This is a genomic window from Aeromonas sp. 602200, assembly GCF_049173895.1.
Lineage (GTDB): Bacteria > Pseudomonadota > Gammaproteobacteria > Enterobacterales > Aeromonadaceae > Aeromonas > Aeromonas veronii_A.
Genome location: NZ_JAAKSL010000013.1, coordinates 55,977 through 138,521 on the forward strand (window position 1 = coordinate 55,977; position 82,545 = coordinate 138,521).

The window sequence follows — 82,545 nt, forward strand, 5'->3', positions numbered from 1 at the left end:
GGAAATCTCTGGGCCCCCTGGCCATTGCGGGTGTCGCGCCTTACCAGGAAAAGCCGGGTGAGGAGTACATGAATGACCAACAAAAGGCGCATTTTCGCAAGATCCTGGGTGCCTGGCGCAACCAACTGATGCAGGAAGTTGATCGTACCGTCGACCATATGAAAGACGAGGCTGCCAACTTCCCGGATCCCGTGGATCGTGCCGCGCAAGAAGAAGAGTTCGCTCTTGAACTGCGTACCCGCGACCGTGAACGCAAGCTGATCAAGAAGATCGAGAAGACCTTGCAGCTGCTTGAAGACGATGATTTCGGTTACTGCGAACACTGCGGTATCGAGATCGGTATCCGTCGTCTGGAAGCCCGTCCGACTGCCGACCTCTGTGTCGATTGCAAGACGCTGGCCGAGATCAAGGAAAAACAGATGGCCGGTTGATCCCGACCCTCTGGTATATGAAAAAGGGAGCTCGCGGGCTCCCTTTTTTATTGAGCTTTTGGCGGTCGCGCCCCAGAATGCAGCCTCAATGAATCGCTTACCCGAATAGTCATGCCAGTGAATCCCCCGTCCTCACCCCTTGTACGTCCCTATGTCGGCCGCTTTGCCCCCTCACCCTCAGGCCCGCTTCATTTCGGTTCGCTGATCGCCGCCCTCGGCAGCTTTTTGCAGGCCAGAGCGCAGCAGGGACGCTGGTTGGTACGCATCGAAGATATCGATCCGCCGCGGGAAATGGCAGGGGCAGCGCACCTGATCCTCAAGACTCTTGAGTCATATGGCCTCGAGTGGGATGGGGAGGTGATGTTCCAGAGCGCGCGCCACGGCCGTTATGACGAGATCATCGACCAGCTCTATCGGGAGGGGGACCTCTACTGGTGCCGTTGCACCCGGCGAGAAATCATGGCCGCGGGCGGTTTCTACAGCGGCCACTGCCGCACCCTCGGGCTTGCGGCCGAAGGTTGCGCCGCCCGGCTGCGCCAGCACCATCCGGTCTACCACTTCGACGATCGCTTGCAGGGCCATATCGCGGTACCGGCGGCGCTCGCCGAGGAGGATTTCATTATCCGTCGCCGCGACGGGCTCTACGCCTACAACCTGGCGGTGGTGGTGGATGATATGGACAGCGGCATCACCGAGATAGTGCGCGGTGCCGATCTGCTGGAGCCCACGGTGCGCCAGATTGCCCTCTACCAGACCCTGGGGGCGCCGGTGCCCGACTGGGTGCATCTGCCGCTGGCGGTGCTGGCAGATGGCAACAAGCTCTCCAAGCAGAACCATGCGCCGGCACTGGCGCTTGATGAGGTGCGACCGGCCCTGTGGCAGGCGCTGCACTTCCTCGGCCAGTGCCCGCCGCCCGAGCTGATGACGAGCCGGATCGACGAGATCATCGAGTGGGGCATCGCCAACTGGCGGCTAGAACGGGTGCCCGCCAGCGAGAAAATCCCGCTGGACCTTGAGTAAAAAGAGTCGGTTTTCGTGTAATAGGACGTGAGCTATGCGCAGATAGACGGCTATTTTTTGGCTCGGTTTGATTCAAATGAGCTGAAGTAGCCACATGGTTTTTCATTTGTGCAGGCGTGAGCTATGTGCAGATTGACCGCTATTTTCGCTGGCAGACGGTTTCATGCGGGATCAATTGTCAGCACGGTTTTTCATTTGGTTAGGCGTGAGCTATGATAGGCCGCTATTTTTTGGCCTCCCGTCAATTTAGAAGTCATGAAGAGGTGTACCATTTTTTCCCAGATCGCAAACTTTTGCCGCAAGGTGCTCGGCAAGGAAGACGGCGAGCAGTCGGTGGAATCCCCCATTCCAGCCCGTGTCGCCGGTCAACGTCGTACCTTAAGCCGTGATCAGCACCCTATTTCGCGCAAAGAGATCAGCGAGAATGCACTCAAGGTGCTCTATCGCCTGAACAAAGGGGGCTATGAGGCCTACCTGGTCGGCGGCGGAGTCCGGGATCTGCTGCTCGGGAAGACGCCCAAGGATTTCGACATCGCAACCGATGCGACGCCGGAGCAGATCAAGGCGCTGTTCAGCAACTGCCGCCTGATTGGCCGTCGTTTCCGCCTGGCCCACATTGTCTTTGGTCGTGACGTGATCGAAGTGGCCACCTTCCGGGGTCACCACCATCAGGTCAATACCAGCAAACATGTGTCGGCCCAGTCTGATGAAGGCATGCTGCTGCGCGACAACGTCTACGGCACCATCGAAGAGGATGCCGAGCGCCGCGACTTTACCGTCAACGCCCTCTACTACAGCGCCAAAGATTTCACCCTGCACGATTTCGAAGGGGGTCTGGAAGATCTGGCCGAGCGCAAGCTTGAGCTGATCGGCGATCCCGAGACCCGTTATCGTGAAGATCCGGTGCGTATGCTGCGCGCTGTGCGCTTTGCCGCCAAGCTGGATATGACCATCAGCCCGCGTACTGCCGCCCCCATCAAGGAGCTGGCGCCACTGCTGCAAGACATCCCGGCTGCCCGCCTGTTTGAGGAGACCCTCAAGCTGTTCCTGGCTGGCGACGGTCTGGCGACCTACAAACTGCTGCGCGAGTATGGCCTGTTCCAGCAGCTCTTCCCGCAAGTGGCTGCGCTGTTTACCCCGCACGGCAACTCGCCCTACGAGCAGTTTATCGAGCAGGCACTGATCGATACCGATACCCGCGTTCGTGAAGACAAGCGCGTAACTCCCGCCTTCCTCTACGCCACCCTGCTGTGGGGCTGCGTCGAGGCCCGTGGTCGGGTGCTGGAGAACGAGAGCGGCCTGCCCTGGTATGACGCCTTCATGCTGGCGATCAACGAGGTGCTGGACAATCAGGTGCGGATCATCGCCGTTCCCCGCCGTTTCACCACAGATGTCCGCGACATCTGGGCACTGCAACAGCGTCTGACCCGTCGTCAGGGCAAGCACCCCGAGCGCGCCATGGAGCATCCCAAGTTCCGCGCGGCGTTCGACTTCCTGTTGCTGCGCAACCGGGTCGAGCGCGGTCTCGGCGAGCTGGCCAGCTGGTGGGAGCGCTATGTTGCCTCCAATCCGGATGTGCGCCCGCAACTGCAGCGTGAAGCGACCCGTCGCCCGGCAAGCGGTGAGCGCGGCGAGGCTCGCAGCCACGATGGCGAGAAGCGCAGCAGCAACAGCCGTAACCGCCGCCGTCCGCGCCGCCGCAAACCGAAAGTGGCCGAGTGACAACAGACGTGATGACCGAGGTCTTCATCGCCATTGGTTCCAACCTGTCTGATCCGCTGGGTCAGGCTCGTCGCGCCGTTGCCGCGTTGGCAAGGTTGCCGGAATCTGTGCTGGTGGAGGCCTCGTCGTTTTACAGCAGCCGCCCCATGGGGCCTGCTGACCAGCCGGACTACGTCAATGCCGTGGCCCGGCTCAATACCCGGCTCGCGCCCCTTGCGCTGCTGGATCAATTACAAAAAATCGAGCTGGAACAGGGACGTGTGCGCAAAGATGAGCGGTGGGGACCCAGAACCCTGGATCTCGATCTGCTGCTCTATGGGGATCAGGTGATCAACCATGAGCGCCTGATCGTACCCCACTACGGCATCAAGGAGCGGGAGTTCGTGCTGCTGCCCCTTGCCGAAATTGCGCCTGCTCTGGTGCTGCCCTGCGGCACCCCGCTCGCCCGACTGGTTGCCCGCTGCCCGCACAATGATTTGGCCATCATTGCCCCGCGTGCAGACGTACAGGAGCCTCTATGAGCAAGATCACCACCGCCAGCCTGCTGAAGATGAAGCAGGACGGTCAAAAGTTCACCGCCATCACCGCCTATGATGCCACCTTTGCCAAGCTGTTCGACGACGAGGGGGCCCACGTGCTGCTTATCGGCGATTCGCTGGGCATGGTGCTGCAAGGGGGTCAGGATACCCTGGCGGTCAACATGGATGAGATGGTCTATCACACCCGCTGTGTGGCGCGCGGTGCCAGCAAGGCACTGGTGGTCGCCGACATGCCGTTCATGAGCTACGCCACCCCCGAGCAGACTTACCAGAACGCTGCCCGCCTGATGGCGGCCGGTGCCCGCATGGTGAAGATGGAAGGGGGCGACTGGCTGTGTGACTCCATCCGCCACCTCACCCGCAACGGGGTGCCGGTGTGTGGTCACCTCGGCCTCACCCCGCAATCCGTTCATGTCTTTGGTGGATTCAAGGTGCAGGGGCGCGATGAGTTTCAAGCCCAGGAGATCTACCGTCAGGCCCTCGAACTGCAAGCGGCCGGTATCCAGCTGCTGGTGCTCGAGTGTGTGCCCACTGCGCTGGCCGAGCGCATCACCAAGGCGCTTCGCATCCCGGTGATCGGCATTGGTGCCGGCCCCGCGACCGACGGTCAGATTTTGGTGATGCACGATGCCTTTGGCGTCACCTCCGGCTATGTGCCCAAGTTCACCAAGAACTTCCTGGCCGAGACCGGCGATGTGCGTGCCGCCATCCGCCTCTATGTGCAGCAGGTGAGCGAGGGGAGCTTCCCCGGCCCGGAGCACTGCTTCAACTGATCCCGGCGGTTGCATGATGGGGGCTGCGGCCCCGTCTCTGCTTGTCAGCCTCGCACAGTTAATCCGTATAGCTAATCCGTATCTTATTGATTCATCTAAAGGTGAACTGCTGATAGCCATGTTCGTGCCCCATCCCGCCCGAGCGCTACCGGTAGATGCAACCCGTCTCTCTTTTTGATTTATCGGAAGGTGAACTGCTGATGTTGGTCGTAAATAATCCCGTCGTTCTGCGTGAGCAGATCAGCCAATGGCGCCGTGAAGGGCGTGCCATCGCATTCGTGCCCACCATGGGTAACCTGCATCAGGGCCACCTGACGCTGGTGAAAGAGGCGCACAGTCACGCCGAGAAGGTGGTGGTCAGCATCTTCGTCAACCCGATGCAGTTCGACAAGGCCGAGGATCTCGCCAACTACCCGCGCACTCTGGAGCAGGATTGCGCTGCGCTGGAAGCGGCCGGCGTCGACATGGTGTTCACCCCGACCCCGGAGATCATGTATCCGCAGGGGCTGGCCAGCCAGACCTTCGTCGAGGTGCCGGGTCTCTCCAATCTGCTGGAGGGGGCGCTGCGTCCGGGTCACTTCCGCGGGGTCAGTACCGTCGTCACCAAGCTGTTCAATCTGGTGCAGCCTGATGTGGCCTGCTTTGGCCAGAAGGATTACCAGCAGCTGGCGCTTATTCGCAAGATGGTGGCCGACATGGCGATGCCCATCGAGATCGTCGGCGTGCCCACCGTGCGGGCCGAAGACGGGCTGGCACTCTCTTCCCGCAACGGCTATCTGACTGCCGCCGAGCGGGCCATCGCCCCCGAGCTGGCGCGCACCATGAACTGGATCGCCGAGCAGATTGAAGCGGGTGACCACCATCTGCCCTCCTTGGTGGCGCAGGCCAGCCAGCGTCTCGACAATGCCGGTTTTCGCACCGATGCCATCGACATCGTCGATGCCGCCACCCTCGAATCCGCCACAGATGAGAGCGCGCAGCTGGTGATCCTGATGGCCGCTTATCTTGGCAAGGCCCGCCTTATCGACAATCAAGTGGTCACGCTGCAGCAAGCCTGAGCCCGCCACAACCAGGAGGACCCCATGTCCAAGAAGGTTTACTGCATTGCCCAATTCCTGCCCAAACCCGGTCAGGAGCAGGCCCTGTTTCAGGTGCTGCAGGCGCTCGAGCCCAACACCCTGCGTGAGGATGGCTGCCTGCAATATCGGGTGACCCGCCACATCGCGAGCCCGTTTGCCGAGGGGGAGAGCTTCCCGATCGTGTTCAACGAGATTTGGCAAGATATGGCAGCCTTTGAAGCCCACTGCCAGCGCGCGGAGATCAAGGCTTTCTTCGAGCGTTACTGTCTGGCGGAAGATGGTTTGGCCGCCAAGTGGAATGTCTGCGTCTATAGCGACGAACCCGAACAGTACGACGCCCCCGTAAAGAAGTAATTCCCCCGATTGCCAGCGGACGCCCCCTCGGGCGTCCGCTGCTTTTTCACGCCAGCACTCTCCTGCATTCCGGCGTTTTGTTCTGCGGCCCAGCCCGCATTTCCCTTCGTTTCTATCCACTTTCGGCCTGATGGCCACTACAGGTACTCATGATGTTTGTCCTGATTGCATCGCTTGTTTTCTGTCTGCTCTGTTTTGCCCTGACCCGGATTCCCTCTACTGTGCCGCTCTCGCGCAAGGTACTTGCGGGTCTGCTGCTTGGCGCCCTGTTCGGGCTGGCGCTGCAATTGGGGTGGGGCGCCGATGATGCCGGCGTCCAGCAGACCCTGGAGTGGGTCAATATCATCGGCGGTGGCTATGTCAGTCTGCTCAAGGTGGTGATGATGCCGCTGGTGTTCACTTCCATCCTCTCCGCCATCAACAAGCTGGAGCAGGCCCAGTCCCTTGGCAAGATCAGCGCCGTGCTGATCGGCTCCATGCTGACGTTGGTGATGATCGCCGGTGTGGTGGGGATGACCATTACCCACCTGAGCGGTCTCACCGCAGCCGGGTTGTTGAGTCACGGTAGCGACAGCGCCACCCTGCAACAGAGCATGAGCACCATCGACAGTGCCCAGACTCTGCCTGCCCTGCTGCTCTCGCTGGTGCCCACCAACTTTGCCGCCGATATGGCGGGTAGCCGTAGCCTCTCGATGATCGGGGTGGTGATCTTCACCGTGTTGGCCGGGGTTGCTCTGCTCCAGATGAAGGCGGAGCACCCGGAGGCGGGTGCTCGCGCCGCCGTGGCCATCGACACCCTGCAGTTGTGGGTGATGAAGATGGTGCGGGTGGTGATTGCGCTCACCCCTTATGGCGTGATGGCGCTGATCGCCCGGGTGGTGGCCCACTATCCCCTGAGCGAGATCCTCAGCCTGCTCGGCTTTATTCTGGTCTGCTACGTCGCCATTCTGGCGATGTTTGCGGTACACATGGTGATCCTGCTGCTGATCGGCCAGAACCCGCTGCACTATCTGCGGGAAGTGTGGGGTGTGCTCACCTTCGCTTTTGTCTCCCGCAGCAGCGCCGCCTCCATCCCCCTCAGCATCGAGACCCAGCAGCGCCTTGGGGTGCCCGCCAGCATCGCCAACTTTGCCGCCTCGTTCGGTGCCAATTTGGGGCAGAACGGTTGTGCTGGCATCTATCCGGCCATGATGGTGGCGATGATTGCCCCCATGCTCGGCATCAACCCGTTTGATCCCCTGTTCCTGCTCACCCTGCTGCCGGTCATTGCGCTGGGCTCCATCGGGGTGGCTGGCGTCGGCGGTGGCGGCACCTTCGCCGCGCTGATCGTGCTCTCCACCCTCAACTTCCCCATCGCGCTGGTGGGGGTGATGATCGCCATCGAGCCGCTGGTGGATATGGGCCGTACCGCTCTCAACGTCAACGGCTCCATCATGGCGGCGATGATCACCAAGCGGTTGCTGGGCAAGCAGCAGCTGGCCAACGTGGAGACGATGCAGACGCAGGCCGCCAGCTAACCCCGAGAGTTGTCCAATATGAAAGAAGCCCGCAGTTGCGGGCTTCTTTTATGTCGACTGTATTACCTTATGAGCAGACGCGCTTACTCGGCAGAGACGGGGTAACCGGCCCCTTTCCAGGCGAAGATGCCGCCCGGCACCCGATAGACCTGCTGATAGCCCTGAGTCACCGCCCAGGCGGCGGCATTGTGGCTGCGGCCGCACTTGACGAAGCCGCAGTAGATCACCACCGGGCGGGACTTGTCTTCACCCAGCAGTGCCTGGAACTGTTCCGCCGTGCCGCTTCCCTCGACGATCTCGCTCCAGTTGTCACCAGCCTTGGCCTCTTTCACAAAGGCAAAGTTCTTGGCGCCCGGGATGTGCTCCTTCTTGTAGGAGTCCTCATAGGGCATGGTGTCGATGATCACCAGCTCCTCGCCCTTGTCCATCCGGGTTTTCAGCTCGGCCACGGTCAGCAGCTGATAGCCCCCCTGCTGCGCTTCCTGTGCCAGCTGTACAGCCGATTGTTCCAGCTTCACCTCCTGCTCGAACTGGTTGTCGCCACAGCCCGCGAGGGCAAAGCTGGCGGCGATCAGCGAGGCCAGCAGAGTGCGGGATCGCAATGTCATCATGTCACTACTCCTTTGGAACGGGAAAAACGGGGCGGGAAGTTCGCAGCAGGGCGCCCGCAAGCGTCAGTAGCAGCAGATCCCGCACAATGGCCTCCGGCAACGAGCTGAGATCAGCCCTGCCCAGACAGCCGCAAGAGATGTCGAGCCCGATGGCAACGCCATAGCCCAACACCGGAATAAACAGGGCGAGCAGCCCGATCACCAGCCAGAGCCCCCAGCGCCGGTTGGCGATCACCGCGAGGCCTGCGCAGAGCTCAAGGGCAATCAGCCCCCAGGCGGCGAACGGGATCAGCGGTGGCCAGAGCAGGCCAAAGGCGCCGATCTGCTCGATGAACAGGGCGGGGGAGGCCAGCTTGAACCCGGCAGAGGCGAGGAAGAATCCCCCCAGCGCCAGATTGGCCAGCATGCGCAACAACGCAGGCATTTCCTACCTCTTTATAGAGAGGGGTAAATTCTAACAATTCCCGATTGAGCCGCAATGACTAAACCCATGCCAAACAAGATAAATCTCGATTTTGCGAGACAGTGACCAGAATGGGGGCGCTAGACCCTGATGGTGGCGGTTGTGGAGGCGGGTTGTTGTGGCTGTGTCGATTGCTCCCTGTCGTGCTGGTGGGTCAGCAGTTCGGCAGCCAGCTCGATGGCCCGCTCGAGCAGTAGCAGCAGGCTGTCGACCGTCAGATGATCGAGCCACTCGCGGGCCCAGATTAGGGTCTCTCCCTGCTCGGTCTGATCCAGCAGAAACACCGGCTCGTCGCCAAGGTGGTTTAGCAGGGGCGTGTTGGGCATGGAGTGGCCCGGTAGCAGCAGATAGATCACCAGATGGCCCTCATCCTCTGCCAGCGTCAGCACCAGCTCGTCGTTGATGGCGAGGGTGGTGGCTGTCTGTCCGGCCACCGGAAGCGGAAATCCAAGTTGTGTGTACAGGGCGGTAATGAGAGCGTGATACATGGCCAAACCTCGGGCAGGGGGAGAGTGACACCCTATGCGGCTGATCGGTGGCTGCTTATCACTTGTCGTCATTTTTTTAGCGTTTTTGGTCGGCGGGGCGAGTGGTTGTGCCGAAATTGTGAGCTGACAGACATCTTTTACGGGTCAGTCCGAATCCTAAAAAAGCGGGACCATCGCTGACAGGGTGACAAGGGGGGGGGGGCGTACGCTGAGGATCCTCTCTCTCATCAACGCAGGTTTCTTGTCATGAAAATTGCCTCCCCGGATATCGATGTAAGCCGTCATCAGCAGACAACTCCTGATGCCACACCATCAGCTACTGCCCGCCTTGGCAACGCCAGATTACGGCTGCTGGATGCCGGTAGCCGTGAGTTCGATAGGGCGATCCGCCGTGGTATTGGCCATCGGCAGAGCCCGGAACTTAAGGCGGTCAAGCAGGCCGTGCGGCACTATCAGGCCCAGTCAACGCCTTCACTTGCCGGGTTGGCGAAGATCGAACAGGCGCTGCAGTTCTGGATCGACTCGGGCAAGAACCGCTCCCGTCAGCAGGATCCCGTGTTGCAAAAACTGGTCGATGACATCGCTGTCCGCCGTCAGGCGTTGGCACAGGGTGGCAAGCCTCCCTCATTTCAGCTGGCGTGGGTCTGCAACGAGCAGGGGAGGGTCAATCAGCCTATCGAGAGTAACCAGCAGATCCGCCAGTGGTGCAGCGAGTTGGCTCGCCTGCAACAGGAGGGGGCCAACGACCTGTTCAAGCAGGAGCTGCAAGGGGGACTAGACCTGATGTTCGGGGTGAGTGAGGGGATGATGGCGCGACGGCTGGAGCGGGCGCCGACCCGTGAAGAGGTCGCAGCAAGCCACGAGTGGCAGCTGTTTTGCGGGACCTTGCGTCAGGCTCTGCCCGCACTGGGTGAGCTCAAGCCGCAAGCCACTGCCGAGGAGAATGGTCGCGATATCCTGTTGACCCACAGTCAGTTGCTGGAGCTCGGCCACCTCAAGGAGGTTCTGGATCTCAGCATTCAGCAGCAGGTGAGCAAGCAGGGGGAGATTGGCCTGCTCAGGACCGAGCTGCTGACCGCGCTGGTGGATGGACTGGATGAGCCCTGGCTTGAGCGCGAGGCGCAGGAGAAGGCGCTCTGGCAGGGAGAGGCCGCATCAGGCAAGCACTATCAGAGTGGTGTACGGGCCGAGCTCAAGAGCCCTCTCTCTGCGGCCAGCAAGGAGCTGAAACCGGGTGAGCCCGTGAGCCACAAGGCCTTTGGCGGGCTCGGACTGGTCAGTGCCAGTGCGCTGGTGGAGGCTTTCGCCAAGATCGAAATTGGCAAGTGGGAGGGGCGTCGTGACACGCCGGTAGGAGAGTTTGCCGGCAAGGTGGCTCTGACCCAGGAGAACAAGGCGAGTGCCAAGGCCGAGCTGGTGATTGGCAAGGCGGAGGGCTCATTGGTGTTCAATCCGGTGAACAAGATCGTCAATGATACCGACGGATCGCGTTACACACCGGGGCCCCATGACCTTAGTCTGCTGCGCATCGGGGCCAGTGCCGAGCTGGTGAGCAGGCTGGGGCTGTCGGTGGAGGGGAGCTGGACTATCGGCAACCTGCTTAACGCCAAGCTGGCAGGCTCTGCCGAGGTGGTCGCCAATGCCAAGCTGGAGGCCGGTGCTGCGGCTATCATGACCCCAAATGGGCCAGTGGTCAGCGTGACGGCCAACGCCTCGGCCTTTGCTGGTATGAAAGCTGAGGGGAGTGCCCAGCTCAATCTGCTCAAGAGTCAGTATGCGGATGCCTATAGCCTTTCGGCCAAGGTACGCGCCTCCGCCAATCTGGGTGTCGGTGCATCGGCCGGTGCCACTGCGGCTTTCGGGCCACAGGGAGCCAAGTTTCATACTACCCTTGGCGTGACACTGGGGGGGGCCGATGTCGGTTGGGAGGGCGGAGTCAACGCCATGGCAACCAAGGCGTATGCACTGGAGCTGGCCGCTCGTGCGGTAAGCAACTTTGATCAGCGCAAAGGGGAGCAACTAGATGGACTGGCGATGGCGGCAGGGAATGAAAACCGTCTCTTCGAACTGGCCCAGCGGGTCGATAACCGGATTGTCACTCTCGCCACCCAGTTGGATGAACTGCAGCTGGCGGCCAGCGAGAACCGGATCCGGATGCAGGAGAGCCTGATCGATCCCGATCTCGCGGCTGGTCGCACCGCCATGGCGCAGGCTATCGACGATGCCTTCGGTCAGGAGCGGGTCGATGAGCAGGGTGGCGTCACGGTTCCCGAGCGGGCCGCCGAGCGCAACGAAAAGCTTGAGCTCACCGCCCGGCTGCTAAAGGATCACGCTATCCGGGTCTAAGTCATCCCGAGGTGGGCCGGACAATGAAAACGGGCACCGCGAGGTGCCCGTTCTGGTCATCAGTGGCGCAGGCCGGTGCCGCGGGAGATGAGCCACCAGGCGATACCGTAGAGGGCCACGATAAAGCCGATGATGATGAGGTAGGCGGTGCCGAGCGGCACGTCGGAGATGCCGAGGAAGCCGTAACGGAACGCGTTCACCATGTAGATGATGGGGTTCACCTGGGAGACGCCCTGCCAGAAGGGGGGCAGCAGGCTGATGGAGTAGAACACCCCGCCCAGATAGGTGAGCGGCGTCAGCACGAAGGTGGGGATGATGCTGATGTCGTCGAAGGTCTTGGCAAACACCGCGTTGATAAGGCCACCCAGCGAGAAGAGGATGGCGGTCAGCAGCACGGTCACGCAGACGCTGAACAGATGGTGGATCTGCAGCGGCACGAAGAAGAGCGACACCAGGGTGACGATAAGGCCGACGCAGAGGCCGCGCGCCACGCCACCGCCCACGTAACCGGCGATGATGACGTAGTTGGGCACCGGTGCTACCAGCATCTCCTCGATATTGCGCTGGAACTTGGCGCTGAAGAAGGAGGAGGCAACGTTGGAGTAGGAGTTGGTGATCACCGACATCATGATGAGGCCGGGCACGATGAACTCCATGTAGGTGAAACCGCCCATGTCACCGATGCGCGAACCGATCAGGTTGCCGAAGATGACGAAGTAGAGGCTCATGGTGATGGCCGGTGGCACCAGGGTCTGGATCCAGATCCGGGTAAAGCGGCTCACCTCCTTGGCCAGAATGCTCTTGAAGGCGATGTAGTAGATGGCCAGATTCATGCTTTTCTCCCCTCTTCGACCAGATTGACGAACAGCTCTTCCAGCCGGTTGGCTTTGTTTCGCATGCTCAGGACCTGCACCTGCTGGTTCGACAACTGCTCGAACAGGCTGTTGAGTGACTGGCTCTTGTCGAGATCCACTTCCAGGGTGCGTTCATCCGGCATGCGGCCGTTGAACTCTGGTACCTCGGGTACGGCAGAACCTGGCGCAAGGTCGAGCAGGAAGGTCTCGCGACCCAGCTTGCCCAGCAGGTTTTTCATGCTGGTGTTCTCGATCAGACGACCCTTGTCGATGATGCCAATGTTGCGGCAGAGCATCTCCGCCTCTTCCAGATAGTGGGTAGTGAGGATGATGGTGACACCCTGCTCGTTGAGATCCTTGAGGAAGGTCCACATGGAGCGGCGAATCTCGATATCGACCCCGGCGGTCGGTTCATCGAGGATCAGCAGTTTGGGTTCGTGCATCAGGGCGCGGGCGATCATCAGACGGCGCTTCATGCCGCCTGAGAGGGTGCGGGCAGGCATGTCGCGCTTCTCCCACAGATCGAGCTGGCGCAGGTACTTCTCGGCGCGGATCTTGGCTTCCGCCTTGGGCACGCCGTAGAAACCGGCCTGATGGGTGACAATCTGGATCACCTTCTCGAACTGGCTGAAGTTGAACTCCTGCGGCACCAGTCCGAGCTGGGCCTTGGCCTGTTCGAGATCGCTGTCGATGTCGTAGCCAAACACCTTCACCTTCCCGGCGCTCTTGTTCACCAGCGAGCTGATGACGCCGATGGTGGTGGACTTGCCCGCGCCGTTCGGGCCGAGCAGGGCGAAGAAATCCCCCTGCCTGACGGTAAGATCGATGCCTTTAAGGGCTTCGACGCCCCCCTGATAGGTCTTTTTCAGGCCGCTGATTTCCAGTGCGTTCATTGCAACCTCTGTGATGGTTGAATCCGGCTCGATACAGAAAAGGCGGCCAAGGCCGCCTGCACAGAGTAAAGGGCGCAAGGCCGCTTCACCCGTGATATTCCTGAACCTGGCTTACTCCTGGGGTACCACTTTGCCGATAAACGGCAGGTTGCGGTACTTCTGGGCGTAGTCGATGCCGCAGCCGACCACGAATTCGTCCGGAATGGCGAAGCCAATCCAGTCGACCGGCACCTGCACTTCGCGGCGGGAGGGTTTGTCCAGCAGGGTGCAGATGGCCAGGGATTTTGGCTCGCGCAGGGAGAGGATCTCGCGCACCTTGTTGAGGGTGTAACCGGTGTCGATGATGTCTTCCACGATCACCACATCCTTGCCCTTGATGTCGTCGTCCAGGTCTTTGAGGATGCGGACGTCACGGGTGCTGTGCATGCCGGAGCCGTAGCTGGAGGCGGTCATGAAGTCCAGGGTGATGGGCAGCTGGCACTGGCGGCAGAGGTCGGCCAGGAAGATGCAGGAACCGCGCAGCAGCGCAATCATCACGACTTCGTCAGAACCCTGATAGCGGGCGGTGATCTCTTCACCCAATTTGGCGATCCGGGTGGCTACTTCAGCCTCGGAGATCATCACCTCGACGGTGTGTTTCATCACTTACTCCCATAAGGCCAAAGGGGATTTGGCCGTTCATGAATATCAAAACCGATGATTCTACCACTCATGTCGAAGGGTGCTAGAGATACGTGGTGCTTTTATCGGCTTATTTTAATTGATAGAGTTAGCAGGCACTCAGGCATGATTAGTTAAAATACTATAAACACCATAATCAATAACTATTAGATGATAAAAACTATGGAACCACGCGCAGAAATAAGACGTCGTACCCGGCTGTCGCCGGAAGCTCGTCGCTCCCAATTGATGGAATGTGCCATCGAGGTGTTCTCCCGTCGCGGCATTGGCCGTGCAGGTCACGCCGAGATAGCCGAACAGGCCAAGGTCTCTGTGGCTACCGTCTTCAACTATTTCAACACCCGCGAGGAGTTGGTAGATGAGGTGCTGGCCGAGATCGAACGCTTTGTGAACCAGATGCTGTCGCAGGCATACGGTGACCAGGGCTCCATTTTCGACAAGATCCAGCGTCATGTACGCCTATCTGTCGATGCTGCCTACGATCAACCAGATTATGCCGGTATCTGGCTGGAGTGGAGCTCATCGGTTCGGGAAGAGGTATGGCCCCGCTATACCCGGCTGCTCGATCACTGCCTTGAGCTGATCGCCAGCGAGCTGCAAACCGCCATGGATGCAGGGGAGATCACCAGCGTGCTGTCAGCACAGGATCTGGCCCGCTCTTTGACCGGTTTTGGCTATGTGATGATGCAGATGATCAATCAACCTCAGCGCCCGGCGCGCCAAGAGGTGACTGATTTCCTGTTCAAGTACGTGACGGCGCCAATTCAGGCTCGCTAACACGGCTTAACGAAAAACGGCGTCACTCATTGAGTGGCGCCGTTTTTTTATGGCCGAATGTGGCGGTCAGCTCAATGGTGGCCATAGCCCCAGCGGTTGGTCAACTCATGCTCGACACCTAGATGATCGAGGATGCGGGCGACCATAAAGTCCACCAGATCGGCGATGCTTTTCGGCTCATGATAGAAACCGGGGGCGGCAGGCATGATGGTCACGCCGAGCCGCGCCAGTTTCAGCATGTTTTCCAGATGGATCGCCGAGAAGGGGGTTTCGCGGGGCACCAGGATCAGCTGGCCGCGCTCCTTGATCACCACATCCGCTGCCCGCTCCAGCAGGTTGTCCGAGGTGCCGTTGGCAATGGCCGAGACGGTGCCCATGGAGCAGGGGCAGACCACCATCTGTTTGGGGGCGGCCGAACCGGAGGCCACCGGCGAGAACCACTCCTCCTTGCCGCAGGCGACAATCTGCCCCTCCTTGGCGCCATATTGGCGACAAAGATAGGCAGAGAGCTCTTTCGGCGAGCCGGGCCAATCCTGCTGCTGCTCGGTCTTGAGTACCACACGAGCTGCCGATGAGGCGAGCAGATAGACCCGATAGTCCGCCTGCACCAGACACTGGAGCAGGCGAAGGGCGTAGGGGGCGCCGGAGGCACCGGTCAGCGCCAGGGTGATCGCTTTGTTCATAGTTCGCCGTGGTAATCCTTGAGGCGGGCGATCAGCTTGTCATGAATGCCACCGAAGCCGCCGTTGCTCATGATCAGAATATGGTCGCCATCGCGGCTCTCGGCCACCAGCCGGTTGATCAGGGTCTCCAGATCGTTGAATACCTTGGCGGGTCGGGTCATATGGGCCGTCACCTCGCCGAGATCCCAGCCGATGTTGGGGGGTTGGAAGAAGAACACCTCGTCGGCGCCATCGAAGCAGCCAGCCAGCTCCTCCTTGTGAACCCCCAGCTTCATGGTGTTGGAGCGTGGCTCCAGCACCGCCAGAATACGGGCTTCTCCTACCTTGGCGCGCAGGCCGCCGAGGGTGGTCTCGATGGCGGTGGGGTGGTGGGCAAAGTCGTCATAGACGCTGATGCCCGCTACCTCACCCTTGAGCTCCATCCGCCGCTTGGGAGATTTGAACTGGCAGAGGGCGGCGATGCCATGCTCCACCATCACGCCAGCGTGGCGGGCGGCAGCGATGGCCATCAGACCGTTGTTGACGTTGTGTTCGCCAATGCACTCCCAGTGCACCTCGCCCTGTTTTGTGCCATCCAGCCACACCTCGAAGGCGGAGCCGTCATCGGCCAGCTTGACCGCCTTCCACTTGGCGTCGTCCTGACCAACCAGCTCTACCTCGCTCCAGCAGCCCATCTTGCGCACGGCGGTGAGGTTGTCATCGGCTTGCGGGAACAGCACCCGGCCGTTGCTCGGCACGGTGCGCATCAGGTGGTGGAACTGGCGCTGGATCGCGGCGAGATCCGGGAAGATATCCGCGTGGTCGAACTCCAGATTGTTCATCACCAGGGTGCGCGGATGGTAGTGGACGAACTTGGAGCGTTTGTCGAAGAAGGCGCAGTCATACTCGTCTGCTTCGATGACGAAGAAGGGGGCGGAGCCGAGACGGGCGGAGACCGGGAAGTTGCCCGGCACGCCGCCAATAAGGAAACCGGGTTCCAGTTTGGCGTACTCCAGCACCCAGGCCAGCATGCTGGCGGTGGTGGTCTTGCCGTGGGTGCCGGCTACGGCCAGCACCCAGCGATCTTGCAGCACGTGCTCCAGCAGCCACTGGGGGCCGGAGATGTAGGGCAGATTGCGGTCCAGCACATATTCAACACAGGGGTTGCCGCGGCTCATGGCGTTGCCGATCACCACCAGATCCGGCGCCGGATCGAGTTGGGAGGGGTCATAGCCTTCGGTCAGTTCAATGCCCTGTTGCTCGAGCTGGGTACTCATGGGGGGATAGACGTTGGCATCCGAACCGGTCACCCGGTAACCAAGCTGTTTTGCCAACACCGCCAGACCACCCATAAAGGTGCCGCAGATCCCGAGAATGTGAATATGCATACCGCTTCCTTTCGCAGTAAAGGGAAGTGCGCATTCTAGGGGGTGTTGCGGTGGTGGCACAAGCCGCACTCATGGTGAGAGGCCCACAGATGCAGCACCGGAGGCAGAAATCTTGGCGCTGTTGGGATATGCGAGATTGGAATGGGCTGGAAGGCTTTATTTGAGACTTGATATTGTGTCGCACTTTCTTACAATTCTTCGGTTTTGTGACGCACTCTACAGTTTTACGATATCGCCCTTTTCCAAAGGAGAGTCCCCATGGGCAAGTTCCTGCTTTGCTATCTGGTCGGTGGCCTGGTGGCCATCAGTTGGGCTGCGCTGCCCGCTCATGGTCCCTGGGATCAGTGGGACCTCACGATTTTTCACACCGTTAACGGCTGGCTCGGCCAGTCGGCTCTGTGGGCCGATCTGGTGGCCATCACCAACAACCGGCTGTTCGATCTGGCGGTGCTGGCCTGTATGGGGCTGATCCTGGCCCGCTGCTTCTTTGCACGGGATCTGGCGGGTCGTCGCCAACTGGTAGCGATGGGCATAGTGATGCTGCTGAGTGCACTGGTGATCAACCAGCTTGGTCACCGATTGCCGGTGGAGCGACCCAGCCCGACCCTGATGGTGGCTGATGCGCTGCGAGTGACCCAGATCAGCGCTATTCCGACCAAGGACTCTTCCGGTGACAGCTTCCCGGGGGATCACGCCCTGTTCCTGATGATCTTCGCCGGTTTTGCCCTGCGCTATCTGCCGCGCTGGGCGGGAGTCACCGCATTGCTGATGGTGCCGATCTTTTCCGCGCCGCGCATTCTGGCTGGCGCCCACTGGTTTACCGATGTCTACGTCGGCGCGCTGGGGCTGGCGACACTCTGCCTGCCCTGGTTACTGCTGACTCCGCTGGCGGATCGGCTGATAGACCGCATTGCTCCCCGATTGGCCCGTGTGCCGCTGCTGCGCAGTCAGACCCACTGATGGAACGTCGCAAAATAAAACGCCCCGACATGAAAATGTCGGGGCGTTTTGTTATCCACCCGCGAGAGCTCAGCCTTGATAGCCGTTCGGGTTGTTGCTTTGCCAGCGCCAGGTATCGACCATCATCTGCTCCAGACCGCGCTCTGCCTGCCAGCCCAGCTCGGCACGGGCCAGCGTCGGCTCTGCCCAGCACTCGGCGATGTCGCCCGGGCGACGGGGTTTGATCTGGTAGGGAATGGGTCGGCCGCTGGCTGCTTCAAACGCCTTGACCATCTCCAGTACCGAGTAGCCCTGACCTGTGCCCAGGTTGTAGGTGAAGACGCCGGTGTCGCTCTTGATGCGCGCCAGTGCTTTCAGGTGGCCGATGGCGAGATCCACCACATGGATGTAGTCGCGCACGCCGGTGCCATCCGGGGTCGGGTAGTCGTTGCCAAATACTCCCAGCTCCTTGAGCTTGCCGACACCCACCTGGCTGATATAGGGCAGCAGGTTGTTGGGGATGCCGTTGGGATCTTCACCAATCAGGCCGCTCTCATGGGCGCCGACCGGGTTGAAGTAACGCAGCAGTACGATAGCCCAGCGGGGATCGGATTTGGCGAGATCACGGAGGATCTCCTCCACCATCAGCTTGGAGCGACCATAGGGGTTGGTGGCGCTGGTGGGGAAATCTTCCCGCAGCGGTACCGAGGCGGGATCGCCATAGACAGTGGCCGAGGAGCTGAATACCAAGCGGAAAACGCCAGCCTTGGCCATCTCTTCGCACAGCACCAGAGTGCCGCTGATGTTGTTCTGGTAGTAGGTTAGCGGGATCTGGCTCGACTCCCCGACCGCCTTGAGGCCGGCGAAGTGGATGACCGATTCGATCTGGTGGTTGGCGAACAGCTGCTGCAGGCAGGCTCTGTCCAGCACATCCCCTTCGACGAAGGTGACCGGTTTGCCGGTGATCTGCTCGACCCGCTTGAGTGACTCCGGTGAGGAGTTGGATAGGTTGTCGAGTACCACGACCTGCTGCCCCGCGCCCAGCAGCTCAACCAGGGTGTGGGAGCCGATATAGCCAGCGCCCCCTGTGACCAGTATTGTCATTTTTTATCCCGTGTTCTGGTGAAACTGGGGCAGAGTCTAGCGCCCCAGTCTACTTGGGAAAAGCTTGGGATACTGATGACGCCTTCACCGCACCTGACAAAAGCCTGCACCACGCCTCAATAATCGAGACTGATATCCCCTTTCGCGGTGCAGGAGCAGGCCAGAGCAACGCCGCTCTCCAGATCCTGCGCACTCAGGGTCATCACGCTCTGGCGCTCGATGTCACCTGTGGTGGTGCAACGACAGCTGCCACATACGCCAGCGCGACAAGCAGCCATCATGGTTTCGCCCGCCGCTTCCAGCGCCGCCAGCAGGGTCTGACCCGGCAGGATCTTCACCTTTTTGCCGCTCTTTTTCAGGGTCAGCCAGAAGTGGTCGCTGGTGGTGGCGGGCTCTGCGGAGGGAAGACCAAAGGACTCCTGATGCAGCTGCTCCGGCGGCAATCCCAGCTCCGTCAGCATGGTCCTGACCGCCGCCATATAGGGGGCCGGGCCACAGAGATACACATGGCGTTCGCGCAGATCTGGGGCCAGTTCGGCTAGCATGGCGGGGGTGAGTCGGCCCACCCAGGGATGAGCCGTTGGCGCCTCTTCCAGTATCAGGGCATGGCGAATACCTGCATGGGCCTTGGCCAAGGCTGCCAACTCATCTGCGAAGATCACATCTGCTGGCGAGCGGGCGCTGTGAATAAAGCGGATATCGGCATCCGGCCGTTTGGCGAGCTCGTCCCGCAACATGGCCCACATGGGGGTAATGCCGGAACCGGCACTGAGCAGCAGTGGCCGTTCGCAAGGCAAGGCGGTCAGGTTGAAATCGCCGAACGGGCCATCCACCCGGATTTTGTCTCCCACTTGCAAGGTCTGGTGTAGATGGCGAGAGACCCGTCCCACATCCTTGATAGTCACTTGCCAGCATGCATCCTGCGGGCTGGAGGAGAGGGTATAGGCGCGGCACTCCGGCTGGCCGTCAATCTCGGTGTGCAGGGTGATGCACTGGCCTGCCAGCACGGGAGGGAGGTTGCCGGAAAACGGCGCCAGCTGCCAGCTCACTACGTCGTGGGTATTCTGCTGGCGGTCAATGCAGATGAGCGTGAGAGAGGTCATCACAAGGCTCCTTAGGTGTGAAACGGTTTGAAAAACGTCTGATGAAAAAGCCGGATCCAGAAAAAAGGCGAGCCGGGCGGCTCGCCAAACGCTTACAACATGAGGTGCCGATCAGGCCGCCAGGATCTCGGCCAAGTCAGCCTCGGCCGTGGTGGTTCCTTTCAGTCCGAATTGCTCCTCCAGCACCTTGAGCAGGGCCGGGGTAAGGAAGGCAGGAGCGGTCGGGCCGGTACGAATGTCTTTCACCCCGAGGGAGAGCAGGGTGAGCAGAATGACGATGGCTTTCTGCTCGAACCAGGAGAGCACCAGCGTTAGCGGCAGATCGTTGACCCCGCACTCGAACGCTTCGGAGAGCGCCAGCGCCAGCTGGATGGCTGAGTAGGCATCGTTGCACTGGCCCACGTCCAGTAGGCGCGGAATGCCGCCGATATCGCCAAAATCGAGCTTGTTGAACTTGTACTTGCCGCAGCCCAGGGTGAGCAGCAGGCTGTCACGCGGCGCCGCCTTGGCAAACTCGGTGAAGTAGGCGCGCTCGGCCTTGTCGCCGTCACAGCCACCCACCAGGAAGAAGTGGCTGATCTCTCCGGCTTTGACCTTCTCAATCACCGCGGGGGCGGCCTGCATCAGGGCGTTGCGGGCAAAGCCGATGGTGATGAAGTGCTCGAGCTCGGTGTGCTTGAAGCCTTCCAGCGCTTGCGCCTTGGCGATCACGGCGGAGAAATCATCCCCCTCCAGATGGGTTACGCCCGGCCAGCCGACGATGGATCGGGTGAAGATGCGATCCGAGTAGTTGCCCACATTCGGGTCGATGATGCAGTTGGAGGTCATCACCACGGCGCCCGGGAAGTTGGCAAACTCTTTCTGCTGGTTCTGCCAGGCGGATCCGTAGTTGCCCACCAGATGGGGGTACTGCTTGAAGAAGGGATAGGCTAGCGCAGGCAGCATCTCACCATGGGTGTAGACATGGATGCCGGTCCCCTTGGTCTGCTCCAGAATGAGTTTGAGATCCATCATGTCGTGGCCGGAGACCAGAATGCACTTGCCGGAGATGGGTGTTACGCGTACCTGGGTGGGTTCCGGATGGCCGAAGGCGCTGGTTTCACCGAGATCCAGCATCTCCATGATTTTGAAGTTGAGCTGACCGATCTCCATGGCACAGCTGAACAGCCGACCCATTTCGCTCGGGTCTGTGCTGAGCCAGCTCATGATGCGGTGGAATTCGGCGGCCACCTCATCACTCTGCTGATCCAGCACCCGGGCGTGCTCCATGTAGGCGGCGGCGCCCTTGAGGCCGTAGAGGCAGAGCAGACGCAGCCCCATGATGTCTTCGTTCACTTCGTTCTTGCCCCGATTGGGGGCGGCTGGCGCGGCATGGGCAAGTTGTTCCAGCAGCTCGGCACCGGGCTCGAAATAAGCGGACTGTGGCAAATCGTTCACCTGCACCGCCATGGCGGTCAGACGATCGGCCAGCTGCTGGCGATAGGCGAGGGCCTGATTGATGTAGGCCACGATGCGATTCGAGTCGAAGTTGACGTTGGTGAGGGTAGCGAAGAAGGCTTTGGGCACGAAGGCATCGATCTCGCGGTCGATGATGCCCTGCTCGCGGGCAGCCAGCGCCCAGGCGCTGAGCCCCTGCAGGGTATAGATCAGCACATCCTGCAGATCCGAGGTTTCCGCCGTCTTGCCGCACATACCTTGTGCGTAGGCACAGCCGTTGCCAGCCGGGGTACGAATTGTCTGTTCACATTGCACACAAAACATCATGCCTCTCCTAATTGGACATTTCAGTTGTTTGTTTTGTGGCGATTCTATTCCTCTCGCGAAAAACTTAATAGGTATTCAATTTGCCAATTAAGTTTCCCTTGATGCAGATCAAAAACAAAAAAGCCGCCCAAACAGGGCGGCAAGCGGGTGGATAAAAGGAGAGACAACTCAGGTTTGCAACAGAACATAACAATCAGATGGATTGGGCCGTGGTCTGGTCAGGAGCTTTCGGCCCGGTACTTACTCAAGCCGGCATACATACGCTGTAGTCGGCTTGGTTCACTATCAGGCCAGATAAGCGCGCAGCATCCAGACCAGTTTTTCCTGCTGCTGCACATAGTCGGAGAGGATGGAGGCCGTGCCCTCATCACCGGCTTCGGCGGCTTGGCCCAGAATACGGCGCTGGGCAACCAGCAGTTCACGGAAGCTATCCAGCAGGGATTCGACACAGGCGCGGCCATCGTGCAGCCCTTTTTGCTCGGGGATGGCAGAGACTTTCAGATAGTCGCTGAAGCTGTGCATGGGCACCCCGTCCAGGGTCAGGATCCGCTCGGCCAGTGCATCGACTTTCAACAGCAGGTCGTTGTAAATCTCTTCAAATTTCAGGTGCAGTTCGAAGAACTGGTTGCCACGGATATTCCAGTGGAAGCCGCGCACGTTCATGTAGAGGATCTGGTAGCTGGCCAGCAATTTGTTCAACTCGGCTGCCAGGGCTTGTGATTGAGCAGTATCAAGACCAATCGGGCTTTTCATCATTCACCTCCAGATTTGGAAATCGGTTTGAAATTCTCTTGCGGAACGCAGTCAGAATAACGCCTTGCAAAATGCAGGGACAATTGCTTGTGCCTAACTGTTTGATAGCTAACGGCTATCAAACAGTACGCAGCGACGGGGGCAATGGATGAGGATTAGGGGAAGTATTTTTCGAGCAGCGCCATCAGGATGGCCTGACACTCGCGGTCCGGTTTGCTATCGACCTTGCTGGCGCGAAAGTGGAGCTGAAAGGCGCCCATGACGGCGCGGCTCTGCTCATCCCACTGGCCAGTCTGGGGCAGGCCATAGCCATAGCGGGCCAGTTGCTGTTGCCACATGGCTGCATCCCAATCGGGCAAGGGGCTGGCCAGTAACTCGGCCACCCGACCTTCATCTGGCCAGGCGCCGACTCCGTACGTCAGATAGAGCTGGCGCCAGGGGAAGTGGGGACCGGGATCCTGCTTGCGCTCGGGGGCGACATCGCTGTGGCCCAGCACCTGGGTCGGTGGAATCTGGTAGCGGGCGACCAGCTCCCGGCTGAGGGCGCCGACGGCAGCAATCTGCTGCGGGGTATAGGGTTGCCAGCGCCGGGCATCGGGGGCCAGCGGCTCATCTTCCGCTGGATAGCCGAGGTTGACGATCTCGATGCCAAGGGAGCTGGCATTGAGCCCGGCATATTGGTGCCAACGGCTGCGTCCGGCATGCCAGGCGCGCGCGCTGTCTGGCACCAGCTGATAGACGGTGAGCGGTGTTTTGTGGCTGTCGCGGGGGATCAGGTAGTGGGCGCTTACCTTGTGCTCCGGCTCGGTCAAGAGGCGCAGGGAATTGGCATCATCTTCATCGGTGTAGTGGAGGATCAGAAAGGCGATCCGCTCGTTCTGGTTGGCACTCTGATAGCGGGTAGATAGCTGGTACTCGGACGGTGTGCAGGCGCTCAGCAGCAGAACCAGTGGCAGAAAGAAGAGGGGAAGAAGACAGCGCCAGCGCAATCCCCCTGCCACAGCCAGGCTGCTGAACGTGGGAGGAGTGAGTCGCTGGCACATGTCGAAGGCCCGGTCTGGTCAGTCGCGCGGCTGGTTAGCCGCGGTATTTGGCCGTGAGACCGATCAGGAAGTTGCGCAGGATCTGATCCCCGCAATCCTGATAGTGCTTGTGATCCTTGGAGCGGAACAGGGCACTGAGCTCGGACTTGGAGAGGTTGAAGTCGGCGAGCTTGAGGGTGCCGAGCATATCCTCTTCCTTGAAGTTGAGACCGATGCGCAGCTTGCGCAGGATCATGTTGTTGTTGATCCGGTTCGGGATCACCTGGGCCGGTGCATCTTCGCGCACGCCGCGGCGGGCGATGATGAAACCGTCGAGGAACTGGCTCAGGGCCGAGTCGGGACAGGCGACATAGCCTGCCTCTTGCTCTTCACCTTCCGCCGCCTCTTTCATCAACCAGCTGTGCAGCTGGGCGTGAGTGACCGTCAGGTTGCCCTTGGCAAACATCTCGACCATCTGGTCGTTGCTGATGGTGAGGGCGTAGCGCAGACGGCGCAGAATATCGTTGTTGGTCATGCTGACTCCTGTGTAAACGGCGCAACTTTACCATCTGGCGGCCCTCGCGTCAGAAAAAGCGGGGGCCGATACAGTTCAGGTCAAGCTCATCAAGCTTTGCCGAGATAGCGGGGCGCCTCCTGGCGCACCAGTTCCAGCGCATCTTGCAGCTCCAGCAACTCGGGTTCCAGCTCGCTGACCGGCACGCCGTCGCGTAGCTGTTGCTCCAGCTGGGAGAGCAGCCGTTGCAGCCCCGGCACCCCGGAATAGGCACAGCCGCCGTTGAGGCGATGGAGCTGGGCCAGCACTTCGCTATCTTCAATTTCGCCAGCCAGCGCGCTATCCAGCACCGGCTCGACCTCGTCAAAACTGGCCAGCAGCATGGTCAGCATCTCTCTGGCGAGATCCTCTTTCCCCGCCGCCTGCCGCACAGCCAGTGCCCAGTCGATCTGCTGGGCACCATCATTCTGGTGGCGACGATGGGCAAAGTCGGTGATGAGCTGGGCCAGCATGCTCTCGTCGATGGGCTTGGCCAGATAGTCGTCCATCCCCTGCCGGATCAGCCGCTCCCGTTCGCCGGGGATGGCGTGGGCGGTCACCGCCACGATCGGGGTGGTGGTGTTGAGGGACTGGTTGCGGATCGCCTGGGTGGCGCTGATGCCATCCATGATCGGCATCTGGATATCCATGAAGATGATGTCGAACGGCTGGCTCTGGGCCTGTTTGACCGCCTCCTTGCCGTTTTTGCACACCACCACCTGACTCACCATCTCCTTGAGCATGGCGGCGATCAGCTTGAGGTTGGCGGCGTTGTCATCCACCGCCAGCACCTTGATTGGCTGCAACTGGCGCGGCGCAGGTTGCGCAGGCAGCTTCTGGCGGCTCGATTCCGGCGAGAGCAGGGCGTGCAGCAGCTTGCGGTGGTTGACCGGTTTGGAGAGACAGTGCTGGGCGCCATGAGCCAGCATCGCTTCATAGAGCGCCGGCTCGTGGCTGCTGAGCAGCACTATGGTGTTCTGCTGCTGGCCGTTCAGTCTGTCGAGACGGCCGAGCACCTGCTGCGGCGTATGCAGGGGGCTGCTGCCGATGATCACCATCTCCTGCTCGCTCATCTCGGGCCAGGGATCATCGCTGGTCAGTGGGTGCACGTCGAGGTGCCACTCCGCCAGCAGAGCGAGCAGGGAGGCTTGCGCGAAGGGATCCGGTTCCAGCAGCCAGAGCCGTTTGCCACGGATCCGATCCAGCGGCAGTTGATCGGTCTGGGGCAGGGGGGAGACCTCCACATCCAGACTGAACGAGAAGATGGAGCCCTTGCCGAGCTCCGATTCAAAGCGGATCTGGCCGCCCATCTGCTGCACCAGTTTCTGGGTGATGACGAGGCCCAAACCCGTGCCGCCATAACGGCGGGAGATGGAGGAGTCGGCCTGATTGAAGGCCTGGAAAAGCTGATGTTGCTGCTCTTGGGAGATGCCGATGCCGGTATCGCGGATCTGGACGTTGAGCCTCACCTTGTGGTTGCCACTGCCGGTCTGCTCGATATGGACATCCACGTTGCCCTGTTCGGTGAACTTGATGGCGTTGCCGGTGAGGTTGGTCAGCACCTGTTGCAGACGCATGGGGTCGCCGGTGAGGTAATCCGGCACATCGGCATCCACCCGCAGGGAGAGCTCCAGCTGCTTGTCGTGGGCGCTGGGGCCGAGCAGGTGCATGGTCTCGTTGAGGGTGTCGCGCAGGCTGAACGGGATATGTTCCAGCTGCAGCTTGCCCGCTTCCAGCTTCGAGAAGTCGAGGATGTCGTTGATGATGCCAAGCAGGTTGCGCGCCGACTTCTCGATGGTCTGCATGTAGTCGGTCTGGCTCGGGGTCAGGCTGGTTTTCAGCAACTGGCGGGTAAAACCGATGACCCCGTTGAGCGGGGTACGCAATTCGTGGGACATGTTGGCCAGAAACTCCGACTTGACCCGCGCGGCCTCTTGCGCCCGCTTCTTGGCCATGTCGAGTTCGACGTTCTGGATCTCGATCTGCTCCAGGGTTTCGCGCAGGTCAGAGGTGGCCTGATCGATATTCTGCTGCATCTCTTCGTGATATTCGGAGAGCGCCTTGGCCATGGCGTTGATGCCGTTTTTCAGCATATCCAGCTCGCCGGTGAGCTGGCCGCTGACCCGGGTATCGAGCCGCCCCTCCCTGATCTTGTGCACCGCCTGCACCATGTTGGTGATGGGCTGGGTCACGCTCTTGACCAGACGGAAACCAAACAGGGTACTGAAGGCGACCCCGATGAGCACCATGATCACCGCAAAGAAGGTGTCGCGGTACTGCAGCAGCATGGCCCGATCGGTCGCCATCTGCATCGAGATGTAGCCGATCATCGGCGGCTCTACATCGCTGGGCAGCGGGAAGCCATCCAGACTGGTTTCAGCCTGGATCGGGGTGCGCAAAATGATGTCGTCTCCCTGAAACGTCACGCTGGTCAGATCCGGAATTGGCTCGCCATCGGGCAGTCTGAGTCGGGTGAAATCCCGGTGGTAGTTCGAGGTGACGAACAACTGGTTGTCCTGGGTGAAGACTGCAATGGACTTGATGAAGGGGGAGTTCTTGCGATGGGTCAGGCCAATCAGCCGCTTGAGGGATTCTCGGCTGTGCTGGGTCATCCCGTATTCACTGGCGATCGCCAGCGGTTCGATGATGTTGATCCCCTGATCAATGAGGTTGTTTTCCAACTGCTGGTAGCGGTGGAAGGTGAAGTAACCGGCCATCAGGCCACCGATGATCAGGGTCGGCAGGATGGTGAAGGCGAGAACGCGTGCTCTCAGGCCATATTTGGTCATACGAACAGGCCACCAGTGAACAGGGTTGGCGATAGGGTTGATGGCAATACACGGGCTCTGTGGCCGTATTTGGTCATACTATTATTCTTGTGGGACAATACCCGGCAGCAGATTCCACAATCATGACATAGCCACCTATAGGCACCAAGTTTTATGGCCCAGTTTTTCAAGCCCCAAAAGAAGTCCACCCAGCTCCAACGCATTGAATTTACGATAGACACCCTCGATCACCACTGCGTCGGTATCGGTCGCCATCAGGGCAAGGCGATCTTCGTCGAAGGGGCGCTGCCCGGCGAGACCGTCAAGGCACGTATCACCGAAGAGAAAAAGCAGTATGGTCACGCCGCCTTGCAGCAGGTGGTGACCCCGGCGGCCAACCGTATCGCCCCCTTCTGCAGCCACTATCGCGAGTGCGGCGGTTGCAGTGCCCAGCACATGTCGGTTGCCGATCAGCAAGCCGCCAAGGCGGCCGGACTGGTCAGCCTGTTCGAGCGGTTGGGCAACATCAAGGCGCCGGCGCTGGAGCCAGTACTGACCGGTGAAGATCGTGCCTATCGCCGGGTCTGTCGTCTGGCCATCAAATTTGACAAGAACGGTCGCTGCACCCGGGTCGGTTTCCGCCGCCGCAACAGCAACGACCTGGTGGAGATCGACGGTTGCCCGGTACTGGCCGAGCCGCTCTCTGCGCTGATTGCCCCGCTGCGTGAGTGCCTCAATCGCCTCAAGAGCCAGCGCGAGCTGGGCCATGCCGAGCTTATCCAGGCCGAGCAGGGGATCATGATGCTGCTGCGTCACACCGGCCGTCCCAATGAGGCGGATCGCGCCCTGCTGGTGGAGTTTGCAAAAGCGCAGGGGATCGACCTCTATCTGCAGGCTGCCGATGATCGCATCGAAGCGCTGCAGCAACAATTTTCCCCATCCTACTCGCTGGATGGCCTGTCTCTTGCATTTGTCCCCGGTGATTTCATTCAGGTCAACGGCCCCATCAACCAGAGCATGGTTGAGCAGGCGCTGACATGGCTCGGGGCGAGCAAGGATGACAAGGTGCTCGATCTCTTCTGCGGTATCGGCAACTTCACCCTGCCGCTGGCCCGTCAGGCTCGCGAAGTGGTGGGTGTCGAAGGTGAACTGGCCATGGTGCAGCGGGCCGAAGAGAACGCCCGTCGCAACGGCATCACCAATGCCCGTTTCTACAAGGCCGACCTGAGCGATGACATCGTCGGCATGTCCTGGGCGCGGGAAGGGTTCGATCTGGTGCTGCTGGATCCGGCTCGTCCCGGCGCGCTGGAAGTGATGGGACACGTCGTGAAACTTTCACCCAAGCGGGTGGTCTACGTCTCCTGTAACCCGGTCACCCTGGCGCGGGACAGTCAGGTGCTGGTGAAAGGGGGTTACCGTCTGGTGCGCCTCGGCATGCTCGACATGTTCCCTCACACCGGTCATCTGGAGTCCATGGCGCTGTTTGAACGGGAGTAAATGACTCATCAGCTGGGCGATGCGGATATGTAATCCGGCATGTCTGCGGCTGTTTGAGCTGGTGTGTATATGAAGTAATCCTGCTCATCAGTACGGCGATGCGGATATGTAATCTGGCATGTCTGCGGCTGTTTGAGCTGGTGTGTATATGAAGTAATCCTGCTCATCAGTTCGGCGATGCGGATATGTAATCTGGCGTGTCTGCGGCTGTTTGAGCTGATGTGATTGGGGTAATCTAGACCCTCGTCGTTCGGCAGGGCCTGTTGGCGCGCTCTATTGTCTTTCTGGACAATATGCCTTGAAAAGTGCGCTGGATATCCCCATTTGAGGCAATCTCATGAGGGGAGAAAGTGACAGCTTTCGGCCCGATAATTTAAAGGATTGATACCATGGTTGCGGTTCGCGATATTCATTTGAAAGACAACTTCACCCTGGAAGAGTGGGTCAGCTCGCTCTCCTTGAGTGACAGTGAAAAGGATCAGCTGCGAACCGTCTACCAGTATTGTCTGACGCTCGGTGACGAGGCGCTGACCAGCAAGCTGCTGGTGCGCGGTATCGAAATGGTGGGCATCCTGCAGATGCTCAGCATGGATATCGGCACCCTCAAAGCGGCCATCATCTACCCCTTCGTCGAAGCCGGTCTCATCAGCCAGGAGCGGATGGACGAGGACTTCGGCTCCAAGATCGCCAAGCTGGTGGAAGGGGTGCTGGAGATGGAGGCCATCCGCTCCCTGCAGACCCTCCATCGCAGCGAAACCTCGCCGGAGCAGGTCGACAACGTGCGTCGCATGTTGCTTGCCATGGTCGAGGATGTGCGCGCCGTGGTGATCAAGCTGGCGGAGCGGATCGCCTGCCTGCGGGAAGCGAAGACGGCAGATGAAGAGACCCGGGTGCTGATGGCCCAGGAGATCACCAACATCTATGCGCCGCTCGCCAACCGTCTGGGCATCGGCCAGCTCAAGTGGGAGCTGGAAGATCTCGCCTTCCGTTACCTGCACCCGGATACCTACAAGCAGATCGCCAAGCAGCTCGACGAGAAGCGGCTTGACCGCGAGCGCTACATCCGCGAGTTTGTGCAATCCCTGCGTAATGGCCTGAAAGAGGCGGGAGTTGACGCCGAGGTGTACGGTCGGCCGAAACACATCTACAGCATCTGGCGCAAGATGCAGAAGAAGCACCTCGAATTCAACGAGTTGTTCGACGTGCGCGCGGTGCGGGTAGTGACCAAGCGGCTGCAGGATTGCTATGCGGCGCTCGGCATAGTCCACACCCAGTTCCACCACATTCCCCGCGAGTTTGACGACTATGTCGCCAACCCCAAACCCAACGGCTATCAGTCGATCCACACCGTAGTGGTGGGGCCGGAGGGCAAGACAGTAGAGATCCAGATCCGTACTGACCAGATGCATCAGGATGCCGAACTCGGCGTCGCGGCGCACTGGCGCTACAAGGAAGGGGCACAGGCAGGCGGCAAGGCCAACACCTTCGAAGACAAGATCGAGTGGCTGCGCAAGCTGCTCGCCTGGCAGGAAGATCTCTCCGAGAGCGGCTCCCTGCTGGAAGATCTGCGCAGTCAGGTGTTCGAGGACAGAGTCTACGTCTTCACCCCGAAAGGGGATGTGATCGACCTGCCCGCTGGCGCTACCCCGCTTGATTTTGCCTATCACGTCCACAGCATGATCGGTCACCGCTGCATCGGCGCCAAGATTGATGGCCGCATCGTGCCTTTTACCTACGCGCTGCAGACCGGCGATCAGGTGGAGGTGATCACCCAGAAAGAGCCTAACCCGAGCCGCGACTGGATGAACCCCAACGCCGGCTTCCTGCGCTCCAGTCGGGCGCGGGCCAAGGTGGCGACCTGGTTCAGAAAGCTGGATCGGGACAAGAATATCGTGGCCGGTCGCGAGCTGTTCGAGAAGGAGCTGGATCGCCACAACCTCAGCATGTCCAAGATCGACAAGGGCAACATGCTGCGCCGCTTCAATCTGGAGAGCACCGACGATCTGCTGGCCGGTATCGGCAGCGGCGATATCCGCATCAACCAGGTGCTCAACTATCTCGACACCTGTTACAACAAGCCGACGGCGGAAGAGGAAGATCGCCGCCTGCTGGAGAAGCTGGAGCAGAAGGCCAATGCGCCGATGCGCCACAAGCCCAAAGACCATATCGTGGTGGAAGGGGTCGGCAACCTGATGACCCATATCGCCCGCTGCTGCCAGCCCATTCCGGGGGACTCCATTCAGGGCTTTATCACCATGGGGCGCGGCGTTTCGATCCACCGGGAAGATTGTGAGCAGCTCAAGGAGTTGTCACGGCGCAACCCTGAGCGGCTGATCGATGCGGTGTGGGGGGAGAACTACTCCGGCGGCTATGGCCTCACCATCCGGATCATCTCCAACGATCGCTCCGGCCTGCTGCGCGATATCACTACCGTGCTGGCCAACGAGAAGATCAATGTGATGGGGGTGCGCTCGCGCTCCAACGTGCGCGAGCAGACTGCCGAGATCGACATGGAGCTGGAGATTTACAACATCAACGCCTTCAACCGGGCGTTGGCCAAGCTCAGTCAGCTTAACGACGTGATCAGCGCCAAGCGGCTTTGATATCGAACCGACCGGCCCCAGTGGCCGGTCTGCATTTACGACCCTTTTTGAACGAATCGAAAGCGAATATCCCATGTCCCAACGTTATGACCTCTCTCAATTGCTCGATATCATGGCTCGCCTGCGCGATCCGCAAAACGGCTGCCCCTGGGATCTTAAACAGGACTTCCAGAGCATAGTGCCGCACACTCTGGAAGAGGCCTACGAAGTGGCCGATGCCATCGAGACCGAAGATTGGCAGGGGCTGAAAGGGGAGCTGGGGGATTTGCTGTTTCAGGTGGTGTTTTACGCCCAGCTGGGTAAAGAGCGGGGCTTGTTCGACTTTGCCGATATCGTCGATACGGTGAGCGAGAAACTCATTCGCCGTCATCCCCATGTTTTTTCCGATGCAGACCTTGCCAACGAGCAGGCGGTAAAAGCGAACTGGGAGGCGGAAAAAGCCAAAGAACGAGCGGCCCTCGACAAAGAGAGTGTGCTGGACGATATCCCGCTCTCGCTGCCAGCCCTGACCCGCGCCGCCAAAATTCAGAAACGTTGCGCCACCGTCGGTTTTGACTGGAAGACGTTGGGGCCTGTGGTGGACAAGATCCACGAGGAGATCGACGAGGTAATGGAAGAGGCATTGATGGCCGATGTGGACGAGGCGCGGGTGAGCGACGAGCTCGGCGACCTGCTGTTTGCCACCGTCAATCTGGTGCGTCATCTGGGCAAGGATCCGGAGCAGGTGCTGCGCGGTGCCAACGCCAAGTTCGAACGTCGTTTTCGTCAGGTTGAGCAGATAATCGCCGCAGAAGGCTTGAAAATGACCGATTGCACCCTCGAAAAGCTCGATGCCGCCTGGGATAAGGCGAAGGAAACCGAGCAAAGTTGATTTGGCGCAAGATGGGGGGGCGGTGAGCCTGATAGATTTTTGCTCATTGTTTGGGAGAGGGGTTTTTGGTATACTGTTTCCCCGTCCTGCTTCATCCCCGAAGCACCCCTTAAAATTCCCTAAACTTCTTTCAGGTTCAGCATGACGACCAAATATATTTTTGTTACTGGTGGCGTTGTTTCATCCCTCGGCAAAGGCATTGCCGCAGCTTCTCTGGCAGCCATTCTGGAAGCCCGTGGTCTGGATGTGACCATCATGAAACTGGACCCGTACATCAACGTGGATCCGGGCACCATGAGCCCGACCCAGCATGGTGAAGTGTTCGTAACCGAGGACGGGGCCGAAACCGATCTGGATTTGGGCCACTACGAGCGTTTCATCCGCACCAAGATGACCCGTCGCAACAACTTTACCACCGGCCGTATCTACGCCGACGTACTGCGTAAAGAGCGTCGTGGTGACTATCTGGGCGCCACCATTCAGGTTATCCCGCACATCACCAACGCCATCAAAGAGCGGGTGATTGCCGGTGCCGAAGGCCATCAGGTTGCCATCGTCGAAGTGGGCGGTACCGTAGGTGACATCGAGTCCCTGCCGTTCCTCGAGGCCATTCGTCAGCTGGCTGCCGAAGTGGGCCGCAACAACGCCATGTTCATGCACCTGACGCTGGTTCCTTACCTGGCTGCTGCCGGTGAAGTGAAGACCAAGCCGACCCAGCACTCCGTCAAAGAGCTGCTCTCCATCGGTATCCAGCCGGATGTGCTGATCTGCCGCTCTGACCGTGCCATTCCGGCCAACGAGCGCGCCAAAATTGCACTGTTCTGCAACGTGCCGGAGCGCGCCGTCATCTCCATGAAAGACGTCGACTCCATCTACAAGATCCCGGCACTGCTCAAGTCCCAGAATCTGGACTCCTACTTCACCGAGCGTTTCGGTCTGGAGTGCAAAGAAGCTGATTTGTCCGAGTGGGAACAGGTTATCTACGAAGAGGCCAACCCGACCGGTGAAGTGACCATCGGTATGGTCGGCAAGTACGTCTCCCTGCCGGACGCCTACAAGTCCGTCAACGAGGCGCTCAAGCACGGTGGTCTCAAGACCCGTCACTCCGTCAACATCAAGTACATCGACTCTCAGGATATCGAGACCCGTGGCGCCGAGCTGCTGGAAGGTCTGGACGCAATCCTGGTGCCGGGTGGCTTCGGTGAGCGCGGCGTGGAAGGCAAAATCCTGGCTGCCCAGTATGCCCGCGAGAACAAGATCCCCTACCTGGGTATCTGCCTCGGCATGCAGGTTGCCATGATCGAATTCGCTCGCAACGTAGCGGGCATGGAAGGGGCTCACTCCTCCGAATTCAAGAAAGATTGCGCGTACCCGGTCGTCGGCCTCATCACCGAGTGGGTGGATGAAGAGGGCAACGTCGAGACCCGTACCGAGAAGTCCGATCTGGGCGGTACCATGCGTCTGGGTTCCCAGCTCTGCCACCTGGTCGAAGATTCCAAAGTGCGTCAGATGTACGGCAGCCCGACCATTTACGAGCGTCACCGTCACCGTTACGAAGTAAACAACAAGCTGCTGCCGCAGATTGAAGCGGCAGGTCTGAAAGTGACCGGTCTCTCCGCCGACAAGAAGTTGGTGGAAATCATCGAGATCCCGGATCACCCCTGGTTCGTGGCTGCGCAGTTCCACCCGGAGTTCACCTCTACTCCTCGTGATGGCCACGCTCTGTTCGCCGGTTTTGTGAAGGCGGCAGGCGAGTATCAGAAGCGTAATTTGAAGTAATTGAAAATAAATGCGGTTGGGGCACTGTGCCACAGCCGCTTTTTTTGGCATATTTTTGTTGTTTTTTTACGAAACCTGAGGAAATACACATGTCCAAGATCGTTAAAGTGATCGGTCGTGAAATCATCGACTCCCGTGGTAACCCGACCGTTGAGGCCGAAGTTCACCTGGAAGGTGGTTTTGTTGGTATGGCAGCCGCTCCGTCTGGCGCGTCCACCGGTTCCCGCGAAGCGCTGGAACTGCGTGACGGCGACAAGAGCCGTTTCCTGGGTAAAGGCGTGCTGAAAGCCATCGAAGCCGTAAACGGCCCGATCGCTCAAGCTCTGCTGGGTAAAGATGCCAAGGACCAGGCCACCGTTGACCAGATCATGATCGACCTCGACGGTACCGAGAACAAATCCAAGTTCGGCGCCAACGCCATCCTGGCTGTTTCCCTGGCTAACGCCAAAGCTGCCGCTGCTGCCAAAGGCATGCCGCTGTACGCCCACATCGCCGAGCTGAACGGCACCCCGGGTGTTTACTCCATGCCGCTGCCGATGATGAACATCATCAACGGTGGTGAGCACGCCGACAACAACGTCGACATCCAGGAGTTCATGATCCAGCCGGTTGGCGCCAAGACCCTGAAAGAAGCCGTTCGCATGGGCGCAGAAGTGTTCCACAACCTGGCCAAAGTGCTGAAGTCCAAGGGCTACAACACTGCAGTTGGTGACGAAGGTGGTTTCGCTCCGAACCTGAAATCCAACGCCGAAGCGCTGGAAGTTATCGCTGAAGCCGTTGCCGCTGCCGGTTACAAACTGGGCACCGACATCACCCTGGCTATGGACTGCGCTGCTTCCGAGTTCTACGACGCAGAGAAGAAAGAGTACAACCTGAAAGGCGAAGGTCGTGTCTTCACCTCCAACGGTTTCTCCGACTTCCTGGCTGACCTGACCACCAAGTTCCCGATCGTCTCCATCGAAGATGGCCTGGACGAATCTGACTGGGAAGGTTTCGCCTACCAGACTGCTGAACTGGGCAAGAAAATCCAGATCGTTGGTGACGACCTGTTCGTAACCAACACCAAGATCCTGAAGCGCGGTATCGACAACGGCATCGCCAACTCCATCCTGATCAAGTTCAACCAGATCGGTTCCCTGACCGAAACTCTGGCTGCCATCAAGATGGCCAAAGACGCTGGCTACACTGCCGTCATCTCCCACCGCTCCGGTGAGACCGAAGACGCGACCATCGCCGACCTGGCTGTTGGTACCGCTGCTGGCCAGATCAAGACCGGTTCCATGAGCCGTTCTGACCGTGTTGCCAAGTACAACCAGCTGATCCGTATCGAAGAAGCTCTGGGTGCCAAAGCTCCTTTCCGCGGTCTGAAAGAAGTTAAGAACCAGGCTTAATTTGCTGGTTTGCCAGCCTCGGCTGGAATGAAAAAACCGGAACCCTTGGGTTCCGGTTTTTTTATGCCTGATCCTTGCCACAACGGCCTGAGAGGTGAGGGGGCTGTGCCTCTGGTCTCGGGTCAGACAAAGGAGAGCATGCGCTGATAGCGCCCTGCATGCACCTTGAAGCCCAGCTTTTCAAACAGGGCGATAGAGCGGACGTTATCTGCATCGATATCTGCGGTGAGGCTGGTGACTCCCAACGTGTTGGCGTGGGCGAACAGCAATCCCAGCGCTTCCGACATAAACCCTCTGCGCCAATAGGCCGCATTGAGCAGGCAGCCCACCTCGCAGCTGTGGCCCGCCTCGCTGAAACTGTGCAGGCCGCAGGTACCGATCACCTTGTTGCCCTCCCGCTCGACAATCGCCCACTCCAGCGACTTCCCCGTTTGCTCCAGCCGCACCACGCTCGCCATCATCTGCGCCACCATGGCGGGAGAGGTAAAGCAGGGATCAGAGGCAAACTCCATGGTCAGTGGATTGCCATAAATCTCGAACAGATCGGCAGTATCGTGCGGGCCAATGGTGCGCAGTACAATCCGTGTACCGGTTAAGTCTGGCTTCATAAATCTCCTTTGAATGTGTTACGCCAGCAAAGCCACAGGTGAATAAAGAGGCCGTATAAACGTCGGTCTCTAAAGACAACTGGTGCTATCACGAAATATTGTGACCGCGAACGTCCGATTACGCTTCGCTAATCGAACCTGCGAACTCGTTTGGATTCATTCAAGCTGCGTCGATTTGGGCAACAACGCCCGGGCGATATCAAGCTCGCAAGGGGAGCTTCCGATCCTTGCTTATTTAGTGGTGGGGTTATTTGCGATGGTCTGAATAAACTTTTCCGTTCAAAAAATGAGTAATCACTTCAATCAGAGGTGACTTCAGTTGGTGGTAAGTTTGACCATTGAGACGATTGTTGGATGTATTCGGTTATTTGTGAAAATACTAATAATCCAAGCAATGATGCTTTTTTATCAAACTTATCAATTGTGCTAGCCCCATGAGCGATAGAATGTCGACTAACCGGATTAGTATCACAGGTGACACTAAAATCTTTGAAATAACAATCTTCAAGGTAGCGTCTGAACTTGTCAGGAATGAAAGTGGTCAGTGCTGAAATACTTCGTGTGGTTTTTTCTGTAATATGTTCTATTAATGCCTTTTGCTGGCGGCCCTCCTTGTCTGGGTGATCTGTAATAAAGCTTTTTCTGATTAAAGCTTCAATTTTTGGATATATAATTAATGATGAGCTCAAAAAGTCATTTTCTTTATGTCTAGCCATGGCGCGATCTAAAAAGGAAATGAATGATGCAAGGTTTTGATCATTACCCCATGCTTGTCTTCTTTCCTCTATATATAAAAGAGTATCATGCTCTATATCTTCCATTAATTCATCAATATCCCATTCATTCCTAGCATGACTAATCAGTGATTCCACAGTAGATAACTTCAATGCGTAAAATGGAAACCAATTCTGTCTTAATATGTTATTCCAAACTGAAGGCGGTATTTTATGAAAAGTTCCAAAAGTGAGATAAGAAAAGCATGAGCCTAAAAGCTTTTCTACATCATACTCAATTTTTCTTTCAAATTTATCATCTAAAGGTGAAAAGTCAAAAATATAAATTCTATCCCAGCCATATGATAGTATGCAACAATAAGCTTGATCTTCGGTAAACTCAATACCCTTTAGTTGTATTCTTTCGAATCCAGAAATGTCATCCTTTTTAACTTCCTGCCCTCTTTCAATATTTGTTGCTTTAACATGTACCTGACCATGGATTTCAATTTCATTGATATATACTTTGGCTTTCAAATCTTTTGAAACTAACACGACCATATTTTTTATATCACAGGGTTGAATATCCTTATTAAGGGAAGATAAAATCATAGCGGGAAACCCATCGAGATACTTGAGGTGAAGATCGCCATCTTCTGTTGAAGTCATACCTGAGATGTTAATTTTTACTTGTTCACCCTCTTTTGCAACAGAAGCAGAATATCCGATAAATCTTTCTTTTAACTGAATCTCATACATGTAGCTTTATCCTTGTAAAAACCAATATTTTAGCTTGAACTAAATCAGGTTAAGTAAAGTTTATAACCCTATATTATTTCGGTTTAAGAGGCACTCTACATACTATTTCCCTAAAAACGAATCTCCACCGACTCCATACTACGCTTTGCCTCACCGTGATAAACCGCTTCGATATTATTGCCATCAGGATCGAAGACAAAGGCGGCGTAGTAGCCGGGGTGGTAATTACGCTCGCCGGGGGCGCCGTTGTCTTTGCCGCCGTTAGCTAATGCGGCCTGATAAAAACGATCTACCATGGCGCGGTCTTGCGCCTGAAAGGCGAGGTGGTGGCGACCGGTCAGTGCCCCCAGCGCGGCGGGGCTATCGACAGAGGTGACAAACAGTTCGTCTGCCCAGAAGTAGCCCTCCCCTGTGCCGCCCAGCGGAATATCGAGGGTGGTGAGAATGGCCGTATAAAAGCGCTGGCTGGCGACCAAATCTTTGACCACCAGTTGGATATGGTCGATCAAGCGACCTCGATACAGGGTTTGTGTTTCCATACACCACCTTGATTTGCATGTTGTGGGTGAGTCACCGGCTTGGCAGGCAGGGGAATTGGCATGGCTACCGCCCCTGAATTTCAGCTTCCAGTCTGCTGCGGTTCACCAACGGGATGGGGTTGGCATGGCTCATGGGAGACTCCGACGAGGCAAGTGTTGCCAAATGGCAATATTAACCATGGCGCTGTGGAGAGAAAGCTCAATATTGAGATTTTCTGTGCAAGATCAATAAATTAATCAAATGTCGCCTACGATTGATGACGTGCCGAGATAGCGTGAACAGCCATTCTTTATCAATCCCCATAGAATATTCATGGTCATATCTGGCTTGAACCAGCATAAAACTCTTTGTTATTGTCCGCGATCCCCGCTGAAACAGCTTATTTATCTATAAATCAACAAGATAGCATTATGCGGTGGCGTCGCGGGGGCATCAGCTATCGGGAAGGAGAGTTATGAAGTCGCAGTTAAAAGTGGCGCTGGCCATGTTGGCCCTGTTCGTCGTCCAAGGCTGCACAGCCCCGGATTCATCCACCAAGCACAATGCACCCGGCCCGGTGCTGACAGTGCATTACGAAAGCGCCCCCCTGATCCCCGTCACCATAGCGGGTGAGCAGTACCAGTTTTTGCTGGATACCGGGGCCAGTATCACCTTTATCGATCGTCGTCTGGCCAGCCGTTTCAAGGCGCTGACCTTAAGCGAATTGCCCAGGGCCTATCAGGCTGATTTTGCCACTGTGAGCAGCGTGTCGAGCCAACTGGGCAGCGAGCAGCTTGGCTTTGTTGAGCCGCAGCCCTTCTCGCTGGGGTCGGTCACCATTGATGACAGCGATCTGTGGGCAACAGTTGATTTCGATCTCTTCTCCCAGTCTCTTGGCAGCCGTATCGATGGCATCCTCGGGATCGACACCATCCGCCGTTTCAACTGGGTGTTTGATCGCGACAAGCATCAGCTCATAGCTTCGCTGACGGCACCGTCGGCAGCCACGTTCGAGCGTTGCATCGGCTATGAAGACAGCTACAACCGCTCCCCGGCAGTGTATCTGACCCACGGCGAGAGCAGTGTGCGCATGTATCTGGATACCGGGGCCGATCAGAGCTATGCCGACCATGCCTTTATCGACTTTATGGCGAGCCAGAAGGCGATCTCTGGCGAAGATGCGATGCCACGCAAAGGGGTGGACGCCAGCGGTATGGTGGAGGGGCGTGACCATATCCTCACCGGCCTGCACTTTGATGAGCGCCAGCTCGGTGAACTGCGCGTGTCGGAAAACAGCAATGAGCAGTATGGTCTGGGGCTGGATTTTGTTAACCGCTTCAATCGCTTTGCGATCATGCCCGGGCGGATGATGCTCTGCTACGACGCCGATAGCCTGGCGCGCAAAGTGCCGCCAATCCTGCGCAATATCGGGGTGCGTTTTGATGGCGAGCATCTGCAGGTCTACTACAGCGATGAACGGGATCTGGCCCCCTATGGTCTGGCCAACGGCGACATTCTGGAGCAGATCAACGGGGTGGCTTATCGTCCCCTCGAGATCGACAAGGTGCGTGAACTGCTCAGCACCGGCAAGCCGGGGTCGCTCAAGTTGCGAATTGTGCGGGAAGGAAAACCGCTGGATATCGCCATCTAGTCAAGGTGGGGCGGCAAGATGAGCCGCCCCTATGAGCCTCAGCCCTTGGTCGGATTTTCCATGCAGGTGAGGGTTGGCTGGCCGTAACGCTCCAGCGTGGCGTCGTCCCCTTTGGTGAAGAAGGTGAGATTTTGCCCTTCATAACGGGCACCGCTGGCGCTGGGGGCTTCATAGGCGAGCACTTGTTGCTGCTTGTCGCCCTCGCTCAGGTTGATCACCGCGGCGGGCAGCTTGGCATCGTTATAGAAGTAGGTAGAGAGAGTGACGCTCTTGCCGCACTTGTAGTTGACCGGTGCCGGCACCATCAGCTGGCCGCCGCTGATCTGCAGTTCGGTGATCCGCAGCAGGTAGTTATCCTCCACACACTGGCGCAGATCCTGCCCCTTCCAGCAGTCGTTGCGACCCTTGATCCAGCCGCGCTGCATGGCGCGCTCGGTCTTGAGCTGTTCGGGAGAGAGCGCAGCTATCGCCTTGGGGTAGAGTGCCGCCAGTTCGTTATCAAGGGCGGCCAGTCCGGCATCCTTGCAGATCAGGTTTTCGACCGACCCGGAGGCTTTGGTGCAGTCAAAGGAGGGGGTTGCGGCGCTGGCCAGCAGAGGGGCAAACAGCAGGGTGGCAAGCAAGGTCTTGTTCATCGATAGATTCCAGCAATAAGAGGGAATATCTGCCTACTACAACACACTCTACAGGGCAATGCAGCAGGGGAGCCGAGCGCACTTGCACAGCTGAATGGCTGCCAAGCGGAAAAACCCGACACTCCTGGCCGGAATGTCGGGTTTTTTGTGGCCGCGATAAAGGGGGAGGCGGGTTGACCGGTTGATCAGGCCAGCGCCAGTTGCTGGCTGCGGGCGCGCCACAGCCGCTCGTGGAAGAAGAACACCACGGTGTTGATGGCCGGTTCGATCATCGCCATCACGCCGCCGGTGAGCAGCTCGCCGCTTAGCAGGAAGGCCACTCCGAAGGCCACCGAGAAGTGGACCACCGCGAAGCTGCTGGTCTTGGCCTGCAGGCTGTGATTTGGCTTGAGCTTGTGCCAGCCAAGGTCATGAAAGTAGAAGGCGACCGTGTTGACGGCGGGCTCGATCAGGGCGATCAGGCTGGCGGTCAGCAGCTCACCGGTCAGCAGGTAGGCCACGGTAAAGGCGACACCGAAGTGCAGGATGGCAAAGCTGATGGTCTTTTTCATGATGGCTGCTCCCTCTGTTGATGATGAGAGTATCCGCCGAAATGAGATTAAATGAAAACTATTCTCATCTATTGCCGAAATAGAGAGAACCTATCAACGGGCGAGTGGCCGGTGCGGTTCAGCGGTTGCCAATCGCAACCAAGGCGATAAAGTACAGGTTCTTCACACTTGCCCATGAAAAAGGATCTTTCATGAATATCAATGCCACCCTGCTTGGCCAGTTCATTGCGTTGCTGATGGTCATCGTCGGCGTCATCGCCTGGCGACTGGCGCGCCGCAAGAGCGAGCATCCGGCGCTGATCACCCTTATCTGCTCCCTGCTCTGTCTGTTTCCGCCCTTTGGCCTGCTGGCCCTGTTGCTGGTTGCGCTGAAACAGGATCTGCCCGTCCGCTCATAGGGCGCGCAGGTTCAGGCTGCCGCACACACCGGCCGCACCAATAGAAAAAGCCCCGTGATGGGGCTTTTGCTTTTGAACTCGGTGAGCGCAGCGGGGGCGGGGGATTAATCCTCGGCCTTGTTGAGCCACTCCACCTTGTACTGGGCGCCGGCGCCCTGCGCCAGTTTGGCACACAGCGGTTTCAGGAAGGCTTCAATCTGCTCGTCCAGCATCCAGGGCGGGCTGATGATCAGCATGCCTGAGCCGTTCATACCCCAGTCGGCAGTCTGACCAGCCACTTCCAGCTCGGCCACCAAGACGTTACCGAAGTTTTCCCGCTTGATGGCGCGCAGCATGTCGCGGGATTTGTCCGCCTCCTGCCCGAGGATCGGATACCAGAGGGCGTAGATGCCGGTCGCCCAGCGTTTCTGCGCCTTTTTCAGGGTGTCGACCACGGCGAAGTAATCTTCTTTGAGCTCGTAGGGCGGATCGATCAGCACTAGCCCGCGGCGCGGGGTCGGCGGCAGCAGGGCGATCAGCCCCTCGAAGCCGTCGCGGTGGTGCACGGCCACGCGAGGGTCGTAACCCATGTTGGCGCGCAGGTCTTCGACCTCGTTGTTGTGCAGCTCCATCAGCGCCAGCTTGTCCTGCTCGCGGGTGAGGCGACGCGACAGCTCCGGCGAGCCGGGGTAGTAGTGCAGCTGGCCATCGCTGTTCATCTCTTCGATGACCCCGAGATAGGGGGCCATGGCAGACCACTGGGCCCGCTCGTCCCACAGGCGGCCGATGCCGTCGGCATACTCGGCCTTCTTCTGGGACCAGTCGCCGCGCAGGTCGTAGAGACCGCCACCGGCATGGGTGTCCAGCACGATGAAGGGTTTCTCCTTCTTCTTGAGGGACTCGATGATCAGGGCCTGAACGGCGTGTTTCAGCACGTCGGCATGGTTGCCGGCGTGAAAGGCGTGGCGGTAGCTCAGCATATTAGATCTCTGAGGGGGCCCTGCTGGGCACCCAGTAACGATAGATAGTTCAACAAATTGCGGCTGTTGCCGCGAAACAGGGAGAGGCTGCGCAGGGTCTGCAACAGGACGCCCTGTTGCAGCCGCTCCAGCTCCAGTTCGTGGGCCAGCATCGACTGATACTGCTGCTCGTCGAGTCGCGTCTTGGCGCTCTGGCGCAGGGCGCGCCACGGGGTCAACACCGCTTCGGTCTGCACCAGCGCCGGTTGCAGGTCGGTCAGATCGACCACGATGCCGAGTTGATCGAGCCGGTGCAGCAGGAGAGCCAGATTGACGTTGCCCCCCTGTTCCTGCACGGTGAGCCAATCCTGGCTGCGTTCACCATAGACCTTGCCGCTCCAGTGCCAGAAGCCGATCGGCGTCGGCAATTCGTGGACCGCGACCCGCTCGCTGGCCATCAGCTGTTCGTCACGCAAAGAAGGCTTGCTCCATAGTTTCCAGCTCTTCGGAGAGGCTCATCCACTCCAGCTCAACTTCTTCCAGCTGCTCCTTGAGGGGGCCCTGGGATTTGAGCAGCTCGGAGAGCTTGGTTTTAGCGCTCTCTTCATAGATGGCGGGGTCGGCCAGCTGATTTTCGATGTCGGCCAGCTTGCCCTGCAGCTTCTCCATGCTCGCTTCGAGCTTTTCCAGCTTCTGGCGCAGCGGACGGGTCTGCTGGCGGAACTCCGCCTCGCGCCGCTTCTGATCCTTGCGCGCCACCGCCGAGTTGGCGGAGACGGGGCCATCGGCCGGTTTGGCGTTGGCCTCTTTCTCCTGCTCGCCGAGCCACTTGTGGTAGTCGTCCAGATCGCCGTCGAACGGCTCGACTCGGCCACCGTGCACCAGATAGAAGTCGTCGGTGGTGGTGCGCAGCAGGTGGCGGTCGTGTGATACCACTACCATGGCCCCTTCGAAGCCTTGCAGCGCCATGGTCAGGGCGTGGCGCATCTCCAGATCCAGGTGGTTGGTCGGTTCATCGAGCAGCAAGAGGTTGGGCTTTTGCCAGGTGATCAGCGCCAGCACCAGCCGCGCCTTTTCGCCGCCGGAGAAGGGGGCAACCTTGTCGAGCGCCTTGTCACCGTGAAAGCCAAAGCTGCCCAGATAGTTGCGCAGCTCCTGCTCGGTCTTGTCCGGCGCGAGGCGCACCAGATGATCGAGCGGGGTGTCGTCGAGACGCAGGGTCTCCAGCTGATGCTGGGCAAAATAGCCGATGCTCACCCCGGCGCTCACTTCCAGCTTGCCGGAGAGCGGCGGGTTGGAGCCCGCCAGCATCTTGATAAAGGTCGATTTACCGGCGCCGTTGCGACCGAGCAGACCGATACGGGAACCGGGTACCAGATTGAGTTTGATCTTCTCGAGGATCACCTTGTCGCCGTAACCGGCAGAGAGGTTCTCCATGGCGATGAGCGGGGTCGGCAGGGCCGAGGGCTCGCGAAACTCGAAGCTGAACTCGGAGTCGGCGTGGGCGGGCAGGATCTTCTCCATCCGCTCCATGGCTTTCAGGCGGCTCTGGGCCTGACGGGCCTTGGAGGCCTTGTAGCGGAAGCGGTCCACATAGGATTGCATGTGGGCCATCTCGCGCTGCTGCTTCTCGTACATCGACTGCTGCTGGGCCAGATGTTCGGCGCGCTGCAGTTCGAAGTCGGAGTAGCCGCCGGTGTATTCGTTAAGCTTGCCGTTCTCGATATGGATGATGCGGCTGATGACCGAGTCGAGGAAATCGCGGTCGTGGGAGATCAGCACCAGCGTGCCCTGATAGCCCTTGAGCCACTTCTCCAGCCAGATGACGGCGTCGAGATCCAGGTGGTTGGTCGGTTCATCGAGCAGCAGCAGATCGGAGCGGCAGAGCAGCGCCTGAGCGAGGTTCAGGCGCATGCGCCAGCCACCGGAGAAGCTGCGCACCGGCGAGCTTAGCTGCTCGTCGCTGAAACCGAGGCCGTGCAACAGTTCGGCGGCGCGGGCGCGAATGCTGTAGGCGCCGATGGTATCGAGGCGACCGTGCAGCTCGGCCACCAGCAGACCATTGTCATCCTGCTCGGCCTGTACCAGCTGGGCTTCCAGCGAGCGGAACTCCTTGTCGCCGTCGATCACGTACTCGAGCGCGGAGCAGTCGAGCGCCGGGGTCTCCTGCGCCACGCCTGCAATCTGCCAGCCTGCGGGCAGGCTGAAGGTGCCGCTGTCGATGGCCAGCTCGCCCCGTACCAGTGCAAAAAAGGTGGACTTGCCACAGCCATTTTTGCCCACCAGACCCACTTTGTGGCCGGGATGAATGGTGGCGGAGGCGTTGTCCAGCAGCTTGCGGCCGCCGCGGATCAGTTCGATTTGACTGGCAACTATCATGGGTGGGATCTGCTTGCTCAAAATGGAGGAGAAAAACTGGCGCGGATCTTACGTGAAATGACGCTGATTTGCACTGTAGCGAAGGGCTGGCTACTGGCTGGCACTGCAAAAACATGCCATAACAGAGAAACCAGTTTGGTTACGGGAGGTTAGCATGCATATCAGGGATATTATGACGACCCGGGTCGCCACCGTTTCAATGGATGATCGACTCCGAGTCATCAGGGATATCTTCGAGCAGGCACACTTTCGCCACCTGCTGGTGCTGGAAGAGGAGGAGCTGGTGGGGGTCATCTCGGATCGGGATCTGTTCCGCGCCATCAGCCCCTATCTCGACTCCGAAGCCGAGATGAGCCGCGATACCGAAACCCTCAACAAGCGGGCCCACCAGATCATGAGTCGTCAGCTCGTCACCATCGCTCCTCATCTCACCGTGCGCGACGGCGTCAAGCTGATGCTGGAGAAGGGGGTCTCCTGCCTGCCGGTGCTGGAGAATGGCGCTCTGGTCGGCATCATCAGTTGGAAGGATTTTCTCAAGGCGGCGCTGGAGAGTGACGCACTGGTTTGAGCCCAACGCTCATCACCATCAGCTGACAGAGAACAAATAGAGAGAGGGGAGCCAAGGCTCCCCTCTCTCTATATTGGCTTTGCCAACAATGCCGGTTTGCACGCCGTCTGCATCATCACGGCTCGGGCTGCCCTGCGATAAGACAGGAGGGGCCGCTGCCGGAGAGGTGCGGCTGCAGGTGGGTACGTATCTCCTGCAGGGTGCGCTGGTACTGCTGGGCATGCTGATCGAGAAACGCGGGGCTGTGCTTGAGGCGCCGTTCCAGGGTATCGACCAGCAGCGCCACCCTGGGAGCGGCCATACCCGCAGGCCAGCAGTGTTGCAGCAGCTCCAGCAGTTGCCAGGCATCGCCCGGCAGGGCGGGGAACTCCTCCAGCAATTGCAAGCCCGCTTGCAGGGCTGTCTGATATTGGCTGGCCTGCATCGCCTTGTGGCGCAGCTGGCGCAGTTCGCTCAGCCGTTGTTCTCTCGCCGTCAGGCGCTGGCCCAGCTCAGCCACCAGATGGTGGAACAGCTGGCGGGTGAGCGGGTGGGGCGCCACCCTGACGCGGTATTGGGTCAGCTGGATCAGGTAACGCTGGGCGTGGTGGGGCAAACCGCAGAACTGGCTGACCGCAAAGCCGAGCAGCAGGGTGAGGTGGTTGTCGCTCCCCTCATCCGGCTGGTGGTGGGCAATCAGGATCAGCGCCTCGTCGAAGCGGTAATCCAGCCCCAGCATCAACGCCTGCAGCAGCTCATATTCGTGAGGTTGCAGGTGGACGGTGCGTTTGAGGTGCTCCCACTCCTGTTGCAGGGAGCGGATCCGGCTGCTGGAAGGGGCGCGCCACAGCACCGCCAGACTGGCATTGAGCATGAAGCTGTCGATGGCGAGCCGGACGCGCTGCTCGCTGAAGTGGCGCAGGGTCAGGCTGTTGGCCTGCTCCAGCACCTTCTCCTCATCTTGCAGCACCAGCCCGAGCAACATCGCCAGTTGATGCCAGCGTGGCTGATGGGGGCGGACCTGCAGCAGCTCTCCCATGGTCTCCCAGGCCGCCAGCCAGTAATGCTGATGCAGCTGGCTGGCGAGTTGCAGCTCCAGCCGGGTGGCCATCGAGACGCTGGCCTGATGGCGCTGCAAGTCGATCCGGGCGCTCTGCAATTTGCCGAGCCCCAGTATGGCGTAGAAGAGCCCGGCCCTTGGCCAGCTCGCCTGATACTCGTTGGCACAGAGGGCATAGTGCTGGGCGGCGGTGACCCGCTCGGTCGATTGCAGCAGCAGGTAGCCCTTGAGCCGATCCAGCCAGGGGGTCAGCGAGCGATTCTCCCGTTGAAACAGCAGGTCCTCACAGAGGGCGGTAGCCAGTTTCCACTCCCGCAGCAGGGCCGGAGGGGCGAGGGTGTGGGTCATTTTGCTCAGTTGTGCCAACTGCTTGAGCACAGTCGTGAGCTCTCCTGCCATGAAGGGGAGTGGCAGATGGAGGGAGAAGTAGAGGTCCGAGGGGAGAAAATCCTGCTCGTTCTGGTCCGCATCCAGCAACAACAGGACGCAGGCGGGTTGCAGCAGGCCGAGGTAGTGTGCCTCATGCAGCAGGCGGGCGCCGTCATGGCCCAGTTTTCTATTTTGCTGGCAGACAATGGCATCGAATGGCTGTTGTTGCAGCAGGGTGAGCAGACCGCTGCGTTCCTGACCCGGATGGCTGTGGTGGTGGATCCGTTCAGCAGGAATACCCTGTTCGGTCAGTTCTCTGGTGATGGCGCTACGGAGCAGGGGATCCTCTTCGAGCAGCAGTATCGTCATGCACGCGTCCTTTCAATACTCCACGAGTAGATCAGAGTAGACCCAAGAGGAACATAGCGACAACTCTGCGGAGGGAGGAAAAGTGACAGTAGTCAGCGCGGGAAGGGAGAGGGCACTATAGGTGGTTACCGGGAGCCATGTACCCCGGTGAGAAAGACACACTCTGTTTGACGGATCAGGTGTGAACCACTCCCTAGTTTCCCTTGCCAGCTGACTTCGAGCTTGCCGAGGCGGCCCAGATGGCGCAGCTCGAACTCGTAGCGCTGGCAGAGGTTGTCCTGGGATAGGCTCGCCATCCCCGCTGGCAGTCGGTATTGATAGCGCAGGATTGGCCCATCCTCCAGCTTGCTGGTCATCGGTACCAGCCCCTCTGGTGTGGGCTGCGGCGCCCCGAGCGCACGGCGCAAACTGAGCGGCGCATCGATCGCCTTTTGATAGTGCAGGCCGTTCATCGCCGCCAGCTCCTCTTCCAGTCGTTGCAACTCCCCTTCCAGTCCATTGAGCGCGGCCCCCAGCTGTTGGTGGGTCGTTGACGAGGCGCAGCCACCCAACAACAGGGTGGCAAGCAGCAGGGCGGCTCTGATGGGGGGCACGGCATCTCCTTGGCAATGACGATGAAGCGTGAAGGTCAGGTCGGTTGGCCCTGACTATAGCAGGGGATTGCTGGGGGGCGTCCCCTGCAGCAGTTGCGCCAGACGGGCCAGCCCTTCGCCGACTCGGGCGTCGGTGGCGGGTTGGCTCAGGCTCAGGCGCACCCCTTGCGGAGCGGCAAACTGACCGGCAGCGAAGTGTTCCCCGCTCGCCACGCCAACGTCAAGGGCGTCGGCGGCGGCAGCAAACTGCTGGCTGCGCCAAGGCTCAGGCAGCGGTAGCCAGGCGTGCATGCTGCCAGGCTGCCAGCGGGCGGCAGGCAGCAGGTGGCGCAGCAGTTCGCCACGGCGTTTGAGGATCTCCCGCTGCTGCTCGACCAGCGGCATGATCTGGCGCTGACTGACCATTTTGCAGGCGAGCTCGATCAGCAGCGGGCTCACCATCCAGCTCGACAGCCGCATGGTCTGGGCGAAGGCGCTGCGCAGGGCAGGGGGCGTCAGCACGAAGCCCACCCGCAGGCCGCCGCAGGCGATCTTGGCCAGACTGCCCAGATAGATGACCCGCTCCGGCGCCAGATTGACCAGAGGGATCACCGGTTGCTGGGGCAACAGGCCGTTGACGTCATCTTCGATGATCAGCAGATCGTGGTTACGGGCGATGGCGACGATTGCCTCCCGTCGCGCCAGACTCATAATGGCGGTGGTGGGGTTTTGCAGGGTCGGGGTGAGGTAGAGCAGCTTGGCCCGGCGGGTGCGGCAGGCGGTGTCCAGCGCCTCGGGCAGCAGCCCCTCCTCATCCATCGCGAGCCCCACCACCTGATTTTTCAGCTGGCGGGCATTGCCCAGCATACCGGGGTAGCTCAGCCCCTCGCACAGGATGGTTTCCCCCACGCAGCCGGTCGCCAGCAGCGCCAGCATGATGCCGTGCTGGGCGCCGTGGCTGAACAGCAGGCGATCCTCACTACAGGCCACCCCTTGCTCCGCCAGCCAGTTGACGAACTGCTGGCGCTGATCCGGTCGTCCCGCCTCCTTGTCGTAGCCGAGCAGGGCGTTGAGATCCCCGTCTGCCACTTCCCCCAGCATGGGGCGAATGATGGCCGCCCGATCCAGCTGTACCGGCAGGTTCTGCCACAGCTCGATGCGGTGCCCCTCCTCCTGGCGGATCACCCACTCATTGGCGGGATCCGTGTTCGCTCCCTTGACCCAGGTGCCGTGGCCCACCCGGGCGGCCAGCAGGCCGCGTCGCTCCGCCTCGCTGTAGGCGCGGGTGACGGTGCCGACGGTGACACCCAGACGATCCGCCAGGGATCGGTGGGTAGGCAATCGGGTCTGCGGTGGCAGCTCGCCATTCACGATCCCCTGTTCGATCGCTTTGACCAGCTTGAGGTAGAGGGGGCCATCGAAGGCCGCAAGGTCGGGCGTCCAGATTGTCATGGTGACAATAAATCCATTGATCAAAAATTGTTGTCAATATAGCGTGAATTTCAACCTGATAACAACCAAATAGCACACATTGTATCGATACAATGTGATGAGTAAGGAGTCACAATATGACGATGGAGTGGTATGTCACCCTGTTCGGTTTTGCCGTACTCACCTGCGGTACGCCGGGGCCCAACAACCTGATGCTGACGGCCTCCGGCGCCAACTTCGGGGTGCGCCGCACCCTGCCACATCTGCTCGGGGTGGGGCTGGGGCAGCCGGTGTTGCAACTGGTGCTGGCGCTGGGGCTTTATCCGCTGTTCGAGCGCTGGCCCCTGCTACGGCTCGGTTTGCAGATCTTCGGCAGCCTCTATCTGCTGTGGTTGGCGTGGCGTATCGCGGTGGCCGGGGCGCCGGGGGATCCGGCCCGGCGCGCCCGTCCGCTAACCATGCTGGAGGGGCTGGGCTTTCAGTTCCTCAATCCCAAGGCGTGGATGATGGGGATCTCCGCCATCAGTCTGTTCAGCCTGCCCGGCGCCAGTTACTGGTCGAGTCAGCTGGCGGTGATGGTCATGTTTGCGCTGGTGGCCCTGCCGGTCTGCTTTGTCTGGGTACTGTTCGGCCATCAGCTGAGCAACTGGATCAGCTCGGATCGGGGCTGGCGGCGACTCAACGGTTCTCTCGGTCTGCTGACGGCGCTCTGCGTGGTGATGCTCTGGTATTGAGTCGTGCTGCGTTGATGGGGGGGGGGGCCTGGAAAGAGGCATTTCTGACTTGTCGCCACGGGGTTGGCTCTGCATATTAGAAGGCTTTCCCCATAACGGGGGCGTTGCATCGACAAGAGGTTGAGATGGATCTGAACTGGTTACTGCCCCTGGCGGGGTTTGCCCTGGTTACCTGCGGCACGCCGGGGCCCAACAATATGTTGCTCACCAGCGCCGGGGCGGCGCAGGGGTTTCGCCGCACGATTCCCCTGCTGGTAGGGGTGGTGGGGGGGATCAATCTGATGATCCTCGCCACCGCGCTGGGGCTTGGCGTGGTGTTCGAGAAGGTGCCGCTGCTGCACGACGGCCTCAAGATTATCGGCTCGGCCTACCTGCTCTGGCTGGCGTGGAAGGTGGCGACCGCCAGCGGCCCGGCCGAGGGCAACCGGCCGCTCATTCCCGCTCATCAGGGGGCCATGCTGCAACTGCTCAATCCCAAGGCGTGGATGATGGCGCTCTCCGCCATCAGCGGTTTCACCCTGGCGGGGGAGGCTTACTGGCCCTCTGCGCTCTGGGTGTTGGTGATCTTCTTTATTACCGGCCTTTACACCGGGGCGTTCTGGGTGTTGTTTGGTGCCCAGGTGCGGCAAATCATCCGCACCGCCCGGGGTTGGCGGCGTTTCAATCTCGGCATGGGGCTGGCGACGGCCGCCTGTGTCGGGATGATCTGGATTTAGCCCGGGGTTAACCCGGGCCTTTACCGGCTGTCTTGTTGGCCCTGCGGGGCCTTTTTTATCTCGTCCGCGTGGCCTTGCCTGCAAGGTGGCGTGGTTCTGCCCTCCCTTGGGATGAAAGGAGTTCCTATGAAATGTATCGGTCTGCTGGGTGGCATGAGCTGGGAGTCCACCGTCAGTTACTATCAGGCGCTCAATCGCGGGGTGCGGGCGCAGCTTGGCGGTTTGCACTCGGCGCGGGTGCTGCTCAATAGCGTCGACTTTGCCGGTATCGAGCGGTTGCAGCATGCCGGTGACTGGCCCGCCACAGCTCGCTTACTGGCGGCGGAAGCACGCAAGTTGCAGGATGGCGGCGCCGACTTCTTGCTGATCGGCACCAACACCATGCACAAGGTGGCGCCCGAGATTGAGGCGGCTATCGATATCCCGCTGCTCCATATTGCCGATGCCACCGCAGCCAAATTGCAGGCGGACGGGATAACCCGGGTCGGCCTGCTCGGCACCCGCTTCACCATGGAGCAGGATTTTTACAAGGGGCGCTTGCAGGAGCGCTTCGGGTTGGCGGTGCTGGTACCCGATGAGGCCGGGCGGGAGCGGGTACACAGGATCATCTATGACGAGCTCTGTCTGGGGGAGATCCGCAACGCGTCGCGGGCCGAGTATCTGGCCATTATCGCGGGGCTGGCGGCCGCGGGTGCCGAGGCGGTGATCCTTGGCTGCACCGAGATTGCCCTGCTGGTGGGGGATGCCCGGGCGGCGGTGCCGCTCTACGACACCACCGCCATCCATGCCGAGGCGGCGGTCGCGCTGGCACTGGCATCCGATTAATAAACTGGTCAGATCTCACTATTCATGCTTGTCTCATACCCCTTGCCATAAAAGCGTGTAAAATTGCGCCCTGAATTTTCCCCGGCCAACGCGGGTTGGCTGCGGTTTCCTAGCATGCAAGGCTGACATTGTGACTGAAGTAGATAGATTCGCGGATATTCGCCCCTACCGCGATGAAGAAGTGCCGGCAGCCATCGAACGGCTGATCCAGGATGATGAGTTTATCGGCGCCATCGCCAAGTATCGTTTCGGTTCCCTGATGAGCTGGCTGGGTTGGGCCATCCGCCCGATGATCCGCCTGTTCCTGCGCCGCAAATGGTCAAAAGTGACCACAGTGCATCAGGTCCAGATGGGGGTCACCCGGTACATGTCCCGCATGATCGCCACCTCCACCAAGGGGGTGACCTTCTCCGGGATCGAGCATCTGAAGAAAGAGCAGGGCTATCTGTTTGTCTCCAACCACAGAGACATCGCCATGGACCCGGCGTTCGTCAACTGGGGGCTGCACACCCATGGTTTCGATACCGTGCGCATCGCCATCGGTGACAACCTGCTGCGCAAACCCTGCGCCACCGAGCTGATGAAGCTCAACAAGAGCTTTATCGTCAAACGCTCCGCCAAGGGGCCGCGGGAGATGATGAAGGCGCTCGGCGAGCTGTCTGCCTATATTGGCAATTCGGTTCACGAAGGTCACTCCATCTGGATTGCCCAGAAGGAAGGGCGCGCCAAGAATGGCGATGACAAGACAGATCCGGCCATCCTCAAGATGTTCTACGTCGACGGCAAGAAGCAGAAGATCGACTTCGTCGACTACATGCGCAGCCTCAATATCGTGCCGGTCAGCATCAGCTATGAGCTGGATCCGACCGACAAGGCGAAGGCGCGCGAGCTTTACGAGAAGTCGGTCAACGGCAGCTACGAGAAGGGCGAGTTCGAGGATATCGAGAGTATCGTCGCCGGTATCGTCGGCATGAAGGGGCGGGTACATGTCTCCTTCGGCGCGCCGATCACCGAGGGCTTCAGCGATCCGGACGAACTGGCCGCGCTGATCGACAAGGCGATCTGGAGCAGCTACCACCTCTTCCCCAGCAACTATCTGGCGGCCGATGTCTCCGGCAAGGCCAATACCATCGAACAGGCGGCCTTCCTGACTCGTCAGTCAGAGGTGCCGGAAGAGCACAAGGCGATCTGGCGTGCCATGTACGCCAAACCGGTGGAAAACGCCAAAAAGGCTTGAATGAAACCGGTTATTAAACGGTTTTGCGAAAAAAACGGGCGCTGATGCGCCCGTTTTTGCGTCTGGTCAAAGTCGAGGGGGAAAGGGTGGTGAATAATATGGTTTCAGCTGGTACGATCACTATGAAAATGGGATTATGTCTCTTGGCAAGGTGCTGACGAGTGTGTAACAGTGCCCATATAGCTGAACATGAGCAAAAGCTCTAAACCGGTTTGCACGGATTGCAGACGGCATTATTGAAGGACCTGTCACAGGTCCTTTTTCATTGGCGGGCAAAGATGCCGCCCAGATATACCTAACAGGAAACAGACGCCATGATCACCGGTAGCCTGAACACCCTGCAGCGGACGCCGCTGCCCGCCCCGCTGGCCCGCATCATGGCTGAGGTGGTGAAGAGCGTGGCTCACTGGGGTGACGCTCCGCTCGGCAAGACCGAGATCGATGGTCTCAATCTGTTCTGTCTGGTGAGCGAGGATTTGACCGAGCCAGCCGCGGATCGCCGTGGCGAATTCCATCAGCAGTATCTCGATATCCAGTTGCTGCTGCGCGGTGAAGAGTGGATAGGTGTGGGCCCCCACGACTACGTGAGCGATGGCGCCGACCATCCCCATTCTGACCTCTGGTTTGTCGATGACGAGCAGACCAGCTATCTGGCGCTGCAACCGGGCGATTTCGCCATCTTCTGGCCGGGCGAGCTGCACCGCCCGCTCTGTACCTTCAACCAGCCCGCCAAGGTGAAGAAGCTGGTGGTCAAGGTACACAAGGAGCTGCTGGCCAGCGGCTGAGCGCTATCCTTGGGTGTCAGACACCCGGCGATGTCAGGGCCACTTGCCCCGTCATGAATTGAAGCGAGTGATACACATCCTTTAATGCGGTGAAACTCGCAAGCATTGAAACCAGTGATACGCACCACAAGTTGCGATGACTCTTTCAAGAGCAAGAATTGAAAAATTGGACGCACCCTCCTGCGACCATAAGCCCCCGGCAGGGGAATCCCATCCTCTTTTGGATGACACGACACTGTCGGCATAAAGCCGAAGCACAGGAAGATGTAGAAAATGAGCAAGTTGGTATTGATCCTTAACTGCGGTAGCTCTTCCCTGAAATTTGCCGTAATGGACGCCGAAACAGGTGAGGACATGCTGTCCGGCCTGGCCGAATGCTTCAATCTGGATGATGCACGTATCAAATGGAAACTCCACGGGGTCAAGGGCGAAGCCATGCTGGGAGCGGGTGCCGCTCACCAGGAGGCCCTCGACCATATCGTGGGTCACATCCTGCCGCAGGATCCGACTCTTGCCGAGCAACTGGTGGCCATCGGTCACCGAATCGTACACGGTGGCGAGCAGTTCTCCCGCTCCGTGCGTATCGATGACGGCGTGATCGCCGGTATCGAAGCCGCCATTCCGTTCGCCCCGCTGCACAACCCGGCCCACCTCATCGGTATTCGCGCCGCGCTGAAAGTGTTCCCGCAGCTGTCCGAGAAGAACGTGGCCGTGTTCGACACCGCCTTCCACCAGACCCTGCCGCAAGAGGCCTACCTCTATGCGCTGCCGCACAAGCTCTACCGCGAACACGGCATCCGTCGTTACGGTGCCCACGGTACTTCTCACCGCTACATCGCGGAAGAAGCCGCGAAAGAGCTGGGCAAGCCGTTGAATGAACTGAACATCATCAACTGCCACCTGGGTAACGGTGCCTCTGTCTGCGCCATCAAGAACGGCGAATCCGTTGACACCTCCATGGGTCTGACTCCGCTGGAAGGTCTGGCGATGGGTACCCGCTCCGGTGATATCGATCCGGCCGTGGTCTTCTTTATGCACGACCAGCTCGGTTACAGCGTGGAGCAGATCAACCACACCCTGACCCGTGAGTCCGGTCTGTTGGGGATGACCGAAGCGAGCAGCGATTGCCGCTACGTCACCACCAACTACGCCACCGACGCCGGTGCCAAGCGTGCGCTGGATGTCTTCACCTACCGTGTGGCCAAGTATGTCGGCGCCTATGCCGCTGCGATGGACGGTCGTCTGGACGCCGTGGTCTTCACCGGTGGTATCGGTGAGAACGCCGCCATGGTGCGCGAGATGGTGCTGAACCGTCTGGCCCTGTTCGGCTTCAAGGTGGACAAAGAGGCCAACAACGCCGCGGTACTGGGTGGCGAAGGTCGCATCACTACCGCTGACAGCCGTTGTGCCATGGTGATCCCGACCAACGAAGAGCTGGTTATCGCTCGCGATGCCCTGAGCCTGGTCTGCTAAGTCAACCTCGCTTTGAAACAACGCCCGGCCTGTGCCGGGCGTTGTCATTTCTGGCGTACGCCGATTTGACATGGGGGAGGGGAGCGGTACCCTGACCACCACTGTTTTTGCAGCCAGCGGGCTGCCCGGTTCGGGAGAGAGCAATGAAAGAGGCGTTTTTTAACTGGTTGTCGGGCCTTGGGGTGGAAGTGACCAGCATGATGGCGCTGGTGATCGCGCTGGGCTTTATCGTCATCACCTCGTTGCTGCTGCACATGGCGCTGCACCGGGTGCTGCTGGTCCGGCTGGTGGGGATCCTCGGCAAGGCCAAGCAGGTGTGGCTGCCGCCCCAGCTGCAACAGCGCCTCTTCAACCGGCTCGCTTTCGTGTTGCAGGGGGCCGTGCTGCTCGGTCAGGCGGAGATCTGGCTGCCCCGCCAATCGGATAGCCTCAAGCTTATCGAGATGGTGGCCCAGCTCTGGATTTTGCTGTTCCTGCTGCTGGCCTTCTTCGCCCTGCTCGACTGCCTGTTGTCGGTGAGCCGTTACACCCGCCTTGGTCGGGATTTGCCCCTGCGCGGCATCTTCCAGGGGGCCAAGCTGGTAGGCAGCATTCTGGTGGGCATCCTGATGATCGCCCTGCTGCTTGGCAAGTCGCCGCTGTTCCTGTTCAGCGGTCTGGGTGCCATGACCGCAGTGCTGATGCTGGTGTTCAAGGACCCTATCCTCGGGCTGGTGGCGGGGATCCAGCTCTCCGCCAACCGGATGCTGAGCGTCGGTGACTGGCTGCAGATGGACAAGTACGGCGCCGATGGTGAGGTGACCGACATCGGCCTTACTACGGTCAAGGTATCGAACTGGGACAAGACCATCACCACCATTCCCACCTATGCCCTGATCTCCGACTCTTTCAAGAACTGGCAGGGGATGACCGAGTCGGGCGGCCGCCGCATCAAGCGCAGCGTCAATATCGACATGACCAGCGTGCGCTTTCTGACGGCCGAGGAGCAGTTGCAGCTCAAGCAGGCGCAGCTGCTGGCACCCTATCTCAGTCGCAAGGAGCAGGAGCTGAGCGCTTACAACCAGCAGCTGAACGATGCCCTGAGCTGCCCCATCAACGGTCGTCACCTCACCAACCTCGGTACCCTGCGCGCCTACCTGGATGCCTACCTGCGCGCCCACCCCGGCATTCGCAAGGACATGACCCTGATGGTGCGCCAGCTGGCACCCACGTCAGACGGTTTGCCGCTGGAAATTTACTGTTTTACCGCGACCACCGCATGGGCTGATTACGAAGGGATCCAAGCCGATATTTTCGACCATATCTTCGCTATCATTGAGCAATTTCATCTGCGGTTGCATCAATCTCCCACAGGTTATGATATGCGCCTCTGGCAACGGGGATAAACAGGGGGAGAGGGCGAGTCGAGGGCGTTGGATAATCCGCATATTAATCATCGACCCGTCACCACTTGTCAGTTGATATTTGGTCAGCAGAGGAGAAAAATGGCGGCCTTCTCTTCGCGCCCCTGATCTTCTGCTGATCAGCCGTCAGCTCAGAGATGTCAATTCAGTCATTATCATGGGAAAGTTATGAAGCTCCTTCGCAATAGTGTGGCAACACTCTGCTACAGCCTGCTGCTGACCGCTGCGCCGGTTTTCGCTGTTGAATATGCTCTGCCTGCGGCCAACAGCCGTCTGGTGGGGGAAAATCTGGAATATGTGGTTCCGGCCGAAGAGAATGGCCAGCCGCTGGAGGCCATTGCTGCCAAATTCCAGCTGGGGCTGACCAACATGATAGAGGCCAACCCCGATGCGGATCCCCTGTTGGTACAGACCGGCGAGAAGCTGGTGATCCCCCAGCAACTCATCCTGCCGGATGCCCCTCGTGAAGGCATTGTGCTGAACGTGGCCGAGATGCGCCTCTACTACTACCCGAAAGGCAAGAAGGTGGTAGAAGTGTTGCCCATCGGCATCGGCCAGCTCGGCACCGACACCCCGGAAAACTGGGTGACCAGCGTGCAGCGCAAGAAAGCGGGCCCGACCTGGACCCCGACTGCCAAGATGCATGCCGAATATGCCGCCCGTGGCGAGAGCCTGCCAGCGGTATGGCCGGCCGGCCCGGACAACCCCATGGGGCTGTTTGCACTCTATATCGGCAAGATGTACGCCATCCACGGCACCAATGCCAACTTCGGTATCGGTCTGCGGGTGAGTCACGGCTGTGTGCGGCTGCGTAACGACGATATCGAGTACCTGTTCAAGCAGGTGCCGGTCGGTACCCGCGTCCAGTTCGTTAACCAGCCGATCAAGGCCTCTCTCGAGCCCAACGGCGTCCGCTATCTGGAAGTACACCAGCCGCTGTCGCGCAGCGAAGAGGAGTTCAACTCCAAGCTGCCGGCACCGCTGCCGATGACCCCGGCGGTGACCCGCTTCATTGCCCACGCCGACAGCGACTCCCAACTGGTGAAGCAGGCGCTGGAGCAGCGCAACGGCATGCCGATGGCGATCAACCGCTAAGGGCAAATCCCCGTCATGACAAAGGGCGAACAGCATGCTGTTCGCCCTTTGTGTTTCTGCTGCGTTGACTCAGCTTCGCAGCAGATTTGCCTGCAGCTCGCTGCCGAGCTGATCGAGCAGCTGGTAGCGCGCCTTGTAGCTGGCCCGCTTGCGGGAGGGGATCTCCTCCAGCGTCTTGCGGGGCACCTCCAGCGGCAGGCTCATCCAGAGTTCATCCTGCACGCTGCCCTGATGCTCCTGCCACAAGCCGTCGAGATCGAACTTGACCCGATCGGCGGTGCGCTTGCTGCTCTGATAGACGTGGCTTTGGGTGCGGATCCCGAGCAGGCTCTTGCACGCCAGCCCCCGGGCCAGCTCGGCGGCCATATAGACCAGCAGGGACATGGGGCGCAGTCCGCCGCACGCCTTGGTGACCTGCTTGATCTCCTCGCTCTGCCCCTTGCCGCCCTGCAGCGAACAGATCTCGAGGGTCGGGTTCGGCGCGGGGCGCAGATTGAGGGCCATGTAATAGAGCGCAGCGTCACCCAGCTTGAGGGTCAGGCTCATCTCCCCCTCTTTGCCCATGTGGGTTTGGTAATCCAGTTGCAGGGTCAGCGGGGCCGTCAGCTTGTCGCTCTGCCACTGGGCCAGCAGCAGGCCGCGCCCGCTGTAGATTGCCAGCTGTTGCGCCTTGGGCAGCTGGCGAGCCAGCTGCTGGTAGTGGCTGCTGATAAGCCCGGCTCGCAGGCGCTTGCGGAGCCCCTTGTGGCGATAGGGGTGGATCGGCTTTTCCAGAATATCGGGGAAGCGGCTGATCGCCTGCGCCAGCAGCGGTTGCTCCTGCTGCTGGCGATAGAGGGCGCGGGCGCCAGGATTGAGCCAGAGACGCCCCACATACTTGGCCCGTCGGATGAGATGACCCGACTCCTCCACCGGATGAAGGCGGCGGGCGAGGGTTCGCAGGTGTGACAGATGAGATGACATGGTGCCGACCTCTGACTGGAGTGATGAGACAGGGCGGGGAGTGTAGGAGCGGGGCGCCGGCTTGTAAAAAATGGATAGTAACAAAATGTGAAAACATAACGCTCAATAGTCGCCGTTGCGACGATATGGCCGTCACGGCCACGGCAGGAAATCTGGCGCCATCCTCTTGATGCGGCAGATGATTTGATGCGCAAAGGTTTTTATTGTGTTTTGTGTTTGTTAAAAGTGGTTGAGCTGGCGCGAACGGCTGATTAAGCTAGGCCGGTTTTTTAGGGATGAGCCCGTCACCAGAGCGGGCAGAAAATGACACAAAACGGAGTTTTGCATGACAGCTAGCACACCCATGTTAATCACCTTCCTGGTGTATATCCTCGGAATGGTGTTGATCGGCTTCGTCGCCTATCGCGCCACCCGCAACTTTGATGACTACATTCTGGGCGGCCGCCGGATGGGAAGCTGGGTTACCGCTCTCTCTGCCGGCGCCTCCGACATGAGCGGCTGGCTGCTGATGGGCCTGCCCGGCGCTGTCTTCGTCAGCGGCATCTCCGAGAGCTGGATCGCCATCGGTCTGGTGATCGGCGCCTACCTCAACTGGCGCTGGGTAGCGGGTCGCCTGCGGGTACATACCGAGAAGAACCGCAACGCCCTGACCCTGCCGGACTATTTCACCTATCGCTTTGAAGATCACAGCAAGGTGCTGCGCATTCTCTCGGCGCTGGTGATCCTGCTCTTCTTCACCATCTATTGCGCCTCCGGCGTGGTGGCCGGTGCCCGTCTGTTCGAGAGCACCTTCGGCATGGATTACAACACCGCCCTTTGGGTCGGTGCCGCCGCCACCATCACTTACACCTTCTTCGGCGGCTTCCTCGCGGTGAGTTGGACCGACACGGTGCAGGCGACCCTGATGATCTTCGCCCTGATCCTGACCCCGGTCTTCGTCATCATCGCCGTCGGTGGGGTGGATAGCGCCATGATCGAGGTGGCCGCCAAGAGCGCTACCAACCTCGACATGTTCAAGAATCTGGATGTGATCGCCATCATCTCGCTGATGGCTTGGGGCCTTGGTTACTTCGGTCAGCCCCACATTCTGGCCCGTTTCATGGCGGCGGATTCCCACCACTCCATGGCCAATGCCCGCCGTATCAGCATGACCTGGATGGTGTTCTGCCTCGCAGGCGCGGTGGCCATCGGCTTCTTCGGGCTGGCCTACTTCGCCCGCTTCCCGGAAGCGGCGGCTGGAGTGACCGGCAACCCGGAACGGGTCTTTATCGAGCTCTCCAAGATCCTGTTCAACCCCTGGATCGCCGGGGTGCTGCTCTCCGCCATTCTGGCGGCGGTAATGAGCACTCTAAGTTGTCAATTACTGGTCTGCTCCAGCGCCATCACAGAGGATCTCTACAAGCCGTTCCTGCGCAAGAACGCCTCCCAGCGTGAGCTGGTGTGGGTGGGTCGCCTGATGGTGCTGCTGATCGCGGTGATTGCCATCGCCGTTGCCATGAATCCGGAAAACCGGGTGCTGGGGCTGGTGAGCTACGCCTGGGCCGGTTTCGGTGCCGCCTTTGGCCCCGTGGTGCTGCTCTCGGTGCTCTGGCCGCGAATGACCCGCAACGGCGCGCTGGCGGGCATGCTGGTCGGTGCCATCACCGTCATCGTCTGGAAGCAGTTCGGCTGGCTGGGGCTGTATGAGATCATCCCGGGCTTCCTGTTCGCACTGCTGGCCATCGTGGTGGGCAGTCTGCTGGGCGAAGCGCCCTCAAAAGCGATGCTGGAGCGTTTCCGCGATGCCGAGGAGGAGTACAACACTCCGGCCGAGAGCGCGGGAGAGCCGGTCGCGGTGAACTGATCCCCCTTACCGCTTTCTGATTGAGAGCCCCGCCCCCGGACAAGGAGCGCCCTGGTTGGCCATCCTTGCACCGGTTTGGCGGGGCTTTGTGCTATCTGATTCACTCTTGGGCACTTTTTTATGTTCGGCCGGTGGCTCCCGGGTGCTCGCTTTCTTTTGTCTTGGCACCGAATATGGGACACTAGGCCGCCTGAAGGAGACCTAGTGCATGCGGCTATTCACCCTGATCCTGATCCTCCTGCTGGGGGGACTGCAATATGACCTCTGGCTGGGGAAGAACGGGCTATCCGATTATCAGAACCTGTCGGAGGCCATCTCGCAGCAACAGCGGGACAACCAGACTCTCAAGGATCGTAACGACCTCATTTACCGCGAGATAGATGATCTCACCTCTGGCCTCGAGGCCATCGAGGAGTTGTCGCGCAACGATCTGGGTTACATCAAGCAGGGGGAGACCTTCTACCGGATCATCCCCAAAGAGAAAGACAAAGAGACAGCGCCGGACGATGAGCCCTACGATGACTGATGCCAGCCGGGTATCCGGCCTGACGGCGATCGTCCCTGCCGCCGGTATCGGCAGCCGGATGGGGGCCGATTGCCCCAAGCAGTACCTGCAACTGGCGGGTAAAACCATTCTCGAACATACCCTGGAGCGGCTGCTCTCCCACCCGGCCATCGCCCAGGTGATCGTGGCGCTGGCGCCCCATGATCGCTGGTTCGAGGCCCTGCCCGTGGCGGCCGACCCGCGGATTGTGCGGGTAGAGGGAGGCGCCGAGCGCGCCTTCTCCGTCCTCAATGGCCTCCATGTGGCGCAAGGGGAGTGGGTGCTGGTGCACGATGCGGCCCGTCCCTGCCTGACTCACGGCGATCTCGATGCGCTGATTGTTGCGGCCATGGGCTGTGGCGGCGCCATTCTCGGCAGTCGGGTGCGCGATACCATGAAGCGCTCCGATGGGGAGGGCAATATCATCGCCACCGTCGAGCGCGAGCAGCTCTGGCATGCCCTGACGCCGCAGATGTTCCCGACCCGTGCCCTGAAGCGGGCACTGGAAGAGGGGCTGCTGCTGGGCGCCACCATCACCGACGAGGCCTCCGCCATGGAGCGGGCCGGATTCACGGTGCGGATGGTGGAGGGGCGCGCCGACAATATCAAAGTGACCCGGCCGGAAGACTTGTCGCTGGCGGGGCTGTTTTTAAGCCAGCAGGCATAAGCCCCTCAGTCATAACAGACCGTTCAGAGCAGAGCGTCTCGAACAAACAGGCCCGAACAAGGAGTTAGCATGATCCGGATTGGACATGGTGTGGACGTACACAAAATTGATGGGGTTGGTTTCAGCATGTTGGGAGGTTGCCGCTGATGATGCGCATTGGTCATGGTTTTGATGTCCATAAATTTGGTGGTGTTGGCCCCTGCATGCTGGGTGGCGTGCCGGTTCCCTACGAGCTGGGGCTGGTTGCCCACTCCGACGGCGATGTGGTGCTGCACGCGGTGAGCGATGCCCTGCTGGGGGCCATCGGTGCCGGTGACATCGGTCGCCACTTCCCCGATACCGCTGCCGAATTCAAGGGGATCGACAGTCGCATTCTGCTGCGGGATGTCTTTGCCCGTGTACAGAAGGCGGGTTATGCCATCGGCAACCTGGATGTGACCATCATCGCCCAAGCCCCCAAAATGGCGCCCCATATCGACGCCATGTGCGCCGTGCTGGCCGCCGATCTGCAATGTGATTTGAACCGGGTGAACGTCAAGGCGACCACCACCGAACAGCTTGGGTTTACGGGGCGCAAGGAAGGGATCGCCACCGAAGCCGTCGTCCTACTGGTGAAACAATAATGCTGGAACAACTTGCCTATCTGCACGGGGCGCCCACTGCCCGCGGTATCCTCAAGGCCGAGGCCGCCGATTTCGTGGTCAATGAAGATCTCGGGTTTGAGCCTTGCGGTGAAGGGGAGCATATCTTCGTCCGGGTGCGCAAAACCGGCGAGAACACCGCCTGGGTGGCGGGTCTGCTGGCCGATGCGGCCGGGGTCAACCGCAATGCGGTGACCTGGGCGGGCCTGAAAGATCGCCACGCGGTGACCGAGCAGTGGTTCGGCATTCACCTGCCGGGCAAGGCCGAACCGGACCTGTCGGTTATCGAGAGCGACAGCATCCAGATCCTGCAAGCCAGGCGTCACAACCGCAAATTGCGGGTTGGCTACCTCAAGGGCAACCACTTCACCCTGCGTCTCACCGGTCTGGAACAGGCCGACGGGCTGGAAGCGCGCCTGCAGGCCATCGCCACTCAGGGCGTGCCCAATTACTATGGTGAGCAGCGTTTTGGCCGCGATGGCAACAACCTGGAAGCGGCCAAGGCGATGTTTGCCGGCAAGCGGATCAAGGATCGCAACAAGCGCTCCCTCTACCTCTCTGCCGCCCGCAGCATGCTGTTCAACGCCATTGTCAGCGCCCGTATCGAGCAGGGGCTGGCTCATCAGCTGCTGGCCGGTGATTGCGTGATGCTCAAGGGCAGCCACTCCATCTTCAGCGAAGAGAGCGTGACCCCCGAGCTGGAAGCGCGTCTTGCCTCCGGCGACGTGCAGCTCACCGCCCCCCAGTGGGGCCGTGGCCGCCTGGTCAGTCAGGGCGCCGCTGCCGAGTTCGAACAGGGCGTGTTGGCTCCTTACAGCGATTGGTGTGACGGGCTGGAGAAAGCCGGGCTGGATCAGGACAGGCGCCCCCTGCTGCTCAAGCCGGAGCAGATGAGCTGGCAGCTGGATGGCGAGGCGCTGACCCTCTCCTTCTTCCTGCCGGCGGGCGCGTTTGCCACCAGCGTGGTGCGCGAGTTAATGCAGGCCGAAGAGGCCGATCACGGTTTCAGGAATCAGACCGATGCGAATTCTGGTCAGTAATGATGATGGTGTGCATGCCGAGGGCATTCGTGCCCTCAGCGAGGCGCTGCGCGCCTGCGGCGAGGTCATTGTGGTTGCGCCGGATCGCAACCGCAGCGGCGCGAGTCACTCGCTGACGCTGGAAGTACCGCTGCGGGTTACCCGCATTGCAGAAAACGGCTTTAATGGGTGCGAGAGCTATGCGGTGAAGGGGACGCCGACCGACTGCGTGCATCTGGCGGTCAACGAGCTGGTGCGCCCTGAACCCGACATGGTGGTGGCCGGCATCAACCACGGAGCCAACCTGGGGGATGATGTCATCTACTCGGGCACGGTCGCCGCGGCCACCGAGGGGCGCCATCTTGGCTACCCCTCCATCGCCATCTCGCTGGTAGGCAAGACCCACTTCGCCACGGCGGCCCACTATGCGGCCCTGCTGGTGAAGGGGCTGATGAAACACCCCCTGCCTGCCGATCAGATCCTCAACGTCAACGTGCCGGACTTGCCCCTCGAGCAGATTAAGGGGATCAAGACCACCCGCCTTGGCAATCGCCACCGGGCGGAGTCGGTGATCTGCACCGAGGATCCCCGTGGCCAGCCCATCTACTGGATCGGTCCCCCCGGTAGCCAGCAGGATGCAGGTGACGGTACCGATTTTGCTGCCATCGAGCAGGGCTATGTCTCGATTACCCCCCTGACCATCGATATGACTGCCTATGACAGTCTCGCCGGTCTGGGGGCCTGGTTAGATCTGCAGGGATGAGGGTGGTGTGATAGTACAGCGCCTGTTAAATCAGCTCATTGCGCAGGATATTCGCGATTTTCGCGTGCTGGCGACCATCGCGAAAGTGCCGCGCCAGCTGTTCGTGGACGAGGCCATGGCGCACAAGGCGTGGGATAACACCGCCCTGCCCATTGGCCACGGCCAGACCATTTCGCAGCCCTATATGGTGGCGCGAATGACCGAGTTGCTGATGCAAAACAATCCGGCCCATGTGCTGGAGATTGGCACTGGCTCTGGCTACCAGACGGCGATCCTCGCCCATCTGGTGGAGCATGTGTATACCGTGGAGCGGATCAAGTCGCTGCAGTTCCAGGCCAGACGCCGACTGCGCCAGCTCGATCTGCACAATGTCTCGGCCAAGCACGGCAACGGCTGGCTGGGGTGGCCCAACAAGGGACCTTATGACGCCATTCTGGTGACGGCCGCGGCGAGCGAGATCCCGACGGCACTGACCGATCAGCTGGCCGAAGGGGGTCGACTGGTGTTGCCCGTGGGTGACAGCCAGCAGACCCTGCAACTGATCGAACGATCCGGATCCCAGCTGACCAGCCGTATTCTGGAGCCGGTACGTTTTGTTCCCCTGATTGACGGAGATGTTGAGTGAAGTTGTTTTCCCGTTTGTACGTACTGGTGATGCAGTGGGCTCGCCACAAGCATGCCCCCTGGTATCTCTCCATCACCGCTTTCATCGAGTCGGTATTCTGGCCGATCCCGGTGGATGTGATGCTGGCGCCGATGGCGCTCGCCAAGCCCCACAAGGCGTGGCACTACGCCACGCTGGCTACCCTCTTCTCTGTGCTGGGCGCCCTGTTTGGCTATGCCCTTGGCTATGCGCTGTGGGATCCGGTCGTGCTGCCACTGGTGGAGTCTGTGGGCTATCAGGACAAGATCGAGATTGCTCGCAACTGGTTTGAGCAGTGGGGGATCTGGGTCATTTTCATTGCCAGCTTCACCCCTATCCCCTACAAGGTGTTTACCGTGACGGCAGGGTTGTTGCAAATGGCTCTGCTGCCCTTCATCATCACCTCCCTCATCGGTCGTGGCATGCGCTTTTTCCTGGTTGCGGGCCTGATGCGCTGGGGTGGCGAGAAGATGGAACGCAAACTGATGCACTACGTAGATGTGCTCGGTTGGCTCTGTATTGGTCTGGCCGTGGTGGCCTATTTCTGGTTTAGTCGTTAAGGATCCATTATGCGTTCGCGTATTTGGCAAGGAAGCAGTGTCGTGGTGTTGTCATGGCTGCTGCTTGCCTGCTCCTCCAGTAAAAATGCAGCTCCGGTAGATGGTGTTGATGAGGGGCAGTTTGTCTCGACCATTCCGGCTCGCCAAAGCGGTGCCCAGGTCAGCGCCCCCATTCAGGGCGGCAGCTATGTGGTGAAACGGGGCGATACCCTCTACTCCATCGCCTTCAACTCCGGCAACGATGTGCCGTCGCTGGCCAGCCTCAACAACATCAGCCCGCCCTACAACATCTATCCGGGGCAGCGACTGCGACTCGATGGTTCCAGCGCCAGTGTTGGCAGCAGCCGCAGTGCCGGTACCTATGAGGTGCGCCGCGGCGATACCCTGAGCAGCATCGGCCGCCAGTTCGGCATGACACCGCAGGCGCTGGCCCAGAGCAACAACCTGAGCGCCCCCTATGCGCTGCAACCGGGTCAGGTGCTCAATGTCCAGACCGCAGGCGGCGGTTCGACCCAGATGGTGGCTGCGACTCGTCCGGCAACCGTGACCCCGGTGGCCGTGAGCCGTCCGAGCAGCGGTCCGCGTCCGTTGGCCGAGCCGAGTGGATCTGGTCAGACCACGCCGTTCATCTCTCAGAAATCCGTTGCTCCGGCAGCACCGAAGGAATACGCTCAGTCCAAAGAACAAAAAATAAACAACTCCCAGTCGAGACTTGCTTGGCACTGGCCCGCAAAAGGCCGGATTGTCGAGGGGTTCTCTGTTGCAGAACAGGGTAACAAGGGGATCGACATAGCCGGCCAGAAGGGGCAACCCGTCTACGCCGCCAGCAGCGGTAAAGTGGTATACGCTGGCAGTGCTTTAAGGGGGTACGGCAAGCTGATTATCCTCAAGCATGATGATGACTATCTCTCCGCTTACGCACACAACGACGAGTTGCGGGTGAAGGAAGGGGACAGCGTCAAGGGGGGCTCGGTCATTGCCAACATGGGTAGCACGGACGCGCCGGATGTGCGATTGCATTTCGAGATCCGGTACAGAGGCAAGTCGATCAATCCGATGAGCTATTTGCCAAAGCGTTAACCCCAGAGAGACCGTCTTACTCTGGTAACGTCAGGGAGACACACCATGAGCCAAGAACAACTGGTAATGCAGGATGCAGAGTTAGAGTTTGACGCTGAACCCGAATCTCACGAGGTAGAAGAGCTGCAGGAGGTAGCCGCCGAGGCGGACGAGACTATCTCCGATGAGTTGCTGGCACCTGAGCTGAACAAGGTGATGGATGCCACGCAACTCTATCTGGGGGAGATAGGTTTCTCCCCGCTGCTCACTGCCGAAGAGGAAGTCTACTACGCCCGTCGTGCCTTGCGGGGTGACAAAGCCGCCCGCAAGCGCATGATCGAGTCCAACCTGCGACTGGTGGTGAAAATCGCCCGTCGTTACAACAACCGCGGCCTGGTGCTGCTGGATCTTATCGAAGAGGGCAACCTCGGTCTTATCCGCGCGGTCGAGAAGTTCGACCCCGAGCGGGGCTTCCGTTTCTCTACCTATGCCACCTGGTGGATCCGCCAGACCATAGAGCGGGCCATCATGAACCAGACCCGCACTATCCGTCTGCCCATTCATGTGGTCAAAGAGTTAAACGTTTACCTGCGCACCGCGCGCGAACTCTCTCACCGTCTCGATCACGAGCCGACCGCCGAGGATATCGCCTTCGCGCTGGATCGTTCGGTGGATGATGTGAACCGCATGCTCAAGCTCAACGAGAAGATCACCTCGGTGGACACCCCCATCGGCGGCGATCGCGACAAGGCGCTGCTGGATGTGCTCTCCGACGAGCGCGGCATGGGGCCTGAGCTGGAGTCACAGGAAGATGATATGCGTAGCAGCATCGTGCACTGGCTGGAGGAGCTCAATCCCAAGCAGCGGGAAGTGCTGGCCCGTCGTTTCGGTCTGCTGGGTTACGAGCCCGCCACCCTCGAGGATGTGGGGGCCGAGATTGGCCTGACCCGCGAGCGGGTACGCCAGATCCAGGTGGAGGGGCTGCGCCGTCTGCGGGAGATCCTGCTGAGCCAGGGGCTCTCTATTGAGGCTCTGTTTAGAACAAACTGAGTCCAGAACCAACTGATTAGCGGAACAAACTAATCAGGGTTATAACGCCAGCCAAATAGCACGAGGGGAGCAACAGCTCCCCTCGTTTTTTATTGCCTGTCGTCTGGCGATGGCTTCGTGGTTATACCAGCTCGGCCAGCATGGTGTCGGCGTAGGGCACCAGCGCTTCACCCTTCTTCACCTTGGCGAGATAGTCCGGGTTGGCGATAAGTGGACGACCGATGGCCACCAGATCGAAGCGGTTAGCCTCGATGGCCGCAGCGGCGCGCTCGGCGTCGTAGTTACCCACCCCGACCAGATTGCCCTTGTAGTGGGCACGCAGATAGTCGGAGGCACGGCCACCCAGATAATCGAAGGTGAGGTTGTCATCGAAGATGCCGAGGTGGATATAGGCCAGCGGGCGATCGTTCAGCTTGCCCAGCAGATAGTCGAACACGGCGCGATCTTCCGGGCTGCCCGCCAGATGGACATAGGCACCCGGGGAGAGGCGAATACCAACCCGATCACCGCCGATGCGGGCGCTGATGGCATCGACCACTTCCAGCGCGAAGCGGCTCATCTTTTCCGGGCTGCCACCATAGTTGTCGCTGCGCAGGTTGGTGGAGTGGTGCAGGAACTGGTCGATCAGGTAGCCGTTGGCACCGTGGATCTCCACCCCGTCAAAGCCCGCCTCGATGGCGTTGGCTGCGGCTTGGGCGTAATCCAGCACCAGCTGGGCGATTTCGGCCTCGGTCAGGGCGCGCGGCACCTGATAGGTCAGCTCGCGCATGCGGGGCACAGTGCCCTCGTGTGCCACGGCGGAGGGGGCCAACACTTCAGCCTGATGGAAGAAGGGGTGGGAGAGGCGGCCGACGTGCCACAGCTGGGCGAAGATCTTGCCGCCCTTGGCGTGCACGGCGCTGGTCACTCTCTTCCAGCCATCGATCTGCGCCTGGGTGAAGAGGCCCGGGGTATTGGGGTAGCCCTGCGCGTCGGGGCGGATGATGACGGCCTCGGAAACAATCAGGCCGATGTCGGCGCGGCGGCCGTAATAGGCAGCCATCTGCTCGGTCGGCACCAGACCTGGGCCTGCCATGCAGCGGGTGAGCGGGGCCATCATGAAACGGTTGGCCAGGGTCAGAGTGTCATTGAGTCGATACGGCTGAAACAGGGTATTCATGATAGGTTGTCCTGAACGGGTTATTCTTGAACGTGCATTCAAGACGTTTTTTGCGTCGGGCGCAAGCTTTTTTTGAATGCGCGTTCAAGAAGGTTGGCCCGAGCGGGCTGCTGGGGTAAACTTGCCGCCCTTTCCAGCCACTCTTTATCGGCGGGCCCTGTTGCCCCTTGCCGGTGAACCATTTCCCACGGGAGGAACCATGCGCATAGCCGAGTTTGATCGGGACGAGGTACTGCGAAATGCCATGGAAGCGTTTCGCGCCAAGGGATATGCCAAGACCACCATGCAGGAGCTGGTGGCTGCCACCGGCCTGCACCCGGGCAGCATTTACGGCGCCTTTGGCAACAAGCGCGGCCTGCTGCTGGCTGCGGTGGATCACTATGTCGAGGGCAAACGCACCCTGCGCCGCTCCCTGCTCGACAACCCGAGCCCGCTGGCGGGCCTTGCTGCCTATCTCGACCGGATTGTGGGGGAGGCGCTCTGCGGCTCCTGTCTGGTGACCCGCACCATGATGGAGCTGAGCGAGCAGGATGAGGAGCTGACCCAGCGGGTCAAGGGTATCTATGGCGAGCTGGAGCAGGATCTGGCTGAGTTGCTGACACAGGCGCAGGCCAAGGGTGAACTGGCCCCGGATAGCAATATCCACACCCTCACCGCCCTGCTGCTGATCAACCTGCAAGGGTTGGTCACCTTCGCCCAGTGCCGCCCCGATCGCCCCCTGCTCGACGACGTGGTCGCCCAGCTGATGCGGGCCTTGCGGGCGTAACGCGATACTGCAGAAACAACAGTGGCTCCCTCGGGAGCCACTGTTGTTTCTGGTCTCAGCCCTTGCCGGGCTTTTCGATCAACCTTTGTTGCCAGACGCTGCGGTCTTACCTCGGCCCCACCAGCTCTTTCATCAAATCTTTCAGCCATACCAGCGCCGGTTGCTGCGCATGCACGGGATGCCAGACGCAGTTGAGGTGGTAATCCGGCACGTCTTCGGGCAGCGGCAGGCTTTTCAGCGGCCAGTGGGTGGCGAGCAGCTCGGCCACCATGCTGGGCAGCACCAAGAGGTGATCGCTCTGGCTGACGATGGCGGCGGCGGACATATAGCTCTGGCTGTTGACCGAGATGGTGCGGCTAAAGCCCTGACTCTTCAGATAGCGGTCGAGGCTCGCCTCCGAGGTGCCCAGCGGCGAGTGGAACACGTGGGGCATAGCGATGAGCTGCGGCAGGGTGATGCGCTCCTGCCACTGGGAGGGGTCATCCTCGGCGCCGGTGGGTGCCGATTTGGCAATGGGCAGATCGGCGCGCACCAGTCCGGCCAGCGGTTCGGTGAGCCAGGTCTCTTTGCCGAGATACCCCGGCACCTGCATGTACTCGTCAAACCCCAGCACCAGATCGATCTCGCCGCTCGCCAGCTCGGCTTCGGGCAGGGTGTCGCGCAGGATGCGGATCTCGATGGTGACCCCCGGCGCTAGCCGTCTGAGCCGCTGAATAAGCGGCGGGATCAGCACGCACTCCACGTAATCTGTGGTGCAGAGCACGAAGCGCCGCTTCGACTGGCTCGGCTCGAACTCTTCTTCCTCGGTGAGCTGCTGCTCCAGCAGCCGCAGCGCCTGCTGCACCCCGAGGTGCAGCCGCTGGGCGCGCGGGGTCGGCAGCATCCCCTGCGGGGTGCGTACCAAAAGCGGGTCGCCGAGAAAGGTGCGCAACCGGTTAAGGGAGTGGCTCATGGCGGGCTGGCTGATAAAGAGCGCTTCGGCTGCGCGGGTGACGCTGCCCTGCGTCATCAGGGCGTCAAACGCGAGCAGCAGATTGAGGTCGAGCTGGTGCAGTTTCATGAGGGGATTATTCGCCGTGTTTATGGGACAATCCATCCTATTCATTTGATGGATGGGGGCGCAACGTCTTACTCTGCGACCCACTGTTATTTTTCCGGGTTCCCGCGCCGCATCTGGCGTAAATGGGGGCCTCAATCCATGCAAGGAGCCTTGCGATGAGCATCAAGACCATTAACTCCACGCCGGCCGCCGACGGCTTCACCATGCCCGCCGAGTGGGCGCACCAGCAGGCCGTCTGGATGATCTGGCCGTTTCGCCCGGACAACTGGCGCGTAGCCGGTCGCTTCGCGCAAGAGACCTTCGCCAAGGTGGCGGATGCCATCGGTGGCGCCACCCCAGTCTTTATGGGGGTACCGGCCCAGTTTATGGAGCAGGCTCGCGCCATCATGCCCGCTCACGTCACTCTGGTCGAAATGAACAGCGATGACTGCTGGGCCCGCGATACCGGCCCGACCATCGTTACCAACGCGGCCGGCGAGTGCCGTGGGGTGGATTGGGGCTTCAACGCCTGGGGCGGTCACAAGGGCGGTCTCTACTACCCGTGGAATCAGGATGAAGAGGTCGCAGCCCAGATGCTGGCCCAGCACGGCATGGCTCGCTACGATGCGCCGCTGATTCTGGAAGGGGGCTCCATCCACGTCGATGGCGAAGGTACCTGCCTGACCACCGCCGAGTGCCTGCTCAACGAAAACCGCAACCCGCACCTGACCAAAGCGCAGATCGAAGCTCACCTGCGCGACTATCTGGGCGTCACCAGCTTTATCTGGCTGGACGAAGGCGTCTACATGGACGAAACCGACGGCCACATCGACAACATGTGCTGCTTCGTGCGTCCGGGTGAAGTGGCCCTGCACTGGACTGACGACCAGAACGATCCCCAGTACGCCCGCTCCGTGGCCGCCCTCAAGGTGCTGGAAGCGGCGGTCGATGCCAAGGGTCGCAAGCTGAAAGTGTGGAAGCTGCCCCAGCCGGGCCCGCTGTTCTGCACTGAAGAGGAGTCTGCCGGTGTCGAGAGCGGTACCGGTGTGCCGCGCGAGGCAGAAGGCCGTCTGGCCGGTTCCTATGTGAACTTCCTTATCACCAACGATCGCATCGTCTATCCGCTGCTGGATGCCGCCACCGATGGTGAAGCCCAGCGCATTCTGGAAGAGATCTTCCCGGAGCACACCGTGGTCGGCGTGCCGGCCCGCGAGATCCTGCTGGGCGGTGGCAATATTCACTGCATTACCCAGCAGATCCCTTCCGGCAAATAAGAACCGGTTCCGGTGAGTATTCCAAACCCCACTCAGTGGGGTTTTATCTCTTGATGGTGTGATGGTCGCAGGCGCTGATGCGGCGATCATCATGACAAACAGTCACCCTTTTACAGGAGATCAAAATGATCGAAGTGACCGAGGTTTCCATTGCCGAGCTGCGTGCCGCGCTCGAATCAGGCCGCACCACAGCGGTCGAACTGGTCAAGGCCTATCTGGCCCGGATCGAGGCCTACAACGGCCCCGAGACTGCCACCAAACTCAACGCCGTGGTGGTCGCCAATCCCGATGCGCTGAAAGAAGCCGAGGCTTCCGATGCCCGCCGTGCCCGTGGCGAGACCCTGAGCCCGCTCGACGGCATCCCCTACACCGCCAAAGACAGCTATCTGGTCAAGGGGCTGACCGCCGCCTCCGGCAGCCCGGCCTTCAAGGATCTGGTGGCCCAGCGCGATGCCTTTACCGTTGAGCGCCTGCGCGCCGCCGGTGCCATCTGCCTTGGCAAAACCAATATGCCGCCGATGGCCAATGGCGGCATGCAGCGCGGCGTCTATGGCCGTGCCGAGAGCCCCTACAACGCCGACTACCTGACCGCGCCGTTTGCCTCCGGCTCCTCCAACGGTGCCGGTACCGCCACCGCCGCCAGCTTCTCCGCCTTTGGTCTGGCCGAAGAGACCTGGTCGAGCGGCCGTGGCCCGGCCTCCAACAACGGCCTGTGCGCCTATACCCCGTCCCGTGGTGTCATCTCGGTGCGCGGCAACTGGCCGCTGACTCCGACCATGGATGTGGTGGTGCCCTATGCCCGCACCATGGCCGATCTGCTGGAAGTGCTCGACGTAGTGGTGGCTGACGATGCCGACACCCGTGGCGATCTGTGGCGCATGCAACCCTGGGTGCAGCTGCCCAAGGCTTCCGAGGTCCGTCCGGCCTCCTATCTGGATCTGGCTGCCAAGCCCGATGCCCTCAAGGGTAAGCGCCTCGGCGTGCCGCGTATGTTTATCAACAAGGATGAACTGGCCGGCACCAGCGAAAACCCCGGTATCGGCGGCCCGACCGGTCAGCGCATCCATACCCGCGAGACCGTGATCGCTCTCTGGGAAGATGCGCGCAAGGCGCTGGAAGCCGCTGGCGCAGAAGTCATCGAAGTGGACTTCCCGCTGGTCTCCAACTGCGAAGGGGACCGACCCGGCGCGCCGACCGTGTTCAATCGCGGCATCGTGAGCCCGGAGTTCCTCAACGACGAGCTGTGGGAGCTCTCCGGCTGGGCGTTCGACGACTTCCTGCGCGCCAACGGTGATCCCAAGCTCAACAAGCTGGCCGATGTCGATGGGCCGAAGATCTTCCCCCACGATCCGGGCACATTGCCGAACCGCGAGGGCGATCTGGCGGCGGGCATGGACGAGTACGTCAATATGGCCAAGCGCGGCATCAAGCGCTTTGACGAGATCCCCACAGTGCCGGACGGCCTGCGCGGTCTGGAGAAGACCCGCAAGCTGGATCTGGAAGACTGGATGGACGGGCTCAAGCTCGACGCCGTGCTGTTCCCCACCGTTGCCGACGTCGCCCCGGCTGATGCGGATGTGAATCCGGCCTCCGCCGATATCGCCTGGAGCAATGGCATCTGGGTTGCCAACGGCAACCTCGCCATTCGCCATCTCGGCGTGCCGACCGTCACCGTCCCCATGGGCGTGATGGCCGATATCAGTATGCCGGTAGGCCTGACCTTCGCCGGTCGCGCCTATGACGACAACAACCTGCTGCGCTTTGCCTCGGCCTTCGAGTCCACCGGCAGCAAGCGTATGGTGCCGCCACGCACGCCGCCGTTGGGGTGATTGTTTTTGGTATTAAATATCTAGGATTAGTCTGGTGACAATGAAATAAAACCCACCCGTTATACGGGTGGGTTTTATTTGCTTTAATATGACTATTAGTAAGTGTTTTTTATGGGGTTTATTTTGTTCTATTAGGATGGGATGAGAGTTTTTCAATAGACACAGCAATAGTCTCTGCAACCTCTTTAATATCGAAAATGTTTATAAATGGAATTTTCAATATGGTTTTATTTATCATCTGGTTTTTTATTTTTATCACTCTTTGTTGATGTATATCATCATGGCAATTTAGGTTTATCATGACTAAGCATCCATCTATTACATAAAAATAAGTTATTCCATCGTTTATGTCTTCAGTCTTTACTATATTTAGGTCTATAAAAATGCGTTTAATAACGTCATCATCCAGTTGTCTACTGAAGTCTTTTAACCTGAAAATAGCTACTCGAAAGAAGTGGTCTAGCTTTATAGATGGTGACAACCTGACTGACTCTTTAAGAAGGCATGCTGCAAACCTAGCATTCATTTTGTCATCAAAGTTAATATGGCGGTATCGTTCAATTGTTGAAATAGATGCTCGCCAAAGAATAGAAATGAGGAACAAATAAAACTTATTGTAGTTAAAATTCTTTATTTTCACATGAAGATTTTCTCTTTCAATGTTTTGTGTCCTTCTGAATATTTGAGTGCCGTACGCTTCATATTTTTTAGAAATGTGTTGCTCACATTCAAAACAAAGTAAATGCTCTTTAGGGTCAAAGTTAGATAGTGATGGTGGAGTATCCTTATCTATTGTTATCTCCAATACTTGGCCGCTCCCCGATTTTATTTTTTTGAAATATGATCGAGGGAATATGTGAGACTCCTGTAGTTCGGCTTCTTGTTGACATAAATGGCATTTTGAAAAAATCACGTATACCTCTCATTCCTCACGATAAAAATACATTTCGTATATTGTGAATCGTTCGACATTGTGTTTTTGGTTAGCATAACCGCAAGCAGTGGGTTCGAATAGCGCAGCGTATTCGAACGATCGCAAATAGGATGTCGGCCGAGAGACCGCTGATATCCAGAGTTTTCTGTCGGTCTTGCCATTACTCGGTACGTGGCGGTATGCGGACGATTACGCTGCGCTAATCGACCCTACATTATGTGGCTTATTGTTACCTCCCCCCTCATCCCCAGCCCTTCTCCCGCAAGGGGAGAAGGGAGCAAATAGGCTCCGCTGATTGTGCTTTACGTACGAGGTTCGGGTGGGGATGAGAGTTTGGAATTGGCACGGGCCATTCCCTCTCCCTCGGGAGAGGGTTAGGGTGAGGGGCTGCTATCTGTGTTGTCGTTTCGTTTTGAGCCTTTACCTTTCTCCACTTCCCGCACCGTCAATCGCCATATTGGTCGTGGCTCGCCGCCGATTTCCCCTGATTTTTTCTGACGTCCCCCCGACTTCACCTTCTCTTCACACAGCCTCATTTTCCCCTCACAAATCCCCCGTATCTTCTGCCCACTGCTTAAAAGGCCCGGCTTGCTACAGGGGTGGCTAGGGGGCGGTTGGTTCGAGGGAGCAAGATGATGAAAGGTTGGATGAAGTGCACATTGGCCGGAGCCGTGGTGCTGATGGCGAGTTTCTGGGGTGGCAGCGTGCGGGCGGCGGGGATCTCCCTCAAGCAGGTGAGCGGCCCGGTGTATGTGGTGGAGGACAACTACTACGTAAAGGAAAACTCCATGGTCTATTTCGGGGCCAAGGGGGTGACGGTGGTGGGGGCGACCTGGACGCCGGATACCGCCCGCGAGCTGCACAAGCTGATCAAACGGGTCAGCAGCAAGCCGGTGCTGGAGGTGATCAACACCAACTACCACACCGACCGGGCGGGCGGTAACGCCTACTGGAAGTCCATCGGGGCCAAGGTGGTGGCGACGCGCCAGACCCGGGATCTGATGAAGAGCGACTGGGCCGAGATTGTCGCCTTTACCCGCAAGGGGCTGCCGGAGTACCCGGATCTGCCGCTGGTGCTGCCGAACGTGGTGCACGATGGCGACTTCAAGCTGCAAGATGGCAAGGTGCGTGCCTTCTATGCGGGCCCGGCCCATACGCCGGACGGCATCTTTGTCTACTTCCCCGACGAGCAGGTGCTCTATGGCAACTGCATCCTCAAGGAGAAGCTGGGCAACCTGAGCTTTGCCAATGTGAAGGCCTATCCGCAGACCATCGAGCGGCTCAAGGCGATGAAGCTGCCGATCAAGACGGTGATCGGCGGTCACGACTCGCCGCTGTACGGCCCCGAGCTGATTGATCACTACGAGGAGCTGATCAAGGCGGTGCCGCAGTCATAAGGGTTGCGTGACAGAGTGGCAGCAAGCCGTGCCATCACTGCAATCAGCAGCCATAACGGCACACCACAAAACGCCCGCTTTCAGGAAATAAGCGGGCGTTTTGCGTTTGCGTTTTTTTGGTGGCTGTGAGTGCGTGGCATTAACGCTGTTCAAGGGAGGGAGGCTTTCATAAGATGGCCCTCTCTCTTTTCCCTGAAAGTTATCCATTTTCGTTATGCAATACGCCTCTCTCGCGCGCCTCAAGCAGGCCTTTATCACCGGGATGTGGGCCTCGCTGGTCAGCATCGTTATCGGCTTCGCCTTCAAGGTGTGGCTGGCGCAGTGGGTCGCCAAGGGGGAGCTGGCGCTGTTCAACAGCGTGGTCGATTTGATCTCCCTCTCCTTTATCCTGATGACAGGTTTTCGCTCCTCCATGGTTGTGAGCTACTCCCAGACCAAAAACGATCGGGACATCATCAATATCTTTCGCTACTTCCTCATCGGCATCGTGCTGCTCACCTGGGGGGCGGTGATCCCCTATATCAAGCACGGGCTCCATATCCGGGTGGAGTATCTGCAACTGGTGGGGGTTATCTTCGGGCTGGGGCTCAAGGTCTACTTCACCAATCTGGTGGCCATGTACCGGATGTATGAGCTCTCCAACCGGGTCACCTGGCTGGAGCCGCTGGCCAACGGTCTGCTGTTTATGACCTGCTACTTTGGACTCGAGATGGATGCGCTCGCTTCGCTCTTCTACGGGCTGACCTTCTCGTCGCTCGCCATCGCCGGTTATATGTATGTTTCGCGTCGTCGGGCCATCGCCACCAAGCCGCTGGCCAAGGTGGCGCTCGGCCCCGAGATGGTGAGCTATGTGAAGAAGAGCTTTACCGCATCCCTGGAGGCGGGGGCCAGTATCCTGATGATCTACATCACTGTGCTGCTCACCATCCGCCACTTCAGCATCGACGAGCTGGGGGATTTTCAGGTGGTGGTGCGCCCCATCTTCACCTATATGACCACCCTGTTTGTCTTCCCCATCTACCGCTTTGTGCTGCCGGAGCTGGCGGTCAATCTGCGCAATGGCGATCATCGCCAGATCAGGCTTATTCGCCGCTGGATCTTCCGTCTCTCCGCCATCGTCAGTCTGGCCTTCTTTGGCTTGATGCTGCTGGCGGGCAAGCCGCTGGTGCTGCTGTTCTTCCCCGCCGACTACGTGGGGGCGGTGCCTGTACTGTTCCACTTCTCGATCTTCTTTATCTTTATGATGCTCAACGGCTATCAGCTCGCCTATATCAAGGCTCACGGTCACTTTACCCGGAGCTTGCTGATCCGGCTGGCTGGCATAGTGGCGCTGGTTGCTGCCTACTATCTGGTGGCCGAATTCACCGCCAACGTGGTGGCGATTATCGTGGCGCTGGGGCTCGGTTATATGGTGATGTTTATCCTCTCGACCCTGGCGGAGCGGCAGATCTTGCGATCCCTGCCACTGGTGCTGGCGACCCGCTAGGGTGTGACTCGCCAAGAGCTGGCCCCTGTCAGATAACAAAAAACGCCCGTGCGGGCGTTTTTTATTGGCGGCGCAGGGCAGGCTTAACGCTTGCCCTTGCCACTCTTGTTGCCAGCGAGCGCCTGCTTTCTGGCGCGCTGCTTCTGGGCCGCCTTGCTGTTGCGGCGCGGCTCGGGCTCGAAGCGGGTGAGATCCGGCTCAAAGCCCGGAAACCACTGCTGGGGCAAGCGGGTGTCGAGCACAGCTTCCACCTTCTCCAATAGCGGCGCATCTTCCGGGCTGAACAGGGTAATGGCGAGCCCCTTGTTGCCGGCGCGACCGGTGCGACCGATACGGTGGACGTAATCCTCGGCCACAAACGGGAATTCGAGGTTAATCACATAGTTGAGATCGCTGATATCGAGGCCGCGGGCCGCCACGTCGGTGGCAACCAGCGCCTGCAAGGTGCCGGCGCGAAACTCCAGCAGCACTTTTTCACGTGCGCTTTGCGACAGATCGCCGTGGAAGGCCAGCGCATTGATGCCCGATTTGCCGAGCTGCTGGGCCAGCTTGTCAGCCCCTTGGCGGGTGCGGCTGAAGATCAGCGCCGGTGCCCACCCTTTCACTTTCAGCATGTGTTCGACCAGTGCCAGCTTGCGATCTCTGTCCACCGTATAAACCCGCTGCTCCACTTCGGCCGCCGTGGTGTTGCGCGGCGCAACTTCAATCAGCTCGGGGTCACGCAGCAGCACCTTGCTCAAGGCAAACAGGTTGTCGTCGCAGGTGGCGGAGAAGAGCAGGGTTTGGCGATCCGTCGGGATCTGTTTGAGCAGCGCCTTGATCTCGTCCATAAAGCCCATGTCGAGCATGCGATCCGCCTCGTCAAACACCAGATGGCGGAGGCTATCCAGGCTCAAGGCCCCCTGACGCAGATGGTCGAGCAGGCGGCCCGGGGTGGCGATCAGGATATCCACCCCGGCTTGAAGCGCCTCCACCTGCGCCGCAATACTCACCCCGCCGTAGACCAGCGTGCTGGTGAGAGCTGTGCCCTGCCCGTAGCGCGCGACACTCTCGGCGACCTGCACCGCCAGCTCGCGGGTCGGCACCAGCACCAGCGCACGGATCGGGCGGGGCTCTGCTTGTGGCTGTTGTAGCAACTGCTCCAGCAGCGGCAGCACAAAGGCTGCGGTCTTGCCGGTGCCGGTCTGGGCCCCCGCCATCAGATCCCGCCCTGCCAGAATGACCGGGATGGCGCGAGCCTGAATGGGGGTCGGTGCGGCATAGCCCAGTTCGGTCAGGGTCTGCTGCAAGCGGGAGGAGAGGGCCAGTTCGGCAAAGGAGGCTGTGGACATAGGGGCACCAGTCGGGGTTATCGCGGCCTGCGGCCACGATGCAATGAGTGATCGTGGCCGCGATGGTAACAGAAGCTGGGGGAGCGGCAGAAGGCGATGATGAGCAAGGGCGCATAGCTCCGGGTTTTGCATGCCGCGCATGGCGGTGGCGCAGGACCTCGTTGCCGCGCTTCTGTTTTACCGCGAGTCGGCAGTGCAAGGGGCATCAGCCATGACACTACTCCACGATCAGCACGCTCTCGCTGGCCAGATGGTGCAGCCACTCCCTGACGATCAGCAGCACGGCGGCAAAGTGCTCGTCGCGTGGCAGCAAGCTGGCGGTGAGGGGATCCCCTTCCGCCATCGCGGCCAGCTGGCCAAAGGCTTGCTCCACCAGATCCCGGCTGAGTTCATTGTCCCCCAGCGCTTCGGCCAGCGATGGCTGGCTGCGCAGGGTCAGCTGCAAGCCGGGCGGGATCTGTGGGGCGATGCGCATCAGCTCATCTTCCACCACCATGATGGCCCGCTCCAGTTCGAGCGGGGTGGCGCATTGCGAAACGGTCCGGGCTGGATGGCGTGGGTGCCAAAGGCCAGCGGGTAGTGTGACGGGGCCGCATCTGGCTGGCTCAGCCAGAGCTGACTGCTCTGTTCACCAATCTCCAGCAGCAGGGTCATCATCTCCGGTACGGGTTGTGTCATGGTGCTGAGCTCCTGTATTGTAAACGTTTTCCCATTCTGCCTTTGATACCCCCGCCGCCGACGTTTTGCGAGCACAATTTCTGCGAGTCGTCCCTCACTTTGTTGCAAACCCCTTGCAAAAAAATCCATTGGTGGCAGTCTGGATGTCTAAATGGCCGTCGCCGTTTCGTTATCCTCAGATGATTCAGGAGTTCAGATATGGATATTCGCACCACACCCCGCGCCATAGCGCTCGCCCTCATGCTGGCAAGCGGCATCGCCGCCGCCAACGAAGCGCTGGTGATCCAGACCGATTTCGGCCTCAAAGATGGCGCCGTGTCGGCCATGAAGGGGGTCGCCTTCGGGGTGGATCGCACCCTGCCGCTCTATGACCTGACCCACGAGATCCCGGCTTACAACATCTGGGAAGCTTCTTACCGCCTCTACCAGACCCTGCAGTACTGGCCCAAGGGCACAGTGTTTGTCAGCGTGGTGGATCCCGGTGTCGGCACCGAGCGCAAGTCAGTGGTCCTCAAGACCAGGAGCGGTCACTACATCGTGACTCCGGACAACGGCACCCTGACCCTGGTGGCCGAGCACTTCGGCATCGAGGCGGTGCGCCAGATCGACGAGAAGCTCAACCGCCTCAAGGGTTCCGAGAAGTCCTACACCTTCCACGGCCGCGATGTGTACGCCTATACCGGCGCACGGCTCGCCTCCGGCGCTATCAGCTACGAGCAGGTTGGCCCGCTGCTGCCCGCCGAGGTAGTGAAGATCCCCTATCAGCCTGCGGTAGCAGAGAAAGATGGCACCCTCAAGGGCACCATCCCGATCCTCGATGTGCAGTACGGCAACGTCTGGACCAATATCGACGATGCCTTGCTGACCAAGGCGGGGATCAACAAGGGGGATAACGCCTGCATCAAGATCCGTGAAGGGGATGTGGTCAAATATGACGGCAAGGCCCCTTACGTCAGCAGCTTCGGCGATGTGCCGGAAGGTCAGCCGCTGGTCTACCTCAACAGTCTGCTGCAGGTGTCGGTGGCGCTGAACATGGACAGCTTCGCCGCCAAGCATCAGGTGCAATCCGGTGCCAACTGGCATATCAGCCTGAAGAGGTGCTCCTGACCAGCACATATATAAGTAGAGATAGAAACAGCAACGGGCGCCTCGGCGCCCGTTTTGTTCTCTGGTAATAAAGAAAGGATCAGAACTCGTTGGAGAGCGCCTTGTACCCTTTGACCAGATCGATATTGGTGTGGGCCACGTCCTCGGAGAACTCGGCGGCATCTACCGAAACCCGCGGGATATGGGTCAGATCGCTCTGCTGGTTGATACGGGTGGTGGAGGGGACGTAGAACTCCGGCGGCAGATCGCAGCCATCGATCACCGAGTTGTGACGCACCACGGCACCGTCACCGATATGGCAGTTGAACAGCACGCTGTTGAAGCCGATAAAGACCCGGTTCCCCACTTCGCACGGCCCGTGGACTATGCTGCGGTGGGCGATGGAGGTGTACTCGCCGATGGTGACGGCGGCGCCGGATTTGGAGTGAATCACCACCCCGTCCTGGATATTGGAGTTGGCGCCGATGACGATGGGTTCCATATCTCCACTCTCATCCACCTCGTCGGCACGGATCACCGCATAGGGGCCGACAAAGACATTCTCTTTGATGATCACCTTGCCGCAGATGATGGCGGTCTTGTCGATATAGGCGGATTCGTCGATGACAGGCAGATGGCCGGAGGGATTCTTGCGGATCATGTTACATCCTGTGGTTGCTTGAAATGATGCGGTGGCGCACCCGGCGCCAGGATGCCAGCTTACGCCTCGTTATTATCCGGTGAAACCCCGAAGTGGTCTGACCCTTGTCGCAAGCCTTGGCGGGACCACTGTTTCCGCGCGCTGGAATATGGGAGCATTGCAGCCATTCCCGAGTTGGTTGAAATGGACATATATAGATGAAGAAGATGATTGCCCTGTTGGCGGGTGGTTTGTTGCTCTCCTCGGCCGTGCAGGCCAAAGGGGAGGCGGGGGAGTTTGACTATTACGCCATGGCGCTCTCCTGGTCGCCCGAGCACTGCGCCGTCAAACCGGCGGATCGGGACCAGTGTTCCCGCAAGCTGGGCTTTGTGCTGCATGGTCTTTGGCCCCAGTACGATCGCGGTTACCCCAGCAACTGCACTCGCGAACGGCTCGATCCCGATATGGAGAGCGAGTTTGCCGACCTCTACCCCAGCCGTTTCCTCTATCGCCATGAGTGGGAGAAACATGGCACCTGCTCCGGCCTGAGCCAGCAGGCCTTCCATCAGCTGGCGAGTGATTTGCGCCAGAAGGTGAAGATCCCGGCGGCTTATCAATCCCCGGAAGAGCCGCTGCGCAAAACCAGCTTCCAGCTCAAGGCCGATTTGGCGAGCGCCAACCAGTGGCTGGCCCCCGACAACATCACGGTGGCTTGCGCCGATGGTGGCCGCTTCCTGCGGGAGATCTACATCTGCGTCAATAAAGAGGGGACGGATGCGGTCACCTGCTCCGCCGAGATGCAAAAGCGCGAGCGCCGCTCCTGTGGTCAGCCGGACTTCCTGCTGCGCAGCGTGCGTTAAGCCTCCACTCTCTTCATCGGGCCCCTTGCGGGCCTGATGTTTAACCACGGTTATCAGAAAGGAGTCTGACAGATGGATGGCAATAACCGGTTTACCCCACAAGAGCGGGCAATGCTGCTCGGAGTGAAAGGGGTGGGGCCGCCCGTTATCGGGCGGCTCGAACAGCTGGGCTATCATACCCTGGCCGGATTGGCCGAGGCCGACACCACCCATATCGTCCAGCTGGTGGCCAGCATGCTGGGCTCGACTTGCTGGCAGAACAGCCCGCAGGCGCGTAGTGCCATCGACGGTGCCATTGCGCTGGCCCGCGCACATCTGGCGGCGGACGCTGCAAAAGGGGTGAATGGATGAGCCTCTTTAGCGAACTGGGGATGCGTTATCCCATTATTCAGGCGCCGATGGCCGGTGTGCAGGGTAGCGAGCTGGCGCTGGCCGTGACCCGTGCGGGCGGCTTGGGCTCCTTGCCTGCCGCCATGCTCACGCCAGCGGAGCTGCGCAGCGAACTGGAGCGACTTGCCCACAGCGGCCTTGGGCCATTTAACATCAACTTCTTCTGCCATCGGCAACGGGAACCGGATCCCGTTGCTCTGGCCCGCTGGCAGCAGTGCCTTGTTCCCTACTACATCGAGTTCGGCATACTTCCCCCAGCGGTCACGATGGTGCCAAGTCGTGCACCTTTCAATGAGGAGCATGCCGCCATGGTGGCTGAGTTCAGACCGGCGGTGGTCAGCTTTCACTTCGGCCTGCCCGCGCCCGAGCTGCTTGCCCAAGTGAAGGATGCGGGGGCCAAGGTATTTGCCAGCGCCACTACGGTCGCGGAGGGCGTATGGCTCGCTCAACACGGCGCCGATGCCATCATCGCTCAGGGATTGGAGGCGGGAGGTCATCGCGGTCATTTCCTCTCTGAGGATCTCGCGCTGCAGCAGAGCACCCTGACCCTGTTGGCGCAGATCCTCGCGGCAACCGACCTGCCGGTGATTGCCGCTGGTGGTATCGTCGATGGCAAGGGGATAGCCAACGCGCTGCAAATGGGGGCGAGCGCTGTGCAGATGGGCACTGCCTTTCTCTGTTGCCATGAAGCGACCACCTCGGCGCTGCATCGCGCAATCCTTCACTCACCCCAAGGCCAGCAGACGGCGCTGACCAATCTGTTCAGTGGCCGCCCGGCGCGGGGTATCGTCAACCGTCTTATGAAGGAGCTGGGCCCGCTCTCGGAGTTTGTCCCTCACTTCCCCTATGCCAGTGGTGCACTGGTACCGCTGCGGGCCACTGCCGAAAAGAGGGGTGACAGCGGCTTCTCTCCGCTCTGGGCTGGCCAGAATGTATCGGGCTGCCGGGATCTTTCCGCTGGCGAGCTGATGGCGTGCTGGGTCAAAGAGGCTCGATTGGGATAAGCGCTTCTATATATGCCTCATACGCCTTCTTATATAGAAGATGTCGAGGGCGCTGCGCGTTAGACGCGACAGTGCGGCAATGGTGGATGAATGCCAAGCCAGTACCCTTGTAAGGCATTTATCCGGTGTAAAACGTCCTCACTTTACCCTTGGCTGTGGATAAGTCTGTATAAAGGTTGTGTGTTGATATGAATAACCAAAAAGTTGCACTTTTTTGCAATTTTATTGCGGTAAAGCCTTGCCAATGTGAGCTGGATCTCTATAATGCGCCACATCGACAGGGCAAGCGGCAACGCAAACAACCTCGTCGGTAACCTCGAAAAGCCTTTGAAAATAAGGCTTGACTCGAGAAGGCGGTTGAGTAGAATTCCACTCCCGCAGCAACGAACTGTTGCGTCGCTCTTTAAC

79 protein-coding genes and 1 pseudogene (1 of these 80 cut by a window edge) are annotated in these 82,545 nt (G+C 59.6%); 46 read left to right on the forward strand and 34 right to left on the reverse strand.

The annotated features are described in order from the left end of the window. From dksA to G5221_RS15265, 8 genes are all read left to right on the forward strand, one after another. Positions 1–431 carry the 3' portion of an RNA polymerase-binding protein DksA gene (gene dksA / locus G5221_RS15230; protein WP_005335644.1) on the forward strand. The gene continues 19 nt to the left of window position 1, outside the view, so the window shows 431 of its 450 coding nt (coding positions 20–450); its start codon lies beyond the left edge, outside the window; its stop codon occupies positions 429–431. Positions 432–542: 111 nt separating this feature from the next. Then, entirely contained in the window at positions 543–1,451 is a 909-nt protein-coding gene (gene gluQRS, locus G5221_RS15235; protein ID WP_421263529.1) for a tRNA glutamyl-Q(34) synthetase GluQRS, read from the forward strand. A gap of 255 nt (positions 1,452–1,706) precedes the next feature. Further along, positions 1,707–3,173, forward strand: coding sequence for a polynucleotide adenylyltransferase PcnB (pcnB, locus tag G5221_RS15240; RefSeq protein ID WP_005335642.1), 1,467 nt, complete (start codon positions 1,707–1,709; stop codon positions 3,171–3,173). 11 nt (positions 3,174–3,184) lie between these two features. Then, positions 3,185–3,694 (forward strand): 2-amino-4-hydroxy-6-hydroxymethyldihydropteridine diphosphokinase, encoded by a 510-nt coding sequence (gene folK, locus G5221_RS15245; protein WP_227343100.1) that lies wholly within the window; start codon positions 3,185–3,187, stop codon positions 3,692–3,694. Further along, on the forward strand, positions 3,691–4,485 hold the full coding sequence (panB, locus tag G5221_RS15250; RefSeq protein ID WP_042063124.1) for a 3-methyl-2-oxobutanoate hydroxymethyltransferase: 795 nt from the start codon (positions 3,691–3,693) through the stop codon (positions 4,483–4,485). The genes folK and panB overlap by 4 nt, the downstream gene beginning before the upstream one ends. Before the next feature lie 200 nt (positions 4,486–4,685). Then, the gene (gene panC / locus G5221_RS15255) at positions 4,686–5,543 is read left to right on the forward strand and encodes a pantoate--beta-alanine ligase (protein WP_005335639.1); all 858 of its coding nucleotides are present in this window, start codon (positions 4,686–4,688) and stop codon (positions 5,541–5,543) included. A 24-nt stretch (positions 5,544–5,567) separates the two neighbouring features. Next, positions 5,568–5,918 (forward strand): putative quinol monooxygenase, encoded by a 351-nt coding sequence (locus G5221_RS15260; RefSeq protein ID WP_005354654.1) that lies wholly within the window; start codon positions 5,568–5,570, stop codon positions 5,916–5,918. 152 nt (positions 5,919–6,070) lie between these two features. Further along, positions 6,071–7,435 (forward strand): cation:dicarboxylate symporter family transporter, encoded by a 1,365-nt coding sequence (locus G5221_RS15265; protein ID WP_421263530.1) that lies wholly within the window; start codon positions 6,071–6,073, stop codon positions 7,433–7,435. Positions 7,436–7,518: 83 nt separating this feature from the next. Here the strand turns inward: G5221_RS15265 and G5221_RS15270 are convergent, their stop codons facing one another. The 3 genes from G5221_RS15270 to G5221_RS15280 all read right to left on the reverse strand — a co-directional run bounded on the left by G5221_RS15270 (position 7,519) and on the right by G5221_RS15280 (position 8,997). Further along, a complete protein-coding gene (locus G5221_RS15270) occupies positions 7,519–8,046 on the reverse strand; it encodes a rhodanese-like domain-containing protein (protein WP_227341382.1) in 528 nt (175 codons plus the stop codon). Positions 8,047–8,050: 4 nt separating this feature from the next. Then, positions 8,051–8,470, reverse strand: coding sequence for a MauE/DoxX family redox-associated membrane protein (locus G5221_RS15275; RefSeq protein ID WP_227341381.1), 420 nt, complete (start codon positions 8,468–8,470; stop codon positions 8,051–8,053). 119 nt (positions 8,471–8,589) lie between these two features. Further along, entirely contained in the window at positions 8,590–8,997 is a 408-nt protein-coding gene (locus tag G5221_RS15280) for a hypothetical protein (protein WP_421263531.1), read from the reverse strand. A 246-nt stretch (positions 8,998–9,243) separates the two neighbouring features. Here G5221_RS15280 and G5221_RS15285 point away from each other — a divergent pair, with 246 nt between their 5' ends. Next, a complete protein-coding gene (locus tag G5221_RS15285; RefSeq protein ID WP_421263532.1) occupies positions 9,244–11,343 on the forward strand; it encodes a hypothetical protein in 2,100 nt (699 codons plus the stop codon). Between the two features lie 59 nt (positions 11,344–11,402). On the opposite strand, the gene G5221_RS15290 is transcribed toward G5221_RS15285, so the two are convergent. From G5221_RS15290 to hpt, 3 genes are all read right to left on the reverse strand, one after another. Next, positions 11,403–12,176: an ABC transporter permease gene (locus G5221_RS15290; RefSeq protein ID WP_005362866.1), complete on the reverse strand. Its 774-nt coding sequence runs from the start codon at positions 12,174–12,176 to the stop codon at positions 11,403–11,405. Further along, on the reverse strand, positions 12,173–13,090 hold the full coding sequence (locus tag G5221_RS15295) for an ABC transporter ATP-binding protein (RefSeq protein WP_227341377.1): 918 nt from the start codon (positions 13,088–13,090) through the stop codon (positions 12,173–12,175). Before G5221_RS15295 ends, G5221_RS15290 begins: the two co-directional genes overlap by 4 nt. Positions 13,091–13,201: 111 nt before the next feature. Continuing rightward, entirely contained in the window at positions 13,202–13,732 is a 531-nt protein-coding gene (gene hpt, locus G5221_RS15300; RefSeq protein ID WP_042010962.1) for a hypoxanthine phosphoribosyltransferase, read from the reverse strand. A gap of 201 nt (positions 13,733–13,933) precedes the next feature. Between hpt and G5221_RS15305 the strand changes: the two genes are divergently transcribed. Further along, on the forward strand, positions 13,934–14,548 hold the full coding sequence (locus tag G5221_RS15305; RefSeq protein WP_042079938.1) for a TetR/AcrR family transcriptional regulator: 615 nt from the start codon (positions 13,934–13,936) through the stop codon (positions 14,546–14,548). 71 nt (positions 14,549–14,619) lie between these two features. Here the strand turns inward: G5221_RS15305 and G5221_RS15310 are convergent, their stop codons facing one another. Beyond that, complete coding sequence (locus tag G5221_RS15310; RefSeq protein ID WP_337075132.1) at positions 14,620–15,231, reverse strand: flavin prenyltransferase UbiX; 612 nt, start codon at positions 15,229–15,231, stop codon at positions 14,620–14,622. Continuing rightward, the gene (gene mpl, locus G5221_RS15315) at positions 15,228–16,598 is read right to left on the reverse strand and encodes a UDP-N-acetylmuramate:L-alanyl-gamma-D-glutamyl-meso-diaminopimelate ligase (protein ID WP_139401195.1); all 1,371 of its coding nucleotides are present in this window, start codon (positions 16,596–16,598) and stop codon (positions 15,228–15,230) included. The genes G5221_RS15310 and mpl overlap by 4 nt, the downstream gene beginning before the upstream one ends. A gap of 258 nt (positions 16,599–16,856) precedes the next feature. Between mpl and G5221_RS15320 the strand changes: the two genes are divergently transcribed. Further along, positions 16,857–17,558, forward strand: coding sequence for a phosphatase PAP2 family protein (locus tag G5221_RS15320; RefSeq protein ID WP_421263533.1), 702 nt, complete (start codon positions 16,857–16,859; stop codon positions 17,556–17,558). 69 nt (positions 17,559–17,627) lie between these two features. Here G5221_RS15320 and galE read toward each other — a convergent pair whose 3' ends face one another. From galE to barA, 7 genes are all read right to left on the reverse strand, one after another. Continuing rightward, entirely contained in the window at positions 17,628–18,641 is a 1,014-nt protein-coding gene (galE, locus tag G5221_RS15325) for a UDP-glucose 4-epimerase GalE (RefSeq protein ID WP_005335608.1), read from the reverse strand. Positions 18,642–18,757: 116 nt separating this feature from the next. Then, entirely contained in the window at positions 18,758–19,744 is a 987-nt protein-coding gene (locus tag G5221_RS15330; RefSeq protein ID WP_227341375.1) for a hybrid-cluster NAD(P)-dependent oxidoreductase, read from the reverse strand. 111 nt (positions 19,745–19,855) lie between these two features. After that, positions 19,856–21,505 (reverse strand): hydroxylamine reductase, encoded by a 1,650-nt coding sequence (gene hcp, locus G5221_RS15335; protein ID WP_227343098.1) that lies wholly within the window; start codon positions 21,503–21,505, stop codon positions 19,856–19,858. 288 nt (positions 21,506–21,793) lie between these two features. After that, positions 21,794–22,261 carry a Dps family protein gene (locus tag G5221_RS15340; RefSeq protein WP_005362843.1) on the reverse strand — a complete coding sequence of 156 codons (468 nt, stop codon included), beginning with the start codon at positions 22,259–22,261 and terminating at the stop codon, positions 21,794–21,796. Between the two features lie 155 nt (positions 22,262–22,416). After that, positions 22,417–23,304, reverse strand: coding sequence for an N-acetylmuramoyl-L-alanine amidase (locus G5221_RS15345; RefSeq protein WP_421263534.1), 888 nt, complete (start codon positions 23,302–23,304; stop codon positions 22,417–22,419). Between the two features lie 34 nt (positions 23,305–23,338). After that, entirely contained in the window at positions 23,339–23,818 is a 480-nt protein-coding gene (locus G5221_RS15350) for a DUF1456 family protein (protein WP_005335594.1), read from the reverse strand. A gap of 89 nt (positions 23,819–23,907) precedes the next feature. Then, positions 23,908–26,625 (reverse strand): two-component sensor histidine kinase BarA, encoded by a 2,718-nt coding sequence (barA, locus tag G5221_RS15355; protein WP_421263535.1) that lies wholly within the window; start codon positions 26,623–26,625, stop codon positions 23,908–23,910. 153 nt (positions 26,626–26,778) lie between these two features. Here barA and rlmD point away from each other — a divergent pair, with 153 nt between their 5' ends. The 5 genes from rlmD to eno all read left to right on the forward strand — a co-directional run bounded on the left by rlmD (position 26,779) and on the right by eno (position 34,745). Further along, entirely contained in the window at positions 26,779–28,101 is a 1,323-nt protein-coding gene (gene rlmD, locus G5221_RS15360) for a 23S rRNA (uracil(1939)-C(5))-methyltransferase RlmD (RefSeq protein WP_421263536.1), read from the forward strand. 389 nt (positions 28,102–28,490) lie between these two features. Beyond that, positions 28,491–30,704 carry a GTP diphosphokinase gene (gene relA, locus G5221_RS15365; RefSeq protein ID WP_005335588.1) on the forward strand — a complete coding sequence of 738 codons (2,214 nt, stop codon included), beginning with the start codon at positions 28,491–28,493 and terminating at the stop codon, positions 30,702–30,704. A gap of 73 nt (positions 30,705–30,777) precedes the next feature. Next, positions 30,778–31,575: a nucleoside triphosphate pyrophosphohydrolase gene (mazG, locus tag G5221_RS15370; protein WP_139401179.1), complete on the forward strand. Its 798-nt coding sequence runs from the start codon at positions 30,778–30,780 to the stop codon at positions 31,573–31,575. A 141-nt stretch (positions 31,576–31,716) separates the two neighbouring features. Further along, a complete protein-coding gene (gene pyrG / locus G5221_RS15375) occupies positions 31,717–33,354 on the forward strand; it encodes a glutamine hydrolyzing CTP synthase (protein WP_005335584.1) in 1,638 nt (545 codons plus the stop codon). A gap of 89 nt (positions 33,355–33,443) precedes the next feature. Continuing rightward, positions 33,444–34,745 (forward strand): phosphopyruvate hydratase, encoded by a 1,302-nt coding sequence (gene eno, locus G5221_RS15380; RefSeq protein WP_005335583.1) that lies wholly within the window; start codon positions 33,444–33,446, stop codon positions 34,743–34,745. Between the two features lie 122 nt (positions 34,746–34,867). On the opposite strand, the gene G5221_RS15385 is transcribed toward eno, so the two are convergent. From G5221_RS15385 to G5221_RS15395, 3 genes are all read right to left on the reverse strand, one after another. Beyond that, complete coding sequence (locus G5221_RS15385; RefSeq protein WP_421263537.1) at positions 34,868–35,353, reverse strand: GNAT family N-acetyltransferase; 486 nt, start codon at positions 35,351–35,353, stop codon at positions 34,868–34,870. A gap of 299 nt (positions 35,354–35,652) precedes the next feature. Next, positions 35,653–36,825 (reverse strand): hypothetical protein, encoded by a 1,173-nt coding sequence (locus G5221_RS15390; RefSeq protein WP_421263538.1) that lies wholly within the window; start codon positions 36,823–36,825, stop codon positions 35,653–35,655. Between the two features lie 110 nt (positions 36,826–36,935). Continuing rightward, positions 36,936–37,364 carry a VOC family protein gene (locus G5221_RS15395; protein WP_421263539.1) on the reverse strand — a complete coding sequence of 143 codons (429 nt, stop codon included), beginning with the start codon at positions 37,362–37,364 and terminating at the stop codon, positions 36,936–36,938. 455 nt (positions 37,365–37,819) lie between these two features. Here G5221_RS15395 and G5221_RS15400 point away from each other — a divergent pair, with 455 nt between their 5' ends. Continuing rightward, entirely contained in the window at positions 37,820–38,995 is a 1,176-nt protein-coding gene (locus tag G5221_RS15400) for an aspartyl protease family protein (protein WP_421263540.1), read from the forward strand. 38 nt (positions 38,996–39,033) lie between these two features. Here G5221_RS15400 and G5221_RS15405 read toward each other — a convergent pair whose 3' ends face one another. Both G5221_RS15405 and G5221_RS15410 read right to left on the reverse strand, forming a co-directional pair. Further along, on the reverse strand, positions 39,034–39,630 hold the full coding sequence (locus tag G5221_RS15405; RefSeq protein WP_201973521.1) for an MliC family protein: 597 nt from the start codon (positions 39,628–39,630) through the stop codon (positions 39,034–39,036). Positions 39,631–39,815: 185 nt separating this feature from the next. Then, entirely contained in the window at positions 39,816–40,181 is a 366-nt protein-coding gene (locus G5221_RS15410) for a DUF2061 domain-containing protein (protein ID WP_042084552.1), read from the reverse strand. Between the two features lie 191 nt (positions 40,182–40,372). Here G5221_RS15410 and G5221_RS15415 point away from each other — a divergent pair, with 191 nt between their 5' ends. After that, positions 40,373–40,579, forward strand: coding sequence for a hypothetical protein (locus tag G5221_RS15415; RefSeq protein WP_021229528.1), 207 nt, complete (start codon positions 40,373–40,375; stop codon positions 40,577–40,579). Positions 40,580–40,683: 104 nt separating this feature from the next. Here G5221_RS15415 and G5221_RS15420 read toward each other — a convergent pair whose 3' ends face one another. Genes G5221_RS15420 through G5221_RS15430 form a run of 3 tightly spaced genes read right to left on the reverse strand, consistent with a single transcriptional unit; the run spans position 40,684 to position 43,896 of the window. Further along, positions 40,684–41,538, reverse strand: a complete 855-nt coding sequence (locus G5221_RS15420) for a 23S rRNA (adenine(2030)-N(6))-methyltransferase RlmJ (protein ID WP_047439456.1) — start codon at positions 41,536–41,538, stop codon at positions 40,684–40,686. Beyond that, the gene (locus G5221_RS15425; RefSeq protein ID WP_005343337.1) at positions 41,532–41,993 is read right to left on the reverse strand and encodes a DUF2390 domain-containing protein; all 462 of its coding nucleotides are present in this window, start codon (positions 41,991–41,993) and stop codon (positions 41,532–41,534) included. Before G5221_RS15425 ends, G5221_RS15420 begins: the two co-directional genes overlap by 7 nt. Beyond that, positions 41,986–43,896: an ABC transporter ATP-binding protein gene (locus tag G5221_RS15430; RefSeq protein WP_421263541.1), complete on the reverse strand. Its 1,911-nt coding sequence runs from the start codon at positions 43,894–43,896 to the stop codon at positions 41,986–41,988. Before G5221_RS15430 ends, G5221_RS15425 begins: the two co-directional genes overlap by 8 nt. A 154-nt stretch (positions 43,897–44,050) precedes the next feature. On the opposite strand from G5221_RS15430, the gene G5221_RS15435 reads away from it, so the two are divergent. After that, positions 44,051–44,464 carry a CBS domain-containing protein gene (locus tag G5221_RS15435; protein WP_040068349.1) on the forward strand — a complete coding sequence of 138 codons (414 nt, stop codon included), beginning with the start codon at positions 44,051–44,053 and terminating at the stop codon, positions 44,462–44,464. Between the two features lie 115 nt (positions 44,465–44,579). Here G5221_RS15435 and G5221_RS15440 read toward each other — a convergent pair whose 3' ends face one another. The 3 genes from G5221_RS15440 to G5221_RS15450 form a co-directional block, all read right to left on the reverse strand. After that, positions 44,580–46,241, reverse strand: a complete 1,662-nt coding sequence (locus G5221_RS15440) for a hypothetical protein (RefSeq protein WP_421263542.1) — start codon at positions 46,239–46,241, stop codon at positions 44,580–44,582. Positions 46,242–46,366: 125 nt separating this feature from the next. Further along, positions 46,367–46,834, reverse strand: a complete 468-nt coding sequence (locus tag G5221_RS15445) for a hypothetical protein (RefSeq protein WP_421263543.1) — start codon at positions 46,832–46,834, stop codon at positions 46,367–46,369. Between the two features lie 54 nt (positions 46,835–46,888). Next, on the reverse strand, positions 46,889–48,265 hold the full coding sequence (locus G5221_RS15450) for a PLP-dependent aminotransferase family protein (RefSeq protein WP_421258281.1): 1,377 nt from the start codon (positions 48,263–48,265) through the stop codon (positions 46,889–46,891). A gap of 116 nt (positions 48,266–48,381) precedes the next feature. Between G5221_RS15450 and G5221_RS15455 the strand changes: the two genes are divergently transcribed. From G5221_RS15455 to G5221_RS15490, 8 genes are all read left to right on the forward strand, one after another. Continuing rightward, positions 48,382–48,978, forward strand: a complete 597-nt coding sequence (locus G5221_RS15455; RefSeq protein WP_040068356.1) for a LysE family translocator — start codon at positions 48,382–48,384, stop codon at positions 48,976–48,978. Between the two features lie 125 nt (positions 48,979–49,103). Beyond that, positions 49,104–49,694 carry a LysE family translocator gene (locus tag G5221_RS15460; RefSeq protein ID WP_040068358.1) on the forward strand — a complete coding sequence of 197 codons (591 nt, stop codon included), beginning with the start codon at positions 49,104–49,106 and terminating at the stop codon, positions 49,692–49,694. Between the two features lie 126 nt (positions 49,695–49,820). Next, complete coding sequence (locus G5221_RS15465; RefSeq protein WP_421172749.1) at positions 49,821–50,519, forward strand: aspartate/glutamate racemase family protein; 699 nt, start codon at positions 49,821–49,823, stop codon at positions 50,517–50,519. A gap of 130 nt (positions 50,520–50,649) precedes the next feature. Beyond that, positions 50,650–51,756 (forward strand): 1-acyl-sn-glycerol-3-phosphate acyltransferase, encoded by a 1,107-nt coding sequence (locus G5221_RS15470; protein WP_005362790.1) that lies wholly within the window; start codon positions 50,650–50,652, stop codon positions 51,754–51,756. A 314-nt stretch (positions 51,757–52,070) separates the two neighbouring features. Further along, complete coding sequence (locus tag G5221_RS15475; protein WP_421263544.1) at positions 52,071–52,541, forward strand: YhcH/YjgK/YiaL family protein; 471 nt, start codon at positions 52,071–52,073, stop codon at positions 52,539–52,541. A gap of 273 nt (positions 52,542–52,814) precedes the next feature. Next, positions 52,815–54,014: an acetate kinase gene (locus G5221_RS15480; RefSeq protein WP_005354534.1), complete on the forward strand. Its 1,200-nt coding sequence runs from the start codon at positions 52,815–52,817 to the stop codon at positions 54,012–54,014. 143 nt (positions 54,015–54,157) lie between these two features. After that, positions 54,158–55,399: a mechanosensitive ion channel family protein gene (locus tag G5221_RS15485; protein WP_421263545.1), complete on the forward strand. Its 1,242-nt coding sequence runs from the start codon at positions 54,158–54,160 to the stop codon at positions 55,397–55,399. Between the two features lie 186 nt (positions 55,400–55,585). Beyond that, positions 55,586–56,512 (forward strand): L,D-transpeptidase family protein, encoded by a 927-nt coding sequence (locus G5221_RS15490; protein ID WP_270905581.1) that lies wholly within the window; start codon positions 55,586–55,588, stop codon positions 56,510–56,512. Between the two features lie 69 nt (positions 56,513–56,581). On the opposite strand, the gene G5221_RS15495 is transcribed toward G5221_RS15490, so the two are convergent. Continuing rightward, complete coding sequence (locus G5221_RS15495) at positions 56,582–57,475, reverse strand: VirK/YbjX family protein (protein WP_219264435.1); 894 nt, start codon at positions 57,473–57,475, stop codon at positions 56,582–56,584. A 325-nt stretch (positions 57,476–57,800) separates the two neighbouring features. Here G5221_RS15495 and putP point away from each other — a divergent pair, with 325 nt between their 5' ends. From putP to rpoS, 10 genes are all read left to right on the forward strand, one after another. Beyond that, positions 57,801–59,318, forward strand: coding sequence for a sodium/proline symporter PutP (gene putP / locus G5221_RS15500; protein ID WP_110303497.1), 1,518 nt, complete (start codon positions 57,801–57,803; stop codon positions 59,316–59,318). Between the two features lie 208 nt (positions 59,319–59,526). Then, entirely contained in the window at positions 59,527–59,844 is a 318-nt protein-coding gene (gene ftsB, locus G5221_RS15505; RefSeq protein WP_005335520.1) for a cell division protein FtsB, read from the forward strand. Then, on the forward strand, positions 59,837–60,529 hold the full coding sequence (gene ispD, locus G5221_RS15510) for a 2-C-methyl-D-erythritol 4-phosphate cytidylyltransferase (protein ID WP_110303496.1): 693 nt from the start codon (positions 59,837–59,839) through the stop codon (positions 60,527–60,529). Before ftsB ends, ispD begins: the two co-directional genes overlap by 8 nt. A 146-nt stretch (positions 60,530–60,675) precedes the next feature. Next, on the forward strand, positions 60,676–61,152 hold the full coding sequence (ispF, locus tag G5221_RS15515; protein WP_421263546.1) for a 2-C-methyl-D-erythritol 2,4-cyclodiphosphate synthase: 477 nt from the start codon (positions 60,676–60,678) through the stop codon (positions 61,150–61,152). Then, on the forward strand, positions 61,152–62,210 hold the full coding sequence (truD, locus tag G5221_RS15520; RefSeq protein WP_227341354.1) for a tRNA pseudouridine(13) synthase TruD: 1,059 nt from the start codon (positions 61,152–61,154) through the stop codon (positions 62,208–62,210). Before ispF ends, truD begins: the two co-directional genes overlap by 1 nt. Beyond that, a complete protein-coding gene (surE, locus tag G5221_RS15525; RefSeq protein WP_040068372.1) occupies positions 62,191–62,952 on the forward strand; it encodes a 5'/3'-nucleotidase SurE in 762 nt (253 codons plus the stop codon). The genes truD and surE overlap by 20 nt, the downstream gene beginning before the upstream one ends. 7 nt (positions 62,953–62,959) lie before the next feature. After that, positions 62,960–63,577, forward strand: a complete 618-nt coding sequence (locus tag G5221_RS15530) for a protein-L-isoaspartate(D-aspartate) O-methyltransferase (RefSeq protein WP_005335507.1) — start codon at positions 62,960–62,962, stop codon at positions 63,575–63,577. Beyond that, positions 63,574–64,155 carry a YqaA family protein gene (locus G5221_RS15535; RefSeq protein ID WP_021229508.1) on the forward strand — a complete coding sequence of 194 codons (582 nt, stop codon included), beginning with the start codon at positions 63,574–63,576 and terminating at the stop codon, positions 64,153–64,155. Before G5221_RS15530 ends, G5221_RS15535 begins: the two co-directional genes overlap by 4 nt. Before the next feature lie 9 nt (positions 64,156–64,164). Then, positions 64,165–65,235 carry a LysM peptidoglycan-binding domain-containing protein gene (locus tag G5221_RS15540; protein ID WP_042081491.1) on the forward strand — a complete coding sequence of 357 codons (1,071 nt, stop codon included), beginning with the start codon at positions 64,165–64,167 and terminating at the stop codon, positions 65,233–65,235. 45 nt (positions 65,236–65,280) lie between these two features. Beyond that, positions 65,281–66,264: an RNA polymerase sigma factor RpoS gene (gene rpoS / locus G5221_RS15545; protein WP_005335504.1), complete on the forward strand. Its 984-nt coding sequence runs from the start codon at positions 65,281–65,283 to the stop codon at positions 66,262–66,264. A 121-nt stretch (positions 66,265–66,385) separates the two neighbouring features. Here the strand turns inward: rpoS and G5221_RS15550 are convergent, their stop codons facing one another. Then, on the reverse strand, positions 66,386–67,423 hold the full coding sequence (locus G5221_RS15550; protein WP_227341352.1) for an alkene reductase: 1,038 nt from the start codon (positions 67,421–67,423) through the stop codon (positions 66,386–66,388). A gap of 199 nt (positions 67,424–67,622) precedes the next feature. On the opposite strand from G5221_RS15550, the gene G5221_RS15555 reads away from it, so the two are divergent. Next, positions 67,623–68,189, forward strand: a complete 567-nt coding sequence (locus G5221_RS15555) for a TetR/AcrR family transcriptional regulator (RefSeq protein WP_005335495.1) — start codon at positions 67,623–67,625, stop codon at positions 68,187–68,189. A gap of 106 nt (positions 68,190–68,295) precedes the next feature. Here the strand turns inward: G5221_RS15555 and G5221_RS15560 are convergent, their stop codons facing one another. Further along, positions 68,296–69,249: a LysR family transcriptional regulator gene (locus G5221_RS15560; protein WP_279486578.1), complete on the reverse strand. Its 954-nt coding sequence runs from the start codon at positions 69,247–69,249 to the stop codon at positions 68,296–68,298. Positions 69,250–69,404: 155 nt separating this feature from the next. Between G5221_RS15560 and aguA the strand changes: the two genes are divergently transcribed. Continuing rightward, positions 69,405–70,502 (forward strand): agmatine deiminase, encoded by a 1,098-nt coding sequence (gene aguA, locus G5221_RS15565; protein WP_040068383.1) that lies wholly within the window; start codon positions 69,405–69,407, stop codon positions 70,500–70,502. 125 nt (positions 70,503–70,627) lie between these two features. Continuing rightward, positions 70,628–72,331, forward strand: a complete 1,704-nt coding sequence (locus G5221_RS15570) for an amidase (RefSeq protein ID WP_421263547.1) — start codon at positions 70,628–70,630, stop codon at positions 72,329–72,331. A gap of 118 nt (positions 72,332–72,449) precedes the next feature. Here the strand turns inward: G5221_RS15570 and G5221_RS15575 are convergent, their stop codons facing one another. Beyond that, the gene (locus G5221_RS15575) at positions 72,450–73,244 is read right to left on the reverse strand and encodes a hypothetical protein (RefSeq protein ID WP_421263548.1); all 795 of its coding nucleotides are present in this window, start codon (positions 73,242–73,244) and stop codon (positions 72,450–72,452) included. A 653-nt stretch (positions 73,245–73,897) separates the two neighbouring features. On the opposite strand from G5221_RS15575, the gene G5221_RS15580 reads away from it, so the two are divergent. Further along, a complete protein-coding gene (locus G5221_RS15580) occupies positions 73,898–74,662 on the forward strand; it encodes a CphA family subclass B2 metallo-beta-lactamase (RefSeq protein WP_421263549.1) in 765 nt (254 codons plus the stop codon). Positions 74,663–74,876: 214 nt separating this feature from the next. Further along, entirely contained in the window at positions 74,877–76,148 is a 1,272-nt protein-coding gene (locus G5221_RS15585; RefSeq protein ID WP_421263550.1) for a lipopolysaccharide biosynthesis protein, read from the forward strand. Positions 76,149–76,231: 83 nt separating this feature from the next. Here G5221_RS15585 and G5221_RS15590 read toward each other — a convergent pair whose 3' ends face one another. Both G5221_RS15590 and G5221_RS15595 read right to left on the reverse strand, forming a co-directional pair. Beyond that, a complete protein-coding gene (locus G5221_RS15590) occupies positions 76,232–77,479 on the reverse strand; it encodes a DEAD/DEAH box helicase (protein WP_421263551.1) in 1,248 nt (415 codons plus the stop codon). A gap of 217 nt (positions 77,480–77,696) precedes the next feature. Beyond that, positions 77,697–78,157, reverse strand: a pseudogene (locus G5221_RS15595) (hypothetical protein). Between the two features lie 198 nt (positions 78,158–78,355). On the opposite strand from G5221_RS15595, the gene G5221_RS15600 reads away from it, so the two are divergent. Then, positions 78,356–79,264, forward strand: coding sequence for an SAM hydrolase/SAM-dependent halogenase family protein (locus tag G5221_RS15600; protein ID WP_216951996.1), 909 nt, complete (start codon positions 78,356–78,358; stop codon positions 79,262–79,264). 79 nt (positions 79,265–79,343) lie between these two features. On the opposite strand, the gene G5221_RS15605 is transcribed toward G5221_RS15600, so the two are convergent. Next, positions 79,344–79,904: a carbonate dehydratase gene (locus G5221_RS15605; protein WP_005335471.1), complete on the reverse strand. Its 561-nt coding sequence runs from the start codon at positions 79,902–79,904 to the stop codon at positions 79,344–79,346. A gap of 197 nt (positions 79,905–80,101) precedes the next feature. Between G5221_RS15605 and G5221_RS15610 the strand changes: the two genes are divergently transcribed. The 3 genes from G5221_RS15610 (at position 80,102) to G5221_RS15620 (ending at position 82,137) form a co-directional block, all read left to right on the forward strand. Next, positions 80,102–80,743, forward strand: a complete 642-nt coding sequence (locus G5221_RS15610) for a ribonuclease T2 family protein (protein ID WP_040068400.1) — start codon at positions 80,102–80,104, stop codon at positions 80,741–80,743. A 72-nt stretch (positions 80,744–80,815) separates the two neighbouring features. After that, positions 80,816–81,094 (forward strand): helix-hairpin-helix domain-containing protein, encoded by a 279-nt coding sequence (locus G5221_RS15615; RefSeq protein WP_216951994.1) that lies wholly within the window; start codon positions 80,816–80,818, stop codon positions 81,092–81,094. Further along, the gene (locus G5221_RS15620; protein WP_158112851.1) at positions 81,091–82,137 is read left to right on the forward strand and encodes an NAD(P)H-dependent flavin oxidoreductase; all 1,047 of its coding nucleotides are present in this window, start codon (positions 81,091–81,093) and stop codon (positions 82,135–82,137) included. Before G5221_RS15615 ends, G5221_RS15620 begins: the two co-directional genes overlap by 4 nt. Before the next feature lie 222 nt (positions 82,138–82,359). On the opposite strand, the gene G5221_RS15625 is transcribed toward G5221_RS15620, so the two are convergent. Further along, positions 82,360–82,545: hypothetical protein (locus tag G5221_RS15625; protein WP_421263552.1), on the reverse strand; the 186-nt coding region annotated here is incomplete at its 5' end.

What these genes read in the sequence shown, in the direction of transcription:
- gluQRS (WP_421263529.1), top strand. Translation starts at nt 543, where the DNA reads ATGCCAGTGAATCCCCCGTCCTCACCCCTTGTACGTCCCTATGTCGGC.
- pcnB (WP_005335642.1), top strand. Translation starts at nt 1,707, where the DNA reads ATGAAGAGGTGTACCATTTTTTCCCAGATCGCAAACTTTTGCCGCAAG.
- folK (WP_227343100.1), top strand. Translation starts at nt 3,185, where the DNA reads ATGACCGAGGTCTTCATCGCCATTGGTTCCAACCTGTCTGATCCGCTG.
- panB (WP_042063124.1), top strand. Translation starts at nt 3,691, where the DNA reads ATGAGCAAGATCACCACCGCCAGCCTGCTGAAGATGAAGCAGGACGGT.
- panC (WP_005335639.1), top strand. Translation starts at nt 4,686, where the DNA reads ATGTTGGTCGTAAATAATCCCGTCGTTCTGCGTGAGCAGATCAGCCAA.
- G5221_RS15260 (WP_005354654.1), top strand. Translation starts at nt 5,568, where the DNA reads ATGTCCAAGAAGGTTTACTGCATTGCCCAATTCCTGCCCAAACCCGGT.
- G5221_RS15265 (WP_421263530.1), top strand. Translation starts at nt 6,071, where the DNA reads ATGTTTGTCCTGATTGCATCGCTTGTTTTCTGTCTGCTCTGTTTTGCC.
- G5221_RS15270 (WP_227341382.1), bottom strand. Translation starts at nt 8,046, where the DNA reads ATGATGACATTGCGATCCCGCACTCTGCTGGCCTCGCTGATCGCCGCC.
- G5221_RS15275 (WP_227341381.1), bottom strand. Translation starts at nt 8,470, where the DNA reads ATGCCTGCGTTGTTGCGCATGCTGGCCAATCTGGCGCTGGGGGGATTC.
- G5221_RS15280 (WP_421263531.1), bottom strand. Translation starts at nt 8,997, where the DNA reads ATGTATCACGCTCTCATTACCGCCCTGTACACACAACTTGGATTTCCG.
- G5221_RS15285 (WP_421263532.1), top strand. Translation starts at nt 9,244, where the DNA reads ATGAAAATTGCCTCCCCGGATATCGATGTAAGCCGTCATCAGCAGACA.
- G5221_RS15290 (WP_005362866.1), bottom strand. Translation starts at nt 12,176, where the DNA reads ATGAATCTGGCCATCTACTACATCGCCTTCAAGAGCATTCTGGCCAAG.
- G5221_RS15295 (WP_227341377.1), bottom strand. Translation starts at nt 13,090, where the DNA reads ATGAACGCACTGGAAATCAGCGGCCTGAAAAAGACCTATCAGGGGGGC.
- hpt (WP_042010962.1), bottom strand. Translation starts at nt 13,732, where the DNA reads ATGAAACACACCGTCGAGGTGATGATCTCCGAGGCTGAAGTAGCCACC.
- G5221_RS15305 (WP_042079938.1), top strand. Translation starts at nt 13,934, where the DNA reads ATGGAACCACGCGCAGAAATAAGACGTCGTACCCGGCTGTCGCCGGAA.
- G5221_RS15310 (WP_337075132.1), bottom strand. Translation starts at nt 15,231, where the DNA reads ATGAACAAAGCGATCACCCTGGCGCTGACCGGTGCCTCCGGCGCCCCC.
- mpl (WP_139401195.1), bottom strand. Translation starts at nt 16,598, where the DNA reads ATGCATATTCACATTCTCGGGATCTGCGGCACCTTTATGGGTGGTCTG.
- G5221_RS15320 (WP_421263533.1), top strand. Translation starts at nt 16,857, where the DNA reads ATGGGCAAGTTCCTGCTTTGCTATCTGGTCGGTGGCCTGGTGGCCATC.
- galE (WP_005335608.1), bottom strand. Translation starts at nt 18,641, where the DNA reads ATGACAATACTGGTCACAGGGGGCGCTGGCTATATCGGCTCCCACACC.
- G5221_RS15330 (WP_227341375.1), bottom strand. Translation starts at nt 19,744, where the DNA reads ATGACCTCTCTCACGCTCATCTGCATTGACCGCCAGCAGAATACCCAC.
- hcp (WP_227343098.1), bottom strand. Translation starts at nt 21,505, where the DNA reads ATGTTTTGTGTGCAATGTGAACAGACAATTCGTACCCCGGCTGGCAAC.
- G5221_RS15340 (WP_005362843.1), bottom strand. Translation starts at nt 22,261, where the DNA reads ATGAAAAGCCCGATTGGTCTTGATACTGCTCAATCACAAGCCCTGGCA.
- G5221_RS15345 (WP_421263534.1), bottom strand. Translation starts at nt 23,304, where the DNA reads ATGTGCCAGCGACTCACTCCTCCCACGTTCAGCAGCCTGGCTGTGGCA.
- G5221_RS15350 (WP_005335594.1), bottom strand. Translation starts at nt 23,818, where the DNA reads ATGACCAACAACGATATTCTGCGCCGTCTGCGCTACGCCCTCACCATC.
- barA (WP_421263535.1), bottom strand. Translation starts at nt 26,625, where the DNA reads ATGACCAAATATGGCCTGAGAGCACGCGTTCTCGCCTTCACCATCCTG.
- rlmD (WP_421263536.1), top strand. Translation starts at nt 26,779, where the DNA reads ATGGCCCAGTTTTTCAAGCCCCAAAAGAAGTCCACCCAGCTCCAACGC.
- relA (WP_005335588.1), top strand. Translation starts at nt 28,491, where the DNA reads ATGGTTGCGGTTCGCGATATTCATTTGAAAGACAACTTCACCCTGGAA.
- mazG (WP_139401179.1), top strand. Translation starts at nt 30,778, where the DNA reads ATGTCCCAACGTTATGACCTCTCTCAATTGCTCGATATCATGGCTCGC.
- pyrG (WP_005335584.1), top strand. Translation starts at nt 31,717, where the DNA reads ATGACGACCAAATATATTTTTGTTACTGGTGGCGTTGTTTCATCCCTC.
- eno (WP_005335583.1), top strand. Translation starts at nt 33,444, where the DNA reads ATGTCCAAGATCGTTAAAGTGATCGGTCGTGAAATCATCGACTCCCGT.
- G5221_RS15385 (WP_421263537.1), bottom strand. Translation starts at nt 35,353, where the DNA reads ATGAAGCCAGACTTAACCGGTACACGGATTGTACTGCGCACCATTGGC.
- G5221_RS15390 (WP_421263538.1), bottom strand. Translation starts at nt 36,825, where the DNA reads ATGTATGAGATTCAGTTAAAAGAAAGATTTATCGGATATTCTGCTTCT.
- G5221_RS15395 (WP_421263539.1), bottom strand. Translation starts at nt 37,364, where the DNA reads ATGGAAACACAAACCCTGTATCGAGGTCGCTTGATCGACCATATCCAA.
- G5221_RS15400 (WP_421263540.1), top strand. Translation starts at nt 37,820, where the DNA reads ATGAAGTCGCAGTTAAAAGTGGCGCTGGCCATGTTGGCCCTGTTCGTC.
- G5221_RS15405 (WP_201973521.1), bottom strand. Translation starts at nt 39,630, where the DNA reads ATGAACAAGACCTTGCTTGCCACCCTGCTGTTTGCCCCTCTGCTGGCC.
- G5221_RS15410 (WP_042084552.1), bottom strand. Translation starts at nt 40,181, where the DNA reads ATGAAAAAGACCATCAGCTTTGCCATCCTGCACTTCGGTGTCGCCTTT.
- G5221_RS15415 (WP_021229528.1), top strand. Translation starts at nt 40,373, where the DNA reads ATGAATATCAATGCCACCCTGCTTGGCCAGTTCATTGCGTTGCTGATG.
- G5221_RS15420 (WP_047439456.1), bottom strand. Translation starts at nt 41,538, where the DNA reads ATGCTGAGCTACCGCCACGCCTTTCACGCCGGCAACCATGCCGACGTG.
- G5221_RS15430 (WP_421263541.1), bottom strand. Translation starts at nt 43,896, where the DNA reads ATGATAGTTGCCAGTCAAATCGAACTGATCCGCGGCGGCCGCAAGCTG.
- G5221_RS15435 (WP_040068349.1), top strand. Translation starts at nt 44,051, where the DNA reads ATGCATATCAGGGATATTATGACGACCCGGGTCGCCACCGTTTCAATG.
- G5221_RS15440 (WP_421263542.1), bottom strand. Translation starts at nt 46,241, where the DNA reads ATGACGATACTGCTGCTCGAAGAGGATCCCCTGCTCCGTAGCGCCATC.
- G5221_RS15450 (WP_421258281.1), bottom strand. Translation starts at nt 48,265, where the DNA reads ATGACAATCTGGACGCCCGACCTTGCGGCCTTCGATGGCCCCCTCTAC.
- G5221_RS15455 (WP_040068356.1), top strand. Translation starts at nt 48,382, where the DNA reads ATGACGATGGAGTGGTATGTCACCCTGTTCGGTTTTGCCGTACTCACC.
- G5221_RS15460 (WP_040068358.1), top strand. Translation starts at nt 49,104, where the DNA reads ATGGATCTGAACTGGTTACTGCCCCTGGCGGGGTTTGCCCTGGTTACC.
- G5221_RS15465 (WP_421172749.1), top strand. Translation starts at nt 49,821, where the DNA reads ATGAAATGTATCGGTCTGCTGGGTGGCATGAGCTGGGAGTCCACCGTC.
- G5221_RS15475 (WP_421263544.1), top strand. Translation starts at nt 52,071, where the DNA reads ATGATCACCGGTAGCCTGAACACCCTGCAGCGGACGCCGCTGCCCGCC.
- G5221_RS15480 (WP_005354534.1), top strand. Translation starts at nt 52,815, where the DNA reads ATGAGCAAGTTGGTATTGATCCTTAACTGCGGTAGCTCTTCCCTGAAA.
- G5221_RS15485 (WP_421263545.1), top strand. Translation starts at nt 54,158, where the DNA reads ATGAAAGAGGCGTTTTTTAACTGGTTGTCGGGCCTTGGGGTGGAAGTG.
- G5221_RS15490 (WP_270905581.1), top strand. Translation starts at nt 55,586, where the DNA reads ATGAAGCTCCTTCGCAATAGTGTGGCAACACTCTGCTACAGCCTGCTG.
- G5221_RS15495 (WP_219264435.1), bottom strand. Translation starts at nt 57,475, where the DNA reads ATGTCATCTCATCTGTCACACCTGCGAACCCTCGCCCGCCGCCTTCAT.
- putP (WP_110303497.1), top strand. Translation starts at nt 57,801, where the DNA reads ATGACAGCTAGCACACCCATGTTAATCACCTTCCTGGTGTATATCCTC.
- ftsB (WP_005335520.1), top strand. Translation starts at nt 59,527, where the DNA reads ATGCGGCTATTCACCCTGATCCTGATCCTCCTGCTGGGGGGACTGCAA.
- ispD (WP_110303496.1), top strand. Translation starts at nt 59,837, where the DNA reads ATGACTGATGCCAGCCGGGTATCCGGCCTGACGGCGATCGTCCCTGCC.
- ispF (WP_421263546.1), top strand. Translation starts at nt 60,676, where the DNA reads ATGATGCGCATTGGTCATGGTTTTGATGTCCATAAATTTGGTGGTGTT.
- truD (WP_227341354.1), top strand. Translation starts at nt 61,152, where the DNA reads ATGCTGGAACAACTTGCCTATCTGCACGGGGCGCCCACTGCCCGCGGT.
- surE (WP_040068372.1), top strand. Translation starts at nt 62,191, where the DNA reads ATGCGAATTCTGGTCAGTAATGATGATGGTGTGCATGCCGAGGGCATT.
- G5221_RS15540 (WP_042081491.1), top strand. Translation starts at nt 64,165, where the DNA reads ATGCGTTCGCGTATTTGGCAAGGAAGCAGTGTCGTGGTGTTGTCATGG.
- rpoS (WP_005335504.1), top strand. Translation starts at nt 65,281, where the DNA reads ATGAGCCAAGAACAACTGGTAATGCAGGATGCAGAGTTAGAGTTTGAC.
- G5221_RS15550 (WP_227341352.1), bottom strand. Translation starts at nt 67,423, where the DNA reads ATGAATACCCTGTTTCAGCCGTATCGACTCAATGACACTCTGACCCTG.
- G5221_RS15555 (WP_005335495.1), top strand. Translation starts at nt 67,623, where the DNA reads ATGCGCATAGCCGAGTTTGATCGGGACGAGGTACTGCGAAATGCCATG.
- G5221_RS15560 (WP_279486578.1), bottom strand. Translation starts at nt 69,249, where the DNA reads ATGAAACTGCACCAGCTCGACCTCAATCTGCTGCTCGCGTTTGACGCC.
- aguA (WP_040068383.1), top strand. Translation starts at nt 69,405, where the DNA reads ATGAGCATCAAGACCATTAACTCCACGCCGGCCGCCGACGGCTTCACC.
- G5221_RS15570 (WP_421263547.1), top strand. Translation starts at nt 70,628, where the DNA reads ATGATCGAAGTGACCGAGGTTTCCATTGCCGAGCTGCGTGCCGCGCTC.
- G5221_RS15580 (WP_421263549.1), top strand. Translation starts at nt 73,898, where the DNA reads ATGATGAAAGGTTGGATGAAGTGCACATTGGCCGGAGCCGTGGTGCTG.
- G5221_RS15585 (WP_421263550.1), top strand. Translation starts at nt 74,877, where the DNA reads ATGCAATACGCCTCTCTCGCGCGCCTCAAGCAGGCCTTTATCACCGGG.
- G5221_RS15590 (WP_421263551.1), bottom strand. Translation starts at nt 77,479, where the DNA reads ATGTCCACAGCCTCCTTTGCCGAACTGGCCCTCTCCTCCCGCTTGCAG.
- G5221_RS15600 (WP_216951996.1), top strand. Translation starts at nt 78,356, where the DNA reads ATGGATATTCGCACCACACCCCGCGCCATAGCGCTCGCCCTCATGCTG.
- G5221_RS15605 (WP_005335471.1), bottom strand. Translation starts at nt 79,904, where the DNA reads ATGATCCGCAAGAATCCCTCCGGCCATCTGCCTGTCATCGACGAATCC.
- G5221_RS15610 (WP_040068400.1), top strand. Translation starts at nt 80,102, where the DNA reads ATGAAGAAGATGATTGCCCTGTTGGCGGGTGGTTTGTTGCTCTCCTCG.
- G5221_RS15615 (WP_216951994.1), top strand. Translation starts at nt 80,816, where the DNA reads ATGGATGGCAATAACCGGTTTACCCCACAAGAGCGGGCAATGCTGCTC.
- G5221_RS15620 (WP_158112851.1), top strand. Translation starts at nt 81,091, where the DNA reads ATGAGCCTCTTTAGCGAACTGGGGATGCGTTATCCCATTATTCAGGCG.